At 42.8% G+C, this 115,343-nt stretch carries 103 protein-coding genes and 6 riboswitches (1 of these 109 cut by a window edge); of the genes, 81 read left to right on the forward strand and 22 right to left on the reverse strand.

From position 1 onward, the window contains the following. Positions 1 to 319: 319 nt before the first annotated feature. The 3 genes from G6R08_RS13480 to G6R08_RS13490 form a co-directional block, all read right to left on the reverse strand. A complete protein-coding gene (locus G6R08_RS13480) occupies positions 320 to 1,297 on the reverse strand; it encodes an MBL fold metallo-hydrolase (RefSeq protein ID WP_163528635.1) in 978 nt (325 codons plus the stop codon). 340 nt (positions 1,298 to 1,637) lie between these two features. Continuing rightward, a complete protein-coding gene (locus G6R08_RS13485) occupies positions 1,638 to 1,883 on the reverse strand; it encodes a ferredoxin (RefSeq protein WP_163528637.1) in 246 nt (81 codons plus the stop codon). 27 nt (positions 1,884 to 1,910) lie between these two features. Beyond that, complete coding sequence (locus G6R08_RS13490) at positions 1,911 to 2,828, reverse strand: NAD(P)/FAD-dependent oxidoreductase (RefSeq protein ID WP_420810421.1); 918 nt, start codon at positions 2,826 to 2,828, stop codon at positions 1,911 to 1,913. A gap of 425 nt (positions 2,829 to 3,253) precedes the next feature. Here G6R08_RS13490 and G6R08_RS13495 point away from each other — a divergent pair, with 425 nt between their 5' ends. From G6R08_RS13495 to G6R08_RS13575, 18 genes are all read left to right on the forward strand, one after another. After that, positions 3,254 to 4,045 carry an enoyl-CoA hydratase/isomerase family protein gene (locus tag G6R08_RS13495; protein WP_163528641.1) on the forward strand — a complete coding sequence of 264 codons (792 nt, stop codon included), beginning with the start codon at positions 3,254 to 3,256 and terminating at the stop codon, positions 4,043 to 4,045. Positions 4,046 to 4,154: 109 nt separating this feature from the next. Next, positions 4,155 to 5,069, forward strand: coding sequence for a CoA-transferase (locus tag G6R08_RS13500; RefSeq protein WP_163528642.1), 915 nt, complete (start codon positions 4,155 to 4,157; stop codon positions 5,067 to 5,069). Positions 5,070 to 5,084: 15 nt separating this feature from the next. Next, positions 5,085 to 5,840, forward strand: a complete 756-nt coding sequence (locus G6R08_RS13505) for a CoA-transferase subunit beta (RefSeq protein ID WP_163528644.1) — start codon at positions 5,085 to 5,087, stop codon at positions 5,838 to 5,840. Between the two features lie 18 nt (positions 5,841 to 5,858). Continuing rightward, the gene (locus tag G6R08_RS13510) at positions 5,859 to 6,302 is read left to right on the forward strand and encodes an acyl-CoA thioesterase (protein ID WP_163528646.1); all 444 of its coding nucleotides are present in this window, start codon (positions 5,859 to 5,861) and stop codon (positions 6,300 to 6,302) included. Between the two features lie 71 nt (positions 6,303 to 6,373). After that, positions 6,374 to 7,252 carry a PaaX family transcriptional regulator gene (locus G6R08_RS13515; protein ID WP_079525768.1) on the forward strand — a complete coding sequence of 293 codons (879 nt, stop codon included), beginning with the start codon at positions 6,374 to 6,376 and terminating at the stop codon, positions 7,250 to 7,252. Positions 7,253 to 7,281: 29 nt separating this feature from the next. Then, the gene (locus G6R08_RS13520) at positions 7,282 to 8,058 is read left to right on the forward strand and encodes an enoyl-CoA hydratase-related protein (RefSeq protein WP_205439423.1); all 777 of its coding nucleotides are present in this window, start codon (positions 7,282 to 7,284) and stop codon (positions 8,056 to 8,058) included. 14 nt (positions 8,059 to 8,072) lie between these two features. After that, a complete protein-coding gene (locus G6R08_RS13525; RefSeq protein WP_163528650.1) occupies positions 8,073 to 9,053 on the forward strand; it encodes an MBL fold metallo-hydrolase in 981 nt (326 codons plus the stop codon). Between the two features lie 167 nt (positions 9,054 to 9,220). After that, positions 9,221 to 10,159: a Phenylacetic acid catabolic protein gene (locus tag G6R08_RS13530; RefSeq protein WP_163528652.1), complete on the forward strand. Its 939-nt coding sequence runs from the start codon at positions 9,221 to 9,223 to the stop codon at positions 10,157 to 10,159. A 2-nt stretch (positions 10,160 to 10,161) separates the two neighbouring features. Then, complete coding sequence (locus G6R08_RS13535; RefSeq protein WP_205439424.1) at positions 10,162 to 10,488, forward strand: metal-sulfur cluster assembly factor; 327 nt, start codon at positions 10,162 to 10,164, stop codon at positions 10,486 to 10,488. Next, entirely contained in the window at positions 10,485 to 10,718 is a 234-nt protein-coding gene (locus G6R08_RS13540) for a hypothetical protein (protein ID WP_079525776.1), read from the forward strand. Before G6R08_RS13535 ends, G6R08_RS13540 begins: the two co-directional genes overlap by 4 nt. Next, on the forward strand, positions 10,719 to 11,357 hold the full coding sequence (locus G6R08_RS13545) for a Phenylacetic acid catabolic protein (RefSeq protein ID WP_163528654.1): 639 nt from the start codon (positions 10,719 to 10,721) through the stop codon (positions 11,355 to 11,357). After that, complete coding sequence (locus G6R08_RS22485; RefSeq protein WP_420810403.1) at positions 11,350 to 11,514, forward strand: PaaD-like zinc ribbon domain-containing protein; 165 nt, start codon at positions 11,350 to 11,352, stop codon at positions 11,512 to 11,514. Before G6R08_RS13545 ends, G6R08_RS22485 begins: the two co-directional genes overlap by 8 nt. Positions 11,515 to 11,532: 18 nt before the next feature. Further along, positions 11,533 to 12,402, forward strand: coding sequence for a 3-hydroxyacyl-CoA dehydrogenase NAD-binding domain-containing protein (locus G6R08_RS13550; protein WP_163528656.1), 870 nt, complete (start codon positions 11,533 to 11,535; stop codon positions 12,400 to 12,402). Continuing rightward, entirely contained in the window at positions 12,377 to 13,147 is a 771-nt protein-coding gene (locus tag G6R08_RS13555) for a 3-hydroxyacyl-CoA dehydrogenase family protein (protein ID WP_240339719.1), read from the forward strand. Before G6R08_RS13550 ends, G6R08_RS13555 begins: the two co-directional genes overlap by 26 nt. Positions 13,148 to 13,160: 13 nt before the next feature. Beyond that, positions 13,161 to 14,672: an aldehyde dehydrogenase family protein gene (locus G6R08_RS13560; RefSeq protein WP_163528658.1), complete on the forward strand. Its 1,512-nt coding sequence runs from the start codon at positions 13,161 to 13,163 to the stop codon at positions 14,670 to 14,672. Positions 14,673 to 14,707: 35 nt separating this feature from the next. After that, a complete protein-coding gene (locus G6R08_RS13565; RefSeq protein WP_079525784.1) occupies positions 14,708 to 15,499 on the forward strand; it encodes an enoyl-CoA hydratase/isomerase family protein in 792 nt (263 codons plus the stop codon). A gap of 106 nt (positions 15,500 to 15,605) precedes the next feature. Further along, positions 15,606 to 17,180 carry a benzoate-CoA ligase family protein gene (locus G6R08_RS13570; RefSeq protein WP_163528660.1) on the forward strand — a complete coding sequence of 525 codons (1,575 nt, stop codon included), beginning with the start codon at positions 15,606 to 15,608 and terminating at the stop codon, positions 17,178 to 17,180. Between the two features lie 77 nt (positions 17,181 to 17,257). Next, positions 17,258 to 18,460 (forward strand): acetyl-CoA C-acyltransferase, encoded by a 1,203-nt coding sequence (locus G6R08_RS13575; protein WP_163528661.1) that lies wholly within the window; start codon positions 17,258 to 17,260, stop codon positions 18,458 to 18,460. A 166-nt stretch (positions 18,461 to 18,626) separates the two neighbouring features. Here G6R08_RS13575 and G6R08_RS13580 read toward each other — a convergent pair whose 3' ends face one another. After that, positions 18,627 to 19,190, reverse strand: a complete 564-nt coding sequence (locus G6R08_RS13580; protein ID WP_163528664.1) for a shikimate kinase — start codon at positions 19,188 to 19,190, stop codon at positions 18,627 to 18,629. Between the two features lie 516 nt (positions 19,191 to 19,706). Between G6R08_RS13580 and aroD the strand changes: the two genes are divergently transcribed. Next, a complete protein-coding gene (aroD, locus tag G6R08_RS13585) occupies positions 19,707 to 20,480 on the forward strand; it encodes a type I 3-dehydroquinate dehydratase (RefSeq protein ID WP_163528665.1) in 774 nt (257 codons plus the stop codon). Between the two features lie 94 nt (positions 20,481 to 20,574). Here the strand turns inward: aroD and G6R08_RS22285 are convergent, their stop codons facing one another. Further along, on the reverse strand, positions 20,575 to 20,796 hold the full coding sequence (locus G6R08_RS22285; protein WP_163528668.1) for a YjcZ family sporulation protein: 222 nt from the start codon (positions 20,794 to 20,796) through the stop codon (positions 20,575 to 20,577). A gap of 704 nt (positions 20,797 to 21,500) precedes the next feature. Here G6R08_RS22285 and G6R08_RS13595 point away from each other — a divergent pair. From G6R08_RS13595 to G6R08_RS13620, 6 genes are all read left to right on the forward strand, one after another. Beyond that, the gene (locus G6R08_RS13595; RefSeq protein WP_163528669.1) at positions 21,501 to 22,466 is read left to right on the forward strand and encodes an AAA family ATPase; all 966 of its coding nucleotides are present in this window, start codon (positions 21,501 to 21,503) and stop codon (positions 22,464 to 22,466) included. Beyond that, positions 22,463 to 23,728, forward strand: coding sequence for a DUF58 domain-containing protein (locus G6R08_RS13600; protein WP_163528670.1), 1,266 nt, complete (start codon positions 22,463 to 22,465; stop codon positions 23,726 to 23,728). The genes G6R08_RS13595 and G6R08_RS13600 overlap by 4 nt, the downstream gene beginning before the upstream one ends. Then, a complete protein-coding gene (locus tag G6R08_RS13605) occupies positions 23,728 to 25,932 on the forward strand; it encodes a DUF4129 domain-containing transglutaminase family protein (protein ID WP_163528671.1) in 2,205 nt (734 codons plus the stop codon). Before G6R08_RS13600 ends, G6R08_RS13605 begins: the two co-directional genes overlap by 1 nt. Positions 25,933 to 25,962: 30 nt before the next feature. Then, positions 25,963 to 26,063: riboswitch (purine riboswitch) on the forward strand. Further along, a complete protein-coding gene (locus tag G6R08_RS13610) occupies positions 26,060 to 26,200 on the forward strand; it encodes a hypothetical protein (RefSeq protein WP_163528672.1) in 141 nt (46 codons plus the stop codon). Its footprint overlaps the riboswitch before it by 4 nt. 22 nt (positions 26,201 to 26,222) lie before the next feature. Beyond that, on the forward strand, positions 26,223 to 27,761 hold the full coding sequence (gene guaA / locus G6R08_RS13615; RefSeq protein ID WP_163528673.1) for a glutamine-hydrolyzing GMP synthase: 1,539 nt from the start codon (positions 26,223 to 26,225) through the stop codon (positions 27,759 to 27,761). A 79-nt stretch (positions 27,762 to 27,840) separates the two neighbouring features. Beyond that, positions 27,841 to 27,943, forward strand: a riboswitch (purine riboswitch). 265 nt (positions 27,944 to 28,208) lie between these two features. Continuing rightward, the gene (locus G6R08_RS13620; RefSeq protein ID WP_163528674.1) at positions 28,209 to 29,543 is read left to right on the forward strand and encodes an NCS2 family permease; all 1,335 of its coding nucleotides are present in this window, start codon (positions 28,209 to 28,211) and stop codon (positions 29,541 to 29,543) included. Between the two features lie 107 nt (positions 29,544 to 29,650). Here the strand turns inward: G6R08_RS13620 and G6R08_RS13625 are convergent, their stop codons facing one another. Further along, positions 29,651 to 30,076 carry an Hsp20/alpha crystallin family protein gene (locus tag G6R08_RS13625; protein ID WP_163528675.1) on the reverse strand — a complete coding sequence of 142 codons (426 nt, stop codon included), beginning with the start codon at positions 30,074 to 30,076 and terminating at the stop codon, positions 29,651 to 29,653. 177 nt (positions 30,077 to 30,253) lie between these two features. Here G6R08_RS13625 and G6R08_RS13630 point away from each other — a divergent pair, with 177 nt between their 5' ends. The 28 genes from G6R08_RS13630 (at position 30,254) to G6R08_RS13760 (ending at position 62,943) form a co-directional block, all read left to right on the forward strand. After that, positions 30,254 to 30,820 carry a DUF2179 domain-containing protein gene (locus G6R08_RS13630; RefSeq protein ID WP_079525805.1) on the forward strand — a complete coding sequence of 189 codons (567 nt, stop codon included), beginning with the start codon at positions 30,254 to 30,256 and terminating at the stop codon, positions 30,818 to 30,820. Further along, on the forward strand, positions 30,792 to 30,989 hold the full coding sequence (locus G6R08_RS13635) for an NETI motif-containing protein (protein ID WP_163528676.1): 198 nt from the start codon (positions 30,792 to 30,794) through the stop codon (positions 30,987 to 30,989). The genes G6R08_RS13630 and G6R08_RS13635 overlap by 29 nt, the downstream gene beginning before the upstream one ends. An 83-nt stretch (positions 30,990 to 31,072) precedes the next feature. Further along, a riboswitch (purine riboswitch) is annotated at positions 31,073 to 31,173 on the forward strand. 106 nt (positions 31,174 to 31,279) lie between these two features. Further along, positions 31,280 to 31,771, forward strand: a complete 492-nt coding sequence (gene purE, locus G6R08_RS13640; protein WP_163528677.1) for a 5-(carboxyamino)imidazole ribonucleotide mutase — start codon at positions 31,280 to 31,282, stop codon at positions 31,769 to 31,771. Beyond that, a complete protein-coding gene (purK, locus tag G6R08_RS13645; RefSeq protein WP_163528678.1) occupies positions 31,761 to 32,888 on the forward strand; it encodes a 5-(carboxyamino)imidazole ribonucleotide synthase in 1,128 nt (375 codons plus the stop codon). The genes purE and purK overlap by 11 nt, the downstream gene beginning before the upstream one ends. Positions 32,889 to 32,906: 18 nt before the next feature. Continuing rightward, positions 32,907 to 34,199 (forward strand): adenylosuccinate lyase, encoded by a 1,293-nt coding sequence (purB, locus tag G6R08_RS13650; protein WP_163528679.1) that lies wholly within the window; start codon positions 32,907 to 32,909, stop codon positions 34,197 to 34,199. A gap of 72 nt (positions 34,200 to 34,271) precedes the next feature. Beyond that, a complete protein-coding gene (gene purC, locus G6R08_RS13655) occupies positions 34,272 to 34,994 on the forward strand; it encodes a phosphoribosylaminoimidazolesuccinocarboxamide synthase (protein ID WP_163528680.1) in 723 nt (240 codons plus the stop codon). Continuing rightward, a complete protein-coding gene (gene purS, locus G6R08_RS13660) occupies positions 34,982 to 35,227 on the forward strand; it encodes a phosphoribosylformylglycinamidine synthase subunit PurS (RefSeq protein ID WP_163528681.1) in 246 nt (81 codons plus the stop codon). Before purC ends, purS begins: the two co-directional genes overlap by 13 nt. Beyond that, the gene (gene purQ / locus G6R08_RS13665) at positions 35,228 to 35,911 is read left to right on the forward strand and encodes a phosphoribosylformylglycinamidine synthase subunit PurQ (protein ID WP_163528682.1); all 684 of its coding nucleotides are present in this window, start codon (positions 35,228 to 35,230) and stop codon (positions 35,909 to 35,911) included. Then, positions 35,895 to 38,123, forward strand: a complete 2,229-nt coding sequence (purL, locus tag G6R08_RS13670) for a phosphoribosylformylglycinamidine synthase subunit PurL (RefSeq protein ID WP_163528683.1) — start codon at positions 35,895 to 35,897, stop codon at positions 38,121 to 38,123. Before purQ ends, purL begins: the two co-directional genes overlap by 17 nt. Continuing rightward, positions 38,099 to 39,511 (forward strand): amidophosphoribosyltransferase, encoded by a 1,413-nt coding sequence (purF, locus tag G6R08_RS13675; RefSeq protein WP_163528684.1) that lies wholly within the window; start codon positions 38,099 to 38,101, stop codon positions 39,509 to 39,511. Before purL ends, purF begins: the two co-directional genes overlap by 25 nt. A gap of 17 nt (positions 39,512 to 39,528) precedes the next feature. Further along, positions 39,529 to 40,551 carry a phosphoribosylformylglycinamidine cyclo-ligase gene (purM, locus tag G6R08_RS13680; RefSeq protein ID WP_163528685.1) on the forward strand — a complete coding sequence of 341 codons (1,023 nt, stop codon included), beginning with the start codon at positions 39,529 to 39,531 and terminating at the stop codon, positions 40,549 to 40,551. After that, positions 40,548 to 41,126 carry a phosphoribosylglycinamide formyltransferase gene (gene purN / locus G6R08_RS13685; RefSeq protein ID WP_163528686.1) on the forward strand — a complete coding sequence of 193 codons (579 nt, stop codon included), beginning with the start codon at positions 40,548 to 40,550 and terminating at the stop codon, positions 41,124 to 41,126. The genes purM and purN overlap by 4 nt, the downstream gene beginning before the upstream one ends. After that, entirely contained in the window at positions 41,123 to 42,661 is a 1,539-nt protein-coding gene (purH, locus tag G6R08_RS13690; protein WP_163528687.1) for a bifunctional phosphoribosylaminoimidazolecarboxamide formyltransferase/IMP cyclohydrolase, read from the forward strand. The genes purN and purH overlap by 4 nt, the downstream gene beginning before the upstream one ends. 18 nt (positions 42,662 to 42,679) lie before the next feature. Further along, positions 42,680 to 43,939 (forward strand): phosphoribosylamine--glycine ligase, encoded by a 1,260-nt coding sequence (gene purD / locus G6R08_RS13695; protein ID WP_163528688.1) that lies wholly within the window; start codon positions 42,680 to 42,682, stop codon positions 43,937 to 43,939. Positions 43,940 to 44,789: 850 nt separating this feature from the next. Next, entirely contained in the window at positions 44,790 to 46,535 is a 1,746-nt protein-coding gene (locus tag G6R08_RS13700; RefSeq protein ID WP_205439425.1) for an adenine deaminase C-terminal domain-containing protein, read from the forward strand. A 39-nt stretch (positions 46,536 to 46,574) separates the two neighbouring features. Further along, a complete protein-coding gene (locus G6R08_RS13705; RefSeq protein WP_163528690.1) occupies positions 46,575 to 47,612 on the forward strand; it encodes a DUF3048 domain-containing protein in 1,038 nt (345 codons plus the stop codon). Between the two features lie 16 nt (positions 47,613 to 47,628). Then, positions 47,629 to 47,931 (forward strand): YerC/YecD family TrpR-related protein, encoded by a 303-nt coding sequence (locus G6R08_RS13710; protein WP_163528691.1) that lies wholly within the window; start codon positions 47,629 to 47,631, stop codon positions 47,929 to 47,931. Between the two features lie 255 nt (positions 47,932 to 48,186). Then, positions 48,187 to 48,873, forward strand: coding sequence for a heptaprenylglyceryl phosphate synthase (gene pcrB, locus G6R08_RS13715; RefSeq protein WP_163528692.1), 687 nt, complete (start codon positions 48,187 to 48,189; stop codon positions 48,871 to 48,873). A gap of 63 nt (positions 48,874 to 48,936) precedes the next feature. Beyond that, a complete protein-coding gene (pcrA, locus tag G6R08_RS13720; protein ID WP_163528693.1) occupies positions 48,937 to 51,171 on the forward strand; it encodes a DNA helicase PcrA in 2,235 nt (744 codons plus the stop codon). Between the two features lie 15 nt (positions 51,172 to 51,186). Further along, entirely contained in the window at positions 51,187 to 53,187 is a 2,001-nt protein-coding gene (ligA, locus tag G6R08_RS13725) for an NAD-dependent DNA ligase LigA (protein ID WP_163528694.1), read from the forward strand. A gap of 62 nt (positions 53,188 to 53,249) precedes the next feature. Further along, positions 53,250 to 54,395, forward strand: coding sequence for a CamS family sex pheromone protein (locus G6R08_RS13730; protein WP_163528695.1), 1,146 nt, complete (start codon positions 53,250 to 53,252; stop codon positions 54,393 to 54,395). A 510-nt stretch (positions 54,396 to 54,905) separates the two neighbouring features. After that, complete coding sequence (gene pruA / locus G6R08_RS13735; protein WP_163528696.1) at positions 54,906 to 56,456, forward strand: L-glutamate gamma-semialdehyde dehydrogenase; 1,551 nt, start codon at positions 54,906 to 54,908, stop codon at positions 56,454 to 56,456. 350 nt (positions 56,457 to 56,806) lie between these two features. Then, complete coding sequence (locus tag G6R08_RS22290) at positions 56,807 to 56,935, forward strand: hypothetical protein (RefSeq protein WP_275897935.1); 129 nt, start codon at positions 56,807 to 56,809, stop codon at positions 56,933 to 56,935. Positions 56,936 to 56,941: 6 nt separating this feature from the next. Then, complete coding sequence (gene putP / locus G6R08_RS13740; protein WP_163528697.1) at positions 56,942 to 58,453, forward strand: sodium/proline symporter PutP; 1,512 nt, start codon at positions 56,942 to 56,944, stop codon at positions 58,451 to 58,453. A 217-nt stretch (positions 58,454 to 58,670) separates the two neighbouring features. After that, a complete protein-coding gene (gene gatC, locus G6R08_RS13745) occupies positions 58,671 to 58,961 on the forward strand; it encodes an Asp-tRNA(Asn)/Glu-tRNA(Gln) amidotransferase subunit GatC (protein WP_163528698.1) in 291 nt (96 codons plus the stop codon). Between the two features lie 15 nt (positions 58,962 to 58,976). Next, complete coding sequence (gene gatA / locus G6R08_RS13750; RefSeq protein ID WP_163528699.1) at positions 58,977 to 60,449, forward strand: Asp-tRNA(Asn)/Glu-tRNA(Gln) amidotransferase subunit GatA; 1,473 nt, start codon at positions 58,977 to 58,979, stop codon at positions 60,447 to 60,449. Next, entirely contained in the window at positions 60,446 to 61,876 is a 1,431-nt protein-coding gene (gene gatB / locus G6R08_RS13755; RefSeq protein WP_163528700.1) for an Asp-tRNA(Asn)/Glu-tRNA(Gln) amidotransferase subunit GatB, read from the forward strand. The genes gatA and gatB overlap by 4 nt, the downstream gene beginning before the upstream one ends. Positions 61,877 to 62,025: 149 nt before the next feature. Then, entirely contained in the window at positions 62,026 to 62,943 is a 918-nt protein-coding gene (locus tag G6R08_RS13760) for a diacylglycerol kinase (protein ID WP_163528701.1), read from the forward strand. A gap of 404 nt (positions 62,944 to 63,347) precedes the next feature. On the opposite strand, the gene G6R08_RS13765 is transcribed toward G6R08_RS13760, so the two are convergent. Both G6R08_RS13765 and putP (G6R08_RS13770) read right to left on the reverse strand, forming a co-directional pair. Then, complete coding sequence (locus G6R08_RS13765; RefSeq protein WP_163528702.1) at positions 63,348 to 64,130, reverse strand: nuclease-related domain-containing protein; 783 nt, start codon at positions 64,128 to 64,130, stop codon at positions 63,348 to 63,350. A gap of 132 nt (positions 64,131 to 64,262) precedes the next feature. Continuing rightward, positions 64,263 to 65,735 (reverse strand): sodium/proline symporter PutP, encoded by a 1,473-nt coding sequence (putP, locus tag G6R08_RS13770; protein ID WP_163528703.1) that lies wholly within the window; start codon positions 65,733 to 65,735, stop codon positions 64,263 to 64,265. Between the two features lie 571 nt (positions 65,736 to 66,306). On the opposite strand from putP (G6R08_RS13770), the gene rlmD reads away from it, so the two are divergent. After that, on the forward strand, positions 66,307 to 67,683 hold the full coding sequence (rlmD, locus tag G6R08_RS13775; RefSeq protein ID WP_163528704.1) for a 23S rRNA (uracil(1939)-C(5))-methyltransferase RlmD: 1,377 nt from the start codon (positions 66,307 to 66,309) through the stop codon (positions 67,681 to 67,683). Positions 67,684 to 67,719: 36 nt separating this feature from the next. Then, the gene (locus G6R08_RS13780; RefSeq protein ID WP_163528705.1) at positions 67,720 to 67,920 is read left to right on the forward strand and encodes a hypothetical protein; all 201 of its coding nucleotides are present in this window, start codon (positions 67,720 to 67,722) and stop codon (positions 67,918 to 67,920) included. Between the two features lie 183 nt (positions 67,921 to 68,103). On the opposite strand, the gene G6R08_RS13785 is transcribed toward G6R08_RS13780, so the two are convergent. Beyond that, positions 68,104 to 69,270: a DUF4317 domain-containing protein gene (locus tag G6R08_RS13785; RefSeq protein ID WP_163528706.1), complete on the reverse strand. Its 1,167-nt coding sequence runs from the start codon at positions 69,268 to 69,270 to the stop codon at positions 68,104 to 68,106. Between the two features lie 524 nt (positions 69,271 to 69,794). On the opposite strand from G6R08_RS13785, the gene G6R08_RS13790 reads away from it, so the two are divergent. Together G6R08_RS13790 and G6R08_RS13795 are read left to right on the forward strand one after the other, a co-directional pair. Then, on the forward strand, positions 69,795 to 70,898 hold the full coding sequence (locus G6R08_RS13790) for an IS4 family transposase (protein ID WP_163528707.1): 1,104 nt from the start codon (positions 69,795 to 69,797) through the stop codon (positions 70,896 to 70,898). A 226-nt stretch (positions 70,899 to 71,124) separates the two neighbouring features. Next, on the forward strand, positions 71,125 to 73,695 hold the full coding sequence (locus G6R08_RS13795) for an AAA domain-containing protein (protein ID WP_163528708.1): 2,571 nt from the start codon (positions 71,125 to 71,127) through the stop codon (positions 73,693 to 73,695). A gap of 131 nt (positions 73,696 to 73,826) precedes the next feature. Here the strand turns inward: G6R08_RS13795 and G6R08_RS13800 are convergent, their stop codons facing one another. Next, positions 73,827 to 74,795 carry a nuclease-related domain-containing protein gene (locus G6R08_RS13800; protein ID WP_163528709.1) on the reverse strand — a complete coding sequence of 323 codons (969 nt, stop codon included), beginning with the start codon at positions 74,793 to 74,795 and terminating at the stop codon, positions 73,827 to 73,829. Between the two features lie 576 nt (positions 74,796 to 75,371). Between G6R08_RS13800 and G6R08_RS13805 the strand changes: the two genes are divergently transcribed. The 3 genes from G6R08_RS13805 (at position 75,372) to G6R08_RS13815 (ending at position 77,442) form a co-directional block, all read left to right on the forward strand. Then, positions 75,372 to 76,538, forward strand: coding sequence for a TraB/GumN family protein (locus G6R08_RS13805; RefSeq protein ID WP_163528710.1), 1,167 nt, complete (start codon positions 75,372 to 75,374; stop codon positions 76,536 to 76,538). A 201-nt stretch (positions 76,539 to 76,739) separates the two neighbouring features. Continuing rightward, a complete protein-coding gene (locus G6R08_RS13810; protein WP_163528711.1) occupies positions 76,740 to 77,144 on the forward strand; it encodes an HI0074 family nucleotidyltransferase substrate-binding subunit in 405 nt (134 codons plus the stop codon). 1 nt (position 77,145) lies between these two features. Beyond that, on the forward strand, positions 77,146 to 77,442 hold the full coding sequence (locus G6R08_RS13815) for a nucleotidyltransferase domain-containing protein (RefSeq protein ID WP_240339720.1): 297 nt from the start codon (positions 77,146 to 77,148) through the stop codon (positions 77,440 to 77,442). A 63-nt stretch (positions 77,443 to 77,505) separates the two neighbouring features. On the opposite strand, the gene G6R08_RS13820 is transcribed toward G6R08_RS13815, so the two are convergent. From G6R08_RS13820 to G6R08_RS13850, 7 genes are all read right to left on the reverse strand, one after another. Then, complete coding sequence (locus G6R08_RS13820) at positions 77,506 to 77,733, reverse strand: group-specific protein (protein ID WP_163528713.1); 228 nt, start codon at positions 77,731 to 77,733, stop codon at positions 77,506 to 77,508. A gap of 14 nt (positions 77,734 to 77,747) precedes the next feature. After that, positions 77,748 to 78,551: an alpha/beta hydrolase family protein gene (locus G6R08_RS13825; protein WP_163528714.1), complete on the reverse strand. Its 804-nt coding sequence runs from the start codon at positions 78,549 to 78,551 to the stop codon at positions 77,748 to 77,750. Positions 78,552 to 78,794: 243 nt separating this feature from the next. Beyond that, positions 78,795 to 79,844 carry a homocysteine S-methyltransferase family protein gene (locus G6R08_RS13830; protein ID WP_163528715.1) on the reverse strand — a complete coding sequence of 350 codons (1,050 nt, stop codon included), beginning with the start codon at positions 79,842 to 79,844 and terminating at the stop codon, positions 78,795 to 78,797. Positions 79,845 to 79,954: 110 nt separating this feature from the next. Continuing rightward, positions 79,955 to 81,151: an aminotransferase class I/II-fold pyridoxal phosphate-dependent enzyme gene (locus G6R08_RS13835; protein ID WP_163528716.1), complete on the reverse strand. Its 1,197-nt coding sequence runs from the start codon at positions 81,149 to 81,151 to the stop codon at positions 79,955 to 79,957. Positions 81,152 to 81,195: 44 nt separating this feature from the next. Next, positions 81,196 to 84,648, reverse strand: a complete 3,453-nt coding sequence (metH, locus tag G6R08_RS13840; protein ID WP_163528717.1) for a methionine synthase — start codon at positions 84,646 to 84,648, stop codon at positions 81,196 to 81,198. Continuing rightward, positions 84,629 to 86,491 (reverse strand): bifunctional homocysteine S-methyltransferase/methylenetetrahydrofolate reductase, encoded by a 1,863-nt coding sequence (locus G6R08_RS13845; RefSeq protein WP_163528718.1) that lies wholly within the window; start codon positions 86,489 to 86,491, stop codon positions 84,629 to 84,631. Before G6R08_RS13845 ends, metH begins: the two co-directional genes overlap by 20 nt. A 50-nt stretch (positions 86,492 to 86,541) precedes the next feature. After that, on the reverse strand, positions 86,542 to 87,654 hold the full coding sequence (locus G6R08_RS13850; protein ID WP_163528719.1) for a methionine biosynthesis PLP-dependent protein: 1,113 nt from the start codon (positions 87,652 to 87,654) through the stop codon (positions 86,542 to 86,544). Positions 87,655 to 87,723: 69 nt separating this feature from the next. Continuing rightward, positions 87,724 to 87,832, reverse strand: a riboswitch (SAM riboswitch). Between the two features lie 370 nt (positions 87,833 to 88,202). Beyond that, positions 88,203 to 88,307, forward strand: a riboswitch (SAM riboswitch). Between the two features lie 182 nt (positions 88,308 to 88,489). Between G6R08_RS13850 and G6R08_RS13855 the strand changes: the two genes are divergently transcribed. From G6R08_RS13855 to cysC, 3 genes are read left to right on the forward strand one after another with little or no spacing between them, the layout of a single operon-like run. Further along, a complete protein-coding gene (locus G6R08_RS13855; protein ID WP_163528720.1) occupies positions 88,490 to 89,224 on the forward strand; it encodes a phosphoadenylyl-sulfate reductase in 735 nt (244 codons plus the stop codon). Continuing rightward, positions 89,221 to 90,303, forward strand: coding sequence for an inorganic phosphate transporter (locus tag G6R08_RS13860; RefSeq protein ID WP_163528721.1), 1,083 nt, complete (start codon positions 89,221 to 89,223; stop codon positions 90,301 to 90,303). Before G6R08_RS13855 ends, G6R08_RS13860 begins: the two co-directional genes overlap by 4 nt. Before the next feature lie 17 nt (positions 90,304 to 90,320). Continuing rightward, positions 90,321 to 90,917 carry an adenylyl-sulfate kinase gene (cysC, locus tag G6R08_RS13865; RefSeq protein WP_163528722.1) on the forward strand — a complete coding sequence of 199 codons (597 nt, stop codon included), beginning with the start codon at positions 90,321 to 90,323 and terminating at the stop codon, positions 90,915 to 90,917. 237 nt (positions 90,918 to 91,154) lie between these two features. Here the strand turns inward: cysC and G6R08_RS13870 are convergent, their stop codons facing one another. Beyond that, positions 91,155 to 92,138: a dimethylarginine dimethylaminohydrolase family protein gene (locus G6R08_RS13870; protein ID WP_163528723.1), complete on the reverse strand. Its 984-nt coding sequence runs from the start codon at positions 92,136 to 92,138 to the stop codon at positions 91,155 to 91,157. Between the two features lie 105 nt (positions 92,139 to 92,243). Next, complete coding sequence (locus G6R08_RS13875; RefSeq protein WP_163528724.1) at positions 92,244 to 92,585, reverse strand: YuzC family spore coat inner layer protein; 342 nt, start codon at positions 92,583 to 92,585, stop codon at positions 92,244 to 92,246. 154 nt (positions 92,586 to 92,739) lie between these two features. On the opposite strand from G6R08_RS13875, the gene G6R08_RS13880 reads away from it, so the two are divergent. From G6R08_RS13880 to G6R08_RS13925, 10 genes are all read left to right on the forward strand, one after another. Continuing rightward, positions 92,740 to 94,347, forward strand: a complete 1,608-nt coding sequence (locus tag G6R08_RS13880; protein ID WP_163528725.1) for an FMN-binding glutamate synthase family protein — start codon at positions 92,740 to 92,742, stop codon at positions 94,345 to 94,347. A 107-nt stretch (positions 94,348 to 94,454) separates the two neighbouring features. Next, a complete protein-coding gene (locus G6R08_RS13885) occupies positions 94,455 to 95,816 on the forward strand; it encodes a TolB family protein (RefSeq protein ID WP_240339721.1) in 1,362 nt (453 codons plus the stop codon). Between the two features lie 155 nt (positions 95,817 to 95,971). Next, entirely contained in the window at positions 95,972 to 96,298 is a 327-nt protein-coding gene (locus G6R08_RS13890; RefSeq protein ID WP_163528727.1) for a hypothetical protein, read from the forward strand. A gap of 278 nt (positions 96,299 to 96,576) precedes the next feature. Further along, entirely contained in the window at positions 96,577 to 97,689 is a 1,113-nt protein-coding gene (hisC, locus tag G6R08_RS13895; RefSeq protein WP_163528728.1) for a histidinol-phosphate transaminase, read from the forward strand. A gap of 26 nt (positions 97,690 to 97,715) precedes the next feature. Next, a complete protein-coding gene (pdhA, locus tag G6R08_RS13900) occupies positions 97,716 to 98,783 on the forward strand; it encodes a pyruvate dehydrogenase (acetyl-transferring) E1 component subunit alpha (RefSeq protein WP_163531323.1) in 1,068 nt (355 codons plus the stop codon). After that, entirely contained in the window at positions 98,783 to 99,781 is a 999-nt protein-coding gene (locus G6R08_RS13905) for an alpha-ketoacid dehydrogenase subunit beta (RefSeq protein WP_163528729.1), read from the forward strand. The genes pdhA and G6R08_RS13905 overlap by 1 nt, the downstream gene beginning before the upstream one ends. 28 nt (positions 99,782 to 99,809) lie before the next feature. Further along, positions 99,810 to 101,021: a dihydrolipoamide acetyltransferase family protein gene (locus G6R08_RS13910; protein WP_163528730.1), complete on the forward strand. Its 1,212-nt coding sequence runs from the start codon at positions 99,810 to 99,812 to the stop codon at positions 101,019 to 101,021. After that, positions 101,022 to 102,434 carry a dihydrolipoyl dehydrogenase gene (lpdA, locus tag G6R08_RS13915; protein WP_163528731.1) on the forward strand — a complete coding sequence of 471 codons (1,413 nt, stop codon included), beginning with the start codon at positions 101,022 to 101,024 and terminating at the stop codon, positions 102,432 to 102,434. Positions 102,435 to 102,499: 65 nt separating this feature from the next. Next, positions 102,500 to 103,933: a Na+/H+ antiporter NhaC gene (nhaC, locus tag G6R08_RS13920; RefSeq protein WP_163528732.1), complete on the forward strand. Its 1,434-nt coding sequence runs from the start codon at positions 102,500 to 102,502 to the stop codon at positions 103,931 to 103,933. An 85-nt stretch (positions 103,934 to 104,018) separates the two neighbouring features. After that, the gene (locus G6R08_RS13925) at positions 104,019 to 104,888 is read left to right on the forward strand and encodes a CE1 family esterase (RefSeq protein ID WP_163528733.1); all 870 of its coding nucleotides are present in this window, start codon (positions 104,019 to 104,021) and stop codon (positions 104,886 to 104,888) included. Between the two features lie 225 nt (positions 104,889 to 105,113). On the opposite strand, the gene G6R08_RS13930 is transcribed toward G6R08_RS13925, so the two are convergent. Next, complete coding sequence (locus tag G6R08_RS13930) at positions 105,114 to 105,482, reverse strand: hypothetical protein (RefSeq protein ID WP_205439426.1); 369 nt, start codon at positions 105,480 to 105,482, stop codon at positions 105,114 to 105,116. Between the two features lie 240 nt (positions 105,483 to 105,722). Continuing rightward, a riboswitch (SAM riboswitch) is annotated at positions 105,723 to 105,824 on the forward strand. Positions 105,825 to 105,900: 76 nt separating this feature from the next. Between G6R08_RS13930 and G6R08_RS13935 the strand changes: the two genes are divergently transcribed. Further along, positions 105,901 to 107,202 carry a Na+/H+ antiporter NhaC family protein gene (locus G6R08_RS13935; protein ID WP_163528734.1) on the forward strand — a complete coding sequence of 434 codons (1,302 nt, stop codon included), beginning with the start codon at positions 105,901 to 105,903 and terminating at the stop codon, positions 107,200 to 107,202. Positions 107,203 to 107,262: 60 nt separating this feature from the next. Here the strand turns inward: G6R08_RS13935 and G6R08_RS13940 are convergent, their stop codons facing one another. Then, entirely contained in the window at positions 107,263 to 107,994 is a 732-nt protein-coding gene (locus G6R08_RS13940) for a VCBS repeat-containing protein (RefSeq protein WP_163528735.1), read from the reverse strand. A gap of 231 nt (positions 107,995 to 108,225) precedes the next feature. On the opposite strand from G6R08_RS13940, the gene G6R08_RS13945 reads away from it, so the two are divergent. From G6R08_RS13945 to G6R08_RS13965, 6 genes are all read left to right on the forward strand, one after another. Continuing rightward, on the forward strand, positions 108,226 to 109,002 hold the full coding sequence (locus G6R08_RS13945) for a fumarylacetoacetate hydrolase family protein (RefSeq protein ID WP_163528736.1): 777 nt from the start codon (positions 108,226 to 108,228) through the stop codon (positions 109,000 to 109,002). Further along, positions 108,999 to 109,745, forward strand: a complete 747-nt coding sequence (locus tag G6R08_RS13950) for a fumarylacetoacetate hydrolase family protein (RefSeq protein ID WP_163528737.1) — start codon at positions 108,999 to 109,001, stop codon at positions 109,743 to 109,745. The genes G6R08_RS13945 and G6R08_RS13950 overlap by 4 nt, the downstream gene beginning before the upstream one ends. 13 nt (positions 109,746 to 109,758) lie before the next feature. After that, positions 109,759 to 110,139, forward strand: coding sequence for a 5-carboxymethyl-2-hydroxymuconate Delta-isomerase (locus G6R08_RS13955; protein WP_163528738.1), 381 nt, complete (start codon positions 109,759 to 109,761; stop codon positions 110,137 to 110,139). A 107-nt stretch (positions 110,140 to 110,246) separates the two neighbouring features. After that, the gene (locus G6R08_RS13960) at positions 110,247 to 111,692 is read left to right on the forward strand and encodes an aldehyde dehydrogenase family protein (RefSeq protein WP_163528739.1); all 1,446 of its coding nucleotides are present in this window, start codon (positions 110,247 to 110,249) and stop codon (positions 111,690 to 111,692) included. Between the two features lie 34 nt (positions 111,693 to 111,726). Beyond that, entirely contained in the window at positions 111,727 to 111,843 is a 117-nt protein-coding gene (locus G6R08_RS22375) for a symporter small accessory protein (protein WP_338035433.1), read from the forward strand. Next, entirely contained in the window at positions 111,840 to 113,432 is a 1,593-nt protein-coding gene (locus G6R08_RS13965; protein WP_163528740.1) for a sodium:solute symporter family protein, read from the forward strand. Before G6R08_RS22375 ends, G6R08_RS13965 begins: the two co-directional genes overlap by 4 nt. Positions 113,433 to 113,694: 262 nt before the next feature. On the opposite strand, the gene G6R08_RS13970 is transcribed toward G6R08_RS13965, so the two are convergent. Then, positions 113,695 to 114,600: a LysR family transcriptional regulator gene (locus G6R08_RS13970; RefSeq protein ID WP_163528741.1), complete on the reverse strand. Its 906-nt coding sequence runs from the start codon at positions 114,598 to 114,600 to the stop codon at positions 113,695 to 113,697. Between the two features lie 724 nt (positions 114,601 to 115,324). Between G6R08_RS13970 and hpaE the strand changes: the two genes are divergently transcribed. After that, on the forward strand, positions 115,325 to 115,343 hold the beginning of the coding sequence (hpaE, locus tag G6R08_RS13975) for a 5-carboxymethyl-2-hydroxymuconate semialdehyde dehydrogenase (RefSeq protein WP_163528742.1). The gene runs 1,502 nt beyond the window's last position; the window shows 19 of its 1,521 coding nt (coding positions 1–19); it begins with the start codon at positions 115,325 to 115,327; the stop codon falls past the right edge of the window.

The raw sequence follows: 115,343 nt of genomic DNA on the forward strand, positions 1-115,343 counted from the left end.
GGGGGTTACCTTATTTGGCCTTCATAGAAAAAATCATCATATATTGGAATTTATAAGGATAGGTAGAAAAATATTAACAATGCATTTAGGTTGACAAGCTTTTTAACGGCAAAGTTTTGTTACGAATGTTACTTCAATATTACAATTGTTTGTTACATTTATAGGAAAAGAGCCCTGCTTTTTATAAATAAATGGAAGGAATTTATTAATTAGTCTAATATGAACGGGGAAATTAGAAAAAAGAAGAAGTAAGGTGAAAAAAACTAAAATCCCGTACCAGTATAGAGTGGTACGGGATTGCTTGCTTAAAGAACAGAGGTTACAAACCAGCTGCTGAATAACGATATACACCGTTTCTCATAACTTTATGAATCTGACCCTTGGTTTCTAAATAGTCGAGCTGCCCGATAATCTCTGACATAACTAGGGAGAATTGTTGATCGTAAGTAGAACCGTAATAGCTTTGGGCAATTTCTCTGCCTGTAGAAGCGCCTTTCTCAATAAGGGAAATGATTTTATCTCCCTTTTGGTCAATACGATTTAATCGTTTTTTAATTAATGCCTGAGGATCGTGAATGACAGCCCCATGACCAGAATAGACAAGTTGAACGGGTAAGGAAGCAATAGACTTCAGTGAATCGACGCTTTGATAGAGGGTCGGCAGTCGATTTCCATACTCATCAGGTTCGATTAAAGCATTGCTGGAAATGTGCTGGATAAGTACGTCAGCTCCTAATAAAACACCTGTTGAGTCTTCCCAGAGACCGATTTGATCAGGTGCGTGGCCAGGAAAGTGAAGAACGCTCAAACCTTCAAGAGGGGCTTCCTCAATTGGTGAAAGGCCTGCTTCTACGGCAAGATGCCGATTATTTTCCAAGGAGCGTTTTAGATGATTAACCTGTGCTTCTCCTCTTTCTCCGCAGTCAAATTCATTATATAAGGTTTCAAAAAACTGGATGCGCTTTTTCAAAAATGCCTCATCTCTTTGCAGGCGGGGAAAAGCTTTTTTATGAGCGTAAACAGGGATATTATGTTGTGCAACGATTTGATCCACCAAACCACAATGATCAATGTGGTGATGACTGAGGACAATACCTGTCAAATCTTTAAGTTCGAATTGGTTTTCATGTAAAGTGTGATTAAGTGCATGCCAGTACTTATCTCCTGTCCAGCCCGCATCAAATAATAGCAGCTGATTTTTTGTTGAAAGGAGATAGAAATTTACTGTTTTTAAACTGCCCGGAGTTGGAACAGATATCGGATATAGTTTAAAGGTACTCGTTTGAGATTCGATCACATTCATCACGCCCCTATCTAAAAGTTCTATTTCGGCAGAAAGACCTTTTGCTAGAATTATACTTTATTTAATGCGTTCGTTCCACATTTTGACACCTCAGGTCATCCATTCATTTCCATTTCATTTTATACTGTTTTCAAAAAAGGAGCGGCTGCACCATTTGCAAGCTACTCCTTTTAAACAGATTATTCTTTACAGCTCCCTAACGAGGGGGGATAATGTCTTGTCTCAAAAATATAGCGTCCTATCTCATAATGATAACGCCCTAACTCGAGGTGATAGTGACTTAGCGTAGGAATATAGCGACCTAACCTCATTTGGATAGACTGTCTTCGTTGACTTACTTACTAGTTACTGTAGATTGAAAAGGTTCCTCGGCAATTTTAATGGATTCTGTAGGACAGCCCTCTTCGGCATCTAGTAAATCCTCTTCTAATTCTCCGGTTATTTCTGTGATGCCTTTATTGTCATCCAGTATCGCATCAGCCAATCCTTCATCATCATAGCCAAAAATATCAGGAGCCGTATCCCCACATGCTCCACAAGCGATGCATGTATCTTTATCAACCATCGTAAATTTAGCCAATATCATCGACCTCCTGTAAAAAATTTATTAAGCAAACACACTTGTGCTGTGCTTTGGCTGAACCTTGGCTTTTGGATCCATATAGGCTTTTGCATTGTTTACAGCGGTAGGGCCTTCGCCAAAACCACTGGCAATTAATTTCACTTTTCCATCATACGTACAAATATCTCCTGCAGCATAAACTCCTGGGATAGCCGTTTCCATCTTGGAATTTACGACTATTGAATTTTTTTCAATTTCTAATCCCCAATTCTTCATAGGCCCGAGAGAGGCTAAGAACCCAAAGTTCACAATAACGTCGTCAACTTTAATGCAATGTTGATCGTCTTCTTTCTTACTATGCCTGATGACGGTTTCATGAATTAATTCCTCATTCCCATTAAATCGTTCAGGTTTATATGGAGTTTTAATGGAAACTTTGCTATTAAGAAGCTGTTCAACGCTATGTTCATGTGCTCTGAATTTATCTCTTCGGTGAACAAGGGTAACTTGCTTCGCTAAAGGTTCTAACATGAGAGCCCAGTCAACAGCGGAATCTCCTCCTCCAAACAGCAGAACATATTTATCTTTGAATCGATTTAAATCTTTAATATGATAATGAAGGTTTTTCCCTTCATATTGCAGGGCATTCTCTAAATCTAGTTTTCTAGGGCTGAATGCGCCATTTCCTGCTGTTATGATGACGGTTTTTGTATAGTGTACTCCATGGTTTGTTGTTAACTTGATCGTCTGATCTTCTAGAACTTCTAAATCCTCGACCATTTCTTCTAAACAAACGGTAGGGTCAAAATAATTAGCTTGCTCTGTTAATCGATCGACCAGATCCTGGGCCTTTACTTTAGGAAAGCCTCCGACGTCATAAATGTACTTCTCTGGGTATAGTGCGGTGAGCTGGCCTCCTAAATGCGGTAAACTTTCTACAATTTTGACAGACGACTGTCGCATTCCAGCATAAAAGGCAGTAAATAATCCTACAGGTCCTCCGCCAATAATCGTAATGTCATACACTTTTTCGTCCTCGTAGAACGTGTACAATAAAATCCCTCCAAATTATATTATGTTTTATTTACTATCGTAATTTATAAATAATATATATCATGATCTCTAAGGTGTCAAATGGTTTTTAGCTGTGTGAAAGCTTGTTAAAAATCAGAATGAAAGCATTAGATAGCTATATAAACTACCTAGAGTATTTAAAATTCAGAAAAAAGGCAGTATATAAAAGGAAATGGAAGGTATCACTTAATTATAAGGCTTTAAATGTAATTAAATGGTCAATTTGAGGGTTTGATAAAGCGGTCAACATTCTTTACATTATGTATATAGGACGATAGTAAATAAATAATAATGTTATTTAGGAGGAATGAAACATGACAACAGCAACTGAAAACAAATTGACGGTAACGAAGAAAAAAGGAATTGCAGAAGTACACATTCACGTGAACAAATCTAACTCGTACAACTTGGATTTTTACCGCGAACTGAATGCGGCGATTGATGATATCCGCTTCGATAATGACATTAAAGTAGCCGTACTGATGAGCGACATGCCGAAATTCTTCTCAGCTGGGGCGGATGTTTCGTTCTTGAAATCAGCTGAACCGAAATTCAAGACGCAGTTCTGCTTGTTCTGTAATGAAACCTTAGATAAGATCGCGCGTTCTCCACAAATCTGGATTGCTTGTTTAGAAGGCCACACAGTTGGCGGAGGATTGGAAATGGCGCTTGCCTGTGACCTCCGCTTTATGGGGGACGCCGCTGGTAAAATCGGGCTTCCAGAAATCAGCCTTGGTGTGCTAGCTGGAACAGGCGGAACGCAGCGTTTGGCTCGTCAGGTCGGCCACTCTAAAGCACTCGATATGAACATTACCGGGGACACGATTTCCCCGCAAGAAGCGCTGGACATCCAGCTCGTGGACAAAGTGTACCCACAGGAAGAAACACGTGAAAAGACGTTAGCTTATGCCGAGAAGGTCGCAAGCCAGGCTACGTATGCGGCTTCAAACATTAAGCTTTCCATTATGAACGGTAAAGAAATGCCGTTGAATGCAGCCATCCGTTACGAAGGAGAACTGCAGAACCTGTTGTTCCGTTCCGAAGATGCTCAAGAAGGATTGAGTGCTTTCTTAGAAAAACGTGAGGCTGACTGGAGTGGGCAATAGATTTTGATTAAGTAAGGTGAGGGGCGGTATCGGTGTTCCGGTATCGCCTTTTTAAGTCATTGTGAACTTGAATAAGTAAGCATCATTATTTCAGTGGAGGTGAAGGACGGTGGAAGAAAAAGTTCAGTCATTAGATGCAGCGATTAAAGACCACGTGAAAAGCGGTGATTCGGTTGTCATGGGAGCCTGTTTAGAACCGATGATTCCATTTGCTGCAGCTCATGAGATGGTTCGCCAGCAAAAAGAAAGTCTTAATGTAATTGCGCCGATCTCGGATATTTTGTTTGATATGTTAATTGGTGCAGGAGCCGTTCAAAAAGTAACAGCTGCCTGGGCAGGGAACGTGAGTGCAGGATTAGGCCATAATTATCGCCGCTCTGTAGAAAAGGGCGCTCCTTTTCCGATTGAAATTGAGGACCACAGCAATTTCTCAATAGGATTGGCATTGTTAGCTGGAGCTATGGGAGTTCCGTTTTTACCAACTCGGTCTTTGTTAGGCACGAATATTCTAGATACTAACCCCGGTTTACAAACGCAGGATTATGAAGGAGAAAAACTCGTCTACGTGCCGGCACTAACCCCAGATGTGGCAATCCTTGGGGTGCAAAGGGCTGACAAAGAAGGAAATGCACATTTGTGGGGTAATTTAGGTATCGCACAGGATGCTGCCATGGCAAGTAAAAAAGTTATTTTACTTGCAGAAGAAATCGTGGAAACCCACGAAATTGACAGTGATCCAAACCGTGTACTAGTACCTGGTTTTAAGGTTTCTTCAGTTGTTTCCTGTCCAGGTTTTGCCCATCCATCTCCCGTACAGGGATACTACAAGCGGGATCATGAATTCTTCCATTCGTACCATAAAGAGACGAAAACGAGAGAAGGCTTTCTTTCCTGGCTGGACAATTATGTCCTGGGGGTCAACTCCCATGAAGAGTACTTACAAAAAGTGGGGCGTGAACGACTAGAGAATCTTCAAATTAAAATGGAAAAATTAGCGGCACCCGTCAATTATGCGGCTGAGTAAAGGAGGTTGGGAAAAATGAATTATACAACAGGGGAACTAATGGTTGTAGCTGCTGCCAGGGAAATTAAGGATAAAGAAGTGGTTTTTGTAGGAATGAGACTTCCGATGCTTGCTTTCGCCGTAGCTAAACGAACGCATGCACCTAATGCTGTCGGCTTTTATGAATGTGGCATTGTAAGGGATTTCCCTTCCGAGGAGTTACTTTACACGATGGGAGACACTCCGAATATTGAAGGAGCGAAGTGGTGCACTTCCACGAACCACTTAATGTTTTTGATGCAGCGTGGAGATGTAGATTGTGGATTCATTGGCGGAGCAGAAATAGATAAGTATGGAAATGTGAATACATCTTATATTGGTAATCATACAAAACCGACCGTGAAACTGCCAGGAAGCGGAGGAGCCGCTGACATTGCTGGTTTATCCAAGAGGCTGCTGGTCATTATGAATCATGAAAAAAGGCGTCTGACAGAAAAAGTTGATTATATTACCTCGCCTGGTGCAGGGACTGGAGGGGGATGGCGTCAGGAAAAAGGTCTTCCCAGGGGTGGAATTGGAGCATTAATCACAACTCTTGGAGTCATGCGCCCCGGCGACAACAATGAACTAGAGCTATCTTCACACCATCCAGGGGTGTCAAAAGAAGAAGTTAACGAAAATACAGGGTGGGGTCTAAAGGAAGCCAGCGACTTAAAGGAGACTCCTCCTCCTCAGCCTGAAGAGTTGGATGTTATACGCTCCATCGACCCAAATGGATTTTGGACAGGATAAGAGAAAGGAGAAAGTGTTATGCGCAGTAATGAGTTAAATTTTTTAATAAATTGGGGCGATACAGACATGGCAGGTATCGTTTATTATCCGAACTATTTCAAGTGGTTCGATATAGCGGGCCACCAATTTTTTCGGAGCTGTGAATTGTCGCCAAAGAAACTGGAGGAAGAACAAGGAATCATTTTACCGATGATGGATACTCGCTGCACCTTTGAGAAGCCTCTTTATTATGATGATTTGATGACCGTCGTAACGACAGCAGAGGAAGTGAACAATAAAACGATCAAACTTATTCATAAGGTGTATCGCGGTCAGGGTCTTACCGGTCATGGATATGAATTGCGGGGCTGGGTGAAAAAATTCGAAGACGGAATTAAAGCAGTTCCCATCCCTGAAGAAGCCAGACTATTGCTAACGGCAGACAAACATACCACCTCCAAAAAGCCACAGTTTAATGCATAATACGATTTAATCATCTATAATAAAAATAACATATCAATTTACTATACATCGAGGTAATGGATGGTGAAAAAATGAAACCAAGGTCACTTATGTTTACTCTGTTTGGAGAGTATGTACAAAATTATGGCGGCGAGATATGGGTAGGTAGCCTAATCCAGCTGATGGAACGCTTCGGAGTCTCTGAATCGTCGGTAAGAGGAGCCATTTTACGAATGGTTCAAAAAGAGCTGATGCAAGTTCGTAAAATTGGAAATCGAAGCTATTATTCATTTACACCGCAAGGAATCAACCAGATTAACGAAGGTGTAAAACGTGTTTATAGTGAAAGAAATGCAAGGTGGGATGGTCAATGGCGCATCTTGACCTACTCTTTTCCTGAAGCAAAACGTGATATGCGTAATGAAATTCGAAAAGAATTGAACTGGACAGGATTTGGAGCGATTTCCAACAGCACCTGGGTTAGTCCCAACCCTATTGAAAAACAGGTGATGGAGCTGATGGAACGCCACAATCTTGAGGACTATATGATGTTGTTCACTTCTTCAAAAGTAATGTCGCATGATGATCAGCAGATTGTCAACAAAGGCTGGGATTTACAGCATATCTCAGATGAGTATGATCGTTTTATCCAGGAACATTTGAAAATATATGATGACTTACGTGAAAAGGCGCTTCAAAATACTTTAACGGATGAAGAAAGCTTCATTGAACGAACGAAAATTGTCCATGAATATCGGAAGTTCTTATTCAATGATCCCATTTTTCCAGTGGATCTGCTGCCTGAGAACTTTAGGGGAACAGAAGCGCGAGAGCTGTTTTGGAAGATTCATCAGATGATCTCCATTCCAGCCGTTCGTTATTTTGAGTCATTGTATGAATCTGCCCCGGACCGGGAAGTGGAGCCGCATCGTGAGAAAGCTGTTAATCCGTTTGATAAAGTTCACGTATAGTAAGCGCCAAGAAATTGGAGGCTGTATATATGGAGAAGGTAGTTTTTGAGAAAGATGGTTATCTAGGGATCATCACCATTAATCGGCCTGAACGGTTAAATTGTTTCGATTATGAAACCCTGGTGCAGCTTAGAGAAGTTGTAGGACAGATTCAAATGGACAAAGATATACGGGCTGTTATGATTACCGGATCGGGAGAAAAGGCGTTCAGTGCTGGGGCTGATTTGAAAGAGAGAAGGAATCTTTCTGAGCAAGAAGTCCGGCGTAATGTACGAATGATTCGAGAGGTATTTAATGAGATTGAAAACTTAGCCCCGCCTACTATTGCAGCCATTAATGGCTATGCTCTAGGCGGCGGGCTTGAATTAGCGCTTGTTTGTGATTTTAGGTACGTTTCAGAAAGCGCTGTCATGGGACTGACAGAGGTTAGCTGGGCCATTATTCCAGGAGCGGGAGGCACCCAAAGGTTAGCTCGGTTAATCGGTACATCAAAAGCGAAGGAGCTCATTTTGACTGCTCGGCGCGTTGACGCCGAGAAAGCTCTGGAGATGGGGATAGTGAATAAAGTCTGTCTGACTGGTGAGCTAATGTCTGAAGCTGCTCAGTTAGCTGAAGAAATTATGGCGAATGGTCCACTAGCTGTTGCCCAAGCCAAGTATGCCATCAATCATGGGAACAATTCGGATCTGAATACTGGATTAGCTATTGAGGCTAAAGCGTACGAGGTGATCATCCCGACTGAAGATCGGGTGGAGGCACTGGAAGCTTTTAAGGAAAAAAGGAAAGCCAACTTTAAAGCTCGTTAAAAAGGGGGAGCTGTATGAACCTCACCAAAATAGAAGGAAATGGCTATCGAATTGGTATTCCGGTGCCTTTCCCGATGAAATATGTTTACTGTTATCTGCTTCCAAGCGATGGTTTTTATGTGTTGATTGATACAGGCTACAATTATGGAAAAGCGCGGGAAGCGTGGGAGGAAGTGTTTGCTCAACTTTCCATCCCTCCTGCTTCGATTCAATCTATCTATGTTACTCATTTTCACCCTGATCACTCGGGGCTTGCGAATTGGATGCAGGTTAAGACAGGCGCGCAAGTATACATGCACGCGAGTGATCGGGAGATGATGGAACGAGTGTGGGGAAAGGAAAGTGTGCAAACTAATCTCATAGAAGAAATGATGGGAGAACACGGGGTCCCTGCTGCACTTAGCAGCGAAATCGCAAGCCATATGGATAACATGTCACAGCATATGAGGCCGCTCCCCGATATTCAAGAGCTGAACCACGAGCCGGTCTTTATGGACTCGTCATGGCAAGTACTTCATACCCCTGGCCATAGTGACGGAATGTTTTGTTTTTATAACGAACAGAAACAAAAAATCTTTTCTTCCGATTTAATCTTGAATCCAATCACACCAAACATTAGTGTGTGGCCGGGTGCAAGCCAGCGGCCGCTTCATGACTATCATTTGTCTCTGCAGAAAATAAAAAGACTGCCAGTGGAGACAGCCTATACTGCTCACGGAGATCTCATTTATCATGTAAAAGAGCGAATTGATGAGCTGATTGAACATCATGATCAACGGCTGGAACAGATGGAAGCCCTGGCAGATGGACGAACGGCTTATCAGATTGCTTCAACTGTTTTTGCGCACCGTGATTTAACTCCGCACCAATGGCGGTTTGCAATGGCTGAAACGATCGCACATCTACATTATTTAGCAGAGGAGCAGCGTATAAGAACTTGGAAAGATCATGAAGGGGTTATATTTTACGAACATCTTCATAAAACAGTTACGTAATCACGAGGGAATATATCCTTCGTGATTTTTTTGTTCTTTAATCGAGTCGATATAATATTTACTTTCGTCAAAAAAACATAATAAAGTGATTGACAAAAAAACGGCAGTGATTTATATTATTATTTAACGACGATAATTTAAAAAACATAATTAAAAGAGGTGGAGAAATGAGCCAGGCGGAAGTTTTAATGGAAAAAGTCCAAAAGGGGTTTATGGTCGAACGATTGGAAGACATGGATGAGGATTATAAAAAAGCGTTAATGCAAACCCTCACTATTGTTGGGGATACGGAATTGTTAAGCGTGCCGCCATTGATGACGGTGTACAATGAAGCACCAGATTTGAACTATAAAATCACAGCCCTTGCTGTCATGCAGGATGAATTGGGGCACGCACATATTGCATACCGGCTGCTGGAAGCATTAGGAGAGGATGTAGATGAACTACTTTATGAACGCCCTTCCAATCGGTGGAAAAATCCTTACGCCTTTGATTTTCCATTAAATAATTGGATTGAACTTGGAGTTTTTAACGGATTGTTTGATAGAGCTGGGTATACCCTTCTAGGAGATGCTTTCGAACATACTTCATATGGGCCATGGAAACGGGCTCTCGTAAAAGTGGATAAAGAAGAACTGTTTCACTTACGTAATGGCGAAATCATTATGAAAAAAGGAATGAAGAACCCGGAAACAGCCAAACAAGTCCAAGAAGCTGTCGACTGGATGTTTATCATGGGGCTCGAGTTCTTCGGTGTATCAGATTCACATAAAAGCCGCTCGGCACAAATTGATTACCGAATCAAAGGAAGTAAGAATGATGAATTGCGCCAAAAGTGGATGTCAACGGCAGTTCCATTCTGTGAATCTATCGGAGTAGATGTACCGGCACACTATGACGAGGAGCAAGAAAAATATGTAGTAGATGTTCCGTTTCCGTGCAAGTTTGATCTCGAGAATCGCAAATGGTTACATGATGAACCTGATACATGGTCGGGAATGATTGAAAGATTTAAGAAACGTGGTCCTCAAAACGAAGAGTTTGTGCAGCGAATTCAAAAAGGTGTGAAGGAATTAGAAAAAATGCGCCAAGAGGAGGCTTCGTAACAATGAGTGTGATTCATCAGTCAAGCAAACAATATTGGGAAGCTTTAAAGGAAGTTATGGACCCTGAATTTCCAATTAGCGTAGTAGATATGGGGTTAATTCGAAACATTGAGCAGCCAGAGGAAGGTGTCATTAAAGTAACGATGACGTACACATCTACAGGCTGTGCTTGTATGGTTTGGATTGAAAGCGATATCAAAGAGCGTTTGCTTTCTGAGGAAGAAGTAAAAGAGGTGGAGATTGAGGTCCAATGGGATCCTGCCTGGACGGTTCACGACATGACTGAGGAAGGCAGAAACAAGATGCAAAATTGGGGAGTGAGGTCATGACATTCCCACTTGAAGAAAATGAAAATTATATTCTCCTTACACGCATCAAGCGGGGAGATGATTTAATGCAGGTTGGTTCTTTCCGAGCCGCCAGCGATGAACTTGCTAAAATTTATGCAGCGAAGATCTATGACGAAGAAGATTGGGTAGAGATGCATGTAGTTAAAGCATCAAACCTGGTCCCGGTTCGGTTGCCGAAAGGGCTATTTGAAAAGGAAGGGGTGAAGTAAATGAAGGAAGAACAAGTTAAAGAATTAGTAGATTTGGCCGAGACCATTGCTGATAATAAGTTCATTATGGGAGAGCAGCTGGTTGAAATCGGTGTGAGCGGACCAAATCTTGAAGCCTCGCTCGCCTCCATATCTATGGCTCAGGGCGAACTTGGCCATGCGCGTCTATTATATCGGTGGTCTTATGAAGTTCAGGGACTAAGGGCTGGAAAATTAGATGTGAAGGAACAAACGGGGAAAGCCTTTGATCAAATCGTAAACGCTTCGAACTGGGTAGAGCTTATCGCTGGCTTATACGTAAATAATGCAGCCATTGATTTGATCATGCAGGAACTAATAACAAACAAAGGAAAGGATTTAAATGCACAATTCAGTAAGATGGCGAATGAGCTTACCGAACATATTACTTATTCAAAGAACTGGTGCAAACAACTGATCAATGATAAAGGTTCTATACCAAGAAGAGTACAGGTTGATTTGGAGAAAGCCTATGAATCTGCTAGTAAATGGATAAAAGAAGTTGAAGAAAACAGTCATTTGAAAGAAGCAGGTGTTATTGGCAAGTCTAGTCATCTAGTTGAAGCATTTGAACCAACCATTAACGAGGTTCTTGGTGAAAGGACCGTTTCTCATGCCTGAGAGTGATAAAGACATTCAATGTCCGTTTTGTTCATCCGTGAATGTTGAGCTTATTGCTCCTTTTGGCACAGCGCAGCTTGTCAGACAATATTACTGTAACCATTGTAAGAGTGTTTTTGAATATATCAAATGGCAAGAGGCTTCCCACAAGCAGTGAAGGTGGTGATAAATAATTATGGAAGGTGTCAAAAAGGTAGCTGTCATTGGATCAGGAACTATGGGAGAAGGGATTGCTCAGGTTAGCATTCAGAATGGTTATTCTTCAATTCTTTATGATATTGATCATCAACAATTGGCAAACGCTAAAGCACAAGTATTTAAACGGTTGGATCGACTGGTTGAGAAAGGCAGAATTTCAGACGAAGAATCTATTCAGGCTAAAGAGAATTTGACGGTAACTACTGATTTAAAAAACCTTAAAGAGGCAGATTTAGTTATCGAAGCTGCTCCTGAAATATTGGATATTAAAACATCAATTTTTCAAGAATTAACCGCTATTTGTTCATCCGAAACTATCTTTGCAACGAATACTTCATCCTTATCAATTACAGAAATAGCTGGATATATTCAGGACCCATCGAGGCTTGCCGGGCTGCACTTCTTTAATCCGGCACCGCTCATGCCGCTTGTTGAAATTGTCCAGGGCATATCTACCAATCAAGCAACAATACACAGATTAAAAGATTTCGCAGAAAAGATTCATAAATATCCAGTGGTTTGTCGGGACACACCGGGATTTATCGTCAATCGAGTAGCAAGGCCATTTTATAATGAAGCGTTAAAGATTCTGAATGATCAAGTTGCAAGTGTCGAACAAATAGACAGAATTATGAAAAAGTCTGGCGGGTTTAAGATGGGGCCATTTGAACTGCAAGATTTAATCGGTATTGATATTAACTTTGCTACTACCAAAACCGTTTACAGCAGTTTCTTTGGGGAAAACCGCTTTCGGCCGCATTACTATCAAGAGCGGATGGTGCAGGCTGGACGACTCGGTCGCAAAACAGAGGGAGGGTTTTATGATTATGCCTCAACTGAACATTAGTATAATTGGCCGAAACCGAGTGGCGGAGTCGATCTTTACCCTGTTGAACCATGATTCCTATGAAAGCGCTTCCCTTAATAATGACAGCCAGCTTGCTCGTGCTGATTTAATCATTGAAACAGAGAATTTGGAACGCCATGAGAAAATCAATAATTTAAAAAGAATCGATGGGCTGGGATCCCGCGGAGCTACTATTTTAACTTCTACTTTGCAATGGACAGCAACTGAGATAGCCTCCTGGCTGACCCATCCAGAAAGGTTAGTTGGCTTTGGTGGTTTTGATGATGTGAATCAATCTCAGCTTATTGAAATAGCACCCGGCTTACAAACTGAACCTCAACATGTGCAGTTGGTGAAGGATCAATTGAAGCTAATGGGTAAGGAAACAGAGGTGGTAGAAGATGAGCCGGGGCTCGTCTATCCCCGTATACTCAGCTTAATCATTAATGAGGCAATTTTCGCCTTAGCTGAGGGAACAGCAAGTGCTGAGGATATCGATATCGCAATGAAAAAAGGCACTAACTATCCTGAGGGTCCGCTAGAATGGGCGGAAAAGATTGGAGTTGACAATGCCTATGCTGTTTTAAACGGACTCTATCGTCAACTTGGCGAGGAGAGGTACAGGCCGGCATCGCTGTTACGTAAATTAGTTTATGCTGGCTGGACGGGAAAGGCTTCTGGTAAAGGATTGTACTACTATGAACAGCAAAGGTTAAACCATTCACGAGATTATCAAAATGTCTAAGGAGGATTTCTTAATGGCAACAGGTACCACTGAAGTAAAGGTAGAAAAAGATACTTATCAATTGTTAATCAATGGGGCGTACACAGATAGCCTGAGCGGCAACTATTTTGAAACCTATAATCCTGCAACAGGGGAATCTATTGCTAAAGTAGCAAAAGCTTCAAAAGAAGATGTAGATCTTGCTGTGGAGTCAGCAAGACATGCATTTACTTCTGGAAAATGGCCAAAACAAGGGCCAGCGAAACGTGCGCGACTGCTAAATAAAATTGCTTCCATTATGCGTGCTCGTTTCAACGAACTTGTTGATGTAGAGGTGTTGAATAGTGGCAAAACGGTAGCAGCAGCCCAGGGTCAAGTGAGCCAGGCGATTGAGGACTTTGAATTCTATGCGGGGGCGATCTCTACACACGGCGGGGCTACCAATCCTATGGTGCCAAATGGCTTTTTCAACTATACGGAGAAAGTTCCAGTAGGAGTTTGCGCCCAAATTATTCCTTGGAACTACCCATTAATGATGGCTGCTTGGAAACTTGCACCTGCTTTAGCAGCTGGGTGTACGATTGTTTTAAAACCAGCAAGCTATACACCAATTACAGCCTTCATGCTTGCAGATATTTGCTATGAAGCCGGACTTCCAGAAGGAGTATTAAATGTTGTTACGGGCAGTGGATCAGAAATCGGCCCATATTTAACGGAACATCCTGATGTTGACAAAGTAGCATTTACTGGAGAAACAGAAACCGGCAAAGATATTATGGCTCGGGCTTCTGAAACACTGAAGCGTGTGACGTTAGAACTTGGCGGCAAATCTCCGAGCATCGTTTGTGAAGATAGTGACCTGGAAGGGGCCGTTGACGGATCACTGTTTGGTATTTTTTATAACACAGGACAATCTTGTGAAGCGCGTTCAAGAGTGTTTATTCATGAATCGATTTACGATCAGTTTGTTGATCGTTTTGTAGAGAAAGCAAAGAGAATAAACGTGGGTGATCCGTTTGATAAGAGTACACATATGGGGGCATTGATTTCTGAAAGTCATGAAAAAACCGTAGATGATTACGTTAAGTTAGCACAGGAAGAAGGCGGAGAAGTTCTTTACGGTGGAAAAAGACCTGAAGGAGAAGCCTACAAAAATGGACACTGGTATATGCCGACCATCATTGGAAATGTAACAAATGACATGCGGATTGCCCAAGAAGAAGTGTTTGGACCTGTTGTTGTTTTAATGAAATATACGGATGAAAAAGAAGTGCTTCAGCGAGCGAACGATTCAATTTTTGGACTGGGTTCTGCTGTTTGGACAAAGGACCATGGCAAAGCCCATCGACTTGCTTCCGGTTTACGTGCAGGTATTGTAATGGTCAATAATCCAATCTCTGCTTTTCCTGGAGCTCCGTTTGGTGGATTTAAGCAATCCGGTTTTGGACGTGAACTAGGTGCAGAAACCTTGGATCTGTACTCTGAGACGAAGAGTGTTGTCTCTTATATAGGGAAAAAACCACTTAATTTATTAGGTGTTGAATAAATATAAAATTTTAAATTATTTAGGAGGAATGAAACATGACAACAGCAACTGAAAACAAATTGACGGTAACGAAAAACAAAGGAATTGCAGAAGTCCACATTCATGTGAACAAATCTAACTCGTACAACTTGGATTTTTACCGCGAACTGAATGCGGCGATTGATGACATCCGCTTCGATAATGACATTAAAGTAGCCGTACTGATGAGCGACATGCCGAAATTCTTCTCAGCTGGAGCGGATGTTTCATTCTTAAAATCCGCTGAACCGAAATTCAAGACACAGTTCTGCTTGTTCTGTAATGAAACGTTAGATAAAATCGCACGTTCTCCACAAATCTGGATTGCTTGTTTAGAAGGCCACACAGTTGGGGGCGGGCTGGAAATGGCGCTTGCCTGTGATCTTCGCTTTATGGGGGATTCCGCTGGAAAGATCGGACTTCCGGAAATCAGCCTTGGTGTGTTAGCCGGAACAGGCGGAACACAGCGTTTGGCTCGCCAAGTCGGCCACTCTAAAGCGCTTGATATGAACATTACCGGGGATACGATCTCTCCACAAGAAGCGCTGGACATCCAACTCGTGGACAAAGTGTACCCACAGGAAGAAACACGTGAAAAGACGTTAGCTTATGCCGAGAAGGTCGCCAGCCAGGCCACGTATGCGGCTTCAAACATTAAGCTTTCCATTATGAACGGTAAAGAAATGCCGTTGAATGCAGCCATCCGTTACGAAGGAGAACTGCAGAACCTGTTGTTCCGTTCTGAAGATGCTCAGGAAGGATTGAGTGCTTTCTTAGAAAAACGCGAGGCTGACTGGAGCGGAAAATAAGGGATAATGGTATAGTAATGAAGAGTTAAGGTTGAACTTATTCTGCCTTAACTCTTTTTCTAAGCCAACTGTTGAATGCGCTTTCGTAAATAGATAGGAGGAGAAAATGTTACAGTCGGTTGATACACTGAGAGGAATAAAGGACTCTTATAATGCTGCTGTCCGTTTTGTTGACGATAATGTGATGAATGGCAATCATAATAAGATAGCCATTACATGTGGGGAAGATGAACTGACTTATCAGCAGTTGTCACATCAGATGAATCAGTTCGGAAATGCTTTATTAGATATTGGCTTAGAAATAGAGAACCGAATCTTACTTTCTCTTCATGATTCACCTGAGTTTGCGGTTTCCTTTTACGGCTCAATTAAAATAGGAGCAATCCCTATACCTGTGAATACAAATTTACAACCACATGATTATGAGTATTTTTTAAACCACAGCCGCGCGAAAGTATTTGTTGTCTATGAACAATTATGGGAAGAGTTAAAAACATATAAGGACCGCTTCCTTTTTTTGAAGCATGTCATCATTGTTTCAGAAAAGGGGTCAACCACGGAAGAGATAGACTTTCACGGCTTTACAGCGAACGCTTCCCATGAACTAGATGAGTCCTATCCAACTACCTCCGAAGATTCAGCATTCTGGCTATATAGTTCGGGAAGTACCGGAACTCCAAAGGGTGTTATACATCGCCAGCGCAGTATGGAGTCGGCATTCCATAATTACGCTGTAAATATTTTGAATATTCAATCAGATGATGTTACCTTTTCTGCTTCAAAGCTATATTTTGCGTACGGATTGGGAAACGGCATGTACTTTCCGTTTGGATCCGGAGCAACAGCTATTCTACTTAAAGGTAAGCCTACCCCCGAAAAGGTTTTTGAGACAATTGAAGAGAAGAAACCGACTATATTCTTCGGTGTTCCTACACTCTACGGAGCGATGATTAATTACGTGGAAAAAACAGGGCGTGTCCCTGATTTGTCTAGTGTTCGTGTTTGTGTTTCCGCTGGAGAAGCATTGCCTGCCTCCTACGTTAAAAAATGGAGAGAACTGTTTAAGGTGGACATTTTAGACGGCATTGGTTCAACTGAGGCTCTCCATATTTTCTTGTCTAATCAAAGTGGTGAAGTCCAGCCAGGAAGTACGGGGAAAATTGTTCCCGGCTACGATGCTAAAGTTGTCAATGAAGATGGACAGACACTTCCTGCAAATGAAGTAGGTGACTTAGTGATTAAAGGGGACAGCATTGCTTCAGGTTATTGGTGCAATCTCTCTGAGAATTACCATAAGTTTAAAGGGGAGTGGATGTACACAGGAGATAAGTACTACCAGGATGATGATGGGTACTTCTGGTACTGCGGCCGCTCTGACGACATGCTTAAAGTAGGCGGTATTTGGGTTTCTCCGATTGAAATCGAATCAACTCTCTTGCAGCACGAGGATGTGCTAGAGGTGGCGGTAGTCGGAGAAACCAACACCGCTAATCTGGTTCACCCTAAAGCTTACGTCATTTTAAAAGAACCCAAAAAGGCGAGCGGTGAATTAGCTGATTTACTAAAGTTGTACGTGAAGGATCAGTTAGCGCCTTATAAATACCCTCGAGAGATCGAGTTTATTGAAACACTCCCCAAAACAGCAACTGGGAAGATACAACGCTTTAAACTAAAAACATAAAACGACCATATGGAGGTGAAGTATTCACCTCCTAAAATACTTACAGGATATTCTTTTCTGCAAAAGGAGAATTAATAATGAATGAAGTAGTAATCGTCGATGCAGTTCGAACTCCAATTGGCAGGTATAAAGGAGCGTTAAAAAACATAAGGCCGGATGACCTTGGAGCTGCTGTGATCAAAGCGTTGATGGATCGAAATACTAGTCTGCCTCCTGAGGAAGTGGGGGATGTTATATTTGGTAATGCCAACGGAGCAGGAGAGGAAAACCGCAACGTTGCACGCATGTCACTTTTATTAGCTGGTTTGCCCCAAGAGGTCAGCGGAACTACAATAAATCGCCTTTGCGGCTCCAGCCTTGATGCCGTTAGTATGGCAGCTCGGTCAATTCTATCGGGAGAAGAAGATATTATGATTGCCGGCGGGACGGAAAGTATGACGCGTGCTCCTTTTGTTATGGCAAAACCTGAAAAAGAGTTTTCCAGAGGAAATATGGAACTCTATGATACGACAATAGGATGGCGGTTTATTAATCCGCAACTGCAAGAAATGTATGGAACAGACTCAATGCCGCAGACAGCAGAAAATGTTGCAAGAAGATATCATATCACCCGAGAAGAGCAGGATGAGTTTGCATTGATGAGTCAGCATCGTGCGAAAGATGCTGTTGAAACAGATCGTTTTGCGGAAGAAATCATCCCCGTACTCTCTAAGGACAAACGAGGAAATGAGGAATGGATTAAAGAGGATGAACATCCTCGTCCGCAGACAACAATAGAAAAGCTCAGTAAACTCCGTCCCTTATTTTCTGAAGGAACCATTACCGCTGGAAACGCCTCAGGTGTCAATGATGGGGCCTCCGCCTTGCTGTTAATGAGTGCAAATCGTGCCAGAGAACTCGGGATTCAGCCTTTAGCCAAGTACACAGCTTCAGCAACTGCAGGAGTGGAACCAGCTATCATGGGGCTGGGCCCTATCTCAGCCACTAAGAAACTTTTGAAAAAGGCATCTTTAAGGGTGAATGATTTTGACTTAGTTGAATTAAATGAAGCATTTGCTTCGCAATCGTTGGAATGTATCAATCAACTCGGTTTAGCCCGAGACAAGGTTAATGTCAATGGAGGTGCCATTGCTTTTGGCCATCCATTAGGGGCAAGCGGTGCCAGAATATTAACAACCTTGATTCACGAAATGAAAAAACGGGATGCTGCTAGAGGGTTGGCGACGATGTGTATTGGTGTCGGGCAGGGGATTTCTGTTGCCGTCGAAAACATAGATTGAAGACATGCCCCAAACAATCAAACCGAAAAAATACTAGGGCTGGATCGTGGGTAATTTCCTCTTGATCCAGCATTTTTTATGGTGTTCATTGTGTCGTTACGAGGTGGGGTAAAGTAAAGGGTGTCCTTTTTTCATAAGGGCGTCAGATTTCGGCTGTTATGGCCAGTTAATTATATAATTTCCAGGATAGTTTCAATGACTCAACGATATAATTCGCTGCTTCTTCCTCGTTAAGCTGGTCTGTCATTAATTTAGAATGATGATCAGCATAAATCTCTTTTCTAGCATGAAACAACGATTCAACTTCCTCTATTGTACGCCCTTGCAAAACTGGACGAGTTTCAATTAATAAACTGAGTCTTTCCTTCCATGCCTCCCATGAAATATCCAGGTGAAAGACAATACAATGGTTGAGACAGGCATGACGTATTTCTTCTTGCAGGAAAGCCCCTCCTCCAAGAGAAATCACTTTTAAATTTTGTTGACAAAGCTCTGTAATGAGGTTCCTTTCCGCTTTACGAAACTCATTTTCGCCCAACGTTTTAAAAATCTCTGGAATCGACATTTGATAGTTATCCTCGATTTCTTTATCGATGTCAATAAAGCTTCGATTCAGTTTTTGAGCAACTAGCTTTCCGATTGAAGTCTTACCTACTCCCATAAAGCCTATAAACACAATACTTTTTTCTTTTAATGGAAATTCTCTCTGTGAATTTTCTTCATACCCCATAGATATAGCATCCTTTAGTTAGTAGATTTGAAATGCGATGAACAAATAAAAAGTTGAATTGATTATATTATACTGCACTTGTTTTGGCAAAAAGCGCTCCAAGCGATTTCAGTCGTTCTGGCATTTGGATGAGGAGAAAGTGGTCGGGGAAATAACTCGCTTTCCGTGGCCCCACAGGATGCGGGTTATGTTTTAAAGTCGAACGAGGCTGGGACATAAGTAAATCTCTAAAGCGAAAAGACGAAAGAAATTCTGTTTAAGCGAAGTATATTTTCGTAGCGGTTGTATGCACCAATTACAGTATTACTTAGTTCAGATTTTCAATTGATAAACGGGACGATTGTGGAGCAACACGAATAAAAAGTGATCTATCAGTCTTTAGTTTTTGTAAAGGAGCAGTTATCAAATTGACGCATATAAAAAAGAATTGTAAGTTTATAAGAAGTTTTATAGAATGACACTAATATAAATGGTGGTACAAGCCAGTAAATATAATTGAGTTAAGGAGATCTTCACATGGAGCGTAATAGCAAAGTATTAAGAGTGAAGGGAAAAGTAATGGATGGACAGTCTCCCGTAATCTGTCTTCCATTGATCGGGAAGAATACAGAAGAGCTGATGACGGAACTGAAGACTATTAAAGCGCAAGAACCTGACATGATTGAATGGCGTGCGGACTTTTTTGAGAAACTGGATGAGGAAGAAAAAGTGATGGAGGCGCTTTTGAAGATTGAAGATCTAGCAGGTGAAATTCCACTTTTATTTACGATTCGCTCGGTTGAAGAAGGTGGGGAACCGATTCCTTTGGATGAAGAAACAAAAGTCCATTTACTTACTAGTTTAATAGAAACAAACAAGATTGAGCTGGTGGATTACGAATTACATAATGAAGATAGATATATAAAGCATTTGCGGGAAGTTACTAAGAGCCATGGGGTGAAGCTTATGGTCTCTTATCATAACTTTAAGCAAACACCTTCATTAGAAGCACTTCTAGAAAAAGGAAAAAAGGCGGAGCAATATCAAGCGGACCTCATTAAGATTGCAGTTATGCCTGCAGATATGAAGGATGTACTAGTTTTGCTAGAAGCTACTCATAATTTAGACACACATCTCACCATCCCTGTGGTGGCTATATCAATGGGAGAACACGGATCAATCAGCAGAATGTTCGGGTGGAGATTTGGTTCTCTAATTACATTTGCAGTTGGACACCAAGGCTCCGCCCCCGGCCAAATACCTCTTAAAGATTTAAGGACTGTAGTGGACATAATCAAGAAATCATTGTAATCAATCGTTACAATCAGTTCGAACAACAAGTAAGATAATGATAAAGGAAAAGAGCCAAAGGCATAGCCCTGGCTCTTTTTCCTTTAATTATTTATTATTTGTAAAATGAAGCACCAACAATAATGAGAAGGATAAACAACACCACAATCAAGGCAAAGTTGTTACCGCGTCTGCGTCCATGACCACATTTACCGTAGCCGCCGAATCCGCCTACGTTGTTGTTTCCGTAACCGCCGAATCCGCCTACATTGTTTCCGTAGCCGCCAAATCCGCCTACATTATTTCCGAATCCACCTACGTTATTTCCGTAACCCATAATCTCACCACCTTTTTAATCTATATAAGTACTTTATGAAAACATTAGAATGGCGGAAGGGCTGATGACTAGATGGAATGACGAAATCGGGACATTTATTATGAGTTTAGAGTGACAGGATTCAAGAAGATTAGGGAAGATGCATTAGAAGCCTGCATCTTTTCACAAGACACGTTGAAAAGAACTTTTTTTCAAAAAGGCGGGGATGATTCCAAATTTCTTTGAACAAACATGTAATGACTTGTTCCGTTTTTTTAGTGTCCTGTAACTCGTTTAGGATCAGAGGGTATAAAAAGTGGATGTATTTATGATACAACTGGTCGAGTGCCTTTTTGTCTTTATGTATAATCCGAGTAATTAATTCTTGGTCCACATTCAACTGTTCCGCCCCCCTCTTCTTCCAAGTCAAATATAAAATACCCCGAAATGTATTTTATGAAACCTTTACGGCATGTCTATCGACTTATATTTTCGCTTGTTTCGGATAATGGTAGGCCCTTGTTCCCGATGATGAGTGTATAAAGTCATGGTCCAGGCCAGCGAAAATCAATCATTATATTTCCCAGGATATTTTGCATCTTCTTAAAAGGTTTTTTCTCTGTAAAAACTACGCACATATTTTGTCGTATGTCTATAGTTGTAGTATAGTTAGAGGGAGCGTGACTTTTCAGAATATATTGTCAAACTAGAGAGGGGTACACCGAATGACGATGCAAGGTCTATTATATCAACCAAAAATTGCTGAAGTCTTAAAGAATATTAACAAAGTAATGATTGGTAAGGAAGAAGCAGCATTATTAAGTGTCATTGCTTTGCTTGCCAAGGGTCATGTTTTGCTGGAAGATGTACCAGGTGTAGGGAAGACAATGCTTGTCCGGACGCTCGCCAAGTCGCTAGATTGTGATTTTAAGCGTATTCAATTCACACCAGATCTGTTGCCTTCTGATGTAACAGGTGTTTCGATATATAATCCTAAAGAACTTCAATTTGAGTTTCGTCCTGGACCGATTTTAGGAAACGTTGTTTTGGCGGACGAGATTAACCGAACATCACCTAAAACGCAGTCTGCGTTGTTAGAGGGGATGGAGGAAACGAGTATTACGGTTGATGGGGAAGCTGTACCTCTAAATCAGCCATTTTTCGTAATGGCTACACAAAACCCGATCGAATATGAAGGGACATATCCGTTGCCTGAAGCTCAACTGGATCGCTTTTTACTAAAGCTTAAAATGGGTTATCCATCAGCTAAACAAGAGGTAGACATGCTTACGCGAACCTCCGGAAGTCACCCGATTCACACGATTGAAGCTGTGATTTCAAGAGATGAATTGATTGATCTTCAGAAGCAGGCAGAAGAGGTCTATGTCGATCAGACGGTCAATCGATATATTGTAGATATTGTAACAGGAACGCGTACACATAATGGAGTATATCTCGGAGTGAGTCCACGTGGCTCGATTGCGCTTATGAAGGCAGCAAAAGCCTATGCTTTTATACAAGATCGGGATTATGTAATTCCTGATGACATAAAATATCTAGCACCTTATGTATTAGCCCATCGAATGATTCTAACGTCAGAATCTAAATTTGAAGGGACAGCAGCAGAGGATATTGTTGATGAGCTTCTCACTGTAACTTCGATACCGGTGCAGAGGAATGTGAGTGAATGAAACGATCTGTTCGATTCACAGGCAGGTTAGTAGTGATCTTGCTTATATTTGCCGTCCTATTTTCTTATGCCATGTTTCAGGGGGGCTTCGTAAGTTGGTTTTTATTCTACAGTTTCCTTCCATTTCTTCTCTATATGACTGGTCTTACTTTTTATTCAATGGATAATTGGGAAGTCAATCGTTATTTTTCCAAGAGGGTAGCTGCAGCAGGAGAAACCATTCATGTAGATGTTGTGATTCGAAGAAAGTTTTTGTTTCCGATGTATTATTGTGTGATTGAGGAACTTTTTCCCGAGTCATTAATGAAGCGGGACAATCACGTTGAGAAATATCGAAACATGGATAATCCAGCGGGCTTGACTCAATCACGACAAATAAAGAAAGTAGCTTTTCCATGGTTTAAGCGAACAATTCGCTATCAATATGAAATGGAAGAGTTGCCAAGAGGCGAGCATCATCTGCGTGCTCTTCGTGTGAAAACCGGGGATTTCTTTGGGTTTATAACAAAAGAAGCAACCTACGAGCTCGACAATAGGCTTGTTGTTTTTCCTCATAAAAGACCGGTGAAGTTGAAGGAGAGTGCTCAAAGCTTTGAACAAGGTGTCAGCCCCTCTTTTAAATTAAATGAGAAAAATACAAATGTTGTCTCAGGGGTTAGAGAGTATGTCCCTGGGGATCGCTTCGCCTGGATTGACTGGAAGACAACAGCGAAAAGTAATCAAATGATGACAAAAGAGTTTGAGCAGGAAAAAAGTGTAGATATGCTGGTCATATTAAATGCCGTGAATGAGCCGGATATGAATCCGTTAAGTTTTGAAGGGGCAGTTGAATTTAGTGCATCGTTACTGGATGAGATGCACAGCAGGTCTTCACAGCTCGCTTTTATGACACTTGGAGACGAGAAGAGGTATTTTCCATTTCAGAATGATTATACTCAGAGAGATTTGATCCAGGAACACCTTGCTAAAATTCGCCCTAACGGAAAAATACCTTTCGTTGAACAGCTGGAGCGAGAGCTTGCACAGAATCGTGCAGGGATGCTGCTTCTAATTGTCAGCCATCACTTAGATGCGCAAATGGTCGTCACTTTATCTCGACTAGCACAGAAAAGTAAGCGGCTGGTTTTCTTCTATGTCAAACCGCAGAGTCAAATAGATTTTCAAGTTCATAAATGGTTCAAGCAGTTAAAAAACAATGGAATTCTTGTGAACACCATCTCAGAAGGGGAATTAACACAGCTGGAATTTGAGGTGAACACGTAATGGACATCTCACAGGGAAAGCAAAGTCTGATCTATCAAATCGTTATCTATATATGTGGTTTTTTACTATTTTGTGAGTGGTTAAGGCCATTAGAAATGATTTCAGAGACGCAAAATGTCAAAGTGTTTTTCATCTATGCGGGTTTTTGTTTTTTTATTTCGTTTTTGCAGATAAACTGGATGATTTCGGTTCCTCTAAAACTGCTTGGACTAATGTTTATTATCGACGGCTTGTATGTAGCTGAGCAAATTTTCAGCGGGCAATGGTTTGCCGTCGTTTATAATCAGGTGATGTACAATATTCAAGTGATCCAAGGTCAACAATGGTGGGAAATGACCCCATTGTTTAGAAGTCTATTATTTTTAATTTTATTATGGCTCATGAGTTATTTGCTATACTACTGGTTTATCATCGCTAAGCGGATGCTGTTTTTTGTAACATTAACCTTTGTGTATGTCACTATTGTCGATACCTTTACGGTTTATGACGGTCAGTGGGCCATCATTCGTACATTTATATTAGGAATGATTTCATTAGGGTTATCTCATTTCTTTAAGGAAATGGACAGGGAGAAGGTTTCCTTACAGGGGGTAAAGAAAGCCCATTTATGGGTTGCTCCGTTAATAGGAGTGATTATTTTCTCTACCTTAGCAGGATATGCAGCTCCGAAGCTAGACCCCCAATGGCCGGACCCCGTTCCATATTTAACTAGTGGTGACAGTGGAGCAGGAAGCGGCCCAGGAGGCAGGATTCAGAAGGTGGGTTATGGTGAAAACGACTCAAGACTAGGCGGATCCTTTGTTCAGGATGACACGGTAGTGTTTCAGGCTTTAGCTGCCAATAAGCAATACTGGCGAATTGAATCAAAAGACACTTATACCGGAAAAGGCTGGGAGGATACGCTCGATAAACCGGTTACGAATGTTTCACCTGATAATATTGAGTTTCAAACGTACACGGATCAAGTGGAAACAGAAGAACAGGTGGCGTTGTTGAATTTCACGGACGATGCCGAGTTTAATAAATTGGTTTATCCATATGGAATACAGGCGCTGGAGCGTTTTCCAGACCGGTTTAATATTGCTTTACACGAGAATACAGGAGAGATGGATACCTTGCAGGAAGGGAATCCTGACCAGGTGCAGCAATATATCACTCAATATGAAGCCCCTTCTTTTGAATATAAACAATTAAGGGAAGCGGACGGCGAAGACCCTGAAGAGATAAAGGAGCGCTATTTGCAGTTGCCGGACTCCCTGCCAGATCGTGTTCGAGAACTGGCAAGTGAGATTGTCAGCGAAGAAGATAATAGGTATGACCGGGCAAAAGCTGTTGAATCGTATTTTTCTGCGAATGGCTTTAAATATTCAACGACAAATGTCCCGGTACCAAAGGAAAATCAGGATTATGTTGATCAATTTCTGTTTGAGTCGAAAATCGGCTACTGTGACAACTTCTCTACATCTATGGTTGTTTTACTTCGAGCAGAAGGTATTCCCGCCCGCTGGGTTAAAGGGTTTACTGGTGGGGAACGCCAAAATGAAACAGCAACAATTAAAAATCAAACGTTAAACATTTATGAAGTAACCAGTGGAAATGCTCATTCATGGGTTGAAGTTTATTTTCCAGAAATCGGCTGGGTCCCATTTGAACCGACCCAGGGTTTCACAAACAATACAGACTTTCACATGGACGTTGAAGAAACAGATAATGAGGAAGCGACTCCTGCAAGTGCTGATGAACCAGAACAGGACGAAACATTGGGCAGGCCGGAACAAATGCGGCAGCAACAAACTGAGGCGAGTGCCGGTCAATCAAATGTCAACATCAGCCAGAAGTCGATCACATTATGGATTAGCTTGGCAGCGGCCCTGCTCCTTGCAGCCATCCTCTATATCACCCGGTTCAAGTGGATGTCGGCCATTTTAATTCGAAGGTTTAAAAAAATGGACCGTGAAGATACCTATGATCGTGCTTTTCACTACCTATTGAGAGTGCTGGCTCATAAAAAAGGAATTAAACGTAATTCTAACCAGACGCTCCGGGATTACGCAAGGCAGGTCGATGCTCATTTCCAATCGAACGATATGCGTAAGTTAACCAATCATTACGAGCGTGCCTTATATCGAAATGAAAAGGGTATTGAGCATTGGCGCAAGGTCACAGAATTATGGGAAAATTTAATTAAAAGAGCATTGTCTTGATTCCGTATCATGCTGTTGATAGAATGAATGAAAATCAATGGTATGACCCTTCATATATCCTTGGAAATTGGTCCGAGAGTCTCTACCGGAACGCCTTAAACGTTCTGACTATGAAGGCAGGAATCGTGTGAGACGTATTTTGACATGGACTTCTGCCTTCACCGGATCAGTTCGGAGGCAGAAGTCTATTTTTTTATATGGATCGTTTGATAGATTGATGATTCACCAAATTAAAGATGGCGGGGCTCGCCTGAATTGGGGAGCCTAGTCAAGTAAGGAGCTGAATGTGTATGGAACAAGTAAAAGGCATGATCCTTGTACTGGATTTTGGCAGTCAATATAATCAGTTGATCACTCGTCGCATTCGTGAATTTGGAGTGTATAGTGAACTGCATTCTCACAAACTGACAGCTGCAGAGATAAAAGACATGAACCCTAGTGGGATCATTCTCTCAGGCGGCCCAAATAGTGTGTATGGCGAGGATAGCTTTCGTTGTGATGAGGAGTTATTTGAATTAGGTATCCCTGTACTGGGAATTTGTTATGGTATGCAGCTGATGACCCATCATTTCGGCGGGAAGGTAGAACGAGCTAAGGAGCGGGAATATGGTAAGGCGGATATCTCCATCCATGAAGACCCTCTATTGTTTCGCAAAACTCCAAAGCAACAAACGGTGTGGATGAGTCATAGTGATAAAGTGATTGCTCCACCAGAAGAGTTCAGAATTGATGCTACAAGTTCCTCTTGTCCTGTCGCGGCTATGAGTAATGTGGATACGAATATGTATGGCGTGCAGTTCCACCCTGAAGTACGTCATTCAGAGTATGGCAACGACCTTTTGCGCAGCTTCGTCTTCGAAGCTTGTGAGGCGACTGATGATTGGACGATGGAACACGTGGTAGATATGGAAGTGGAAAAAATCCGTGCTAAAGTAGGGGATCGCAAAGTACTATGTGCGTTAAGCGGGGGTGTCGATTCCTCTGTTGTAGCAGCCTTAATTCATAAAGCGATTGGGGACCAGCTGACTTGTATTTTTGTCGATCATGGTCTGCTGCGTAAGCATGAAGCAGACGACGTCATGCGTACATTGGGTGACGGATTCCAAATGAATATCATAAAGGTGGATGCCAAAGATCGTTTCCTTGGGAAGCTTGCTGGGGTATCTGACCCTGAGAAGAAGCGGAAAATCATTGGAAATGAATTTATTCGTGTATTTGATGATGAAGCAGACAACCTCAAAGATATTGATTTTCTTGCCCAAGGAACTCTGTACACAGATATTATCGAAAGTGGGACAGAGACGGCCCAAACGATCAAGTCCCACCACAATGTCGGCGGCTTGCCCGAAGATATGCAGTTTGAATTGATCGAACCTTTGAATACTCTTTTCAAAGATGAAGTTCGCGCTCTAGGTACAGAACTCGGAGTACCTGAGCATATCGTATGGAGACAGCCGTTCCCAGGACCAGGGCTTGCCATTAGAATTCTTGGTGAGGTATCTGAAGATAAGCTTGAGATTGTCCGTGAATCAGATGCTATTTTGCGGGAAGAAGTGAAGAACGCAGGTTTGGATCGTGATATTTGGCAATACTTTACGGTGCTGCCAAACATCAAGTCTGTCGGAGTTATGGGAGATGAACGCACTTATGACCATACGATTGGGATCCGTGCTGTTACATCGGTTGATGGAATGACATCAGACTGGGCGCGTATTCCCTGGGATGTACTTGAGAAAATCTCTACTCGAATCGTAAATGAAGTCGACCACATCAACCGCGTTGTCTACGATGTGACTAGTAAGCCGCCATCCACAATTGAGTGGGAATAAACGAATTATTATTTGTTTTATCTTTTAAATGTTCGTGTTTTGTGTTGACGAATTACGTCGAAACTTGTAAGATTGAAAAATAATAACTGAATAACTTTTTCGTATAATTTTGGGGATATGGCCCATAAGTTTCTACCAGACCACCGTAAATGGATCTGACTACGTTTAAGAATATAACCACACGATTAACTATGTGCCGGTTATTTTCCTAGTAGATTCGTAGAACACTCTTGGCCAATGCCAGGGGTGTTTTTTATTATGGTTGTGTGTATCAACGACGGATCAGAGCAACAATCTATGCGAAAACAGCCTTTATTTTACTTCTTGGTCTGGGAAGGATTTGCCTCCTGAAGGGCTTCAGGAGAGGGAAGTTTCCTGAAAAAGGCGTTTAGTTATATAAACAACTAAGAAAAACGATCATGAGTGAACCAGGGGAGGAACATAAACATGAAGAAATTTTTTAAATTTGAGGAGCATGGAACAAACTATCGGACAGAATTTTTAGCAGGGATGACGACATTCCTGGCTATGGCGTATATTTTATTCGTCAACCCATCGACGTTGGCACTCGTTGGAGTGGAAGAACTTCCGGAAGGTGTAACCCGTATTGACCAGGGAGCTGTTTTCACAGCAACAGCGATCGCTGCGGCTGTCGGAACATTGATTATGGGTGTGCTGGCTAAGTATCCGATCGCTTTAGCGCCGGGAATGGGCTTGAACGCTTTTTTTGCCTACACGGTTATTCTCACATACGGAATATCATGGGAAACAGCTCTCGCAGGAGTACTGGCATCTGGACTTATTTTTATCGTATTAACGTTAACAGGACTCCGCGAAAGCATCATTAATGCCATCCCTGGTAATCTGAAGCTGGCCGTTGGTGCAGGGATAGGATTATATATTGCATTCATTGGATTTCAAAACTCTGGAATCGTTCAAAATAGTGATGCCACATTAGTTGCACTTGGTGACTTAACAGAGCCGACAACACTGCTAGCGATATTCGGAATTATTGCGTCCGTTGTCTTCTTATCACTTGGAATAAAAGGTGGTATTTTCTACGGAATGATTTTGACAGCTATAGCAGGCATGGTCACAGGTTTGATTGCACCCCCTACAGCGATTAATGATGTGGTTGGGCCCGTACCAAGCGTAGCCCCTACCTTTGGCGCTGCACTCACACACTTTGGAGATATTTTCACCCTGGAAATGTTAGTGGTTATTCTGACCTTCCTGTTTGTTGATTTCTTTGACACAGCGGGAACACTTGTAGCTGTAGCCAATCAAGCCGGATATATGAAAGATAACAAGCTTCCGAGAGCTGGACGAGCTTTATTCGCGGATTCTGCAGCAACGGTAGTTGGATCGGTTGTTGGAACATCGACAACGACTTCTTATATTGAATCAACAGCTGGAGTTGGAGCGGGTGGAAGAACAGGTTTCACATCTGTTGTAACAGCAGGTTTCTTTCTTCTAGCCCTGTTTTTTTCACCGCTATTATCCGTTATTACACAAGAAGTTACAGCGCCAGCACTGATTATCGTTGGCGTGCTCATGGCCTCGACATTGAAGGACATTGATTGGGACCAATTTGAAATTGCAGTTCCAGCTTTCTTCACCATTACCGCGATGCCGCTTACGTACAGCATTGCCACGGGAATCGCTATCGGCTTTATCTTTTATCCGATAACGATGTGGTTAAAAGGACGAGGAAAAGAAATTCACCCGATCATGTATCTCCTTTTCGTGATCTTCATCTTGTATTTTATTTTCTTAGCTTAAACGCTATTGTAAGCAGAGCAGCAACCAACGGAAATGGGACGGCTTGCTTTATTGCACTAAACTTTTACGAATTGCACGGAGTTTGGTGTGAATTGCATATTTAACGTTTACTCATCTTCGAGATGACGGATCCGAATCGGCTTTTGTTTTGTTGAATCAGAAATAAAGCGGTGCAATTGGATAATGAGTAATCCGTGTTTATAGGTAGCATCGATTTTATCGCTTCGTACAGCGAAAGGAAGGTCAATGCTTCGCTCAAACGTGCCTGTTGCAATTTCCGACTTTAGCTGATGGCCGCCGCGATGATTTATTTCGATTCGTCCCGTTAATGTAAGTGTGGCGTGATCAACGACGACATCGACATTCCGCGGATGGCTCATGCCAGGAACATTCACCATACAGAGCAGTTCATTATCATATTGATAGAGATTGATTTGAGGAATAGAAGGCTTCATAAACCCTTCGAATTCGCTAAAAAAGTCCTGACCGAAAAAGTGATCTAAATTTTTCTTCCAATCATTAAATTGGTTCATTCGATCTCCCTCCAATTTTCGGCAAATGATTTAAAAAAATCTTATTGTGCCATAAACACCAGTTGTTATATAGTGTATGCATGATTGATCTTTTGGGTGATATGAAGTAGTTGCAACTGCCTGATGAAAAGGTGCAGCTGTTTATCAGATGGCCCATAATACAGGAGGAATACATGCATGCTGGATAACACCTTGGTGATGATTACCATCATTTTAGTTGTCAACATTGTTTATGTGTCATTTTTTACGCTTCGAATGATTTTCACCTTGAAGGGTCAGCGGTACTTCGCGGCATTCATCAGTATGTTTGAGATCGTTGTTTATATTTTTGGGTTAGGATTGGTGCTTGATAATCTTAACCAGATCGAAAACGTTATCGCATACGCTGTTGGTTATGGGATGGGTGTTATCGTCGGCATGAAAATTGAGGAAAAACTAGCTCTTGGTTATACGACGGTCAATGTGATTTCGTCTGAGCCGGAAATTGAGTTTACGAAGATGCTTCGCGATAAAGGGTACGGTGTGACAAGTTGGTACGCTTATGGCATGGAAGGCGACCGGCTGGCGATGCAAATTTTAACACCAAGGAAATATGAGCTTACATTGTATGAAACGATTAAATCGATTGATCCTAAAGCCTTCATCATTGCTTATGAACCGAAACAGATTCATGGAGGGTTCTGGGTGAAGCAAGTGAAGAAGGGAAGGTTGCGTAATGGCCAAGAAAAACAAGAAGCGCTTTGAAGTTCGAGACAATGAATCGCTGGATCAATGTCTGAAGCGGATAAGTAACGAAGGATATACACCCGTACGCCGTGCGGAAGAGCCAATCTTTCAGGAAGTGGTTCAAAATGGAGAAAAAAATCTGGAACCTGTAGGAAGGGTCACTGTTTTTCATGCAGTTAAGGATTAAAACCGAACATTATTTAGATTTCTATTTTTTAATGTTCGTAATTTGCGTTGACAGATGGAATCGAATATTGCTATGATTGAATCAGAAACTGCATAGAAGAACCTCATATAAGACGGGAATATGGCCCGTACGTTTCTACCCGGATACCGTAAATTTCTGGACTATGAGGGGAGATCAAGCATCTAATTCTGGACACACGTATGCCTGTTTATCTCTCCTCATTAGAGGGAGATGAGCAGGCTTTTTCGTTATCAAAAGGAGTTCGACATCAAGTGAAGAGGTGGGAGAACATGGCTGATATAGGGATTATCATGGGGAGTATGTCAGATTGGTCGACAATAAAAGCGGCATGTGATGTATTAGATGAGTTAGGGTTAAATTTTGAAACCGAGATCATTTCGGCGCACCGGACGCCTGAAGATATGTTCACATATGCGGAGGATGCGAGAGGAAGAGGAATTAAAGTGATTATTGCAGGGGCTGGAGGCGCGGCCCATCTTCCCGGGATGGTAGCAGCGAAAACGACGCTGCCGGTCATTGGGGTTCCTGTACAGTCCAAAGCTCTAGATGGTTTGGATTCTCTGCTTTCTATTGTGCAAATGCCAGGCGGCGTTCCTGTTGCGACGGTAGCAATCGGTTCAGCTGGAGCAAAAAATGCGGGGATTTTAGCTGCTGAAATGCTAGGGGCTTTTGATGATAAAATAGCTGAGCGTTTAGCGGCATACCGCGAGCAAATGAGAGGTAAAGTATCTGATATGAGGAGGGAGTTACGTGAACAATAACATCGTACGACCTGGACAAACGATCGGGATTTTAGGTGGAGGTCAGCTTGGAAGAATGATGGCAGTTGCTGCTAGGCATATGGGTTACCGGATCGCTGTACTTGATCCGACGGAGGACTGCCCTTGTGCCCAAGTTGCGGATGAGCATATTGTGGCAGCTTACGATGACAGAGAAGCTGCTGAACAGTTACTCGAACTGAGCGATGTGATTACGTACGAGTTTGAAAATGTAGATCTCAAAGTGGCTCGACTTTTCGAACAAGCAGACAAGCTTCCACAAGGAGCCTATTCGCTAGAGGTGACCCAAAATCGGGAGAAGGAAAAGCAGGTTGCTGTCGACGCTGGTCTAGCTGTGGCGAAATATGAAATTGTTCAAACGTTTGACCAATTTAAAGAAGCGATGAAAACGATCGATTTTCCGGCAGTGATCAAAACGGTTAGCGGCGGCTATGACGGAAAAGGTCAGCTTCCTCTAGGGAATGAAGAACATTTTGACGATGCAGAGACATTTATGGAAGAAGGCGGAACGTACATCGTTGAACAATGGGTTCCGTTTGAATTAGAAATCTCTCAAGTATTCACAAGGGGGCAAGATGGAGACATCACTTATTTCCCTGTTGCTGAAAACATTCATAAAAATCACATACTGCACGAAACGAGAGTGCCGGCGACAGTCTCCAAAAAAGTGGCTAAAAAAGCACAGGAAGCTGTTAAATCATTAGCTGAAAAAATGAACATTGTCGGGACGTTTGCGGTGGAAATGTTCGTGAAAGACCATGATGTCTATATAAATGAACTGGCACCAAGACCTCATAATTCTGGCCACTATACAATCGAGGCCTGTAATGTCTCCCAATTTGAGCAGCATGTGCGTGCCATTTGCGGGCTGCCGTTATTACCTATTCATTCATTCCCAGCGGCTGTTATGGTTAACGTTCTTGGAAAGCATCAGGAAATCTTACACAGTAAATTAGAACGCTATTATGGATTTCATGTGCATGATTACGGTAAAAGCGAGGCAAGGGCGACCCGGAAGATGGGACATATTACCTTTGTGGGAGAGAATTTAAAAGAAATAGATGAACTAATCAAGAACAATCAAATTCATATGTGGTAAGCGACAAGGAGGAAGACGATGATAGAACGTTATACAAGGCCTGAAATGGGTTCCATTTGGACAGAAGAAAATAGATACCAGGCATGGCTAGAAGTGGAATTGTTAGCTTGTGAAGCATGGAGTGAGCTTGGAGTCATTCCAACAGAAGATGTAGCGAAACTGCGTGAAGGAGCCTCTTTTAATATTGATCGCATTCATGAAATTGAAGCAGAAACGCGACACGATGTTGTAGCATTCACGCGGGCTGTTTCTGAAACCGTTGGGGAAGAACGTAAGTGGGTGCATTACGGATTAACGTCTACAGATGTTGTAGATACGGCTCTTTCTTATCAGCTGAAGCAGGCTAATGAAATCATTCGCAAGGACCTTGTCGCTTTCATTGATATTCTGGCTGATAAAGCTCGAGAGCATAAGCACACGGTTATGATGGGACGTACGCACGGCGTCCATGCCGAGCCGACAACGTTTGGCCTTAAGTTGGCGCTTTATTATGAAGAAATGAAGCGTAATCTCGAGCGTCTTGATCTGGCAATCAAGCATATAGAGGTTGGCAAGTTATCAGGAGCTGTAGGAACATATGCCAATATTGATCCATTTGTGGAGCAGTATGTTTGCGACAAGCTTGGTCTTTCAGCTGCACCTGTTTCGACGCAGACACTGCAGCGGGATCGTCACGCCCATTACGTGTCAACGCTTGCTTTAATTGCAGCCTCTATTGAAAAAATTGCTGTGGAAATTCGAGGCCTGCAGAAGACAGAAACTCGTGAAGTGGAAGAGTTTTTTGCAAAAGGGCAAAAAGGGTCTTCTGCTATGCCTCATAAACGAAATCCGATTGGGTCTGAGAATATGACAGGCATGGCGCGTGTGCTGCGTGGGGAAATGCTGACAGCTTTTGAGAATGTGCCGTTATGGCATGAACGTGATATTTCTCATTCTTCCGCAGAACGCGTCATCCTGCCTGATGCGACGATTGCGATTAATTACATGCTGAATCGCTTCGGAAATATCGTAAAGAATTTAACTGTATTCCCTGAGCGGATGCAGGAAAATATGGAGAAAACGTACGGTTTGATTTTCTCTCAGCGCGTATTGCTGACACTGATCGATCAGGGGATGGTGCGCGAGGAAGCGTATGATCTTGTGCAGCCTAAGGCAATGGAGGCATGGGAACGTGGAGTGCCTTTCCGGAGTTTGATTGAAGCGGATGACAAGATTACATCCACACTAACTGAAGAACAAATCGAAGCATGCTTTGACTACAAACACCACCTAAAAAATGTCGACCGCATCTTCGACCGCATCGGGTTGTAATTTACCATAATATGGATGACCAGGTCACACAACCTCAGGTCATCCATAAAATTCCAAGTGAGGTGTACGTGTATGAAGGGTTCTCTTTTGTATGAGGGCAAGGCGAAGAGGGTTTACCATGTTGAGGGTGAGCCGGAACAGCTTATTTTATCTTATAAGAATGATGCCACTGCATTTAATGGCAAGAAAAAGGATCAATTTGAAGGCAAAGGGCGTCTGAACAATTTGATCGCCTCAAAAATCTTTGATTATTTAAAACAGAACGATATATCCTCACATTTTATTAAAACGCTGAATGATACCGAGCAGCTTGTGGAAAAAACGACCATTATCCCCCTTGAAGTGGTTGTCCGTAACATTGCAGCCGGCAGTATTACGAAAAGACTTGGTATTCCAGAAAAAGAGCCTTTTAATCCCCCGTTAGTTGAACTTTTTTATAAGAAAGATGAATTAGATGATCCGATTATTAACGATCAGCATGCTTATCATTTAACAGATGTAAATAAAGAAGAGCTTCACTTTATAAAAGAAAAAGCACTTGAAGTAAATGCGCTATTAGCTAATTTATGTAAACGAACAGGGCTTGACCTGGTTGACTTTAAGTTAGAGTTTGGCCGGCTGGCTGATGGAACGATTGTCCTGGCTGATGAAATTTCTCCTGATACTTGCCGCCTTTGGGATGATGAAACAGGTGAGAAAATGGACAAAGATGTGTTCCGGGAAAACCTTGGTGACTTAATTTCAGTATATGAAACGATTCTGCAACGACTGGAGGAGTACACATGCGAAAAGTAAAAATCTATATCACTCTTAAAGAAGGTGTCCTTGATCCCCAAGGGAAAGCGGTCCAGCATTCCCTGCATTCCCTTGAATATAAGAACGTCGGTGAAGTGAGAATCGGTAAATATATGGAAGTTATGCTGGAGGACGAAGGTAATATTGAACAGCAAGTGGATAAAATGTGTGACCAGTTGCTGGCTAACCCTGTTATTGAAGATTACTCGTACACGATCGAGGAGGTTGTCTAAGTGAAGTTTGCTGTCGTTGTTTTTCCAGGATCGAACTGTGATCGGGATATGGCTTTTGCTATTACGGAAGCTTTAGGTCAAGAAGCGGATCTAGTATGGTATCAAGAAGCAAATCTATCAGACTACGACGGAATTCTTTTGCCAGGCGGCTTCTCTTATGGGGATTATTTACGCTCCGGGGCGATCGCTTCTACTTCAGGGGTGATTGAACAAATCCGCCAGGCGGCTGAACGTGGCAAGCCTGTACTCGGTGTTTGCAATGGGTTTCAAGTGCTGCTTGAGATGGGCTTGCTGCCGGGTGCTATGCTGCCTAATAAAAACTTGAAGTTTATGTGCCATGACGAAACACTTCTCGTAGAAAATAACCAAACTTTGTTCACTGACTTTTATCAGGATAAGGAAGAAATCAGCATCCCGATCGCTCATGGAGATGGAAACTATTATTGCGATGAAGCAACGTATCAAAATTTACGAGACAATGGTCAAATTGTCTTTACGTATGCAGCGAACCCGAACGGCTCTGTCGCTGATATCGCTGGAATTACCAATGAACAAGGCAATGTACTTGGAATGATGCCCCACCCAGAGCGCGCCGTCGATGCGTTAGTGGGAAGTGAGGACGGCCTTCGTTTATTTCAATCAATTTTGACACACTGGAGGAATAACCATGCCATCAATGCTTGAGATCAGTCCAGAACAAATTGAACAGCAGCAGCTATATCGCGACATGGGATTGAGTGATGAAGAGTTTCAATCCATTACACAGATTCTTGGACGCCGTCCCAACTATACAGAAACTGGTTTGTTTTCAGTTATGTGGTCCGAGCATTGCAGCTATAAGAATTCCAAGCCATTATTAAAAAAATTCCCTACCCAAGGTCAGCACGTCCTTCAGGGGCCAGGTGAAGGGGCAGGAATTATTGATATTGGTGATGAGCAGGCAGTAGTCTTCAAGGTTGAAAGTCATAATCACCCTTCAGCTGTTGAACCTTATCAAGGCGCGGCAACTGGGGTTGGCGGGATCTTGCGTGATGTGTTTTCGATGGGAGCGCGTCCTGTGGCTTTGTTAAATTCACTCAGGTTCGGTTCGTTGAAACGTCCGCGTGTTAAATATTTATTTGAGGAAGTCGTTCGCGGGATTGCAGGATATGGCAACTGTGTCGGTGTTCCAACAGTTGGCGGAGAGGTGCAATTTGACGATGCTTACAACGGGAACCCGCTCGTCAATGCGATGTGTGTCGGCTTAATTGATCATAAGGATATTCAGAAAGGGATTGCAGCAGGTATTGGAAATACAGTCATGTACGTTGGAGCAAAGACCGGACGTGACGGGATTCATGGCGCTACTTTTGCCTCTGAAGAATTATCCGAAGAGTCTGAAGAAAAGCGGCCATCCGTCCAAGTTGGAGACCCTTTTATGGAAAAATTATTAATCGAAGCTTGTCTTGAAGTGATTCATCACGATGCGCTAGTTGGTATTCAAGATATGGGCGCAGCTGGTCTCACGTCTTCTGCTAGTGAAATGGCGAGTAAGGCCGGTACTGGAATGTTAATGAATATGGATCTGATTCCTCAGCGGGAAGAGAATATGACGGCTTATGAAATGATGTTATCTGAATCGCAGGAACGGATGCTGCTCGTAGTTGAAAAAGGACGCGAGCACGAGATTGCAGAAGTGTTTCGTAAGTATGATCTGGAAGCTATATCTGTTGGTGAAGTTACAGAGGATAAGCGTTTCCGGCTAGAGCATCACGGGGAGACCGTGGCCGATGTTCCAGTTGACTCACTTGCTGAAGATGCGCCCGTGTACCATCAGCCTTCAACCGTCCCAGCTTATTATCAGGAGTTTCAAGAAATGGACACCTATCAGCCAACCGTTTCAAATTATGGTGAAACGTTAGCTGATCTCCTGAAGCAACCGACAATAGCCAGTAAAGAATGGGTTTACGATCAATATGACTCCATGGTTCAGACAAATACGGTAGTCAGACCAGGTTCCGATGCAGCAGTTGTGCGCGTACGAGGGACAGAGAAGGCGCTGGCTATGACAACAGACTGTAATTCCCGTTACATTTATTTGGACCCTGAAATGGGCGGCCAAATTGCTGTAGCTGAAGCAGCACGTAATATTGTATGCTCCGGCGGCCGGCCGCTTGGATTAACGGATGGTCTCAACTTTGGATCACCAGAGAATCCTGAGATCTTCTGGCAAATGGAAAAAAGCGTTGAAGGAATGAGTGAAGCTTGTACGGCACTTGGCACACCAGTGATCAGCGGGAATGTTTCTCTTTACAATGAGTCGTTCGGCGGCCAGGCTATTTATCCAACGCCAGTTGTCGGAATGGTCGGCTTAATTGAAAAAACAGAGCATATCACGCGTTCTAGCATGAAGCAGTCAAGGGACCTAATTTATGTCATTGGTGAAACAAAGCCGGAATTCGGCGGCAGTGAGCTTCAAGGAATGATGGAAGGTCGGCATTTTGGAAAAGCGCCTGAAATTGATTTACAAGTGGAAGCAGCACGTCAAGAAATTCTGCTGCGAGCGATTCAACAGGGGCTTGTTCAGTCGGCGCATGATATTTCTGAAGGCGGATTTGCTGTAGCGCTTGCCGAAAGCCTTTTTGATGAAGAACTTGGTTGTGATGTGAGAGTGTCTGGCGATGTCACGGCCGCCCTCTTCTCAGAATCACAATCTCGTTTTCTCGTCTCCGTTTCTCCGGAAAATCAACAGGCATTTGAAGCAATGGTCAGTGAGGCACGCTTAGCAGGGGAAGTAACGAAAGATGGAATGTACCGTATTAAGGAAAATGATGAAGTCGTCGTGGAAGAGCAGACAAGGGAATTAAAGCAACTATGGAAAGGAGCTATTCCATGCTTGGTGAAATCAAAGGCTTAAACGAAGAATGCGGCATATTTGGTGTCTGGGGTCATCCGGAATCGGCACAGCTGACTTATTATGGACTTCACGCTCTTCAACATCGTGGACAGGAAGGGGCGGGGATCGTCACTTCAGATGGAGAACATATGAAAATAGCAAAAGGGCACGGCTTAATCAATGATGTGTTCAAGCAGGATCAGTTAGACGAACTTGAAGGTTCTGCCTCTATTGGTCATGTTCGTTATGCTACAGCCGGAGATGGAAGCTATGAAAATATTCAACCGTTAATGTTCCGTTCGCAAACAGGCGGACTTGCTCTCGCTCATAATGGCAATCTAGTCAACGCTCAAGCTTTGAAAGGTCAGCTTGAGGCTCAAGGGTCTATTTTGCAAACGACTTCTGATACAGAGGTCGTTGCCCATCTAATTAAGCGGGCTGGAAATGTTCCGGTTGATGAGGCCATCTGTCAGGCACTGTCTATGATTAAAGGAGCTTATGCCTTTCTCATGATGAAAGAGGACAAGTTGTTTGTGGCCAATGATCCGCGCGGGTTAAGGCCGCTGTCTATCGGTTACCTCGGTGATTCATGGGTTGTGTCTTCTGAGACGTGTGCCTTTGACATTATTGGGGCCAGTTATGAACGTGAAGTACAGCCAGGGGAACTGATCGTAATCGATAAAAATGGCTTAGAATCCAAACGTTTTGCCGCTCCGATCCAACGGACACTTTGCTCAATGGAACATGTTTATTTTTCCCGTCCTGATAGTAACCTGGATGGCAAAAATGTTCACGCCTCAAGGAAGAGAATGGGCAAGGCTCTGGCTGATGAAGCCCCGATTGAAGCGGATGTTGTGACAGGGGTACCGGATTCAAGCATATCAGCAGCCATCGGCTACGCTGAGGCAGCAGGTCTGCCATATGAACTCGGCCTAATTAAAAATCGCTACGTTGGACGCACGTTCATTCAGCCTTCACAGGAACTCCGTGAACAGGGTGTGAAGATGAAACTGTCGGCTGTTCGCGGAATTGTCGAAGGGAAGCGTGTCGTAATGGTCGATGATTCGATTGTGCGCGGAACCACAAGCCGCCGTATTGTCAAAATGCTTAAGGAAGCCGGTGCATTAGAGGTACATGTACGCATTGCTTCACCCCCTATAGAAAATCCGTGCTATTACGGAATTGATACGTCAACGAGCGGTGAATTGATTGCGGCGAACAACTCTGTCGAAGAAATCGAGAAGCAGATAGGGGCAGACAGTTTAGCCTACTTATCTGTTGATGGATTAAATCAGTCTATATATGAGGGTAATGAATCGCTTGAACACGGCGGCTGTATGGCTTGCTTTACGGGCAACTATCCAACAGAGATTTATCCGAACACTGTTTTACCATATGAGAAAGCCTAGCGAAAGGGGGAGCTGACATGAGTCAATCATACAAACAGGCCGGTGTAGATGTAGAAGCAGGCTATGAAGCAGTCGAACGCATGAAAAAACATGTGGCTAGAACGATGCGTCCAGAAGTTATTGGCGGACTGGGCTCATTTGCAGGGTTTTTTGACATCAGTTCAATGAGCTATGAGCATCCGGTTCTTGTTACAGGGACAGACGGAGTAGGCACGAAGCTGAAGCTTGCTTTTCAAATGGATCAGCATGATACGATCGGCATCGATGTAGTAGCAATGTGTGTCAACGACATTGTTGCTCAAGGAGCAGACCCGCTTTTATTTCTTGATTATATTGCGTGTGGTAAAAATGAACCCGATAGAATTGAGCAAATAGTAAAGGGGATCTCAGACGGCTGTGAACAGGCAGGCAGTGCACTCGTTGGCGGGGAAACTGCCGAAATGCCTGGCATGTACCAGTCGGATGAATACGATTTAGCCGGTTTTGTTGTCGGAATGGCAGATAAAGACAAGTTGATCACAGGCCAGCATGTTCAAGCTGGCGATGTATTAATCGGCCTGTCTTCAAGCGGTGTGCATTCAAATGGTTTTTCGTTAGTCAGGAAAATCATTGAAAGCCAGGAGCTTGGTCTCAAGTCCACCTATGCTCCTTTTGACAAACCGTTAGGGGAAGTTCTTTTAACCCCTACGAAAATATATGTGCAATCGATTAATGCATTAAAACAAGCCGTCTCTATAAAAGGAGTGGCCCACGTGACAGGCGGCGGATTCTATGAAAATATTCCGCGTATGCTCCCAGACGGTATGGGGGTCAGTATTGACCAGACGAGCTGGCGCGTCCCGCAGATTTTTGAATTTCTCCGTGAACAAGGTGAGATAACGGATGAGGATATGTTTGGGGTCTTTAATATGGGAATCGGTATGGTGGCTGTTGTGTCTGAACAAGATGTCCCAGCATCACTTGAAGCCCTTAATAATGCAGGAGAAAAAGCACAGGTGATCGGTCATGTCACAGAGCAGGAAGGAATCCACTGGTCATGATAAATCTAGCTGTCTTTGCGTCGGGAACAGGTTCGAATTTTGATGCGATCATGGATGCAATTGAAAACGGGAATCTTGAGGCTGAGGTATCTTTGCTTGTCTCAGACCGGATTGATGCCGGCGTCATTGAGAAAGCACAGAGGAGACAAATCGATACCGTTGTCTTCAACCCTAAATCTTTTGCAAATAAAGAAGCTTTTGAAAAGGCACTTCTCCATGACTGTAAGGATAGAGGAGTGGAATGGATTGTTCTTGCGGGTTATATGAGACTCATCGGTCTAACTCTGCTAACGGCATACGAACACCGAATTCTCAATATTCATCCGTCTTTGCTGCCAGCTTTTCCAGGTAAAGATGCAATCGGTCAAGCCTTTGACAGTCAAGTTAAGGTAACCGGTGTAACGGTTCATTACGTTGATGATGGCATGGACACGGGTCCTATTATCGATCAGGAGGCCGTCCGCATCCATGAACAAGATACAAAAGAAGATATAAAACAAAAGATTCAAGCTGTTGAACACGAATTGTACCCGCGTGTCATCCAGTCATTAACGATCAAGGAGGAGTCCAGATGAGCACGAAAAAACGCGCCCTGTTAAGTGTATCCAACAAGGATGGGTTAGCAGCTTTTGCAAAGAAATTAATTGAACTAGATTATGAACTTGTCTCTACAGGAGGGACAAAGCGAGCTATTGAAGCGGAAGGTCTTCCTGTTAAATCTATTTCCGAGATTACAAACTTTCCTGAAATTATGGATGGGCGTGTAAAAACGTTACACCCATCTGTTCATGGCGGTCTGCTTGCTAAAAGGGGCAGCGACGAGCACATGAGCCAGCTGGATGAACTGGATATCCAAACGATCGACCTTGTAGCTGTCAATTTGTATCCTTTCAAAGAAACGATCGCAAAAGAAGGAGTTACAGAAGCTGACGCCATTGAAAATATCGATATTGGCGGGCCGACGATGCTGCGGTCTGCTGCGAAAAGCTTCGAGGATGTAGCTGTTGTCGTAGATCCAGCCGATTATGAGCAAGTTATCACGGGTTTGCAGGAAGGGGAACTGGCCTTTGAAGCACGTAAGAAGCTAGCCGCAAAGGTGTTCCGCCACACGGCCAATTACGATGCGATGATCGCTGAATATTTCGCAGAAGCAGTGGAAGAGGTGTACCCGGAAACCTATACAGTGACTTATGAAAAAGTACAGGGCTTACGATATGGGGAGAACCCTCATCAAACAGCTGCATTTTATCAAAAAGCCAACTACGGTGGAGCTTCTTTGGCTGATGCTAAGCAGCTAAATGGTAAAGAGCTTTCCTACAACAATATTCAGGACGCCAATGCGGCTTTGGACATTGTGCTGGAATTCGAGGAACCGGCAGCAGTTGCTGTCAAACATATGAACCCTTGCGGCGTGGGCACTGGAAATACACTTTTTGAGGCTTATGGCAAAGCTTATGCAGGTGATCCAATCTCGATTTTCGGAGGGATTGTGGCCTTGAATCGGGAAGTTGATGAAGAAACCGCAGCGAAATTGAAGGAAATTTTCCTTGAGATTATTATCGCTCCTTCCTTTAGTCAGGCAGCTCTCGATTTACTAACACAGAAAAAGAATCTTAGGTTACTAGAAGTAGAGTTGAAGAAACCAGAAACGCAGTCTCATAAGCTTACATCTGTTAATGGCGGCTTGCTCATTCAGGATACAGACGAAGGATCGCTCGAAGATGTGGAACTAGAGGTAGCGACTGAGCGTCAGCCAACTGAACAGGAGCTTAAAGATTTAGCGCTGGGCTGGCAAGTAGTCAAACATGTTAAATCCAATGCGATTGTTGTTGCAAAATCCGATCAAACGCTTGGAGTGGGGGCTGGACAAATGAACCGTGTTGGAGCCGCGAAAATTGCGCTCGAGCAAGCTGGTGACCAAGCGGAAGGGGCTATTATGGCGTCCGATGCGTTCTTCCCGATGCCGGATACAGTAGAAACAGCGGCTCGTGCAGGCGTGAAGGCGATTATTCAGCCAGGTGGTTCCAAACGTGATCAGGATTCAATTGATGCTTGTAATCAACATGGAGTAGCCATGGTATTTACAAAAATGCGCCATTTCAAACATTAAACAGGGAGGAATATGACCATGAATATCCTTGTGATTGGACGCGGAGGACGTGAGCATAGCCTTATCCAAAAGTTTTCCGAAAGCTCACAAGTTGAACGGATATATGCAGCTCCTGGAAATGCTGGGATGGAAAAACAAGCCATCCGTGTTCCTATTCAGGAAACGGATCAGGATGGACTTGTTGCCTTCGCTAAGGAGAATCAGATTAACCTGACAATTGTCGGGCCGGAGAACCCGTTACTTGATGGTATTGTCGATCGGTTTCTGGAAGCGGGTCTTCAAGTTTTTGGTCCAACGAAAGCCGCTGCATTAATAGAAGGCAGTAAGCATTTTGCTAAGCAGCTAATGAAGAAATACGACATTCCAACTGCGGATTACCAGGCATTTACTGATGCAAGTCAGGCTAAGGAGTACATTCATGAACAAGGTGCTCCTATTGTGGTTAAAGCAGATGGACTGGCAGCAGGAAAAGGCGTGGTAGTTGCTGAGACAGTGGAAGTCGCATGTGAGACTGTCGATGATATGCTGCTTGACGGTCAATTTGGAGAGGCGAGCCGGGAAATCGTTGTAGAAGAGTTTCTGCAAGGTACAGAATTTTCTCTGATGGCCTTCGTGAAAGGGGAACATGTTTACCCTATGGTCACAGCTCAGGATCATAAGCGTGCTTATGATGGAGATCAAGGTCCTAATACGGGGGGGATGGGTGCTTTTGCTCCTGCTGCTCATATCCCCTGGGACGATTATGATTATGCAGTAGAGTCGATTCTGGAAAAGACGGCTTCGGCCCTTGTAGCGGAAGGACGTTCGTTTACAGGTATTCTATACGCTGGCCTTATCCAGACAGATGCTGGTCCAAAAGTCATCGAGTTCAATGCACGATTCGGAGACCCGGAAACTCAAGTGGTTATGCCGCTTCTGGCGAATGATCTTGCTCAAGTTATAGTAGACGTACTGGCAGATAAAGATCCAAATTTAACGTGGTTTGAGCAGGCGTGCGCCGGGGTTGTTGTAGCTTCTGCCGGTTATCCGGGGAAGTATCAAAAAGACGTCTGCTTACCGCAGTGGGCTGAGCACGGTGTTTTCTCTATTCATGCTGGTACAGAGAACGATGGTGACAAGTATATAACGAGTGGCGGAAGAGTCCTGCTTGTAGGGGCTGTTGCTCCTGTGCTTGAAACGGCTCTCGCGTCTGTTTACCGATCATTAAAGCCTTTTGACGACCATTATGGATTTTTCTATCGAAAAGATATTGGAAGACTGGTCCAAGCTAAGCCGTAAAAATAGTTGATTTCTCTTGAACAATATATACGTAAAGCATCCGTCCAATCGGGCGGATTCTTTATATTCCAGGTGTTTTGAAATGCTCTCATAATTGCTTATTTTAAATAACTTTCTATCATTGTTACACCACAATCGCCCCACATGTTTTATGATGAACAGAGTCACTCGTATTCGGAATGATTCTTCAATGTTCAGAGGGTTTCATCCATCATGATGTGGCATAATAAACACGTCACAGAGAGATTTTCGGCTCTCAGATAAGTCCCTCTGTCGTATTGTACTGTGAACTGGGTTGTTTCCGTTCTTCTCACAAACAAAAGGAGGTCTGGGAAATTGCGGGACTCCTGTGGGATGAACATGATAGGTGAGACCCCAGAGGACGGAGTCCGAGGAGGCTCAGCGCATGCCCACGGAAAGCGAGTTATTTCCCGGACCTCCTTCTCCATCTAAGGCAACGGAAACATACCCACAAATATCTCGAGATTAAGTCTTCAAGGTACCAGCCCTTAGCTTAATAAAAATCATTTTAAAATTCCAACTTTACTAGAATTGGGAAGGTGCTCCTTTTTCACGGACACAATGGGGGTAAATTATGAAATTGATAACCAATTCCTATGAACAACTTTATGCCAAGGCACATCCAGTTCTCAAGACACGCAAGACTAGTCAATCGTCTCTGTTGCCCCAACGACGTTGGCACAGGACATGCCGTTACTTAGTTGAACTTCATCTATCGGCCTACCGAAGTGCTTGCGTTTTTGCTTTTATAAGATAGGAGAACTTTTCTGCTTAGCGAAGTTGATACTCATGTGTTAAGATAGAAAAAATGAATCAGGGAGGCTCTTTAGTGAATGAACAACGCTTCCGTTGGCGGAATAGACAGCTTCGTGAACATGTAGCTGTCGTGGAAGGAAAACTTGCGCCGACTAAACTAATCAAAAACACAACCTACTTAAATGTCTTCGTAAAGAAATGGGTGACCGGTCATATTTGGATCTATGAAGATCGGATTATCTATTCAGGTCCGGAGCTTCCCCCTCTGATGGATGGAACAGAAGTCATTGATGGTCAGGACAGTTATGTGGTCCCGGGCTATGTTGAACCACATGTCCATCCTTTTCAGTTATATAATCCTCATAGTTTAGCTGAGTATGCTGTAAGGACAGGAACCACAACCCAGATTAATGATAACTTGATGTGGCTTTTTTTAACGGACAAAAAGAAAGCGTTTTCTTTATTGGAAGACTGCGCTGAATTGTCCTCTTCTATATTTTGGTGGGCTCGCTTTGATTCACAATCAGTCCTTCAGGATGAGGATCAAGAGAATTTTAATAGTCAGGTGTTGTCCTGGCTTAACCATGATGCTGTGATACAAGGCGGGGAATTGACAGCCTGGCCTGATGTACTTCATGGCGGTGATGATCAGATGCTTCATTGGATGCAGGAAGCGAAGCGGTCACGCAAGCCTTTAGAAGGGCATTTGCCTGGGGCTTCATGGAAAACATTAGTGAAAATGAAACTGCTTGGACTTGATTCAGAGCATGAATCGATGACGGCAGATGAAGTAATAGAACGGCTGACACACGGATATCAAGTGGGTTTGCGCTATTCATCGATCCGTCCGGATTTGCCGGAGATATTGCAAGGGCTTCTTGAAAAAGACCTAACAACTTTTGATAAATTAATGTACACAACAGATGGGGCTACACCTGGCTTTTTAACGGATGGATTGATCAATGTTTGTATTAAGCTTGCCATTGAAGCAGGGGTGCCTGCTATTGATGCTTATTTGATGGGATCCTATTATCCAGCTCGTCACTTTGGAATAGAAAATCGGGTAGGCAGCCTTGGCCCAGGCCGCGTTGCCCACTTGAACTTTCTATCAGATCCACATGATCCAACCCCTCACTCTGTATTAGCAAAGGGAGAATGGGTGAAACGTGATCATGAAGATGTAGAGTCGGATTCAAAAGTGGGCTGGGAGAAAAATGGAATATCTCCCCTCGAACTTGATTGGGAGCTGACGGATGACGACCTCCAATTTTCGATGCCGATTGGTATGGAAATGGTAAATGAGGTCATCATGAAGCCTTACGCCATCGATAGTGATGTGTCAGTAGATCGTTTGCCAGCTGAATCGAAAGAGGCGTTTCTGACGCTGCTTGATCGTGAAGGGAAATGGCATGTCAATACACTGTTAAAAGGGTTTACAGATTCGCTAGGCGGTCTTGTGAGCTCCTATTCGAATACAGGTGACTTTATTTTAATAGGGAATTCAAGAGAGGATACAAAGCTGGCTTTCGATAGAATGAAAGAATTAGGCGGCGGTATTGTCCTGGCTGACCAGGGGGATATAGTCTATGAACTTCCGCTGCCTCTTGGAGGGATGATGTCTGATCTATCGATGTCATCTTTAATAGAGGAAGAGCATAGACTAAGAGAGCACCTTAACTTTTATGGATACGCCTTCGGGGACCCAGTGTATACGCTGCTTTTTCTTTCAGCCATGCATCTTCCTTATATAAGAATTACTCCACAGGGAATCATGGATGTGAAAAAGAAAGAGGTACTCTATCCTGCGATGATGCGTTAAAATAAAGAAGAATATACAGGTGCAAAGGGAAGGACGTTAATGAAAAACATCGTATGGATTATGGCGGCAGCCGTATTTATGTTGATTCTGACTGCTTGTGCGAATCCAGCAGAAGATGAGAATGAGCAGGAAAATCAAGACAAAAAGGAGAATTCTATAGAGGAGCCAGAACAATCAAAAGGGACGAGCTATGAGAACATTTATCCGTTGACTGGGGAACCAGCTGATGATTCGGTTAACCAGCGAGTGCTTTCAGTAATGGTAAATAATCATACAGACGCTCGTCCGCAGACTGGGCTAAGTCAGGCAGATATTGTATTTGAAGTATTAGCGGAAGGACAGATTACACGGTTTCTCGCTCTATTTCAAAGTAAAATACCTGATGTTATTGGCCCGGTGAGAAGTGCACGTCCTTATTATTTTAAATTAGCTGCCGGGTATGATGCCCTGTACGTCTATCACGGTGCTGCATCCTTTATTAACGAAATGGTTCATGCCAGCGGGGTTGATTTTGCAAATGGTGCCCTATACGATAACGATGGGAAACTATTTAAGCGCTCCACAGATCGAGAGGCCCCTCACAATTCGTATCTCTTAACTTCAGGGGTAGCCGATCTATTAGCAAACAAGGGGTATGAGACAACAAAAGAAGTAAAACCTCTTCCGTTCGCGGAGGAGCCGTCTAGTAAAGGAAACGATGCAAAGCAGGTTTCGGTAGTCTATGACGAGAGAGAAACTGTGACGTATACGTATGATGCCGCCAGTGAACAGTACAAACGTTCAAGTGATGGAGAACCGACTGTCGAGAAAGAAACGGGAAACCGTATTACTGTGGATAATATCTTTATTGTCAAAACCGAGCACCGGGTAGTTGATGATGCCGGGCGTCGTGAAATTGATTTAACGTCAGGCGGTGAAGGTTATTTAGTACAAAAAGGGCAGATCATTGCGGTAAAATGGAAGAATCGCAATGGTAGAATACTGCCTTACAAAGATGGAGAGCCTGTCAGTTTCGTTCCAGGTCAAACGTGGGTTAATATAGTTCCGGATCGATCAGGGATCGTGACTGCTGAATAAAAGGAGGGATGTCATCGTGCAAATTGATAAACTACGCGGCAAAACACTAGATCAGCTTTTCGAAGCGATTCTATCGCTGAAAGATGTGGAGGAATGCTACGAATTCTTCGATGACTTAGCGACAATGAATGAAGTTCAGTCTCTAGCACAGCGTCTGGAAGTAGCACGTATGCTGAGAGAAGGCTTTACGTATCATAAGATTGAAACGGAGACAGGTGCTTCAACAGCGACGATCTCACGTGTGAAACGATGTTTGAATTATGGAAACGACGCGTATACGAAAGCGTTGGATCGTGTTCAGGCAAATCAAACTAAATAATGTGATTGAGGCTGTCCTTGTTAACGGGGCAGCTTTTTTTGTCTGGGGGTTTATAACTGCTAAGACGTAAGCACAACTTTTGATGGTCTGAAATCAAACACTGTATTTTAGCAACCGGCTGGTTAAAAGAGCAGAGACGTGACTATGAAAAGGGGTCAGATTTTTCCACGATAATTACCGAATATGAGTTCGTTCTGACAGGGAATCTTTGCTATAATATATGAATGGATAAAAGGTTATGGAGGAATTTGTGCGGTGTACAATAACGTGAAAGAATGGAACCATGTTTTTAAACTAGATCCGAATAAACAGCTTTCTGACAGCGACCTTAATTTGATAGGACAATCGGGAACGGATGCCGTTATTATTGGGGGGACCGATGGCGTTACTTATGAAAATGTGACGGCTTTGCTCATGAGAATGCAAGTCTATGAACTGCCATGTCTGCTTGAGGTTTCAGCACTCGAGGCGATTTCCCCGGAGTTTGATGGCTACTTGATTCCGATGGTGATGAACAGTCGGGAGAAACGCTATATGCTTGATGTACAGCATGAAGCCGTGAAGCAATACGGTGACTTTATTGAATGGAAGGATATGCTTGTCGAAGGATATTGCGTGATGAATGAACGGGCCAAGGTTTTTCGGGCAGCTAACTGTACGCTCCCGGATCACGAAGATGTGATTGCTTATGCGCGGATGGCTGAGCACATGTTTCACCTGCCGATTTTTTATATGGAATACAGCGGACGGTTTGGTGATGTGAACCTAGTACGCGAGGTTGCAGAGCAACTTGATCAAACGCTGCTATTTTATGGTGGAGGAGTCCGTTCTGCAGCTGATGCACAACAAATGAAACCATACGCTGACGTGCTTGTCGTTGGTGATATTATATATGAAAATATTCAAGCCGCCCTTGAAACGGTACAGGCTTGTACAGAATAAAAAGACGGTCTTTTGCCAGATGTCTCTTTTCATGCTTAACAATTTAGAAAGGTTGGTGTCCACATGACGCAAGCAATGAATCCCTTACTTAAAGGATTGAATGAACAGCAACGAAATGCGGTGACCCACACCGAGGGACCACTGCTGATTATGGCCGGAGCCGGAAGTGGAAAAACACGAGTTTTAACCCATCGTATCGCATACTTACTCAGTGAGAAGGATGTTTCTCCCCGCAATGTATTGGCGATTACGTTTACCAATAAAGCTGCACGCGAGATGAAAGAACGTGTCGAGGCATTAGTAGGACAAGAGGGTGAAAAAATCTGGATGTCGACGTTTCACTCAATGTGTGTCCGGATTTTAAGGAGAGATATTGATCGAATCGGGTATGATCGGAATTTTTCAATCCTCGATTCGAGTGACCAGCTCTCCGTGATTAAACAGGTATTGAAGGAACTGAACCTTGATCCTAAAAAGTGGGACCCGCGAGCAATGCTTGGGGCGATCAGTAATGCCAAAAATGAATTGCTGACACCCGAAGATTACACTCGTGAAGCAGCGAGCATCCATGAAGAAAAAATTGCAGAAGTATACACAGGTTATCAGAAGAAGCTGCGCAAGAATCAATCACTCGACTTTGATGACTTAATTATGCAGACATTGAACCTATTTGATCGCCTCCCTGAAGTGCTCGAGTATTATCAGCGCCGCTTTCAATATATTCATGTCGATGAGTATCAGGATACCAATCATGCCCAATACCAGCTTGTTACTCAGTTATCCAGCCGCTATCAGAATTTATGTGTAGTCGGGGATTCTGATCAATCGATTTATCGCTGGCGAGGCGCTGATATTAAAAACATTCTTTCATTTGAAAAAGATTACCCGGGCGCCCGGACCATTTTGCTTGAACAAAATTATCGCTCCACGGAACTTATTTTGAATGCAGCAAACAATGTGATCGGCAATAACAGTGGACGAAAAGCTAAAAATCTTTGGACGGATAATATGGGCGGGAACAAGATTCAATATCATGAGTCTGGCACTGAGCGCGAAGAAGGATTATTTGTAGCCGACAACATCGAAGATCTAGTTCGCAGCGGACGCTTCCAATACAAGGATATTTCTATTTTGTACCGGACAAATGCTCAGTCCCGTACGATTGAAGAAACCTTCGTGAAAGCAGGGATTCCCTACCAAATGATTGGCGGCACGAAGTTCTATGACCGTAAAGAAATTAAGGATTTGCTTGCATATTTACGTTTAATTTCTAACCCGAATGATGATTTGAGCTATCAGCGAGTCGTGAATGAACCAAAACGGGGAGTAGGGAAGACAAGTCTTGAAAAACTGCAAAGGTATGCAGCAGATCACGATATTTCTCTATACGAAGCTTCAGCAGAAATCGACTTTGTAGGAGTTAGTGCAAAAGCAGCCAAATCGATTATGAACTTCTATACAATGATTCGAAACTGGACACAGCAGCAGGAGTTTTTATCAGCAACCGACATGGTCCAAGAAGTCATTGATAAGACAGGCTATGAAGAAATGCTTCAAAATGAGAAAAGCCTTGAAGCTCAAAGCCGTTTAGAGAACATTGAGGAATTCAAATCGGTCACGAAGAATTTTGAAGAAAACAGTGAAGACAAGACGCTCGTAGCTTTTTTGACAGATCTTGCCTTGATTGCTGATATCGATCAAATGAATGAAGACCCGACGAGTGATGATACGGTAACCTTGATGACACTTCACTCTGCAAAAGGTCTGGAATTTCCGGTTGTTTTTCTAATCGGAATGGAGGAGAATGTTTTTCCACACACACGATCTCTCATGGACGATGAAGAGATGGAAGAAGAGCGGCGTCTCGCGTATGTAGGAATTACGCGTGCGGAACGCCAGCTGTTTATGACCCATGCTAAAATGCGCACACTATATGGTAGAACCAACATGAATCCAATCAGTCGTTTTATTAATGAAATACCAGAAGACCTCGTAAATGGAAAAGAAGAGCGGGAAGAATTACCCTTTTTCAATAATAGACGTGAATCAACAGCTTTTTCTTCCCAGACACCTCAACAAGCACCGAAGCGGGCGGCGAAAAAGGTGGAGAAAGATTCATCAGGCGGTGAAAAAATTGCCTGGAAGCCGGGGGATAAAGCGAGCCACAAGAAATGGGGAGAAGGGACTGTCGTTAAAGTTCAAGGAGAAGGTGACGCCATGGAACTTGATATCGCTTTTCCGGCCCCAACAGGAATTAAGCGTCTTCTGGCTCGATTTGCACCGATAACGAAAGCGTAAGGATGTGTAGCGATAATGAATCAGAACGAAGCGCAAGAAGTCATTGAAGACCTTCGCAAAAAGCTTAACCAGTACAACTATGAATATCACACGTTGGATAACCCTAGTGTATCGGACTATGAATATGATCAGAAGCTGCGTGAACTGCTTGATTTAGAAGCGCAGTTTCCCGATCTTGTCACGGCGGATTCCCCTTCACAGCGTGTTGGGGACGAGCCTCTGGATGCCTTTCAGAAAGTGCGTCACAATGTCCCTATGCTCAGTCTCGGAAACGCCTTTAATGAACAGGAACTCAGGGATTTTGACCGCCGTGCCCGTCAAGGAACAGGGGAAGACGTTACGTATGTTTGCGAGTTGAAAATTGACGGACTTGCTGTTTCGTTACGCTATGAGGAAGGAGTCCTTGTTCGCGGGGCTACGCGGGGTGACGGTACAGTAGGAGAAGATATTACGAAGAATTTGCGTACAATTCGCAGCATCCCGCTTCGATTGCAGCAGCCTGAAACCATCGAAGTACGCGGTGAAGCGTTTATGCCGAAGAAGTCGTTTCTAGCTTTAAATGAGGCACGCGAAAACAATGGGGATGAGCCATTTGCCAATCCAAGAAACGCAGCAGCAGGTTCACTAAGACAGCTTGATCCAAAGATTGCGGCAAAACGAAATTTGGATATTTTCCTATATGGAGTCGGCGAATGGCAGGGTGAAACAACGCATTCTCATAGTGAACGGCTGGAAGAATTAAAAAGCCTTGGCTTAAAAACGAATCCCGAATGGAAAAAGTGTAACGATATTGACGAAGTAATCGACTATGTTCATAGCTGGGTTGAGCGCCGTCCTGACTTGGACTATGAGATCGATGGCATCGTTATTAAAGTTGACCGTCTGGATCAGCAGGAAGCTCTTGGGTTTACAGCCAAAAGCCCGCGGTGGGCGACGGCCTATAAATTCCCCGCTGAAGAGGCAATTACCCAACTTACCGATATTGAATTAAGTGTCGGCCGCACAGGAGTTGTCACCCCAACCGCTATCCTTGATCCTGTGAAGGTTGCTGGAACGATCGTTCAACGAGCTTCACTGCACAATGAGGATTTAATCCGTGAGAAAGATATCCGTATTGGGGACACAGTCGTAATCAAAAAAGCCGGCGATATTATTCCGGAAGTTGTCCGAGTGCATACAGAAGAGCGTTCAGGTGATGAGGAACCTTTTCATATGCCGGAACATTGTCCAGCTTGCGACAGTAAATTGGTCCGGCTGGAAGAAGAAGTGGCGTTACGCTGCATTAATCCTAACTGTGATGCTCAGCTTCAAGAGGCTTTAATTCACTTTGTTTCACGAAATGCCATGGACATTGAAGGATTAGGGGAAAAAGTAATTATCCAGCTTTTTAAGGAACAACTGATCGATAACATTGCGGATCTTTATCGATTGGAAAAAGAAGAATTACTTAAGCTTGAGCGCATGGGTGAAAAGTCGGTTGATAATTTGTTGACGGCTATCGAACAGTCCAAAGAAAATTCATTAGAGCGTCTTTTATTCGGTTTGGGGGTCCGTTATGTCGGAACCAAAGCGGCTAACACGCTTGCTCAGGAATTTGAAACGATGGCGAGCCTTATGGAAGCGGATCAAGAAAGATTAGTACAAGTTCCAGAAATCGGAGAAAAAATGGCTGACTCTATCGCCCGATATTTTTCCAAACCTCAGGTCATCCAGTTGTTGGATGAATTAGAGAACCTTGGGCTTAATTTGGAATACAAAGGGCCGAAGAAAAACGATGGACCAGAAGACTCTCCTTTTAAAGGAAAGACGGTCGTTCTTACCGGGAAGATGGAGAACTATACACGGTCTGAAGCTAAGAATATCGTTCAGAGTCTGGGAGGTAAAGTGACCGGCAGCATTAGTAAAAGTACTGATCTGTTAATTGCCGGAGAAGATGCTGGCTCAAAATATACAAAAGCTGAACAGCTTGATGTTACGATTTGGAATGAGGAAGAATTTGCAAAAGCTTTAACATAAGAGGAGTAGTTTTAAAAAATACTGGTGATTTCTTGAACTACCCCTAATAGGGAGTGGAATAAATGAAGAAGCTGCACATGCTTTTACTTAGTAGCTTGCTTCTTGTAAGCGCATGTACACCTGTTTACGATAATGCGGATGAAGTAGTTCGTGAAACAGGAAATAATAATAGCGATCAGTCAGCCATCATACCTAACTATAGTCTTTCCGATCAGACCTATCGGATGATTTTGACAGAAGACAGTGCGAAAGTTTCTTCTGCCCCTGGTGTAACGACCAACCAGATGGATAATCGGTTAGATATTGCAGCATTTGAAAATGGCCTGCGCCGTCATTCAAAAGAATATTACAATCCGGAGAAATACTACTTTCAGCCCGGCCAGACTTTAACTGATTCGGAGCTATTAAGCTGGCTGTCTCGCAAATCGGAAGACAACCCTGAAGGATTGAATCCAGAATTAAATGAAGATAAAGCATCTGAAAAAGACTTCCGCAGCAACCCTCGCTATATTTCAAATATCATCGAACAAGATTATCTCGTTCGAAAGGAAGATAATGTGGTGGAAGTTGCGGGAGTTACAATTGGGATATCTATGCGGACAGTGTACAATTTTACTGCAGATGGGCGAGAGTACTCAGAAAATCTATCAACTGAAAAATTATTAGCAAAAGGGAAAGAATACGCTAATATTATTCTGAAGCGACTTCGTAAGAAAGAAACGCTTCAAGGAGTTCCGATCGTATTTGCGATTTTTGAAGAAGAGCGCGATAACACAAAAACTGCCGGGAATTTCATAAGCAAGACATACGTGGAAGCCTCGGAAAATTCGATAGGTGATTGGAAGTCAATACAAGAGAATTATGTCCTTTTCCCTTCAGATGAAGCAGAAGAGAACTACTTCGATCATGCTAAGTTGTTCTCTGATTTCCGGGTTCAGGTATCGGATTATTTCCCGAATTTCGTAGGTATGATTGCTAATGGGTTTTATATTAATGAAGAGCTCAAAAAAGTAGAGATTGACATTCCGATTCAGTTCCGCTCACAGTCCGAAGTTGTAGGTTTTACTCAATACATCTATAGTCTCGTGATGGAAATGTTTGAAGATCACTACACTGTTCAGGTTAGAATTAACAGTATGGATCAGCAGGAAAGCCTCATCGTTAAAGAACCCGGTAACGATAAACCATATGTTTATATCTATGACTAAACAAACATACTAAGAATAGTGGGCAAGGTCATCAACGGATGATTTTACCCACTATTTTCTTTTTAGAGTTACATAGTGAGAAGTGAAAGAAAGCCCGACAAGACTCTAGGATTTTGAATTGCTGGCACATAACTAAATTTTTTAAGTGATAAGACGAACGATATGCAGTTTATGCGGAGAAAATATACAGAGACTCCTGCGGGAGGAAAGGCCTAGGTGAGACCCCGCAGTGCGCCAGCACAAGGAGACTCAACAGCCGCCCGCGGAAAGCGAAGTATATTTTCGTAGCGGTTTAAATGCACAGTTCTGATTTCATCTGCTAAAACACTTTTGTCCCAGCCTCTCCTTTTTCCTAAAATATGTTGTGAGATACCAGCATTGAGGAAGGATATAGTTTGAAGTTAATAAGTAGTTACGATAAAATAATTCGTGGAAGCGCTTAAATTGGTAATCTTCAAACAATTTATATAGCTTCAAACCCCATAACTCATTACAGGAGGTTGTTGTAGCATGGTCGTACCATACAAACATGAACCATTTACTGATCTTAGCATGGATGAGAATCGTAAAGCACTGGAGGCTGAAATTAAAAATATTGAAGCTGATCTAGGCAAGGATTACCCTCTTATTATTGGCGGAGAACGCATTATGACAGATAACAAAATTGAAGTTGTCAATCCTGCCAATAAGAAAGAAGTTATTGGTTATGTTTCAAAAGCGAATCAGGATCTCGCTGAAAAGGCTCACAAAGTTGCAGATGAGACTTTCCAATGGTGGCGCAAGACGAAGGCACAATTCCGTGCGGATATTTTGTTCCGTGCAGCGGCCATTGTTCGCCGCCGTAAACATGAATTTACAGCCCATCTTGTAAAAGAAGGCGGAAAGCCATGGAAAGAAGCAGATGCTGATACAGCTGAAGCGATCGACTTTATGGAGTATTATGGACGTCAAATGCTTGAAATCGATAAAGGAGTAGAAATAAACTCCCGTCCTATTGAAAACAACCGTTTCCATTACATTTCCCTGGGAGTCGGGGTTGTGATTTCACCGTGGAACTTCCTGTTTGCCATTATGGCAGGGACTACAGTAGCTTCGATGGTTTCAGGAAATACAGTATTGCTTAAACCAGCAAGCTCCACCCCAATTATTGCTTATAAAATGATGGAAGTGCTTGAGGAAGCAGGTCTTCCTGCTGGTGTTATCAACTATATTCCTGGCAGCGGAAAAGAGGTAGGAGATTACCTCGTTGATCATCCGCGCACACGTTTTGTGAGCTTTACAGGTTCACGCGAAGTAGGGACAAGAATTTTCGAACGAGCTGCCAAAGTACAGCCAGGTCAAAAGTGGCTGAAACGTACGATTATCGAAATGGGTGGGAAAGATACTATCGTCGTGGATAAAGAATCTGATTTAGAATTGGCTGCAGAAGCGATTACGTATTCTGCTTTTGGATTCTCGGGACAGAAATGCTCGGCCTGTTCACGAGTAGTGGCTCACGAAGACATATATGAGGAACTTCTAGATAAAGTGGTTAGCAAGACGAAAGAATCGATTACTTACGGTGATCCTGCAGCTCATGACACTTACATGGGGCCGGTTATTGACCAAGCTGCTTACGACAAGATCTTAAGCTACATTGATATTGGAAAAGAAGAAGGAAAACTGCTAGCTGGAGGTAAGGGAAGTGACAGTAAAGGCTGGTTTATTGAACCGACTGTTTTTGGCGACCTAAAACCCGATGCAAGAATTATGCAAGAAGAAATATTCGGACCAGTCGTAGGCTTTACAAAAGCGAAATCCTTTGATGAAGCGATTGATATCGCCAACAATACCGATTATGGTTTGACTGGTGCAGTCATTTCAAACAATCGTTCACACATTGAACAAGCCCGTGAAGACTTCCAGGTTGGTAACTTGTATTTTAACCGCGGCTGTACAGCGGCTATTGTCGGGTATCATCCGTTTGGAGGCTTTAATATGTCGGGGACGGACTCTAAAGCTGGCGGACCAGACTATCTGGTTCATCACATGCAAGGCAAGACAACATCTGAAATGCTGTGATAACATACGCAAAAAGAACCTCTTTCCGTATATCGACGGGAAGAGGTTTTTTAAATGCGACAGGTTTTAATGAAGAAAAAAACAAATAAATTTTTAAAATGTTTATAGTAATCTTTATTTATTAAATTTGATGTATAGATATTGTTCATGAATGTCTAACACCCATATACAATCAATAAATCTGCATAAAAATACAAAATAGGCTAAATAGACTAACTTTTTGCAATGTTTCAATTAATGTACTATGATATAGTAGTACCTATGTTTGGATTTTTCTGCTTCTATGACTTTGGAATCAGAGACGTTTTTTGCATAGAAGTGCATAAAATTTGTGAAGTGGAGGTGAGATCGTGGTTGAACTATTATCAATTGCAGCTCAATATTCTATTGCCGGACCAACGTGGTTTTGGTTATTCGTGCCAATGCCGATCTTAATTATTCTATCAATTATTACACTATTTACTAAAAGGAGCGAATAATAAAACATGGATATACCAACGTTAATTACGTTTATTGTTTACTTAGTCGGTATGCTTTTAATTGGATTTGCTGCATATCGTTTAACAAGTGATTTATCAGATTATGTATTAGGCGGCCGTCGATTAGGCCCGGGAGTTGCCGCACTTAGTGCCGGTGCATCTGACATGAGTGGCTGGCTATTATTAGGACTGCCTGGTGCTGTTTATGCTTCTGGTTTGTCTGGAGCTTGGATCGGGGTAGGACTTGCTATTGGCGCCTACTTAAACTGGCAATTTGTGGCACGTCGTCTGCGTATTTATACTGAGGTCGCAAAAGATTCAATAACGATTCCGGATTACTTAGAAAATCGTTTCCACGACAGTTCTCATTTATTACGTGTTATTTCTGCATTTGTCATCCTGTTATTCTTTACCTTCTATACTTCCTCTGGTATGGTGGCCGGTGCAAAATTGTTTCAGGCCTCATTTGAATTAAGTTATACACAGGCTTTATGGATTGGTGCAATTGTTACCATTTCTTATACCTTCTTAGGTGGATTCCTGGCTGTTAGTTGGACAGACTTTGTACAAGGGATTCTAATGTTCTTGGCACTTATTGCAGTTCCAATTGTGGCCATTCAGCAACTTGGAGGCTGGAGTTCTGCAGTGGATGCGGTAGGCAATATTGATCCAACACATTTAAACATGGTTCAAGGAGTCGGAGCTTTAACCATTATTTCCTCACTTGCCTGGGGGCTCGGATATTTCGGTCAGCCGCATATCCTTGTACGTTTTATGGCGCTTCGTTCAGCTAAAGATGTGCCGAAAGCCCGCTTTATTGGAATGGGCTGGATGATTATCGGCCTTTATGGAGCGATCTTTACTGGGTTGTTCGGCCTTGCCTTTATTAATACACAGGACCTTGCTGGTTTAGCAGGATTTGGAGTAGAAATTGTATCTCAAGACGGTATGCAGATGCTTGCAGACCCTGAAAAAATCTTTATTACTTTTTCCCAGATTCTGTTCCATCCTGTGATTGCAGGTATTCTATTAGCAGCAATCCTTTCTGCGATTATGAGTACCATTGACTCCCAGTTGCTTGTATCTTCTTCTGCATTAGCAGAGGACTTCTACAAGGCGATCTTCCGTAAGAACGCCTCTGAGCGTGAATTAGTTTGGGTTGGTCGTGTGGCTGTTGCTACTATCGCTCTAATCGCGATCCTAATTGCCGGAAATCCGGGTAGTTCTGTACTTCAACTCGTATCCTATGCTTGGGCAGGATTTGGTGCTGCATTCGGACCATTGATCATTTTATCCCTGTTTTGGAAGGGAATTACTCGTGACGGTGCGCTAGCTGGTATGATCGTTGGTGCGGTTACAGTAGTTGTTTGGGGAGACTTCCTAAGCGGGGGAATCTTCGATCTTTATGAGCTTGTACCAGGATTCTTGTTCAGTTTGATTGTATCTGTACTAGTAAGCTTGGCTGGTAAGCCTTCTAAAGAAATTATTGCAGAATTCGAAGAAGCAGAACGTCGCTAAGTCAATATAGAAAGATCCCTCGGCCTTGGGTTGAGGGATCTTTTTTTTGGAAAAATTTGATTTACATCCATATTTCAGGTTTCCCCTTTTTCTAGAGCTAAGACAACCTTCTTTGATTTATGTTAAAATAGGAAAAGTGAAAACAGATACGTTTGCTTAACAAATAAGCTTTTTGGTATGATCATATATTATGTGTGTTCGAATGGAGGTAACAAAAATGTCCCGTATTAGCAAAGATGAAGTAAAACATGTGGCCCATTTAGCACGCCTTTCCATTAATGAAGAAGAGGCGGATATGTTTACGAAACAGCTTGACGATATCATTATGTATGCCGAGCAATTGAATGAGCTGGATACAGAAGGAGTCGAGCCGACCACTCACGTTCTTAATTTACAAAATGTGATGCGTAAAGATGAACCGAAGAAGTGGATTACGAAACAAGAAGCACTGAAAAATGCACCGGATAAGCAAGATGGTCAATTTAAAGTACCATCAATTTTGGAATAGGAGGGAGGCTTAATTATGGCTTTATTTGACTACACTTTACGAGAGCTTCAAGAGAAGCTACATAATAAAGAAATCACAGTAACCGATCTTGTTGATGAATCCTATCAGCGTATTGAGGAAGTTGATCATGCAGTGAAAGCCTTCCTTACTTTAAATAAGGAAGCTGCCCGCAAGCAGGCCGCTGAACTTGACGCTGCGCGGGGTAATGATGCAGCCAAGCTATTTGGGCTGCCAATTGGTGTGAAAGATAATATTGTCACGAAAGGTTTACGTACTACAGCGGCAAGTCAGCTGCTGCGTAATCTGGAGGATCCACTGTATGATGCAACAGTTGTACAAAAATTAAATGAGGCAAAATCAGTCACAATCGGGAAGTTAAACATGGACGAGTTTGCGATGGGGTCCTCAAATGAGAACTCAAGCTATACCGCAACTCGTAATCCGTGGAACACCGATTACGTTCCAGGAGGATCAAGCGGCGGCTCAGCTGCAGCCGTTGCAGCGGGAGAAGTACCTTTTTCGCTCGGATCAGATACAGGCGGGTCGATTCGTCAGCCGGCTGCTTTCTGTGGAGTCGTAGGTCTGAAGCCAACGTATGGCCGTGTGTCCCGCTTTGGCCTTATCGCTTTTGCCTCCTCACTTGACCAAATTGGACCGATTACCCGTTCAGTAGAGGACAATGCCTTTTTACTAGAAACCATTGCTGGTCATGACAAAATGGATTCTACATCAGCTGATGTGGAAGTTCCTAGATATACTGAATCCCTAACTGGTGATGTTAAAGGCTTAAAGATCGCTGTCCCTAAAGAGTATTTAGGTGAAGGTGTGACTTCAGAAGTTAAAGAAGCTGTACAAGCTGCTCTTAAAAAATACGAAGAATTGGGTGCAACATGGGAAGAAGTATCTCTTCCACATTCGAAATATGCTGTGGCAACTTACTACCTGTTGTCCTCATCCGAAGCTTCTGCAAACCTTGCTCGCTTTGACGGAGTTCGCTACGGCGTACGGACAGATAATGCCAAGACGATGCTGGATATGTTCAAAAATTCACGATCAGAAGGCTTTGGCAACGAAGTGAAGCGCCGGATTATGCTGGGAACTTTCGCGCTTAGCTCCGGTTATTATGATGCGTACTATAAAAAGGCCCAGCAAGTCCGTACATTGATTAAAGATGATTTTGAAAAAGTGTTTGAAGACTATGATGTGATCATTGGACCAACAACTCCAACACCAGCCTTTAAAGTGGGCGAGAAAATCGATGACCCGCTAACGATGTATGCAAACGATATTCTAACTATTCCTGTCAACCTTGCTGGCGTACCGGGGATTTCTGTGCCGTGCGGCTTGTCTACAGATGGCCTGCCAATCGGCTTGCAAATCATTGGCAAGCATTTTGATGAAAGTACGGTTTATCGTACAGCACACGCCTTTGAACAGGCGACAGACTTCCATAAACAACGCCCGTCCCTTGGAGGTGCGCACTCATGAATTTCGAAACAATTATTGGACTAGAGGTCCACGTTGAACTTAAAACAGAATCTAAAATTTTCAGCCCATCTTCCAATATGTTTGGAGATGAACCAAACTCGAACGTTAACCCGATTGACTTAGGATACCCAGGTGTTCTGCCTGTCCTCAATGAAGAAGCAGTTAATTTTGCCATGAAAGCCGCGATGGCCTTAAACTGCGAGATCGCAGCCGATACGAAGTTCGACCGTAAGAATTACTTTTATCCAGATAATCCGAAGGCCTACCAGATTTCTCAATTCGATCAGCCAATTGGGGAAAATGGCTACATTGATATTGAAGTAGATGGCGTTAAAAAGCGGATCGGGATCACAAGGCTTCATATGGAAGAGGATGCCGGGAAGTTGACCCATAGTGATGACGGCTATTCTCTCGTCGATTATAACCGTCAAGGTACACCGCTCGTAGAGATTGTCTCTGAACCTGACATTCGTACACCTAAAGAAGCATATGCTTATCTTGAGGCGTTAAAGAACATCATCCAATATACAGGGGTCTCAGATTGTAAGATGGAAGAAGGTTCGCTGCGATGTGATGCCAACCTGTCTCTGCGGCCGATTGGACAAGAAGAGTTCGGAACAAAGACAGAGCTTAAGAACTTAAATTCATTCTCTTTTGTACAAAAAGGTTTAGAGTTTGAAGAAAAGCGTCAGGAAAAAGTTCTTCTTAGTGGCGGTGAAATTTTACAGGAAACGCGTCGTTATGATGAGCAGACGAAAGAAACGATTCTGATGCGAGTGAAAGAAGGATCAGATGATTATCGTTATTTCCCTGAACCGGATCTTGTCCGTCTTCATATTGATGAAGCGTGGAAAGAACGGATACGAAAGCAAATTCCAGAGCTGCCTGATGCCCGTAAACAACGTTACATCGAAGAACTTCAGCTTCCGGCCTACGACGCCATGGTATTGACCAATAATAAAGAGATGTCGGATTTCTTTGAAGATACGATTGCAAACGGCGGTGACATTAAGCAATCTTCCAATTGGCTGATGGGTGAAGTTTCTGCCTACATGAACAAGCAGCAGAAGGAATTCGGTGACTTAGCACTGACACCGCAATCCCTTGCCAAGCTGACGAAGTTAATAGAAGATGGAACGATTTCTTCAAAAATCGCCAAGAAAGTCTTTAGTGAACTCGTTGAAAAAGGCGGCGACCCTGAGAAGATTGTGAAAGACAAAGGTCTCGTGCAAATTTCTGATGAAGGACAGCTTAAAGAAATCATTACAGCGATTCTGGATAACAATCCGCAATCCATTGAAGACTATAAAAATGGTAAAGATAAAGCACTTGGCTTTTTAGTCGGACAAGTGATGAAGGAAACAAAAGGTCAGGCAAACCCGCCTATGGTCAATAAAATCATCCTTGAAGAAATGGATAAGCGTTAAGGTTTCTGGTCAAAAGCACGCACTAACCCTGCGTGCTTTTATATGGCAGGGCAGTTATTTCTTTGTGCCCTCTAGAAAAAGTGCTTGCAAATTTTAGAAAAAAGACTATGATGTAATTTGGAGCACACCTGGATGAAGGAGGGCTTACTATGCAACGTGCCCGAATAATATATAATCCGACATCAGGAAGAGAAGTTATCAGAAAAGTTCTCCCTGACATTTTGCAGCGATTCGAACAAGCTGGTTATGAAGCATCTACCCATGCGACAACATGTGCCGGAGATGCAACTGAAGCAGCTAAGATCGCCGTCGAACGCAGATTCGATGTCGTTGTGGCTGCAGGTGGGGATGGAACGATTAACGAAGTCATTAATGGCGTAGCGGAACAGCCATTTAGACCGAAGCTTGGTATTATTCCAGTCGGAACTACTAACGATTTCGCGCGAGCACTTTATGTCCCGCGTAATATTCATAAAGCCGTTGACGTCATTTTAGAGGGCTATTCAGCTCCGCTTGATATCGGCCGTGTCAATGATCAATATTTTATGAACATCGCTGGCGGAGGAAAGATTACCGAGATTTCCTATGAAGTCCCGAGTAAACTCAAGACGATGCTTGGCCAGCTTGCATATTATTTAAAGGGGATGGAGATGCTTCCATCGATCAAGCCTACGTATGTTGAAATGGAGTATGATGGCAAGCTGTATCAAGGTGACATTATGCTGTTCCTCGTCTCTAATACGAATTCAGTTGGCGGACTTGAGAAACTGGCACCTGAAGCGCAAATGGATGATGGTTTATTTGACTTAATGATTATTGAGAAAATGAACATCGCTGAATTTGTGAGACTGGCTACATTAGCCATCCAAGGAACACACTTGAACCATCCGAAATTCATTCATAAAACTGCGAGCCGGATAAAAGTGAAAACAGAAGAGAAAATGCAGCTTAATATTGACGGTGAATTTGGCGGGCTCTTGCCAGGAGAATTCGTTAACCTGTATAAGCATATTGATTTTTTTGTGCCAGAAGAAAAGTTTTCGCATGAGCAAGAAGATGAATCGTAACTGATATTAAACCGCCTCAAGCCTTTGTAATGGACAAAGGCTTGAGGCGGTTTTTTATTTCCTTTTAGGGGATTTATGAGAGGACGAGCCTCGGGTTTTGGATCTAGTTTTGGATCTAGGTTCTGGAGCCGGACGAACGGCTGATTCTGAAATAACGCGAGGTGATTCTGAAGTAACGTGGGGTGATTCTGAAATAACGACAGATGATTCTAAAATAACGTGAATGGATTCTTAAATATCGGGTTTTAACTTATATTTTCTGTCTTTAGTACGCCCGGAAAAGCTTTGACTGTTTTCTAATAGTATTCTTTTTGCTACATATTCCGTTTTAATGCTGGCGAATTCTCGGAATTCTAAATTAGTAATCTCCTTCCCGACCAGAAGTTGGAAATCTCGCAATGCCGCTAAGTGAGCATCCTTCGATTAAATCCACACCATGGACAAACCCAGTGATCTCGCTTTCGCTCCATAGGGAACCTCTTGCATTTCAGGCATTGAACGCCTTTTATTAAATCTTCAACCTTCAAATCAAAACGTTCAAGTATAGAACCCCCACGGTAAGGAGTGTTTCCTTTTTCAAAACAATGCGCTGCCTGCTTTATTATTGGACTTTCCCAGTACTTCCTATCAAATGTAGATGTTAAATTCGTGACGGATGGGATAATTTGTTTCGGCCGGATAATCCGCCTTTTTCGTCCTTCTAAATCAGAACCATGTGTCTTGATTACAGTTCTGGAATTGGCAACCACTACAAATGAGTTAATAGGAATCTCAGGAAGACCGAATTGATCTAGCCACATCCTAAGTTGGTGACATTGGTGTTCCACCTGTAAAAAGGGATCTGGAAATGTTTCCTTTTTACCTTCAAAAACACGTAAAAGTTGATGATGTTCGAAGTCGAAAATAAGTTTTCCGCGCAAATTTTTCACTTCAAGGATTAGAAGGTAGGATGGAGTGAGGATGAGGCAATCGATTTGAAAATGTTGAATGCCGTCGAAGAGACGGAGATCTTGGATAACATGGTATTTATTTGAGTGAAGGTATTGAAGGAAGTGATCGGTGGTGGTTTCTCCGAAGTGGCCGGCCGACCTTATGGCATACTGTTCTTGGACGTCGCTGCGTTTAGAGTGACTAGGGGGCAAGCGCTCCAATAACGAGGCTATTTGCTTGTGTTGCGTTGTTCTCATTCTTTTTTCCAAAATATATCACTCTCCAATCCTTAATAGTATTCGTCATACTGTGAAAATCACCTCTATTTTCTTTTACAAAAAAATCCCCTGCGCATCATTTCTGATGACACAGGAGATTGATATTCCTTATTAAGCTTTTTCCATTTTTGCCTTGTACTCGTCATATTCTGATTGAACTTCTTGTGGTGGCTCTTTACCAAGAAGACTGACGATAATAATGGCAAGACCTGCAAAGATGAAGCCAGGGGCTAATTCGTATAATTCGAAAATACCTCCTGATAGTTGTTTCCAGATAATGACGGTTGCAGCACCGACAATAATCCCGGCTAGTGCGCCATCTCTAGTCATACGCTTCCAGAATAGGCTCAAGATGATAACAGGACCAAATGCAGCACCAAACCCTGCCCATGCATAACTTACAAGTTCGAGCACTTTACTATCACGGTCATAACCTAATAAGACAGCAAGAAATGCGATTCCCAGCACGGCGATTCTTCCTACAATCATTTCTTCTTTCTGACTTGCGCTCTTTCTAAAGATGGCCTTATAGAAGTCTTGCGCTAAGGCACTTGAAGATACAAGCAGCTGTGAATCCACTGTACTCATAATTGCTGAAAGAATAGCGGCAAGTAAGAAACCGGCTACCCATGGGTTAAAGAGAATCTGGGAGAACATGATAAATACTGTCTCAGAGTTCTCAAGCGGAGCGTCAGCAAAGAAAGCAATACCTGAAAAGCCGACAAGAATGGCACCAAATAGAGAGATAACCATCCAGGACATACCGATAAGGCGTGCCTTTGGAATATCTTTGGTTGATCTGATCCCCATAAATCGCACAATGATGTGTGGTTGTCCAAAGTAACCAAGTCCCCATGCAAGCAGGGAAACCACACTTACAAACGTAGCACCAGAATAGACGTTGAGATAAGAAGGGTCCATACTTCCGATAGTATTAACCGTTTCATTCCAGCCGCCAAGCTCAACAATGGCAACAATTGGGATAATGATTAAGGCTAAGAACATTAAGATCCCTTGAATAAAGTCTGTCCAGCTTGCTGCAAGGAACCCGCCAAACAAAGTATAAGAAAGGATAACAGCCGCTCCTACCCATAAGGCAAGTCTGTAATCCATACCAAATGAACTTTCTAACAGTATTGCTCCACCTACAAGACTAGATGAAGTGTAGAAGGTAAAGAAGACTAAGATGATTACTGCAGAAATAACACGAAGTATTTTTGAATGGTCACGGAAACGATTTTCGAAGTAATCGGGAACCGTGATGGAGTCATTAGAAACCTCTGTGTACACGCGGAATGGTTTCGCAACAAATTGCCAGTTCAAGTAGGCACCCATTGCCAAACCTACGGCAAGCCAGATGGAGCCCATACCACTTACATACATAGCTCCGGGTAAACCAAGCATGAGCCACCCACTCATGTCAGAAGAACCAGCACTTAAGGCAGCTACTCCTGGAGTTAATCGTCTTCCACCCAGTACATAATCTGATAAGTTACTGGTCAATTTTGCGGCCAAATAACCAATTATTTGCATTCCAACAAGATAAATTATAATCGATGTTAACGTCTGATAATTAATATCCATTGTTTTATTAGCTCTCTCCTCTTTCTGTAAAGTAAGTGATGATTGATAGTACAATTAATAGCGGCATTGGAATAAGAAGCCAGCACCAAGTTGCTAGGGTTAGATCAAATTCCACATTTTCACCTCCTAAATGACATGTTTTTAATTTCTCCCCTTTGTTGAGCCCATTGCAATAAGTTTTGAAAATATACAATGATATACATAACGTAAATTTTGGTAATGGATCATGCGATGGGCATTAAAAGCAAACATGTTGTTAATCATAACACAATAAATACATCTGAACATAGAGAAGATTAATACAATTATACTATATTGCATAAAAATGCACTATAACGCATTATTTTCACCTGTATATGGTCCATTAGTAATATCTATACAAAATTATTTATAAAATTAATTTCGACAAATTCTTTGTATTCCATATATACGATGAGTATTCATATTATCTCCCGATTCTCACAACAATACATATATAACTTAATTTGTTCGGGTGTATTTTGCTTTTCGCAAACGGAATTAAATGTGATAAACTTTGAACAGCAAAGAAATGTAAAGGACGGATCAAAATATGGCCAAACCAAAGCCACCCGTACAAAAAAATGAAACCATTCAACTCGAATTTGAAGACTTGACCCATGAAGGAAATGGAGTGGGCAAAGTCGATGGTTACCCCTTGTTCGTTCCCTACGGTCTTCCTGGAGAGACAGCTAAAGTAAAAGTGGTAAAGGTCAAGAAGAATTTCGGTTTCGGCAAATTGTTGGAAGTAGATGCAACAAGTGAAGAACGCGTTGAACCGCCATGCGATGTGTTCTATCAGTGCGGCGGCTGCCAGCTTCAGCACATGAGCTACAGCATGCAGCTTGACATGAAACGCAACCAAGTGAAAAACGCCATGAAGAAAATTGGACATCTCGACCAAGTTCCCGTTCATGAAACAATTGGGATGGACGACCCCTGGCGCTATCGCAATAAAGTGCAAATCCCTGTTGGTCAAAAAGAAGACGGACAGTTGATGACCGGATTTTATCAGAAGCGCAGTCACAATATCATTGATATGGACACCTGTTTAATCCAAGATGAAATGAATGATCGTATGGTCGAGTCCGTAAGACGTATTGCCAGCCGCTTAGGCATCGATGCGTATGACGAAGAATCTCATCGCGGAGTATTACGGCATATTATGGTACGAACTGGTCAAAGCACAAAGGATATTATGATTGTTCTCGTCACACGGACGAAAAAACTTCCTTATAAAGAGGAACTGATTGATGAATTGCGCGAGGCTTTTCCTAATGTAAAATCGATCGTTCATAACATCAACAGCGGCAGGACCAATGTGATTCTTGGAAAAGAAACCAAGGTGCTCTGGGGCGATGAATACATTTATGACACAATCGGTGACGTGAAGTTCATGATATCGCCAAAGTCATTTTACCAGGTAAACCCGACCCAGACGAAGAAGCTCTATGACCAAGCCTTGCAGTATGCCGACTTACGCGGCGGAGAAACCGTGATCGACGCGTATTGCGGGATCGGCACTATTTCATTATTTTTAGCCCAAAAAGCGAAGAAAGTATATGGAGTGGAAATCGTTCCCGAAGCTGTCACGGATGCGAAGAAAAACGCTCGCCTGAATAAAATGGACAATGCGGAATTTTATGTAGGAAAAGCAGAGGAGATCATGCCATGGTGGCGTACGCAAGGATTGCGGCCAGACGTGATTGTCGTTGATCCGCCAAGAAAGGGCTGCGATGAAGAATTGTTGAAAGCTATGCTTGATATGGAACCGGAGCGGATCGTCTATGTCTCCTGTAATCCGTCGACGCTGGCGCGTGATTTGCGTGTGCTTGAGGATGGGGGATATGAGACGAAAGTGGTTCAGCCTGTTGATATGTTTCCGCAGACGGCTCATGTAGAGTGCGTCACTTGGTTGGAGAAAAAGTAAAATGGTTGAACAGTAGTTGGGGAAGGAGAATGAAAAATGGAAGCAAATAAAAAATGGCTTTCTTTGCCGAAAGATATCAGAAGCCAACTCATTGGCAACGTTTTTTGTTCGAGTTGTTTGAATGCTGTCACTATTACTGATTTTATTATCGTCGATCATCAAGAGGGTGTTCTTTTGGAAGGAAAATGCAAAAACTGTGGAAATGGAGTAGCAAGAGTTGTGGAGCTGGAATCATGAAACAAAGCAGGAGTTCAAATAAGAGCTCCTGCTTTTTCAATGCAATTTTTTATAATTACGACTTTACGTGGAGCGATACAGTCCTAGCTATGTGGGATAGCGCCTTAACGCGGAGAGATAACGACCTAACGAGAAGTGATAGTGTCTTACCTCAATAGGATAATGTCCGAACTAGAATTTCGGTCACTCACCAAAAGCTTCCGGAAGCATTTTAAATCCATCAATCTCCGCATCTTCTTCCACTTCAATCATAATGCAGCGTTTGCCCTTATAGTTGACTTGTTTCACGTATTGCAAATCCTGAGGGCTGATTGCGATGTTAGCTATCTTCGTATTGATTTTGATCGATTTTGATTTGTATTTAGGGACGATGCTGCTTGCTTTCAGCTCATATGTTTCATCATCGGTGATTCTTTGGAAAGCAGTTTTTACTTTTTCACTATCGACTGTTTCACCACTCTGAGTTAACACACGCTCTACGTCCTTATAGTCGAGCTTTGGTGCGGTGTCTTCTTCATTTTCCTCGACGGTACGGTTGATTTCTCCATAGACATTCGCGAGAGTGGAGGGATTGAGTTGATTTCCTACTACATCTTTGATCACTTCTTCAAAAACTGCCTTGTCTTCCTTTGCCGTCATAAACTCTTCTCCGTTTAATACGTCTTCAATAAAGCGGTAGTCAGGTTCATTGGCTTTGCCCGCAGCGTAGAGAATGTGGTTCACATCAGACGCGCCATCTGTGATGCAGGGAAATAGAAATCCTGTCATCGGGTTCTTGAGATCAATGACCGGGTCGACTTCAATCTTGTACTTGAACTCTTTCTCAACATAATCGAATTTTATTTCCTTTTTAGGCTCTTGAGTCTGGTTGATGCTGCAAAGAATAAAAGGATTCGAATAAACGGCGTCCCGTTCACTTTCCTCAGCTTCTTCATTACGGTGTTTCATTGGTTTCATATATTCGGCGCGAATGAAGGTAATGACGACATCCTTTTCATACGGATGGTCTTTGATCATTTTTTCTGTCATCTGCAGCATCTGTTCTTTCCAGTCCTCGATCTCATTACTTAGCAAACCTTTATGTAAAATGAGCTGACTATGATTTTCAGCGTCGCGTTTGAACTTTAATTCAAATAACTTTTCATCGAGCTGGCCCGTCAACACTTTTTTAAAATTATTCATAAAAAGCTCCTGCTGATCTCGGTCGAGCATTTCGAACGGCTGGCTTTGGTGATGGTAGATGTCCGTTGATTCTTTCATGATATATACGTTAAAAATGTCTGAGATCTTCAATAAATCATTGTCTACTTTTAGTTGTCTGCGGATGCCGGCTAAGTCTTTTTTGTCCATCGTTCGTTCACTCCTAAGTTACTCGAATTCGTTCTATGATTCTTTTATTTTAACATAGGCTTCACTTCAGTACGGAGTTACTGACATTAGAGGGGGATAAGTATATGATGTAATATTTTGAATGGATAGATGTAGGGGAAACACAGTCCCCCGCCACCTGGGATTGGTGGAGTTTTAAGGTTAATGTTTCACATGAAGATACTATAGTCTAATGGTTATCAGGTTAAATATGGTAGAATATGTCGCAAGGAAAATTCTTAGATAAGTTAAATGCTTAGTACAATGGAAGAAAAGAGGGATATCAAATCTATGGATATAGAAAACTATCTCATCCTTTTAAAAGGGAAAGACAAAACCGAACAGATCGAGAGTTGGGAGTATCAACGAGGAAAGTGTCTAGTTAAGTTCACTAGTGTTGCATAAATAATATCTGAATGTTCAGAACTTATTCAGATCCATAAAAAAATCCTTTATAATGGTTGGCGCAGGGGTTCCTGTCCAAATCCAATATAAAGGACTCTCACATGGACAAGAATACCGTAAAAACGTCATTTGGTAAATACGTAAACGTAATGAATCTAGAAAATTTAGCTGTCCCTATCCAAGAGATGGACCGGTATACGAAAAAATATTCGTTTGAATCCTATCTCCATTTCATGATTTACGCTCATTTAAACGAAATAGACAGCCTTCGGGCGTTAGAAGATGCGCTGATTAATAAGAATCTTCAAGCTCAGCTGGGTTTTGAAACGCTTAGTGTCTCGCAGTTATCACGAAAGCATCGAGCCATCGATTCAGACATTCTGGCAGCGATTTTCGCTGAACTATCTATGAGAATCAAAGGGAAATCTGGTCCGACTAAATTCGGAAAGCCTCTCTATTTGATAGATTCCTCGACAATCACACTGAATAAGGACCAATTTCCCTGGGCATCTTTTCGAACCACAAAGTCTGGAGTAAAACTTCATTTGAGATTGGTTTTTATGGATGATAACCACCAGTTCCCTGATCAAGCGGTCATCACGCCAGCACTTGAGCACGATAACAATCAACTGGACATCTTAATGGATGAGAAAGATGTCATGTATGTGTTTGACCGCGGCTACATGGACTTTGAACGCTTCGATGAGCTTTGTCGGGAAGGGTATACATTCTTAACCCGAATCAAGAAAAACACTGTCGTGACAGAAGTTGAAGCGTGCCCAGTCGAAGACTCGCCTCGTATTAAATCGGACCGTGTCGTGCGGCTGGGATCTTTTCAAAATATGATGGATGCCGAGATGAGAGTCATCGAAGTTTGGGATACGAAGCATAATCTTCTTCGGCTTACGACCAATGATATGGAAACACCGGCTGAAACCTTAGCTGAAATGTATCGAAATCGTTGGCAGATTGAACTTTTCTTTCGATGGATCAAGCAACACGTCACAATCAAACGTTTTTTCAGCTTTGATGAGGAAGCCGCTCAAAACCAGATTTATATCGCATTGATTACGTTCTGTTTACTAGTTCTACATAGTCAGGAAACTCAATCGAAGTTAAGCCCATTAAAAGTCGCTAGAAGGTTGAAAGCCCTGATATGGCAGTCTTGTCAGGAATGGAAAGAAGCCCTCCGGAGTGTCCCCTGATACAGACGCGATGGCTGTTGTCTCAAGTTTAACTGTATAAAAATACCAAATGGATAGAATCGCCTGTTTAGGTGGATGTTCTCTTTTTTTACTTTAACAGCTAAATATGAGATTACTGAATTTTTGGACTATATTAATGCAACGCTAGTGAGTTAAGTTCAATCATAACAATAAAGTGTATCCCTATAACGAGCAGTATGTCGAGGTATATAATTGTTTAGAAGAGGTGGACGCAAGTAATAGAATTGTGTATGAAAATGACCAGCCAATCTCTAATATACGCAGGATCCTCGATTTTGGTCCCTACATCAAGATTATTTTCAAGAACGGATGTAACGATAAATATGACAGTTCTACCATTAAGTTCGAACAGTCTGCCTTGGCCAATGATACGTCAAGAAAGGTTTTTAAATATCTGAAAGAACTTGCTAACCAAGTAGGTAAAAAAGTGGGTGAAGAGGAGACTTTCTTAGCAAAGCAATTCCAAGGTCTCTCTTTTATTAGTCCTCGTAGTGTTCTTTCTAATTATTTGGAAATGAAGCCTCTAAAAAAAGAAGAACAACCTCCGGCTGTCCTGTTCCCTTTTGGATTTAACAGCAGTCAGAAGTCGGCGGTTGAAAAGGCGATGAAGGATCAGGTGAGTATAATCGAGGGACCTCCTGGGACTGGGAAGACTCAGACGATTTTGAATATCATTGCCAATGCAATTATGAATGATAAGACGGTTGCCGTAACTTCTAATAACAATGCTGCTACTATTAATGTGTATGAGAAGTTGCAAAAACATGGGTTAGAGTTTATAGCTGCATCCCTTGGTAATAAAGAGAACAAAAAGACTTTTTTTGCTGAGCAGAATGGTACATATCCAGCTATGAGTGGTTGGAAGTTGGAGGAAGAAGAGTATCAATCGATTCATGCAATGTTGAGGGGTAAGCAGGACCGTTTGACTCACATGCTTGAAAGAAAGAACAGGCTTGCTTCATTGAAACAGGAACTATCAAACTTGAAAATAGAGTATCAATATTTTTGGGACTATATACCGGCTAAAAGTGTCGAAGGATTAGAATTGAAGACTCTTTTTCGATTGAGTGCAGATAAGATTTTGAATATCCTAGTTAGCTATAAAAAAATGGCCTCGGAAGGAAAGATGAAGGGTCTCAGTAAAATTCGACAGCTGTTTCTTCATGGAATTTATAGTTTCAAAATGTACTCCTATCCGGCAGAGGATGTTGTTACCTTTTTGCAGATGAAGTTTTATGACTTGAAAATGCAAGAGTTAACAGATGAAATGGCTAAAATAGCACAGGATCTCGAGAATTACCATTTTGACAGCGCTATGGAAGAGTACACCGAAGCATCAATGAAACTATTTAAAGCCTCTTTGGCTAAGAAATATGGCTCAAAAAGGGAGAGGGTTCAATTTCAGGAAGATGCACTTTGGAAAAACATTGAACGATTTATCAAAGATTATCCCCTCATTTTAAGTACAACTCATTCTTTACGGAACTGCTCACCAAAGAACTATTTATTCGACTTTGTACTTGTTGATGAAGCTTCGCAAGTGGATATCGTTACAGGCGCTTTGGCTTTATCTTCTGCGAAAAATGCTGTTATTGTTGGGGATCTGAAGCAACTTCCCAATGTAGTTACAAAGGAGGTAAGAAAGGCAGCAGACAAGATTTTTGATTCTTACCAATTGTCATCGTCGTACAATTTTGCAGAGCAAAATTTATTGTCGTCGATGGTGAGCTTATTTTCTGCTATTCCACGAACATTACTAAAAGAGCATTACCGCTGTCATCCGAAGATCATCGGGTTTTGTAATCAAAAATTTTACAACAATGAATTGATTGTACTGAGTGAACGTGAAAAAACGGAAAGTCCGATTAAATTGTATCAAACAGTGGAGGGAAATCACGCGAGAGGAAAGGTCAATCAACGACAGATCGATGTAATCTTCAAAGAGGTTCTTCCGCAGCAAAGAAACAATGAGGAGCAATCGGTCGGTATCGTTGCCCCTTATCGTTCGCAAGCAGATAAACTTCACGCCGAAAATGTAATGCCTGAAATCCAGGCAGACACCGTTCATAAATATCAAGGAAGAGAAAAGGACATGATGATCCTGACGACAGTTTCAAATAAAGTGAAAGCGAAAGATTTCGTCGACGATCCAAATCTCATTAATGTAGCTGTTTCGCGTGCCGTAGAACAACTGGTTGTGGTAGTTGCTAAAGGAAGTGAATCCTGGCATGGTACGAACATCGGTGACTTGGTTAAGTATATCAAATATAATAATTATGAAATCATCCAGAGTGAAATTCGTTCTGTATTCGATCTTCTCTATAGCAGTTATTCAGATAAGCTGCTGAAAGTCATGGCGAGTACTAAGAAAGTGTCCAAATACCAGTCCGAGAATTTGATGAATGCAGTAATTGAAAAGGTCTTGGGGGAAGACGAGTTCACCAGTCTTGACCATGTTCTCCACCAGCCTCTAAAAATGTTGATTAAGGATTCCGGCAAACTAAATGAAGATGAACGAACTTATGCCATGAATATACTGACACATACGGATTTTGTGATTTTTAACAAAATGGATAAAATGCCGGTCTTAGTCGTTGAGGTGGATGGACATGACTACCATGAAAACAATCCGGCCCAGTTAAGTAGAGATGAAATGAAGGATGCTATTCTAAAGAAGTACGGAATTCCAATTGTAAGGATGAAAACAACAGGAAGTGAAGAAGAAACCATTCTCCGCAATAAGCTTAAAGAGCTGTTACGACAAAGCGCAGTATAAATAACGCCTTATCGGAGGGGGATAAAACCCTTAGTCGTGGAGATAGCTCCTTAACGAGAGGCGATAACGTCCTAACTGTTAGCCATAGTGTCCTATCTCAATAAGATACCTCCCTAATGATAAATTTGAAGCTATTCAATTAGGCTTATGGTATATTTTCGAGATTGGGTTTGGCCGAAATTATGGGAGCAACTTTCAGATAGTAATCTTCTAGCTACCTTTGTGGAAGAAACGCATGCAAATTTCCTGAATTGCGGATTGGTGATCTTATCAGCAATAAGCAGTTGATAATCTTGCAATGTTCTTAAGTGAGCATCCTTAGATTTATAGTCGCAATTAATGCAGTACCAATGATCCCGCTTCCGGAGCATTGGATAAGTTCTGCATTCTGCACATTGTACCCCCATGATCAAATCCTCAACAGTTAGGTTGAAACAATCAAGAATAGCTCCTCCTTGATAGGGGGTGTTTTCTTTTTGCATGAGAAGCGCCAAATCAGCTACTTGCTCAGGCGTCCACGTAGCATGACTATAGTGAGCCTTTCTATTTTCAATCATGGTGTATAGTTTCTTGGCACGGATAATTTTGCTTTTTAGTTGTTGTGGATCACGACCATGGGTTTTAATTATAGTGTTTGGGTTTGCCACTACTATGAAAGAATCGATAGGAATAGAAGGAAAGTTGAATTGATTGAGCCAACGAGAGAGTTGAATGGTCTGGTGACCGACTTGTAAGAATGGATCAGGGAAAATATCCTTTTTGCCATTCAGTTCACGAAAAAGCTGACTATGTTCAAGGTCGAATATGAGTTTTCCTTTCAGATTTTTCACTTCAAGGATGAGGATGAATTCGGTGCAGAGGATGAGGGCGTCGATCTGGAAATGCTGTATCCCATCAAAGAGACGAAGGTCTTGAATGATGCGGTATTGCTCTCCGGGAAGGTATTGAAGGTAAAAGTCTGCGGTAGTTTCTCCGAAGTGGCCGGCCGTCTGCTTTAAAAACTGTTCTTGAATATCACCGCGATTTGAATAGTCGGGAGGCAAGCGGTCTAGTAGTCTCTCGAGCCGGAGATGGGGCAATGTCTTGGAGCGTTTTTTCAAATAAGATCATTCCTTTTATTGTTGGTTTTGGGATTCGAAGGTAGAGCGACGTTATCGGAATAGAAGAGAGGCGGGTTGGATAACGACTTAACGTGAAAGGATAACACCCTAGCATGTTTGGATAGCATCCCAACGCTGGGGGATAAGGTCCTAACCCCTGATGATAGCGGCCTATCTCAATTAGATAGTGTCTTAAGGTAGGATTGATCCTTATTTTATTGTTTGTGAAGTTGAAAAACAAGTAATAAGATCCTATTAGGTGTAAAAAAGGAGAGAATTAAATGTTATTGGAGTGTTATTCTATTTAGCGATCATCCTATTGATTGCCTCTATCATAAGATGGATTAGAATGATCAAAATTAATAGCGATATACAAGTCCGTCAGAATGAGAAAATTATAGGTTTGCTTAACAAAATCAAAGAGAAAGAAGATAACTGATTAGCCGATTTTGACATCATGTATTCTTATAATAAAGAGATGGACACAGTTTTATAATAGCAAGCTTATATTGTATAATAGTAGAGATTATCGTAATTAGATTTACATACGACAGGATTATAAAGGAAGATTAATTAATGTCAGAGGAAAATATTACGAGATTACAAATAGGCGAGAAAGAATTGATCTTAATCGGTACTGCCCACGTCTCGAAACACAGTGCGGAGCAGGTGAAGGAAGTCATTGAGGCAGAACAGCCGGACTCCGTTTGTGTGGAACTTGATGAACAGCGTTACCAGTCGATTAAGGATGGAAACAGCTGGAGAGACACGGACATTTTTAAGATAATTAAGGAAAAGAAAGCTACCTTACTGTTAATGAACCTTGCGATCTCTTCCTTCCAGAATCGAATGGCCAAGCAATTTGGCATTAAACCAGGTCAAGAAATGATTCAAGGGATTGAATCAGCTCAGGAAACTGGGGCCGAACTTGTTCTAGCTGATCGTAATATTCAAATTACGTTTGCTCGTATTTGGCGAGGTCTTGGTTTAAAAGGCAAAGCAATGCTGCTTACCCAAGTGGTTGCCAGTATCTTCAGCAAGGAGAGCATTTCTGAAGAAGAACTGGAGAAGATGAAGGAGAAAGATACGATTAATTCTGTCTTGAATGAATTCGCGGAGGCCTTTCCTAAACTGAAGCGGCCTCTTATTGATGAACGAGATCAATTTTTAGCACAAAAAATAAAAGAGGCACCAGGCAAAAAGGTAGTGGCTGTGCTCGGAGCTGCTCATGTTCCTGGTATTAAAGAGGAAATTAAGGAAGAACATGATTTAACGCGCTTAAATGAACTTCCGCCAAAGTCAAAGGCTCCTAAGATCATTGCCTGGACAATTCCTATTATATTAATCGCATTAATTGCTTTCACCTTTAGCGCAGATCCGTCGGCCGGATTGCAACAGACGATCAGCTGGGTATTATGGAATGGGACCTTGTCAGCGATAGGTACCGCGATTGCATTGGGGCACCCGCTTGCGATTCTTACAGCTTTTGTGGCAGCACCGATTACCTCGCTGGATCCGATCACAGCTGCAGGGTGGTTTGCAGGTTTTGTACAAGCGTATTTTGTACGACCAAATGTTGGGGATTTTGAGAGGATTACAGATGATGTTCATAGTGTGAAAGGATTTTGGAGAAATAAAGCCACTCGTATTTTACTCGTTGTCGTGCTGGCGAACCTCGGCAGTTCGCTTGGAACATTCATTGGCGGGGCAGATGTCATTCGATTATTTATTGAAAATATATAATAGAAGATGCACTTGGGGCTAATCTTGTAATTTCACATACAGGTTAGCCCAACTTATTTTGTTACTCTAATTAAATTAAGGTTATAATGCTATTAAAAGTGGAAGTTGATAAGGGGATAAATACCTCAAACTCTCATAGAGGTGTCACGGTTGGGTTGGAGCGGTTATTGTTGTAAAAGATCAAAAGGGAGGATGATATCGATGGATAATTTAGAGAGAAAAATCAATCAAAGTATGGCTAACCTTGAACAGGCTATAACTAGATTAGAAGAAGCACTGTCTGAAGACCAAAGCAATAGTCTCATCGTTGATGGCACAATTCAACGTTTTGAATTTACTATTGAACTATATTGGAAAACCCTCAGAAGACTGTTGCTGTCCGAAGGTATTGAAACAAAGACTCCTAAAGAAACATTAAAATCTGCATATAAAGCTGGCTGGTTACAAGATGAACAGGCATGGTTGCAAATGCTTAAAGATCGTAATGAGACTTCACACACATATAATGAAGAAACAGCGAATCAAATTCTAAGTAATATTAATAGCTACTTTCCAGAAATGTTGTCAACGTTTAAGGTATTAAGAAAGAAATATGAGGATAAATAGAGTGATTCCTATAAGTATAATAGAACAAATTACTATCATTGCTGATAACTTCAATACAATAGACAGGATTCTTTTGTTTGGGTCAAGGGCATATGGAGATCACCAAGAAGATTCGGATATTGACCTTGCTGTAATAGCGCCCAGGATGCCGCAGTTTGAATGGCTTGATTTCTCCGACGAAATTGAAGATAAAGTGGAGACCTTGTTGAGTATTGATCTTATCAAGTGGGAAGGCGCTCCTGAAACTCTGCAGCAAGAAATAAACAATTGCTATCAAATAGTCTATAGTAGAAACTGAACTATTCCCACAAAAAAGAAGAGGCTAACCTTTTGCATGTAAAAGGTTAGCCCCTTCTATTGCCTAGCCAATCATTTTTGTTAATTGAACATTTCTATCTTCTTGTTCACTCTCAGATGATAGATCATACTTTTTCAGAAGATGAAATAAATCATTTAATGTTTCTTGATCGTGTTCTTTTTGCAAAAAGGCATGGAGCCCTTCAACTAAGTGGAGCGGCAAAAACTGTTCCTGACTTTCGAGTTTATTCACCACATCAGCATGTGAATGATTAATATTACATTTCCCCATTCATGGCATCCTTTCTACAAGTTTGATATAAGCGTTTCGACTTCTTCTAGAACAACTTTCCAGGCAGCGGTAGTCGTATCGGTTAACATAAAATGCTCAGCTTCCGGCAGTCCTACATATTTAACAAAATCACCAGCTTCCTGGGCTTCACGGTGATAGTGGTCACTAATGCCGACCGGAACATTGATGTCCAGTGCACCGTGGATCAACACTTGAGGTACATCTAAAGGCAGCAGTTCGATAGGAGAAGCATCATGGTAACGGACAGGTTGTTCTTCAGGAGTGCTTTGAAGCAGCTCGGCAGTCGGATTATTGGGCTCCGCAGATAAAGCTTTTTCCCGAAATTGATGTACGTCATACATGCGCTCCAGATCACTTACACCTGCCAAGCTGATTGCTCCGGAAATCGCCAGGGGATGGTCCGTTGTATGAAGTTCACTGTTCTTGGACAGACAATGGCGGGCTGCGAGCCATAAAGCCAAATGTCCTCCAGCAGAATGACCGATCGTGATAACCCGGTTTAAATCTAGCGGGTATGTATCAGCAAGGGTTGTAAGATAGTCACTAGCATCAGCCGCATCTGTGAGCGTACCCGGCCATGCGCCACCTTCCTGGCCAACACGACGATATTCAATATTCCAAGTCGCTATGCCGTTTGCCGTTAAGTCTTCAGCTACCTGTGTCATGTTATCCAGCCGAAAGGGTTCCCGCCAAAAACCACCGTGAATAACAATAGCGACGGGATGAGGGCCTTCATGGTCAGGAAGGCGTAATTCACCAAATTGATTTTCATTTTCTCCATAAAATATTCTTTTCATAACATCACCTCATTGTTAGTAAGCCTGTATATATTATCGCACATTTCAGAGCAGCTAAGCATCATGAGTATATGGGCCGTCTAATCGTCTTATCCCAGCAAATAATAGCTCCCATAGCGTGATTCTCGAGAGGAGACTGCGAATATAGAGAGCGGTATTCTCCACTACGCATAAAATACTTATAGAGAAAAACAACAAGCTGAAAACTCCTGCGACCCTCTTCAGATCGCAGGAGCATTCTTCTCATGCTTTCGTTTTATAGGAAGTGATATGAGGTTGTAACGTATCATCTGATCCAAATAAAAAGTGTTTTTCCATATTTGGAGAGTAGGTTGAGTTTACTGTGGTGCGTCCAACTGTTTCTGCAACCTCTCTCAGCATGCTCGGGGATGCCCCGCAACACAAGCCAATATAGTTAATACCTGCTTCATGAGCAGTCTTTGCCCACTGGGCCAGCTCGTAACGATTACAATAGAGCGGGTCTAATGAAGTTGGAAATGTCGTCTCTGTGGGAAGATTGCAAGCACAACCCCCATCAGGTAAATTGAAGAAGGTAGGGTGTTCTTCTGTAGTTCGATAGGGAATAGGCAGTGCTCCGACATAACCATCTACCTTATCACGAATTTTCTCTACATAAGGCTGCATAGTGGCTGGACCGCGGAAGCAGTTCATGCCGACAACTAATGCGCCTTGATCTTCTAGTAAGCGACAGGCCTCTTCGACGGTGTAGCCATCTCGGAGAATATTTTCGCCCATGAGTCCGAATGTTATGACAGCGGGTAATCCTTGTTTAGTGATTTCCTCCAAGGCTATTTTAGCTTCCTCATAATAGTAGAAAGTTTCTGCATTTACAAAGTCGACATTTTCGTCCTTGCACCATCCGACCATTTCAGCAAACATATGGCGTACACTGTCTATGGATTGTGGATCTTCAGGGTTAAATAGGTTTGTATTTGAAATATTACCTGCCACCAGCGCTTCTTCTTCTGGATGCTCCTTCGCTACTTCTTTTGCCAGTCGAATAGCCTGTCGGTTTAAAGGCTCTAGTAAATTTTCTTTTCCAATGATGCGCATTTTTTCACGATGTGCATTGTACGTGAAAGCTAGAACGACATCTGAACCTGCTAACATATAATCACGGTAAGTCTGTTTTAAGGCTTGAGGATTTTCAAGTGCGACTTCAGGTACGAACGAGCCTGCCTGTAAATATCCACGCCTTTCAAGTTCAAATAAATATCCTTCCCCGCAAATCACCGGGCCATCCTGCAGCCGCTCTTCTAACGTTCTTTTCATAGTTCAACATCCTTTCCATTTTAATTAATATATATAAATAGGTAAGATGCAGAGTTCATAGGGCACGTAACCTTCGCTGATGGAAGTCTTCCAGGTCACCCCAGTTGCTCTTACAACAAAATACCTTTTTTATTGATAACCTGTGAGGCTGCTTCAAAAGCCTGATCTATATCTTTGATTAAATCGTCTGGATGTTCTAATCCAACGGAGAGTCTTAGCAGCCCATCGGTAATGCCTCTGGTTTCTCTTTCTTTTGCCGGCATAGCTGCATGTGACATGGTGGCAGGACAAGAAAGAATCGATTCGACTGCACCAAGACTTACTGCGAAAACCGGCAGGCGAATATTTTCCACAAATGCTTTGGCAGCAGATTTAGTTGGCAAACGAAAGGATAGGAGGGCACCTGATCCCTTAGATTGTCTGGCATGGATGGGGTATCCATCGTGAAAAGATAAACCAGGATAATAAACGTCTTCCGTCAACGGATGATGATGAAGGTGCAGGGCGATTTTTTCTGCCGTTTCAGAAGAATGTGATAGTCTCGCACCCAGGGTTTTAATGCCCTGGATTAATTGATAAGCATCCTGAACCCCTAAGATTGAACCAAATGAGTTTTGAATAAAAGCTAATTTTTCACCAAGCTCTTTAGTCTTCGTGACGGCTAAACCTGCGATAATGTCACTGTGCCCAGATAAAAACTTGGTGGCACTATGAAGCACAACATCGGCTCCCAGCTCAAGCGGATTCTGGTAAAGAGGTGTCATAAATGTGTTATCAACAAAAGTTAGGCAGTCATTGGCTTTAGCTAATTTAACGACTCCTTCGATGTCGGTAATATTCAGGCATGGGTTTGAAGGTGTCTCAATATAGAGCACTCTCGTGTTTGGCTGGATGGCACTGCACGTTTCGTTAAGGTCGGACATATTTACAAAAGTATGTTCGATATTGTACTTATTGAGTATCTCTGTGATCAGGCGGTAAGTGCCTCCATATACATCTTTCGATACGAGTACATGGTCCCCTGAAGAAAGAAGCATAAAGGCGGCGGAAATAGCTGCCATGCCTGATGCGAAAGCTAACCCTCTTTGACCTCCCTCCAAGTCTGCGATGGTGTCTTCTAATATTTGCCGCGTTGGGTTGCCGGACCTGCTGTAATCATACGGACCAAACTGATCAAAGCTTTTTTGATGGTAGGTGGATGACAAGTAAATTGGAACGTTAACGGCACCTGTGTTATGTTCCGTATGATCATGACTGGCCGAAGAATGAATGAATTTCGTCTCTACTCGATCATTGTAAGCACTCATATATTAAAATTCCTCCTTTTAGGGCTCTTGTCTTTTTTCAATACTTAATGAACGTTAAAATAACGTGCTTCAGGATGGGCAAATACCATGGCCGTGACGGAGGCTTCGGGTTCCATCATGCATTCCTCAGTTAATTCAATCCCGATTTTTTCTGGCCTAATCAATTGAAATAATTTTTTCTGATCGTCTAAATCGGGACAGGCCGGATAGCCGAATGAATATCGTTGCCCTTGATATTTGGCTGAGAAACGTTCTTGCATCGTGAAATCCGTCGGGTCAGGGAATCCCCATTTGTCCCGCAGGAGCTGATGGATGTGTTCGGCTAGACCTTCTGCCGTTTCTAAAGCTAATGCTTGCAACGCGTGGCTCTTCAAATATTCCCCTTGTTGTTTCATCTCTAAAGATCGCTCCCTGATTCCTTTACCGGCCGTAACCGAGAAGAAGCCAACATAGTCCATTTCCCCGCTGGATACGGAGCGCAGATAGTCTGCTAAGCAAAGATACGGCTCCTTGTATTGGCGAGGAAAAGTAAAGCGTTCAAGGATCGTCTTTTGAGCAGCAGGATCGTAAATGATTACGTCATCCCCATCAGATTGGGCGGGAAAGAACTGGTAGAGAGCGGACGGCTGGATCCAGTTTTCTTTTTCAGCCTTCAGCAGTAAATCATCGACAACCTCTTTTAACTGGTGAGCTTTGCTATTTCCATCTTCTAATAGTTTGGAAAATCTGCCTTTTAGCCCCAGGTGATGACCAATCAGCATCTGCATGTTAATAAAAGGTTTAATATGAGCAATGGAATAATCGCGTAAAATATGCTGTTCGAAATCGTGCGGCTGGTAAATCGGGACGGTCTTAGAAACGTTTGATACTGGCTTATCAGCTACGGCTGTGGCTGATTGAACCTTGGTTTGCTCACTTCCTCTCGCAATAGCTTTGGCCTGTTTCTCTTTTTGCTGGTGAATTAACAGCTCTCGCTCCTCCCTTTGACTAAGCTGGTTTGCTAGGCCTAGTCCGTCCATAGCGTCCTTTGCATAAAAGACTGTACCTTCATATTGAGGAGCGATTTTTGTATTCGTAAACTTTCTTGATAAGGCAGCGCCGCCCACCAATATCGGCAGATTTATTCGCTGCTGTTTCAGGTCCTGGGCGGTTAATACCATTTGCTGCGCTGACTTGACGAGCAATCCTGATAATCCAATATAGTCAGGTTTTTCCTCATTAATTTGTTTGATTAGCTCAGGCGGAGTAACTTTGATTCCGAGATCGACTACTTCAAATCCATTGTTGCTTAGAATGATATCTACAAGGTTTTTCCCGATGTCGTGCACATCGCCTTTGACGGTCGCAAGAAGGATTTTCCCTTTTTTATTGGACGTATCATCTTTTTCCATATGAGGTTCAAGAAAAGCAACTGAGGTTTTCATTACCTCAGCGCTTTGCAGAACTTCGGCTACAATAAGCTGATTGTCGTTAAATAGGCGTCCAACTTCAGCCATTCCTTCCATAAGTGGTCCATTGATAATTTTTAAAGGGGCAGGGTACGTTTCCAGCGCCTTTTCAAGGTCGGGGAGTAATCCTTCCTTTGTTCCTTCCACAACATAGTGGGCCAATCGTTCGGGTAAACTCATCGTTGCTGTTGGTACTTTGACTTCCTTTTTCTTACCGCGGTAAAAGGCTGTAAAAGATGCGAGTGTGCCATCAGTCGTTTGAAAAAGCAGGTCATTAGCCTGTTTAATTTCTTTTTCAGCTATAGAAGCAAATCGTTCCAGCTTTTCGGTATTTACAATCGCATAATCAAGTCCAGCTTTTGTGCAATGATAAAGATAGACGGCATTGAGAACTTCCCTTCCAACTGGGGGAAGGCCAAAGGAGACATTACTTACCCCTAAAACGGTTTGGCAATTTGGCAGCTGTTTCTTAATTAAACGAATTCCCTCAATCGTTTCGTTAGCAGAGCCGATGTATTGTTCATCACCAGTTCCGACAGGGAAGACGAGCGGGTCAAAAATAATGTCCGTTTCATCAAGACCGTATTCGTCGACTAAAATATTGCGAGAGCGTTTGGCGATCGCAAGTTTCCTCTCGGCTGTAAGCGCCATTCCTTCTTCATCAATAGTCCCGACGACGACGGCGGCACCGTATTGATGTACGAGTGGAAGGACTTCTTTAAAGCGGTCTTCGCCGTCTTCAAGGTTGATCGAATTGATAATCACTTTTCCCTGCGAGTAGGTGAGCGCTTTTTCGATAACGGCCACATCAGTTGAATCGATGATCAGTGGGACCTTCACTTTATTGATGACTTGTTTCATAAATGCTTCCATATCCTCTACTTCATCGCGATCTGGGTCAGCGAGACAAATATCAATCACCTGGGCGCCTTTCTTCACTTGGGCTCTGGCAATTTCCGAAGCTTCTTCAAATTTTCCTTCTGCGATCAACCGTTTGAATTTGCGGGAGCCGATTACGTTGGTTCTCTCACCAATCAGAATCGGGCGGTCATTTTTATCTTCATAAATAAACGGTTCGATTCCTGAAACAGCGTGCGGATGGGACGAGGGTACCTTTCTAGGTTCGATTTCCTTTATAGCCTCTGCAAGTGCTCTTGTATGATCGGGTGTTGTACCACAGCAGCCGCCTACGACATTCAGCCAACCCTTTTCTGCAAAACCGGCAACCTTTATAGCTAGAGATTCAGGTGTTTCGTGATAATGACCTTCTTCATCAGGAAGCCCGGCATTTGGATAACAACTGACAGAGGTGGTAGCAAGCTCTGAAAGTGAACGAACATGATCGCGCATGAATTCCGGACCAGTTGCACAATTTAACCCGACAACAGCAGGTTTCATATGTTCCAGCGATAAATAAAAAGCTTCGATCGACTGCCCTGCAAGTGTAGTGCCCATCGGTTCGATCGTTCCCGAAATCATCAAAGGAAGTGTTTGCTGGAGTGATGTAAAGGCTCGAGTGATTCCAAGGTAGGCCGCTTTTACATTCAGCATATCCTGGGAAGTCTCTAACAAGAGCAGGTCAACTTCACCTTTGATCAATCCTCTTGCTTGCTCTTCATAGGAATCGGCCAACTTTTCAAAAGTTGTTCCTCCTGTCACGGAGAGGGTTTTGGTCGTTGGTCCCATAGCTCCAGCTACGAAACGGGGACGCCCATCTTTTGAAAAGGTACTGGCCGCCTGTTTAGCGATTTGTGCCGCTTTGTAATTAATCTCTTCTGCTAAGTGACCTAACTCATATTCGTCGAGTACGAGATCAGTTGCTCCAAATGTATTTGTTTCAATGATATCTGCGCCCGCCTCCAGGTATTGAACATGAATGTGCTCAAGCACTTCTGGCGCCGTTATATTCAAGTATTCATTACAACCCTCATAGGATTCTCCCCCAAAATCTTCTGCTTCAAGTCCGGCATTTTGCAGCATTGTTCCCATGGCTCCGTCCAATACAAGAATTCGTTTTGCGAGATGTTGTTCAAATAATGTGGCTCCCATTTACAACCTTCCTTTCCTTGTCTGTTTGTGTTTTCTGCTTAATATAATGAGTGAGTTCTTCTGTGATTTCGTATCGTAAAAAGGGTGTGATTAAATAAATCCCGTTAAAATAATTAATTGCAGCATCAATTAAAGATTTTGCAATGGCGATCCCTTCGGCTTGGGATAGCACGGGGTCGTGGCTGCAAGCTTCCATACGCTGTCTAATCTCCGAAGAGAGCGTAATTCCTGGTACTTCATTGTGCAAAAACTCCGCATTACGCGAGCTGATCAATGGCATGATGCCAATATAAATAGGGGCTGATATATGCTTGGTGGCTTCATAGACTTCTTTCAGCTGCTCTTTACTGTAAACTGGCTGACTGATAAAGTAATCTGCGCCATATTTGATCTTTTTTTCTAAACGGCCAACCGCTCGATTAAGGTTTCGAACATTTGGATTAAAAGCTGCTGCAACGGAGAAATTCGTGTTTATTCCAAGTGATTTTCCAGAGAATGAAATTCCTTTATTCAGTTGTTTGATGTAATGAATCAAATCAAATGAAGACAGGTCATAGACGGATGTAGCGCCAGGAAAATCACCGATTTTAGTCGGATCTCCGGTGATAGCAAGGACCTGGGTGATTCCGAGTGTATGCAGTCCCATCAAGTGGGATTGCAGACCAATCAGGTTTCGGTCGCGGCAGGATATATGGACTAACGGATTGATATCGAATTTTTGCTTGATAATGGAGGCGACGGCTGTATTGCAAATTCTCGGGCTGGCGAGTGAATTATCGGCTAATGTCACTGAATCGACGCCAGCTTCTTGGAGCGCCTGCGCCCCTTTTAAATATCGATCGGTAGAGAGACGCTTCGGTGGATCAAGCTCAACAATAATGGACGGTCTTTGCTCAGCTATTTCGTAAAGGTGTGGACGAGTATCTTTATGCTCTTCAGGGGAAGCCGGAGCCTTTTCCTGAATAGAAATGCTCTTCTGTTCGATTGGCTTGATACCTTTTACTTCGTTCGCAATTGCAGCAATATGCTCGGGTGTCGTTCCGCAGCAGCCCCCTATAAGTCTGGCTCCTTGTTCATAAAGGGCGCGGGCACTTGCTTTAAAATAATTCGCATCTGTTTTGTAAACAAATCTGCCATCTTGGTAAGCTGGCAAGCTAGCATTCGGGTAGGCAGAAAGTACGGCTCTTTCTGGAAGAGGGACACTCTCTAATGCCTGGACCATGTGGTAAGGTCCCAATCTGCAATTGACCCCAATTACATCAGCCCCTGCTTTTTCTATGATTGCTAAAGCTTCAGCAAGGGAGGTGCCTTCCTGAAGTACACCTGGTTCATGCATGGACACTTGGGCGATAATCGGGAGAGTGGTTTCTTTTCTAGCAATTTCTAAAACGGTTATAAGTTCTTCCAGGTCATAAAACGTTTCTAGTAAAATTCCATCAACTTCTTCAAACAACAAACAGTAAAGCTGCTCACGAAAGGTTCGTTTGATTTCTTCCAGGGAGACGGCTTGTTTTTTAATGCCGCGTATTCCTCCGATGGTACCCACTACATAGGTATTGTCTGTTGCTGCTTGTTTAGCTAGTCTGACAGCTGCTGTATTGATTTCTTTTACTTTATCCTCTAACCCATAACGTGCTAGTTTAATATAATTGGCTCCATATGTATTCGTTTGAATAATGTCAGCACCAGCATTAACATACGCCTGGTGAACATACAGGACTTCGTCAGGATGGGAAAGGTTTAACTCCTCAAAGCACTGGTCAATGCCGTAAGAGTAAAGCAATGTTCCCATAGCACCGTCGCCTACTACAGTTTTGTCTTGAAGGGCTTCTCTCAGGTTCATACTGTTCCTCCTGTTCTCAATTAAGGTATGGGATCGATTCCAAATATCTGCTATTTCCCTTGTAATTTATTCAGCGTCTGATCGAGATCCGCGATCAGATCGTCTATACTTTCAATGCCAACTGAAAACCGCAGCAGCCGATTACACACACCATAGTTTTTCCGCTTATCCTCTGGTATGTCGGCGTGAGTCTGAGTTGCTGGATAGGTGATAAAGCTTTCTACTCCGCCGAGACTCTCGGCAAAGGTGATGACTTTCAAGTTTCTTAAAAAAGGATCGATGCAGTGCTCAGCTGCTAGTCGAAAGGAAAGCATTCCGCCTCGACCGGGATAAAAGACGTGTGTAATGGCGTGATGCCGCTCCAGGTATGCAACTACCGCCTTTGCATTTTTTTCGTGCCGCTCCATTCGTAAGGCAAGGGTTTTCATTCCCCGCATGAGCAGCCACGAGTCAAAAGGGGAGAGGACGGCACCGGTGGTATTTTGATGAAGAGCTAATTTTTCACAAATCACAGAGTCCCTTGCGACAAGTAATCCAGCCAAAGTATCGTTATGACCGCCTAAATATTTCGTTGCACTATGGATTACAATATCGGCTCCTTCTCGTAAAGGCTGTTGCAGAAGCGGTGTATATAAGGTGTTATCGACAAGCAGCAGAAGTCCATGTTCTCTAGCCACTCTCGCGATAGCCGGAATATCCGCTACATGCATAAGCGGATTTGTAGGTGTCTCAATGTAAATGGCTTTTGTTTTGTTAGTAATGTATCGTTCTAAATCAGATAGATGCTGGCTGTTACAATAGTGAAATGTCAAACCATATTGAGAGGAAAGATGCTCGAATAAACGATAACTACCGCCATAAAGGTCTTCTGACACAAGGATTTCATCTTGATGGGCGAATAAAGAAAGTGCAGTTTGGATCGCTGCCATTCCTGAACTGAATGCGAATCCCATTTCTCCGTGTTCGATTTCGGCAATGGAACGTTCGAGTATGGCTCTGGTTGGATTACCTGTTCTTGAGTAGTCAAAGCCGGTTGATTCGCCGATGCCAGGGTGCTGATAGGCAGTTGAGAAATAGACAGGTGCATTAATGGTTCCTGTAGCATCCTCATTGTTCTTACCTGTATGAACAAGCTTCGTTTCCGTACGTGAGGTAGTAGACATGATCATTCTCCTTTTAAAAAAATAAAAAAGCCTTCTGTAAGAAGAAGGCTTTAAAATATTTCATGCTTCTCCTTATCTTCCAAGTTTTAAATAACTTGCTGGATTTAGCACCAGTCTGGTTATACCAGTGGTTGCTGAGGCTTCATCGGGCCAGTCCCTACACCTCTCTAGATAAGAATCTTTATGTAATTTTTTGGTATTTTTAATACATTACTTTACATCAATAGACTATTGAGTTCAAGAAAAAATTTATGCATTGTTGCGGAATTCGTCTAAACGTAGTTTATGATTTCTACTAATGATCTAGTACAAGAATTTAAATCATATTCCAAAAGTTGGTTATTCATTTCATGATGTTGCGACTTACATTACACGAAATAAAACAAGGAATCAAGAGTAATTTTCAAAAAAATTTAAATTTTATCATTCCCAACTAAATCACTATGAATAAAGGGTTTTAAGACTTCACAAGTAACAAATTTTAGAAAAATCCCTTTGACAGAAGACAATACTTGTTGTATATTTTCCTGTAACAAAATTAAATCAAATTCTTATCCAGAGGGGTGGAGGGACTTGGCCCGACGAAACCCCGGCAACAGACTAGTCATAGTACTGTGCTAACTCCAACAAGCTATTGGCTTGATAGATAAGAAGAGACGTAATTCGTAACTGAAACCCTCTTCTTATTGCTGTTTAAGAAGAGGATTTTTTTAATTGAATCATGTTGCTGCTGACTAGACAACTAGAGGCGGTGCTGCTTGCTGGAGTGGGCAGTGCTGCCTTTTTTCTTTGCTTTTGACAAATAGTAACGTTATCTATTAAGGAGGACTAAACTATGAACAATAACGTGTTAACCTATGACTCTATATTTGAAAATCCTTTCCCAGATCAAATTACAGCAGATCATAAACAAGAAGCATTACAAGTGCTGAAATGGGCTTATCGTTCGTATGATGATATCGTTTATGCGTGCAGCTTTGGAGCAGAAGGAATTGTATTGATTGATCTGATTTCTCAGGTAAAGAAAGATGCAGCGATTGTATTCCTGGATACGGATGTCCATTTTCAGGAGACATACGATCTTATTAATCAAATAAAAGAAAGATTTCCAGAATTGCAGATTACGATGAAAAAGCCAGATTTAACCTTGAAGGAACAGGCAAGTAAGCATGGCGATGAGTTGTGGAATCGAAATCCTGATCAATGTTGTTATATCAGAAAGATAAAGCCGCTTGAAGAAGCGTTAAACGGGGCGACGGCCTGGGTTTCCGGGTTAAGACGCGAGCAATCTGCCAGCAGAAGTGAGACCAATTTTGTGAATAGAGATGATCGATTCCGTTCGATCAAGGTATGTCCTCTTATTCACTGGACCTGGGAAGATGTGTGGGAGCATATCCGTGCAAATAATCTTCCATACAATGAGCTACATGATCAGGGATACGCAAGTATTGGCTGTATACCTTGTACGGCTCCCTCAGATGACCCTAACGATCGTTCCTCCAGATGGAAGGGATTCGAAAAGACGGAATGTGGTCTCCACACAGGGCCTCCTAAGGACTCTCGTTCATGACACTGATCATAATAGGGCTGGCCGTCTCCTGTTTTTTCGCGTTTAATGTTGGAGCGAGTGGTTCGGCTGCAACGATGGGGATTGCTTATGGGGCTCAAGTTATCAAAAAGAAACGAACAGCTCTTATCCTAAGCGGCGTAGGAGGTTTACTTGGTGCGTTGTGGGGTGGAGAAGTAGTGGAAACGATAGGAAAGGGACTGATCGCTTCTGAACTGCTTACTGTTCAGGCGGCTGTCATTATCTTGTCTGTATCGGCCATTACACTATTTTTCACAAACATGATTGGCATTCCGCTCTCAACAAGTGAAGTAACAGTTGGAGCCATCGTCGGGGTAGGGATCTCATTACAACAACTCTACCTTGAAAATCTGATCCACGTCGTTACCTTTTGGGTTATCGTGCCTGTTGTTGCCTTTGCACTGACATTTTGTTTTGGATTATTTGGGAACTACTGGAGGAAAAAGCGCAAGCATTCAGCGAATAGACAAATTTCCAAATGGATTTCGATCTTGCTCATTATTACTGGTTTCATAGAAGCATTTGCTGCTGGAATGAACAACGTAGCGAATGCAATTGGTCCCCTAGTTGGAGCGGGTGTTTTACCTAAGGAAATGGGGCTGCTGGCTGGAGGAGTGTTTATAGCCCTTGGAAGTATTTTATTAGGAGGCAGAGTGCTTGAAACGAATGGTAAGCGCATTTCTACCTTAACCTTAACAGACGGTGTTATGGTATCAGGAACATCAGGAGTACTGGTAGTTGGTGCTTCCTTATTAGGGATCCCGATTCCGATGACACAAGTCACGACTTCAGCCATTGTAGGTGTAGGGGCAACAAAGAACTGGACAGAGATTTGGAGAAAAAGAATTATTTATCAAATATTGAAAGTTTGGATCACCTCTCCGATCATTTCTTTGCTCCTTGCGTACTGTTTAACAGAGGTATTCCTGAGGTCAAATTTCTATACAGTTGTGATGATTGCTTGCGGCATACTAGCCACTCTGCTGCTGACTGGTTTTGGACGGAAAGCAGCTGTACAGACTCAAAAAGGAAAGCCTCGTTCATTAAAGCAAGAGTTTTAGTATGAGGAGGGTAGGGGATGAATTCTAACATTATCCGACAAGATACTACGTCTATTTCTAAAATAGATTATCACCGTAAAAATCAGCATTTTAGTGGTGTGGTTTGGCTTACTGGTCTATCAGGTTCTGGAAAGTCTACGATAGCTCACCTCATTAATCAGAAGCTCTACAAACAGGGGGTACAAACCTATGTCCTCGATGAAGACGATATACGTCAAGGTTTAAACAATGATCTTGGTTATGGAGAAAGAGATCGCCAGGAAAACATCCGAAGGGTTGGAGAAGCAGCTAAGCTTTTAGTAGATAGCGGGACGATTGTAATCGCAGCATTGACCTCCCCTTTTCGGTCAGACCGTAACCAAGTTCGTCATAAATTTGAAGAAGATGAGTTCCTTGAAGTATTTGTAAGCTGTCCGATAGAGGACTGTGAGAAACGCGATCCAAAAGGATTATATAAAAAGGTAAGAAAAGGGGGAATCCCATCCTTTACAGGGTTTGATTCCCCCTATGAACCGCCGTTGACGGGAGAACTAGTCGTGCATACAGATCAGGAATCTGAAGAGATGTCAGTTGAACGTATTATTCGTTTATTACAAGAGAAACATTGGATTTAGTCTGTCGAAGGGAGTTTTTTAATAATGGATATCCAATTAAATCGTGACTTCTTTATTTCGTGAGTTTCTAAGGGGTTGGGACAAAAGCAAAATCCGAACTAGGTAGAAAGTATGGTTTGTGGATAAAACCCGAATATACTTCACTAAAACAGAACGTCGTTCGTCTTTTTACTTAAGAAATTTAGTTATGTCTCAGCCGCTTAGATTAATCCTGTTCTTTTAATCTTTGTAAAAAAGTTATCTCCTCATAAGCGGTAAAGTCAGGCAATGAATACCGCCTCCTAGTTTATAAAACTCGCTGACATCTACTTCTATAACATGTATTCCGGATGACTTTAGGAGTTCATTGGTCTTACTTCCAGAACTCGGACAGACTACTTTTCCAGGAGCTATGGGCAGAACGTTAATGGATAGAGCGGGATCACGAGGGTCAACGTGTAACAACTTGAGCTTTCGCTTATGTAACTCATCCAGAAACCAAAAAGGCAGCAGGGCCTGGTTTATAAGGGCTGTGTGCTCGTCGAGCAGAAGAAAAGCTTCATCCAGATGGATGATTGTCGATGGCAGATCCACGCTAAGAAGGTCAATGTTTTGATGAGAAAGAATGTGCCTTACTTGTTCAATTCCGCTTTGATTAACCCGTTCTGATCTTCCGATAATGGCTGTAGTACTGTCTAACATGGTAAAACTGCCGCCCTCCGCAAACCCGTTTCCCTGAATGCATCCCAGCATGGGCATACCTGCACAACTGAATGTCTGAGAAGCGTAGACTGTTTCACCATAGCGGATATAAAGAGCAAGCCGGGGAAGGATCACTCCTCCTGGAATCACCATCCCTAAATCTCTTGTGAAGGTACGCTCGGGCCATGATTCTGTTTCACCTTCAAGATAAATGACCTCGATGCCTTCTTGAGTTAACACTTTAGCTAACTGGTCATGCTGAATTTGCAAGCGCCCTAAATTCGGCAGTCCTGTCGTTTCCCCATTTTGAGGGAGCGTTCCTTTTATGTTTTTTGCCAAAATGCTTCCATACTCGATTTGCTGGGCATTATTGTGAAGACTCAGTATTTCCTTCCCAGGACGATGCATCAATATTTTCTTGATGGGTTGTATATCATTGACTACGCCCCAAGTTTCTCCCCACATATCTTTGAGCTGTTTCTTATCGTGAAACGGCTCGTCTACTATTTTTCTTGATAAATATCGATGAGAAGTGTGCATGGCCATAGCTCCTAATCCTTTTAGTCGGTAGTATAAGCTTTTCCGAAAAGAGGGGAGATTATCCTTAAGCAAAGAGGTATAGCGCCCCGCCGGAAGCGAGGCTGTTCAATATAATCCCCACACTAAATTCATCGTTAGAGTACAGCAATTCTCAAAGCTATCTGCATCTGCGTACAGGGTAAAGGTAACGGAGTTAGGAGTATAGGTTGTTTTAACATCTGAAGGTACGCCGGTCGATTTAATGATACGGTCCACTTCATCTTGCTTATCTTCCTGGGCTGAGCTCATAAGCTGCCTCACTTTCTCAGGATGAGACAATAGGTGATTCAGGATCATCTTTGCTTGATCAAATAAAGTATGATAAGCCTGTAAGGATTGCTTGAAATAGTCAGTATTTACCTGCGGGTATGGGCTCCTGAAGTAAGGATGAAGGTAATATCCAATCACTTTTGCAGAACCTCCAAGTCCATAAGATTTAGAAAACCTCTTACACCTTATGACAATAGGAGAAATGTAGTGCGTAATTTGCTTTTACTGTTGACGAATGTTTTTAAGTACTTTTGTTAATCCTAACAATGAATTACATAAGGAGGGAATGAGAGTGAATATAGCTGATATCATGACGGTCATTGGTTTCATTACATGTGCGATTCTATTGGTGGGCATTATCATAGCGGGGATTTATTTATATTTTATTGACAGAACGCAGGATATGCACCCGATTTTGCGTAACTATCCTGTTGTTGGGCGAGCAAGGCATTTCTTTCAACAAATTGGCCCGGAAATGCGCTCCTATTTATTTAATAATGACAATGAGGGGAAACCTTTCTCTCGCAATGACTATGAACATATAAAGAATAAAGCCAAATACAAGCGCGATGTCTTTGGGTTCGGCTCGCAGCGTGATTTTGAAAAAGAAGGCTATTATGTGAGGAACTCGATGTTTCCGAAGCTGTCTGAAGAATTAAAGATGGACAGGGAAACGAAGGTAACAACAGACCGCTATTTATTGCTGAAAGAGCCACTATTTACACAGAAAAAAGAAAAATTGGAGAAGGATGAATCTCCAGTCTATTTGCTCAACGAAGAAGATACGATTGTGATTGGAAAAAATGCCAGGAATCCTTTTGCTGTCAGAGGGCAGATTGGTATGTCTGCGATGAGCTATGGATCGCTTGGTGATCATGCGATTACCGCGTTATCGGAGGGGCTTGGGATCGCCAAGGGAACGTGGATGAATACAGGAGAAGGCGGGCTTTCAAAATACCATCTCAAGGGCGGTGTTGATATTATTATGCAAATCGGCCCAGGGATGTTTGGTGTTCGTGATCGAGAAGGTAATTTTAGTTGGGATGCTTTAAAGGAGAAAAGCGAGATCCCGGAAGTTAAAGCTTTTGAGGTTAAACTGGGACAAGGGGCTAAAACCCGAGGCGGTCACATTGATGCTGAAAAAGTGACAGAAGAGATAGCCGAAATTAGAATGGTCGAGCCCTTCAAATCTATTGACAGTCCGAACCGCTTCCGTGAATTCAGTGACTTTCCATCAATGTTTGAATTTATCGAACAGGTTCGGGAGCACAGTGGCAAGCCAGTGGGTATGAAAGTGGTGATTGGAAGCGCAGACGAGGCAGAAGACATAGCCAGGAACATCAAGGAAACCGGGAAAAGTCCAGACTTCATCACGGTCGACGGCAGCGAGGGAGGAACGGGTGCTTCTTATCAGGAACTGGCTGATAGTGTGGGATTGCCGATTCGGTCTGCCTTGCCTTTATTAGACAATGCTTTAAAAAAATATGGTGTTCGGGATCAGGTTAAGATTATTGCCTCCGGAAAATTGTTTTCACCTGATCGAATCGCGATTGCTTTGGCTATGGGCGCAGACCTTGTCAACATTGCCAGAGGATTTATGATTACAGTCGGCTGTATTCAGGCTCTCCAATGTGCTTCAAATGGTTGTCCAGTCGGGGTGGCAACGACAGACCCTGAACTGCAGAAAGGTCTCGTGATTGAGGAAAAGAAATGGCGTACAGCGAATTATGTTATTACAATGCGAAAAGGGTTATTTCGAATAGCCGCAGCGGCAGGCTTGGAATCACCTGTGCATTTTAACCGTAAACATGTGGTTTATAATGATGAACGCGGGAAGACTTGGTCATTGGACGAGATTTATCAATCAATTGTAGACGAAGAAAAGAAAGTGAATGAGTAATGATGCAGGCGAGGTCTAACCAAAATATGGTTAGGCCTTATTTTTTTGGACTGATGCTGCAAGGAATGAATAAAATATAGACAATGAACTATAGGGAAGGTGTTATCATGCCTCGACATTTCATTGCTTATCTCTCTGACCGCAGTGGCCGCTATGATCTTTGGTTATTTAATTTAGTTAATGGAAGAAATGGCCAACTGACAAATGGGGCAGGTGCTGCGTATTCTAATCCCATATGGTCACCCGATGGCAGCAGGATTGCGTTTGTGGGTGAACAACAAATCCTCTATGTTGTTGATGTCTTTACAGGAGCGATTACCATGATTGATCAGTTGACAGACGGTGATGGATTTGAGTTTGATTGGTCCCCTGGCGGTGACAGGCTGGTCTATACGAAGCTCGGTCAAATCATTTTGTATCATGTCCTATCCCACCGAGCTCAATTTATTGATTATCCTGGGGCTTCAAATCCTCAATGGTTTCCAAATGGCAGGGAGCTGCTCTTTCAGGCACCGGATGAGTCAGGGGTCAGTCAGTTGTTCCGCATTCAGACGAATGGGACAAATGTGCGGCAAATCACGGACAATACAGAGGGGCCGCTTCATGATGTAGAGCTGTCTCCTGACGGTGCTTTTGCGCTGTATACGACGCCAGGGGCAAGTATTTCATTAATCAGGACAGTAGAACTTGCAACCGGGAATATTTTTGAAATAGAAGGAGGACCGCTGGCTAAAAACTATTACCCGACATGGTCCCCTGATTCTATGCGAATGGCTTATAGCGCTACAGATTTTGACAAGAACCACGGGTATTTCTCGCAAATACGAACGGTGGGACGCAGGGGCGAAAATGAAAGAACCTGGACCCATTCTAATTGCTTTGCCACACCTGTAAGCTGGTCGCCAGATGGCAGACAAATCGCCTATCTTAGCGGTTGTACTAACCAAGAATTTGCCAGTGAAATGTGGGTGTTAGACTTTTTTCACCTTAATTCTACTCGGTTACTAAGTGGAGTCAACATTAGTGCTCTGCAATGGGCGCCGTATATGGTGATTAAACAGCGTAGAAAAACCTACTCTAACGAGGAATACAAAGTAAGACTCAGCTATCCTTCGCATTGGCAAAGGGTGAACGATGTAAGATACGAGGGTACGGATGGTTTTTTTCAAATATCGGCTATTTCATCAGAGGGAACGATTGAGGAAGTTTGTTTTGCCGAAGCTTTTCATCCATTACAGCCTTATGGATCTATGCCGGCTGTTTATTCGGCACACATGCACAATCAACAATCATGCTTCATTTTTCCTTCTGCTGATCAATCTCCTGAGATGTTGGGGCAGTCTGCTTTTATTATCGCGTATCCGAGGCCTGTGCAAATTCAAGGTGAAACCTATCATTACTTTATACTGTGGGCAGATCGGCAGCATTTGAGAGAAATTGCTTCTTCCCTCGTCTTTTTAAATTATTAATACGTTATTGGGACTGGTTTGCTGAAGTGGCGGACCAGGTTCTTTATGTTTGTCATGGTTGGCCGCTGCGACACGTATAAATAACTTTAAAGGGGAGCTGTTTAGGGGGAGTTGTTATAAATAAATGGATTTGTACATTGATCGGAGTCGCTGGTATGGGTGTTTTACTTACAGTAGGGTTAGTGGTTCAATCTAATCTTGAATATAAACTTCTGGACGTAAGCATGGAGGAAACGGATAGATCAAAGGATCAAGTTGAAGCCTTTATGAATGAGATTCAAAAAGAGTTTCAAAAGCACTCGATAACGAAAACGGCCGTTTATTATTCGTATACTGACAATAGCTGGACGATACAAGTTATTGAAGAAGAGTTTTTGGAAGATCATAAAGAGAAGATTCAATCCGTACTCGACGAAACTTCCGAAAATATGGAGATGGGAAAATTAGCAGTTCGCTATCGAGCGATGGAGCCAACTAGTTAAACCCATTCTGAATCGGTCAAAGAGCTAGGAGACACCATAAAAAAGCGTTCCGGAAATTGGAACGCTTTTTTTTATCGATAAATTATCGTCTTGTTTTGACAGTTTTCTTATTGCTTTATGAAGATTAAGGCTTGATATAAAGCGATTATCGGGGTGGCTCTGTTTCTATAGTTTAGCGCTTGAAAGTAGTCTAGCTTTAAATGACATTCTTGATGGAAAATTTAGATAATTCTAAGATAAATATGATGAGTTTATTTCAGGGCAAGGAGGAATTCTATATGGTCCAGCCACGTCAACAAATCAATCAAATCGCGATGTACTCACCGGGGAAGCCTGTTGAAGAATTAAAACGAGAGAAAGGTCTATCGAAGATCATCAAGATGGCCTCAAACGAAAATCCATTTGGATACTCGCCGCTCGCAGCGGAAGCTATCCAGTCTGAAATGAAAGACCTTCCGTATTATCCAGAAGTAACGGCACCTTTGCTTGCTGAAAAGCTGGCGAATCGGCTTGATGTTTCTTCTGATCAAATTTTATTTGGCAGCGGATCGGATGAAATTATCCGTCTGCTAACCAGAACCTATATAAATGAAGGGGATGAGGTCGTGATGGCCGGCGTGACGTTCCCTCGTTATAAAACGAACGTAATTATCGAAGGCGGGGTGCCGGTTGAGATCGAGATGAATGAAGGCACCCATGATTTAGAAGCGATGCTTCAAGCGATCAATGAGAAAACGAAAATCGTATTTGTATGTAATCCCAATAATCCGACGGGTACGATAGTGGAAAAGGAAGCACTGCAAGCGTTTATAGAAAAAGTTCCATCAGGCGTTATGCTCGTAATGGATGAGGCTTACTATGAGTACGCGGATTCACCGCAATACTTGGAAACTCTGCCGCTGCTAGATCAGCATAAAAATATGGTGATACTACGAACGTTCTCTAAAGTGTACGGGCTGGCAGCGCTGAGAATTGGCTACGGGCTTATGTGCACAGAGATGGTGGATGATTTACGGAAAGTGAAAGAGCCGTTTAATGTAAACAGGCTGGCTCAGGCGGCTGCTTCAGCCTCACTGGATGATGAGGAGTTTATGCATGAAAGCATTGCCCTGAATCGTGAAGGGCGCGATTACTTGAACGACAATTTTGACCGCATGAACTTAAACTGCTTTCCGACCCAAACCAACTTTATTATGGTGGATGTCGGTGAGCCAGCAGAAGAAGTTCATGAATTTTTGTTAAATCAGGGGATTATTATCCGTCCAGGACATTTAATGGGCTATCCTACTATGATTCGAGTGACCATTGGAAAACAGGAAGATAATCAACGATTCATTGAAAGCCTGCAAAGCTTTTTAGAAAAAAATAAATCAAATGTTCATCAGTCTTAAACGGAAAGGATGTGGTTTATGTGGATATGCTAGAACAATTTCCAATCACACAGTATATAAACGAAGAGGGAGAACTCAATACGAAAGAAATGAAAGGAGAGGTCTCTCTCGACCTCATTAAGTTGTTTTATGAAAAAATGCTGCGGGCCCGAATGATGGATAAAAAATGCGTCAATTTGCAGCGGCAAGGGCGAATTGGTACGTATGTCCAATACGAAGGACAGGAGGCTGCCCAGGTAGGCAGTGCGCTGGCGATCGAAGAAGGGGACTGGATGTTTCCTTCCTACCGCGATCATGCAGCAACGATGACATTCGGTCATTCATTGCGCAATTTGCTGCTATATTGGGTAGGACGAATCGAAGGCGGCATCCCTCCTGAAGGGAAGAATATCTTCCCGCCAGCCGTGCCGATCGCTTCACAGTTGCTGCATGCAACTGGGGTCGCCTGGGCAGAGAAGAAAAAAAACACAGACCGCGTTTCACTCGTCTATTTTGGTGATGGGGCTACTTCGGAAGGTGATTTCCACGAAGGGCTTAATTTTGCAAGCGTTTTCAGAGCGCCCGTTGTCTTTTTTAATCAAAACAATGGATACGCCATCAGTGTTCCAACTGAAAAACAGATGAATTCTAAGACAATTGCCCAGAAAGGCTTAGGGTACGATATTCCGAGTATTCGTATCGATGGAAATGATATTCTAGCGGTGTTTATGGAGACTCAAAAAGCAGTCGAACGTGCACGCAGTGGAGAAGGTCCAACGTTAATTGAGGCGGTAACGTGGAGATACGGAGCCCACACAACAGCGGATGATCCATCGAAATACCGCGATCAGTCTGAAAGTGACCGCAGACGTACGACAACGGATCCGTTGCTGCGCCTCGAAAAATATTTAAAGCAGCAAAATAACTGGGATGAAGAGTGGCTGGCGGAGACTGAGCAGAAAATCACCGATGAAATCAATACCGCTTTGGCTGAGATGGAAGATGTTCCGGAAGCTGAGATCGAACAGCTGTTCAGTCATGTGTTTGAAAAGCCGACATGGACGATCGAACAGCAACGGGAACATCATATGTCAATCAAGAGGGGGCAGGTATAATGACGACGGCTGTGCAAGTGAAAAAATTAACGATGGTGCAGGCGGTTACGGATGCGATGAGAACAATGCTTGAAGAAGATGAATCAGTGTTGGTGCTGGGGGAAGACGTCGGAATCAATGGCGGTGTATTCCGAGCTACTGATGGATTGATCGAACAATTTGGCGAGGATCGTGTGATTGACACTCCGCTTGCTGAATCAGGGATTGTGGGAACATCGATTGGTTTAGCGGTAAACGGCTTCCGTCCGATTGTTGAAATGCAGTTCCTAGGGTTCATTTACCCTGCCTTTAATCAGCTGATGACACATGCGACACGGATGCGCCAGCGTTCGATGGGGAGATATACGGTGCCCATGGTAATCAGAGCTCCATATGGGGCAGGAGTGAAGGCGCCAGAAATTCATTCAGATAGTGTAGAAGCCTTATTTACTCATATCCCCGGCTTAAAGGTGGTCGTACCTTCAAATGCTTACGATGCAAAAGGCTTACTGATTGCAAGCATAGAAGATCCCGATCCTGTGCTTTTTCTTGAGCCGATGAGAAGTTACAGGTCGTCTCGAACCGAGGTGCCTGAGGAGAAATATTCGATTGAACTTGGGAAAGCTGCCTATGTTAAAAAAGGTGAAGATGTGACAGTGCTGACATGGGGGGCCATGGTACCGGACACAGTCAAAGCCGTTGAAAAATTTGAAGAAAAATATGAGGCAACATGTGATGTAATCGATCTGAGAACACTGTATCCATTAGACAAAGATGTGATTGCGGAGTCTGTTAAGAAAACAGGCAGGGTGGTCATTATTCACGAGGCGCCATCAGCTGGCGGAGTCAATGGTGATGTGATATCTGTTATTAATGACACAGCATTTTTCTACTTAAAAGCTCCGATCCAGAAGGTGACAGGGTTTGATACACCAGTTCCTGTCTATTCGCTTGAGCGCGAGTATTTACCAAGCAGCGACAAAATCATTCACGCCATCAACACAACGTTATCCTATTAGAAAGACGGCAGGAAAGGAGGATTTGATAATGGAAGTAAAGTTACATGATATTGGTGAAGGCATGCATGAAGCAGAAATTCTTCATTATTTTGTGAAGAAAGGGGAGCGTGTCAAAAATGATGAGCCGTTGGTTGAGATTCAAACTGATAAGATGACTGCGGAGCTGACGGCCCCTTCAGAGGGGATCATTGAAGAAATACGATTTGAACTTGGCCAGGTGGTCGAAGTAGGGACGACGATTTTGACGATTAAGACAGAACAAGAAGCTGGTTCACCCACTCCAGAACAGCCACTTTCACAGGGAGATCGCGGTGTGACTTCACATGCCCCTGACAAAACGTTAACGTTGACTCTTCCCGTCAATCGGGTGATGGCTTCTCCACATACAAGAAGAGTGGCACGGGAAAATGGCGTTACGATCGAAGAGGTAGCAGGAACGGGCCCGGCTGGACGTGTATTGGATGAAGATATTATTGCTTTTATGGCAGCAGAAGCACAACCTTCTCCTGCACAACAGGATGTTAATGAGACAGAAACGCCTTCAGAAAATCAGGAAAATTCGGCGATTCCATTGAGAGGTTATGGTAAGACTTCAGTACAAACCATGTCTCAACCTGTGACGCTTTTTGATGAAGTGGATATGACAGAACTGCATAAATGGCAGAAATATCTAAAGACGGGGACTTCAAGACAAGAAGGAATCGATGTCCCTATGCAAGCTTTCTTTATCAAAGCATTGCAACGATCACTAAAGGAATACCCTATCTTCAACTCTAAGCTCGATGAGGAAAACGGAAAAGTTGAGCTGGAAACAGCCTGTCATATCGGATTGGCTACAAGTACCAATGATGGCCTGGTCGTTCCAGTATTAAAACATGTAGAACGACGATCTGTCCTCGATATTCATGAACATGTAGAAACTTTGACGCAAAAGGCAGCCGAAGGTCAGTTGTCTTCAGAGGAATTAACGGGCAGAACATTTACGGTCAATCATATTGGAGCAAAAGCAAGCACAGGGCTTACGCCGGTATTAAATGATTCGGAAACGGGCCTCATGGCTTTTCACAAAATGAAAAAAATGCCTGTGGTAGTGGACGATGACATTGCGATCAGGGAGATGATGAATTTTGCGTTAACCTTTGACCACAGAGCGGCTGATGGATCGCATGCCTCAGCATTTATGGAGAAATTCATAGACTATATTGAGAATCCTCATTTGATGCTAGTGGAGTTGATATAAATGGTCGTTGGAGAATTTGTTACGCATAAACAGGTCATTGTAATCGGCGGGGGCCCCGGGGGCTATCATGCGGCCATCCGGGCGGCCCAACTCGGACTTGAAGTGCTGCTGGTAGAGAAAGAGAATGTCGGTGGAGTCTGTCTAAACGAAGGATGCATTCCTTCTAAACTATTTGCGCATTCAGCTCGTCAGTTTCGTAAAATGAACAGCCTGATTGAATTAGGGATTCGTGTCGATGGAGCCATTGATTTTGACTTAGCACTGTTACAGCAGCGAAAGAAACAGGTTGTTGAGCGGTTATCTCAGGGAGTAGAGGGATTACTCGATAAACATGGTGTTGAAGTGGTGCAGGGAAGGGCATCGTTTATTTCATCGGAGCGAATTGGAGTGGAAAGAGGAGAGGCATTTGATTTATATGAAAGTGACCATGTGATTATTTCTACCGGATCTGACTATAGTTATCCTGCGGAAATGCAGCCTGATCATCAGTTCATTCTTGATGCCAAGTCCATCTATCAAGTCGAAGAACTCCCAACACATCTGTTAATCTATGGATCTGATTATTTATCTCTGGAAGCAGCTTCCGCTTTCTCAGCTTTTGGTACTGAAGTGACGATCATAATGGAAGAAGAGAGGACAGCGTTTGCTTATGATTCTACCATTAATCGGGAACTTTTCAGACAACTGAAAAAAGCCAAAATTAAATGTGTGAAACAGGCGAAAGTTCACGATGTTACCGCTTCTTCCGAAGAAGTGAAAATCGACCTTGAGGTCAAAGGGGAGTTCAAATCTATTCGAGGTTCTCATTTGTATGTGTCGGCAAAACCATCCCCATGTGTAGAAGAGTTGCAGCTTCAGGTCGCTGGAATCGATCAGTTGGAAAACGGGCTAATCGCTGCCAATGAAGCGATGGAGACCTCTGTCAAGGGGATTTATGCAGTAGGTGATGTGACAAGTTATGAATCATTAGCTGTTACAGCGATCCGGCAAGGAAAAGTAGCGGCCGAAAACTGTGCGGGAAAATCTAGCGTGTTGGACACAGCTATCATTCCTCATATTATTCACTTTCTTCAGCCCGTAGCTACAGCTGGTTTAAGCGAAGAACTGGCAAAAGAGCTTGGCTATGAAATTAAGACAGGCCATTTTCCAATGCGTGGAAATGGGTATGCTGAAGTTTTGAATGAAAAAAATGGGTTTGTAAAAACGGTCAGCGAAGAGGATTCTGGAAGATTGCTGGGATTTCATGCAGTAGGTGAGGATGCGATTGGGTTAATTAACCAGGGCGTGCTTGCCCTGGAAATGGTAGCGCGGGAGGAAGATTTGGCTTCCATCTTTTATCCACATCCCAGTTTATATGAAGCATGGGCAGAATCAATCGAAGATATGGATTCATTAGCCATCCACAAAGGATGACGACATTGTTGTGTTGAAAAGAATACTAGACGGTTGGATTTGAATAAACTAGAGAGGGGAATTTCATGGATAAAAGAAAGCCTTCATTTCTTGTATCAAGTCTCATCATTCTTTTTATCATTGCTATTTTAGGAGTAAGTATTCTAGTATATGGGGCAGCCCCTCATATTCCGATTGTATTAGCCGCAATTATTGTAGGGCTTTACGGCTTGAAACTGGGTTATAAATGGAAGGAATTAGAACGGGCCATGACGAGAGGGGTATCGTATGGCATCCCCGCGATTATCATCCTATGTCTGATCGGTATTCTCGTAGGAGTTTGGGTTCTCAATGGAACTGTTCAAACGATTACGTATTATGGCCTGCAAGTATTATCTCCTTCTGTATTCCTGGTTACTGCGGTCATTATCACGGCAGTTGTTGGTACGATGACTGGAAGTTCCTGGAGTGCAATTAGTACAATAGGAATCGCCTTAATGGGGGTGGCTTACGGGATGTCCATATCTCCGGCCATGACCGCTGGGGCTATCGTAAGCGGAGCCATGTTTGGAGACAAACTTTCTCCTCTATCAGATACAACTAATCTAGCAGCCGCAACGGCGAAAGTAGATATTTTTCAACATATCAAACATATGCTCTGGACGACGATTCCAAGTTTGATCATTACACTTGCGATCTTTGCCGTAATCAGCTTTACATCGGAGAGAAGTGCAGCGGATACGGGAAAAGTTGAAGCAATGATGGCAACTTTGAATAGTGAGTTTATGCTGACTCCTATTGCTCTGATTTCCCCTTTATTAATTATATTTTTAGCTTTTAGAAAAGTAAGCCCGATTCCATCGCTGATTATTGGGTTAGCGGCAGCGGTGCTGACCTCGTTTTATACCGTTCCAGGGGTATCTTTCAGTACGATTATGAACACAGCCCATTTCGGTTATACCGCTGAAACAGGCAACGAAGCGATTGATAACCTTCTATCACTGGGAGGGTTAGACAGTATGCTCTTTGGTGTATCACTTATTTTGATAGCGCTTTCTTTTGGAGGTATTATTCGGGAGATTGGCCTGGCCCATGCTATTATTGATGGACTGAAGAACAGTTTAAGAAGCCGCGGAAATGTAATTTTATCAACGGTGCTTTCTTGTTTAGGGATCAATGTTGTCGTAGGTGAACAATACTTATCGATTATTTTACCCGGTCAAATGTTAGAAGAGAGCTACGAAGAAACAAATTTGCATCCACAAAATATGTCCCGTACTCTTGAAGATGCAGGGACCATGATTCATCCGCTCATTCCATGGGGAGTGATGGGCGCATTTGTGATGACAACGCTGAATGTAGGAATTGGCTATATTCCGTTCACTTTTATGTGTTTTATATCACCGATCATTGCAATTATTTATGGGTACACAGGCTTTACGTTAACTCCCATTGATCAAGAAGAAGCAGTTCAAATCGAAGAACAGCCGACGATGTCTGACTCCGTAAAAAATGGGTAAGCTTTATTTTGGCAGCGTGGAAGGTGACCTGAAGCCTTCCATGCGTTTACGATATGATGGAATCTCTGTGCAAGGAGGAACGTGCATGAATACATATAAAGAATCCATTGAATGTGACGGAAGAGAGCGAACGTTTTATTATAGTCTTCCTCAAACATTTACAAAACCTTTACCAGTGCTGCTGTGCTTTCATGGTGCCGGAAGTAATGCTCTTCATCATATGAAGACCACTAAGTTTCATGAAAAAGTTGAAGAACAACAAATGATCGCTGTTTTTCCTGAAGCTGTTCAATTGAATAAATCGGATCCGATGAGCAGGCAATGGAACGAGGGAAGGCAGAAAAATCCTGCAAATGAACAGGGTATTAACGATATTGGTTTTGTAATGGAACTTATTGACTGGCTTAAACAGCAGTTCTCCATTAATGAGGATCGTATTTACGCCACAGGATTTTCTAACGGCTCTTCCTTTAGTATGCGACTGGCGATCGAATGTCAGGATGTATTCGCTGGGATAGGCGGAGTATCTGGGCCCGTTACGGAAGAAGTGGCTGAGAAATGTGAGTGGGCTCATCCCATGCCGATGGTTTTTATGATGGGAACGGACGATGCAGTGGTGCCATATGATGGGATTGTTGATTCGGAGTCTATGGTTGATGGACTGCTATCGGCAAACGATACCGCATTGCTTTTTGCCAGGTCCTGGTCAGAATCCTTGCTGGCATTAAAAGAAGAATTTCCTGTCCCGAACGAAAGCTCGGTAACGAAACATACATTTCATCAGCACGAAGGAACTGTTTATTATTTGGTAAACGGAGGAGGACACACTTGGCCGGGCGGTCCAGAGAGTCAGGCATCTGCTCTGGCAGGAAATGTGCCTTCACATCCAGATGCTACCCAAGTCATTTGGGATCATTTGAAGTATTTCAAGAGAAACAAGCAGACGATGAGCTAGAATGTTTTGCTTAGGGAGCTATGTTCCTGTGTTAAGTCGTTATGTGCTCGAGTTAGGGCGTTATATTTTGGGGTGGGTCGCTTTATGATTAAGACAGGACGTTATCACTTCGCGTTAGGACGTTATAAAAAAGCTTGCAGCCGCTGCAGCTGCTCCATTCAAAAAAGGGGGCGTCTCTCAAGTGATTTACACTTTTGGGACGACCCCTTTTTGAGTATTAGTTCTTTATAGAACAGATAATGCAGCAATGGCTGTCAAAGGAAGAATAAGCCTTCCAATGCCGCCATATCCTCCGTATCCGCCATAACCATAAGGATAGCCGTAACCATATCCATACCCACCGTAACCATAGCCAGGGTATCCAAACCCTCCCCATAGTCTTGAATTGTCCTCGGACTGTTCATCCGCTAAAGTCATATGAACGTTTTCCATATCAACATGATCAATACGCCCTTGAAAAGAATCGCCAAAAACGGTTTGAATATGCACGTTTTTATTTTTGTGCTGATTGCAAACGTGATACATATGCTCTAAATGTTGCGGATCAGTAAAAAGATTTCCCATGTGATTCGCGTTCATATAATTTGAATTCATATATAAATTCCTCCTGTTTCTGTCACAATCTCCTTATAGGTTATTCATCTATAGCCCATTTGTGTATGGGCAAAGAAAATATAGGCCCCATGCCCAATTTCCAATAATTCCAATAACCCCCACCTCAGGTCATCCAATAATTGGATGACCTGAGGTGGGGGTATTTACCAGTTTTCTGAATTTCTTGTGTTCGGATTTGTTTTGATGTAGAGTATAAAATGGACTTTTTTAAACAATATATTCTTATCAAGAGAAGCAGAGGGGCTGGCCCGGTGAAGCTTCAGCAACCACCTTTTGGAATGGTGCTACATCCAGCAAGTACGTACACTTGATAGATAAGAAGGAACAAACTGATTAATTCAAGCCTTCTTCTTTCAAGAAGGCTTTTTAATTTGGACAGATTCAAGGAGGTTAGATCATGGAACAACAACATAAAGGAAATGCCTGGGCATTGCTTCCTTTTGCTATATTTATTTTATTGTTTATCGGTTCTGGCATTCTGACAGGAGACTTTTATAAAATGCCTGTTCTAGTTGCTTTATTTGTATCAATTCTGGTCGCGTTAATAATGAACCGGAAAACTAATTTTCAAACAAAGATCGACCAGCTGACAGAAGGCGGAGGACACCCCAATATTATTCTTATGGTAGTGATTTTCCTGCTGGCTGGAGCTTTCGCCAAAGTAGCTGAAGGGGTAGGAGCGGTAGACTCCACCGTAAATATGGGGCTATCTTTTCTCCCGGGAAATTTAATTATTGTCGGCCTGTTTATCATTGGATGTTTCATTTCGATCTCAATGGGGACATCTGTTGGAACCGTTGTAGCCCTTGCTCCGATTGGTTTAGGTATAGCTGAGCAGACAGATATTCATGTCGCTCTTACAATGGGGACAATTATCAGTGGTGCGATGTTTGGTGATAACTTGTCGGTTATTTCTGATACAACGATTGCTTCCGTTCGAACTCAGGGAGCAGAAATGAAGGATAAATTTAAAGCCAATTTCTTTATTGTGCTGCCTGCTGCGGTCATAACGGCGATCATTTTCTTTGTGATGACGGCCGATGCTTCAGGTGCAATTCAGGAAGCGAAATCTTTTAATTTTATAAAGGTATTGCCTTACCTGGCTGTGCTCGTCTTTGCTATCGCCGGGGTCAACGTCATTTATGTTTTATTCGGAGGCATTTTATTTGCTGGAGCCGTCGGACTCATTCTTAATGAGATCTCCATGATGGATTTCGTCACCTTAATTAGTGATGGATTTACAAGCATGCTGAACCTATCCATAATGGTCGTTCTCTTAGGCGGGCTCGTTGAATTAATTAAACAAAATGGCGGAATAGAATTTCTGCTGAGAAGCATTAGCAAGCGAATTAATAGTGGCAGAGGCGGCGAGCTTGGTATCGCTGCTTTAGTAAGTACAGTTAACTTATCAACGGCCAATAATACGATTTCGATCATTACGACAGGTCCGCTCGCTAAGCAAATTTCTGAGCGATTTCATATTACGCCGCGCCGATCAGCGAGCATGCTTGATATTTTCGGAAGTACGATTCAGGGATTGCTTCCTTATGGTGCGCAAATGCTTGCAGTGGCGGGTGTTGCCAGTATTTCACCAATAGCGATTGTCCCGTATTGCTTCTACCCGATGTTAATCGGGATATCGGGATTACTGGCCATTGCTTTCAGGTTTCCGCGCTTTACAATTTCAGATGAAAAATAATGAACATATAAAAGGAGCCGCGCTGGCTCCTTTTTTTCATGTTCTTCAGGAGAGGTTTTTTTAAACATTCGCTCCATAAATCGCTACATACTGAAGATCGTTCCACACTGCAAATTGCTGCCCGTTCCAGCTCAGAGGAGTTTGCACAATCCCTAGACCATCTGCATGGTACCTTCCTGAGATCTCCTGAAAGGCAAACAATTCGTACACTCCATCCCCGTCAAAATCGACAGGAGAGAGAACATTCAGTCCAGAAACCCAGCCTTCAATCGGTTCCTTCAGTGTACCATCGCTATTATAGATTTCAGATAAATAGTCTTCACCTTTGTTCTGAATGTCAATCGTGAACGTAAGATCAAGGGTTTTGTTTATAACATCTACCTTGTAGTCGTCCCTATAGATTACTTCGTACACAAAGTAATCGTTGAACGCCTCATAATTAAACAGTTCCCTCGCCTGATTGTTCAAAAAAGAGTACATGTAATAATAACTATAACCGCCGCTTCCTCCTGATTGAATCCTCACCAAAATGTCGTCCACTTGATCACCGGTAAAATCTCCTAGGAAGAGGGTTGGCTGATAACCGGCATTTGATTCTAGGGCGATGCTGTACGATGCGTTCGTTCTCCCATCCTGGATCACAAGTGTAATGTCGGTCACGAATGGACTTGTATTGTCTGGCTGCTGACCTATTAGATAGACACGGTCGGGAATGCCGTCTCCGTTCACATCTCCCATTTTTGTCGCAAGAATCGTGAGAGGCTGTCTCATAAAATAAGGATAAGTATACATAGGACACACCTTTCCTTTTACCATTATTGTGCTTATCATACGCCCAATTAAAAATTGTGTGCTCCCGATTTTGATCATCAATTTTTCGAGCATACTTTTTTCATATGTAAAACGAACGTTATCAATATTTTATGTATGGAAAGGGGAGTGTTACTTTGTAATTATGAGATAGTTCTGAAAATTTTGCAGTTTATGAGTTTAATTATTTTGTAAAAAGCAGGGGTGAGTGTGATGTATAAAGCAAAAGCAAAGCTTGGTGGAAAGTTGCAAGCAAAGGAGGTTGAGGTTCGGATAGAAGATACGGGTGTGGAGGTAGATGATGAGGAATTACTCGTGGCAAATCATAATTGGGATGCACCTGTAACAGGTACAATTTACGGGGCGCTTTTAAACTATCAAGGTACGATGGAAGCCATGAAAGACGAACTGACAAAAGATCCTTATAAAGCACCTCCAAAGGCGCCAATATTGTATATTAAGCCGCAAAACACGGTGATTGGTCATCAAATGACGATTCCGCTGCCTGACGATGTTCAGGAGCTTGAAGCGGGGGCGTGCCTTGGTGTCGTCATCGGACAGAAAGCTGCTCGAGTCAAGCAGGCTGAAGCACTTCAATATATCGCGGGTTATACCATAGTCAATGATATAAGTGTTCCGCATGAAAGCGTATTCAGACCTGCGGTAAAACATAAGGCCCGAGACGGTTTTTGTCCAGCAGGCCCATGGGTGATGGAACGTGATGCTGTGCCGAACCCTGATCAATTAGGAATCGAAGTCCGGGTAAATGGGGAAGTACAGCAGCGGAACAATACGAAGAATTTAGTTCGTTCTGTGTCAAAATTGCTGGCTGATGTGACAGAATTTATGACGCTCGATGAAGGGGATGTCCTGCTCGTCGGGATTCCGGAAAATCCGCCTCGCGTTAAGGCAGGCGATCACATTCGAATCGAAATTGAGCGGGTCGGAGCTTTAGAAAACGTTGTTAGTAAAAGGGGGAATCAGGTATGAAAAAAGCCCGTGTTGCTTTTGAAGGAGATATCCACCATGCAACCGAATCTTCAAGCGGACTACAGCTTGAAAATGGGAAAGCAGTGACTGAGGAGGAAGTGGTCTGGCTGCCGCCTGTTGAACTGAAAACTAGTTTTGCACTTGGCTTAAATTATATGGATCATGCGAGTGAACTTTCGTTTAAAGCACCGGAAGAACCATTAGTATTCTTGAAAGGTCCGAATGCATTTGTGGGACATAGGGCTAAAACGTACCGCCCAGCCGATGTGACGAAGATGCATTATGAGTGTGAATTAGCGGTGATCATCGGCCGTCAGGCAAAAAATATTAAACGTGATGAAGCTTACGAGTATATTTCTGGTTATACGATTGCAAATGATTATGCATTAAGAGACTACTTGGAAAATTACTATCGGCCGAATTTGAAGGTGAAAAATCGTGACCACTGTACACCGATCGGACCGTGGTTTGTTGACGCAGCCGATATAAACGACCCTATGAATCTCTCCTTACGTACGTATGTGAACGGGGAAATCGTTCAAGAGGGGTCAACAAAAGACATGATTTTCACTGTTCCTGTTCTAGTCGAGTATTTAAGCAGTTTTATGACGCTGAACCCTGGTGACCTTATTTTAACGGGGACACCTAAAGGAACCGTTGATACGAAGGTAGGAGATGAAGTGATCACTGAAATTGAAGGGTTAGGCCGGCTTGTGAATACAATTACGGATGAGGATTCATAAGGAGGAGATAAATTTGCCACATGTCATCGTAGAGTATACGGATAATCTGAATGAACGCACAAACATTCAAGGTTTGCTGGAAAAAATCAACCGTGTGTTGGTGTCCCGGGATGACACGTATCCGATTGGAGGTGTTCGTGTCAGGGCTCATGAGGTGAAACACTATCACATCGCTGATGGGAAAGAGGATGATGCATTTGTTCATGTCACTTTTAAAATTGGCAAGGGCCGCAGCGAAGAGGTGAAGCAAGCTACGTGTGAAGAAATTTTTGAGGTGATGAAGGAACACTTTTCAAGTCTATTTGAGGAACATTATTTGGCTCTATCATTGGAGCTTGTAGAATTCCAGCATAAAACTTATAAACAGAATAATATTCATAGTCGATTTAAGTAGCAGGCTCTTTTTTACCGTGAAATATTGATTTTCATTTGAAGCGGTGTCAACCGTAATTTGAAAGCGTTTACTATATTGGAGTGACTTAACACAGGGAGGATGATTACGTGTCTGTAGTGGATTCTGTAAAACGAAAAGATTTGTTTATTGGCGGAAAGTGGCAGAAAGCAGGGGAGTATACAGAACTCACCTCCCCTTATAACAATGAGGTGTTGTACAAGATACCCTCTGCTTCAGAAGCAGAGGTGGATCAAGCGATCGAGGCAGCGGATCGAGCTCAAAAGAGTATGAAGAAGCTGCCGATCCATCGGCGTGCTGAGATCTTGGAGAAACTTTCGTCTCTGCTGAAATCTCGCAAGGAAGAAGCAGCTCAACTTATTGCACAAGAGGCGGCAAAGCCAATCGCTACAGCGAGAGGAGAAGTTGAGCGGACGATCCAGACGTACAAGTTTGCTGCAGAAGAAGCCAAGCAAAGTCACGGTGAAATGATTCCGCTTGAGGCAACACCAGGGGGCAGCAACAGGATTGGCTATACGAAATATGAACCGCTGGGCGTAATTGGGGCGATCACACCATTTAATTTTCCAATGAATTTAGTTGCTCATAAGGTGGGGCCGGCGATTGCGGCCGGAAACACAATTGTTCTAAAGCCTGCATCGCAAACACCACTGTCTGCCTATTTTCTAGCAGATCTGTTAGAGGAAGCGGGACTCCCACAGGGTGCGTTGAACGTTGTTACAGGTAAAGGGAGAGTAGTCGGCAATCGTATTGTTGAGGACGAGCGAGTCGACATGATTACGTTCACTGGCAGCCCGGAAGTAGGCAAAGAAATTCGCAGGAAGGCTGGTTTGAAGAAAGTAACCCTGGAACTAGGTTCTAATGCTGCGCTTATTGTAGATGAACAAGTGGATATAGACCGTATCATTTCTCGTTGCGTGACAGGGGCGTTTAGTTTTCAGGGACAAGTCTGTATTTCTTTACAGCGGATTTACGTCCATGAAGATCAGTATGATAGTTTTGTGAAACGTTTTGTGAAGGAAACGGAGCAGTTAAAAGTTGGGGATCCATTGAAGGAGGATACCGACGTTTCTGCACTGATTACCTCGCAGGATGTTACACGTTCATTAGACTGGATTGAAGAAGCGGTCCAAGGCGGGGCACAAGTAGCTGCTGGCGGAAAGTCCGAAGATAACGCGCTGCTTCCAACAGTCCTCACAAACGTTCAGCCGGATATGAAAGTTTCCTGTCAGGAAGTCTTTGCTCCCATTGTCCTGATCGACAAGGTTTCTTCGGTTGAAGAAGGAATTGAAAAAGTTAACGACTCCAGATTTGGACTTCAGGCCGGCATTTATACAGAACAGGTGTCAACAGCACTTGACGCTGCGGATCAGCTAGAGGTCGGTGGTGTCATTATTAATGATTTTCCGACTTTCCGGGTCGACAACATGCCTTACGGGGGTGTGAAGGAAAGCGGCACAGGCAAAGAAGGCGTAAAGTATTCCTTCGAAGAAATGTCTCAAATGAAGCTGGTCGTTTTTAACCGAAATTCATAATCGAAATGATGATGATTCTATGAGGAGGTAGAGCATGCTGGGATTTGAGAGTGCTTCAATCGCTTTTGTCTGGATTGCGACAGTTCTTTCTGGGGCAGGATGTGTGGTGTTTGGTGCTCTGATGTGGAATAAAGGTGGTGAAGACGAATGAATTTGACTGTATTAATTCCGTTGTGCATCGCCTACATAGCGGTAATGTCGTGGCTCGCTTATTATGGCTATAAAAAAACGACCTCTCAATCCGACTATCTGGTGGGAGGGCGCAATATTAACCCGATTGTCATGGCTTTATCTTATGGAGCAACTTTTATTAGTTCCTCCGCTATGGTAGGCTTTGGCGGTGTCGCTTCCATTTATGGGTTCAGCCTGTTGTGGCTGGCCTTTTTAAATATTGTATTAGGAGTATTTGTGGCTTTCGCTATTTTTGGAAAAAAGATCAGAAGACTTTCCATCAAACTGGATGCGACCACTTTTCCTACCTTGTTAGGGAAACATTATGATTCTAAGTTTATAACAGTATTTTCGGGGATTGTTATTTTTATTTTCATGCCGGCCTATACGAGTATCGTGTTAATTGGAGGAGGCCGATTTTTGCAGGAAACGCTGTCGATTAATTTTGACATTGCTTTATTAGTGTTAGCTGCTGTCATTGCCTTGTATGTAATTGGAGGCGGAATTAAAGCCGTTATGTACACAGACGCCTTTGGTGCTGTGATTATGTTAGTCGGGATGGCGATCTTCCTGGTTGTCAGTTACCAGGCAGTCGGCGGCATTGTGGATGGTCATCAAATGCTGACTTCATTAAAAAACATGGTCCCGGAATCGCTGGCTTCTCAAGGTCATCAAGGCTGGACGAGTATGCCAGAATTCGGCTCCCCGATTTGGTGGACATTAGTGAGCACAATTATTATGGGAGTGGGGATTGGAGTGCTGGCTCAGCCGCAGCTGGCGATGCGCTGCATGACTGTAAAGGATGACAGGGCTTTGTATCGCTCTGTTCTCGTCGGTGGGATTTTCATCTTTTTCATGACAGGGGCAGCTTATATGGTCGGCCCTTTAAGTAATGTTTACTTTATGGAAAATACGGGTGAGATTGCGATTAGTGTAGCCGGGGGAAATGCTGACCTGGTGATTCCGATGTTCATTAACTCCCTCATGCCTGATTGGTTTATTTATGTGTTCACCTTAACACTGCTCTCGGCAACGATTTCCACCGTCAGTTCACTGATTCATGTTCAGGCGACTGCCTTTGGGGAAGATATTTTGAAAACATTAGGAGTTCATACGGTCTTAGGAAATAAAATCAGCCCGGCACGGCTTGGTGTAATCGTCGGGGTTATCCTTGCTGTCGTCTTAGCCTATATGCTTCCAGGAGGAGTTATTGCCCAGGCGACTTCCTTTTGGTTTGGCATTTGCGCTGCAGGTTTTTTACCTGCACTCGTTGGAGCATTTTATTGGAAAAAGGCTACGAGAGAAGGGGCAATTTCAAGTATTGTAGTGGGCTTTGGTGTCAGTGTCTTCGGCTTTCTATTTTTACACGAAAAGCAATCGGTAGCCTTTGGGTTATCAGAAGCTCTTTTCGGAAAAGGTTATTTATTAGAATATCCATGGACACACGTGGACCCATTATTTTACGCACTGCCTTTATCAACGATTGTGTTTATAGGGGTGAGTCTATTTCAATCAAAAGACCATCTCCAGCACGAGGAGGATTCTCATAATATGGACGCCGTTCGTTGAGTGAACCAGTGTTAGGATTATAGATGGTTTGGGTAGAATCATGCAGGGTTAGGGCAGAATACTGCTGAGTAAAGGTCGAACCATGGAAATTCAGGGTCGAACCCCGCTGAGCAAGGGTTGAATATCGCCGAGTAAGGGTCGAATCCTGCTGAATAAGGGGAGAAACATGAAGAATTAAGTCCGAATCTCTACGGTCTTACTCAGACAAATAAATTCGAAATAGAAAGCGCCGTGTGAGTTGACCACACGGCGCTTATTATTGTTAGATGAGTTCCAGGTTTGTATTCATCTTCTCAAATGAATTCAACAGCCGCCTTGAAGCTTTAGTTAAGTAGCGATTTTTGTGCCAGATGATAACCGATTCCGCTACAATCTCTGCGTTCTTCAATTCGTAACTTCGAATGTTCGAGAATGAGAAAGCTGATAAAGTGGATTTTGGGACAATCGTAGCTCCTACACCGCTGGCTGCCAGGGAAAGAAGCATAGTCGGGTCCGGGCACTCACAAATCACATGGGGATCAAATCCATGATTCCTGCACTCGTTAACGATCAGCTCAAACTGCCCCGTCCCGCTAATTCGATGAAGAAGCATTAAAGGCAGGTCCTGCAGTTTCTCAATCTCCACCTCTGTCACATCATCCGGAAACAGTCCCCACGATTGCGGGGTGACGAGGACATAAGGTTCTGAAGGAAGAGATACCATGTCAAAATCATCAAGGTCGATAGGGAGACGAACGACAGCCATTTCAATTTCACGGTTACGGATACATTCAGCTAAAAAAAAGGTGTCCCCTTCCCGCAGTTGATAGGTGAGGCCAGGAAAGTCGTCACGTAACTTTTGCAGAGGATCAGTAAGGAATGAGAAACAGGATTTATTGGAACCTAAATGGAGGGTGCCGCTGATTCCTTCATTTGTCTCTTTTACTTCGGTTAACGTTTCTTCTAAATCATTAAGAATTCTTCCTGCTTTTTCATATAAAACTTCACCTGCGTTCGTAAGTTCCAGCTTACGACCTTGTCGATCAAACAGCTTCAAATTCAGCTCTTCTTCCATAATTTTAATCTGTTGGCTAAGCGGGGGCTGAGCCATGTGAAGTTTGTTGGCCGCCTTAGTTACCTGTCCTTCCTCTGCTACTGTTCGAAAATAACGTAACTGCCTTAAATCCATCAGGATCACTCCGTTCATTTGTATGATAAACCAGTGAATCAATGTATAAGAATTAATTTCGTAATTGCTCTTTTTAAACAACAAAGGCTTGCAGAATATAAACTCTCTTCGAAGGTTCAAAATGTGTGTGTTCTTATCTAGCAGATTTTAGGTTCCGCAGCACTTCCCCCCCGCCATTTCGATAATGAAGTCAACGGAACCATCTTAATAAAATCTGAACGGTGTCTTTGCAAAAGTGTTTGAATAATTATTAATAGACAGCAAAGGGAAAGTTCATTTTGAGATGATTCCGTAGAAACATATGGCAAGGGGAGATGGGGAAGGGGAAGACTCCTGTGGGACTAAAGTACAGGGTGAGATCCCGCAAGGCGGCAGCCTGAGGAAGCTCACCGTACTCCCACGGAAAGCGACTCCTTCCCCGCCTCCCCTTCTTCATTCAGACATTGGGAATCAAGTTTTTAGGATACTGGCCCTAACCTAATAAGATTATTTCAATTTTTTGCTTGACTATATTTGGAAGGTGCTTCTTTTTTACCTTTTGAATCCCTTGGGAATCAAGGTGCTTAAATTATGAAATTGTTTCATATGAAAAACATATGCAAAATAAATTTTTTGAATATTTTTAATATACCAGAGGCTATGGTAAGTTGATTATACAAACTTTTTGAATATTTCTGAATTAATTTTAGCAGAAAAAGTAAGCGCTATCAAAAGGAGGATAATAATGAGTGACGTAAGGTTAG

It is taken from the genome of Halobacillus ihumii, from assembly GCF_902726645.1.
In the GTDB taxonomy this organism is placed as follows: domain Bacteria; phylum Bacillota; class Bacilli; order Bacillales; family Halobacillaceae; genus Halobacillus_A; species Halobacillus_A ihumii.

Excerpts from the sequence above, each read along its gene's own strand:
- G6R08_RS13490 (WP_420810421.1), bottom strand. The coding sequence starts at position 2,828 with ATGCGACAGTCGTCTGTCAAAATTGTAGAAAGTTTACCGCATTTAGGA.
- G6R08_RS13495 (WP_163528641.1), top strand. The coding sequence starts at position 3,254 with ATGACAACAGCAACTGAAAACAAATTGACGGTAACGAAGAAAAAAGGA.
- G6R08_RS13505 (WP_163528644.1), top strand. The coding sequence starts at position 5,085 with ATGAATTATACAACAGGGGAACTAATGGTTGTAGCTGCTGCCAGGGAA.
- G6R08_RS13510 (WP_163528646.1), top strand. The coding sequence starts at position 5,859 with ATGCGCAGTAATGAGTTAAATTTTTTAATAAATTGGGGCGATACAGAC.
- G6R08_RS13515 (WP_079525768.1), top strand. The coding sequence starts at position 6,374 with ATGAAACCAAGGTCACTTATGTTTACTCTGTTTGGAGAGTATGTACAA.
- G6R08_RS13520 (WP_205439423.1), top strand. The coding sequence starts at position 7,282 with ATGGAGAAGGTAGTTTTTGAGAAAGATGGTTATCTAGGGATCATCACC.
- G6R08_RS13525 (WP_163528650.1), top strand. The coding sequence starts at position 8,073 with ATGAACCTCACCAAAATAGAAGGAAATGGCTATCGAATTGGTATTCCG.
- G6R08_RS13530 (WP_163528652.1), top strand. The coding sequence starts at position 9,221 with ATGAGCCAGGCGGAAGTTTTAATGGAAAAAGTCCAAAAGGGGTTTATG.
- G6R08_RS13535 (WP_205439424.1), top strand. The coding sequence starts at position 10,162 with ATGAGTGTGATTCATCAGTCAAGCAAACAATATTGGGAAGCTTTAAAG.
- G6R08_RS13540 (WP_079525776.1), top strand. The coding sequence starts at position 10,485 with ATGACATTCCCACTTGAAGAAAATGAAAATTATATTCTCCTTACACGC.
- G6R08_RS13545 (WP_163528654.1), top strand. The coding sequence starts at position 10,719 with ATGAAGGAAGAACAAGTTAAAGAATTAGTAGATTTGGCCGAGACCATT.
- G6R08_RS22485 (WP_420810403.1), top strand. The coding sequence starts at position 11,350 with ATGCCTGAGAGTGATAAAGACATTCAATGTCCGTTTTGTTCATCCGTG.
- G6R08_RS13550 (WP_163528656.1), top strand. The coding sequence starts at position 11,533 with ATGGAAGGTGTCAAAAAGGTAGCTGTCATTGGATCAGGAACTATGGGA.
- G6R08_RS13555 (WP_240339719.1), top strand. The coding sequence starts at position 12,377 with ATGATTATGCCTCAACTGAACATTAGTATAATTGGCCGAAACCGAGTG.
- G6R08_RS13560 (WP_163528658.1), top strand. The coding sequence starts at position 13,161 with ATGGCAACAGGTACCACTGAAGTAAAGGTAGAAAAAGATACTTATCAA.
- G6R08_RS13565 (WP_079525784.1), top strand. The coding sequence starts at position 14,708 with ATGACAACAGCAACTGAAAACAAATTGACGGTAACGAAAAACAAAGGA.
- G6R08_RS13570 (WP_163528660.1), top strand. The coding sequence starts at position 15,606 with ATGTTACAGTCGGTTGATACACTGAGAGGAATAAAGGACTCTTATAAT.
- G6R08_RS13575 (WP_163528661.1), top strand. The coding sequence starts at position 17,258 with ATGAATGAAGTAGTAATCGTCGATGCAGTTCGAACTCCAATTGGCAGG.
- G6R08_RS13580 (WP_163528664.1), bottom strand. The coding sequence starts at position 19,190 with ATGGGGTATGAAGAAAATTCACAGAGAGAATTTCCATTAAAAGAAAAA.
- aroD (WP_163528665.1), top strand. The coding sequence starts at position 19,707 with ATGGAGCGTAATAGCAAAGTATTAAGAGTGAAGGGAAAAGTAATGGAT.
- G6R08_RS22285 (WP_163528668.1), bottom strand. The coding sequence starts at position 20,796 with ATGGGTTACGGAAATAACGTAGGTGGATTCGGAAATAATGTAGGCGGA.
- G6R08_RS13595 (WP_163528669.1), top strand. The coding sequence starts at position 21,501 with ATGACGATGCAAGGTCTATTATATCAACCAAAAATTGCTGAAGTCTTA.
- G6R08_RS13600 (WP_163528670.1), top strand. The coding sequence starts at position 22,463 with ATGAAACGATCTGTTCGATTCACAGGCAGGTTAGTAGTGATCTTGCTT.
- G6R08_RS13605 (WP_163528671.1), top strand. The coding sequence starts at position 23,728 with ATGGACATCTCACAGGGAAAGCAAAGTCTGATCTATCAAATCGTTATC.
- guaA (WP_163528673.1), top strand. The coding sequence starts at position 26,223 with ATGGAACAAGTAAAAGGCATGATCCTTGTACTGGATTTTGGCAGTCAA.
- G6R08_RS13620 (WP_163528674.1), top strand. The coding sequence starts at position 28,209 with ATGAAGAAATTTTTTAAATTTGAGGAGCATGGAACAAACTATCGGACA.
- G6R08_RS13625 (WP_163528675.1), bottom strand. The coding sequence starts at position 30,076 with ATGAACCAATTTAATGATTGGAAGAAAAATTTAGATCACTTTTTCGGT.
- G6R08_RS13630 (WP_079525805.1), top strand. The coding sequence starts at position 30,254 with ATGCTGGATAACACCTTGGTGATGATTACCATCATTTTAGTTGTCAAC.
- G6R08_RS13635 (WP_163528676.1), top strand. The coding sequence starts at position 30,792 with ATGGCCAAGAAAAACAAGAAGCGCTTTGAAGTTCGAGACAATGAATCG.
- purE (WP_163528677.1), top strand. The coding sequence starts at position 31,280 with ATGGCTGATATAGGGATTATCATGGGGAGTATGTCAGATTGGTCGACA.
- purB (WP_163528679.1), top strand. The coding sequence starts at position 32,907 with ATGATAGAACGTTATACAAGGCCTGAAATGGGTTCCATTTGGACAGAA.
- purC (WP_163528680.1), top strand. The coding sequence starts at position 34,272 with ATGAAGGGTTCTCTTTTGTATGAGGGCAAGGCGAAGAGGGTTTACCAT.
- purS (WP_163528681.1), top strand. The coding sequence starts at position 34,982 with ATGCGAAAAGTAAAAATCTATATCACTCTTAAAGAAGGTGTCCTTGAT.
- purL (WP_163528683.1), top strand. The coding sequence starts at position 35,895 with ATGCCATCAATGCTTGAGATCAGTCCAGAACAAATTGAACAGCAGCAG.
- purF (WP_163528684.1), top strand. The coding sequence starts at position 38,099 with ATGCTTGGTGAAATCAAAGGCTTAAACGAAGAATGCGGCATATTTGGT.
- purM (WP_163528685.1), top strand. The coding sequence starts at position 39,529 with ATGAGTCAATCATACAAACAGGCCGGTGTAGATGTAGAAGCAGGCTAT.
- purN (WP_163528686.1), top strand. The coding sequence starts at position 40,548 with ATGATAAATCTAGCTGTCTTTGCGTCGGGAACAGGTTCGAATTTTGAT.
- purH (WP_163528687.1), top strand. The coding sequence starts at position 41,123 with ATGAGCACGAAAAAACGCGCCCTGTTAAGTGTATCCAACAAGGATGGG.
- purD (WP_163528688.1), top strand. The coding sequence starts at position 42,680 with ATGAATATCCTTGTGATTGGACGCGGAGGACGTGAGCATAGCCTTATC.
- G6R08_RS13705 (WP_163528690.1), top strand. The coding sequence starts at position 46,575 with ATGAAAAACATCGTATGGATTATGGCGGCAGCCGTATTTATGTTGATT.
- pcrA (WP_163528693.1), top strand. The coding sequence starts at position 48,937 with ATGACGCAAGCAATGAATCCCTTACTTAAAGGATTGAATGAACAGCAA.
- ligA (WP_163528694.1), top strand. The coding sequence starts at position 51,187 with ATGAATCAGAACGAAGCGCAAGAAGTCATTGAAGACCTTCGCAAAAAG.
- G6R08_RS13730 (WP_163528695.1), top strand. The coding sequence starts at position 53,250 with ATGAAGAAGCTGCACATGCTTTTACTTAGTAGCTTGCTTCTTGTAAGC.
- pruA (WP_163528696.1), top strand. The coding sequence starts at position 54,906 with ATGGTCGTACCATACAAACATGAACCATTTACTGATCTTAGCATGGAT.
- putP (WP_163528697.1), top strand. The coding sequence starts at position 56,942 with ATGGATATACCAACGTTAATTACGTTTATTGTTTACTTAGTCGGTATG.
- gatC (WP_163528698.1), top strand. The coding sequence starts at position 58,671 with ATGTCCCGTATTAGCAAAGATGAAGTAAAACATGTGGCCCATTTAGCA.
- gatA (WP_163528699.1), top strand. The coding sequence starts at position 58,977 with ATGGCTTTATTTGACTACACTTTACGAGAGCTTCAAGAGAAGCTACAT.
- gatB (WP_163528700.1), top strand. The coding sequence starts at position 60,446 with ATGAATTTCGAAACAATTATTGGACTAGAGGTCCACGTTGAACTTAAA.
- G6R08_RS13760 (WP_163528701.1), top strand. The coding sequence starts at position 62,026 with ATGCAACGTGCCCGAATAATATATAATCCGACATCAGGAAGAGAAGTT.
- G6R08_RS13765 (WP_163528702.1), bottom strand. The coding sequence starts at position 64,130 with ATGAGAACAACGCAACACAAGCAAATAGCCTCGTTATTGGAGCGCTTG.
- putP (WP_163528703.1), bottom strand. The coding sequence starts at position 65,735 with ATGGATATTAATTATCAGACGTTAACATCGATTATAATTTATCTTGTT.
- rlmD (WP_163528704.1), top strand. The coding sequence starts at position 66,307 with ATGGCCAAACCAAAGCCACCCGTACAAAAAAATGAAACCATTCAACTC.
- G6R08_RS13780 (WP_163528705.1), top strand. The coding sequence starts at position 67,720 with ATGGAAGCAAATAAAAAATGGCTTTCTTTGCCGAAAGATATCAGAAGC.
- G6R08_RS13785 (WP_163528706.1), bottom strand. The coding sequence starts at position 69,270 with ATGGACAAAAAAGACTTAGCCGGCATCCGCAGACAACTAAAAGTAGAC.
- G6R08_RS13790 (WP_163528707.1), top strand. The coding sequence starts at position 69,795 with ATGGACAAGAATACCGTAAAAACGTCATTTGGTAAATACGTAAACGTA.
- G6R08_RS13805 (WP_163528710.1), top strand. The coding sequence starts at position 75,372 with ATGTCAGAGGAAAATATTACGAGATTACAAATAGGCGAGAAAGAATTG.
- G6R08_RS13810 (WP_163528711.1), top strand. The coding sequence starts at position 76,740 with ATGGATAATTTAGAGAGAAAAATCAATCAAAGTATGGCTAACCTTGAA.
- G6R08_RS13820 (WP_163528713.1), bottom strand. The coding sequence starts at position 77,733 with ATGGGGAAATGTAATATTAATCATTCACATGCTGATGTGGTGAATAAA.
- G6R08_RS13825 (WP_163528714.1), bottom strand. The coding sequence starts at position 78,551 with ATGAAAAGAATATTTTATGGAGAAAATGAAAATCAATTTGGTGAATTA.
- G6R08_RS13830 (WP_163528715.1), bottom strand. The coding sequence starts at position 79,844 with ATGAAAAGAACGTTAGAAGAGCGGCTGCAGGATGGCCCGGTGATTTGC.
- G6R08_RS13835 (WP_163528716.1), bottom strand. The coding sequence starts at position 81,151 with ATGAGTGCTTACAATGATCGAGTAGAGACGAAATTCATTCATTCTTCG.
- metH (WP_163528717.1), bottom strand. The coding sequence starts at position 84,648 with ATGGGAGCCACATTATTTGAACAACATCTCGCAAAACGAATTCTTGTA.
- G6R08_RS13845 (WP_163528718.1), bottom strand. The coding sequence starts at position 86,491 with ATGAACCTGAGAGAAGCCCTTCAAGACAAAACTGTAGTAGGCGACGGT.
- G6R08_RS13850 (WP_163528719.1), bottom strand. The coding sequence starts at position 87,654 with ATGTCTACTACCTCACGTACGGAAACGAAGCTTGTTCATACAGGTAAG.
- G6R08_RS13855 (WP_163528720.1), top strand. The coding sequence starts at position 88,490 with ATGAACAATAACGTGTTAACCTATGACTCTATATTTGAAAATCCTTTC.
- G6R08_RS13860 (WP_163528721.1), top strand. The coding sequence starts at position 89,221 with ATGACACTGATCATAATAGGGCTGGCCGTCTCCTGTTTTTTCGCGTTT.
- cysC (WP_163528722.1), top strand. The coding sequence starts at position 90,321 with ATGAATTCTAACATTATCCGACAAGATACTACGTCTATTTCTAAAATA.
- G6R08_RS13870 (WP_163528723.1), bottom strand. The coding sequence starts at position 92,138 with ATGCACACTTCTCATCGATATTTATCAAGAAAAATAGTAGACGAGCCG.
- G6R08_RS13885 (WP_240339721.1), top strand. The coding sequence starts at position 94,455 with ATGCCTCGACATTTCATTGCTTATCTCTCTGACCGCAGTGGCCGCTAT.
- G6R08_RS13890 (WP_163528727.1), top strand. The coding sequence starts at position 95,972 with ATGGGTGTTTTACTTACAGTAGGGTTAGTGGTTCAATCTAATCTTGAA.
- hisC (WP_163528728.1), top strand. The coding sequence starts at position 96,577 with ATGGTCCAGCCACGTCAACAAATCAATCAAATCGCGATGTACTCACCG.
- pdhA (WP_163531323.1), top strand. The coding sequence starts at position 97,716 with ATGCTAGAACAATTTCCAATCACACAGTATATAAACGAAGAGGGAGAA.
- G6R08_RS13905 (WP_163528729.1), top strand. The coding sequence starts at position 98,783 with ATGACGACGGCTGTGCAAGTGAAAAAATTAACGATGGTGCAGGCGGTT.
- G6R08_RS13910 (WP_163528730.1), top strand. The coding sequence starts at position 99,810 with ATGGAAGTAAAGTTACATGATATTGGTGAAGGCATGCATGAAGCAGAA.
- lpdA (WP_163528731.1), top strand. The coding sequence starts at position 101,022 with ATGGTCGTTGGAGAATTTGTTACGCATAAACAGGTCATTGTAATCGGC.
- nhaC (WP_163528732.1), top strand. The coding sequence starts at position 102,500 with ATGGATAAAAGAAAGCCTTCATTTCTTGTATCAAGTCTCATCATTCTT.
- G6R08_RS13925 (WP_163528733.1), top strand. The coding sequence starts at position 104,019 with ATGAATACATATAAAGAATCCATTGAATGTGACGGAAGAGAGCGAACG.
- G6R08_RS13930 (WP_205439426.1), bottom strand. The coding sequence starts at position 105,482 with ATGAATTCAAATTATATGAACGCGAATCACATGGGAAATCTTTTTACT.
- G6R08_RS13935 (WP_163528734.1), top strand. The coding sequence starts at position 105,901 with ATGGAACAACAACATAAAGGAAATGCCTGGGCATTGCTTCCTTTTGCT.
- G6R08_RS13940 (WP_163528735.1), bottom strand. The coding sequence starts at position 107,994 with ATGTATACTTATCCTTATTTTATGAGACAGCCTCTCACGATTCTTGCG.
- G6R08_RS13945 (WP_163528736.1), top strand. The coding sequence starts at position 108,226 with ATGTATAAAGCAAAAGCAAAGCTTGGTGGAAAGTTGCAAGCAAAGGAG.
- G6R08_RS13950 (WP_163528737.1), top strand. The coding sequence starts at position 108,999 with ATGAAAAAAGCCCGTGTTGCTTTTGAAGGAGATATCCACCATGCAACC.
- G6R08_RS22375 (WP_338035433.1), top strand. The coding sequence starts at position 111,727 with ATGCTGGGATTTGAGAGTGCTTCAATCGCTTTTGTCTGGATTGCGACA.
- G6R08_RS13965 (WP_163528740.1), top strand. The coding sequence starts at position 111,840 with ATGAATTTGACTGTATTAATTCCGTTGTGCATCGCCTACATAGCGGTA.
- G6R08_RS13970 (WP_163528741.1), bottom strand. The coding sequence starts at position 114,600 with ATGGATTTAAGGCAGTTACGTTATTTTCGAACAGTAGCAGAGGAAGGA.